We start from the raw sequence: 115,343 nt of genomic DNA, 5'->3' as shown, positions 1-115,343 counted from the left end.
AGGTACAAAAGTTATCAATGGCGTACGTCCAGAAGATCAGGTACTCCGTGAAGTGAATGCGCATGGTGTTTCTGTTATTGAGATCAGCAAAGATGCAAATACACAAGACGTTAAAATCAACTTAAATTCTAATTTTAACCGTCGTATCACTGCAGCAACCGAGATGGAAATTAATGGACCAGCGCGTGGTTCTGACTTAGTCAAAACCATTTTCTCACCAGATGGGACGCTGACTCGCGGTACCTTTGCCAACTGTGGTAATGGTTATACGCCATGGGGAACTTACTTAACGGCTGAAGAAAACTGGGACGGTTATTTCGCTCGTCAAGCCAATGACACACGTGCCATTGCAAAAGAAGAAATTGCCTTATCACGTTATGGTCGTGGTGGTGCTAATGCCCTTTCTTCGCAATATTTATGGAATACTCCAATTGCCGAGTTAACTGGTGACAAAGATCTGTATGATCGTTGGGATATTTCAGTTAAAGGTGAAAACGCGCTAGCAGACTACCGTAATGTCATGAATACGTGTGGCTTCATTGTAGAGATTGATCCATTTAGCGCGACTACACGTCCAGTTAAACGTACTGCACTGGGTCGTTTTGCACACGAAGATTGCCGCTGTAGTAACCCTATTCCGGGTCAGCCATTAGCGTTCTATATGGGTGATGATGCGACCGGCGAATATATCTATAAATTTGTTTCTGAAGCAGTCTGGGATCCGAAAGACGTCAATGGTGGTTATACTGCTGGTGATAAATATATGGATAAAGGGACATTATATGTCGCTAAATTCAATGATGACGGTACAGGTGAATGGTTAGAACTGACTCATGGCAAAAATGGTTTAACTGCTGCCAATGAAATCTATCCATTTGCAGGCCAAGATGACATCGTCATCAATGCCCGTCTTGCGGCTGACCATGTTGGTGCGACCAAAATGGACCGTCCAGAATGGGTTGCAGTGAATCCCGAAAATGGTGAAGTCTATGTGACGCTTACCAACAACGGTAACCGTGGACGTGCTTACCCAACCGATGCAGCCAACCCACGTAGCTACATCGACTTTAAAGGCTCGGCAGCTAGCAACTCAGGAAACATGAATGGTCATATCATTCGTTTCAGTGAAGCTAAAAACACAGTTACAGCGACAAGTTTTGCTTGGGATATTTTCCTGTTCGGTGCAGAAGCACGTGCTGCCTCTAACATCAACCTGTCAGGTCTGGATGATTTAAATGACTTCTCCGCCCCGGACGGCATGTGGTTCGATCCGCGCGGGATTCTGTGGATTCAGACCGATGATGGTCAGTACACCGATGAAACCAACTGCATGATGTTAGCAGCACTTCCGGGTAAAGTCGGTGATGGTACTAAAGCAATTGCTTCCAGTACCAAAGCTGAAGGTCAGGAAACCTTTGTCGGTGCCAAGCTGAATAATGATCGGGTTCGCCGTTTCCTTACAGGCCCTTCAGGCTGTGAAATTACCGGTGTGACCATGACACCAGACTACAAAGCGATTTTCGTAAATGTCCAGCATCCAGGGGGCGCATGGCCCGCCAACCAAAGCGATCGTTATAGCCGCTTAGGTAAAGTACCTCGTTCTGCAACCGTAGTCATCACCCGTAAAGATGGTGGTGTAATCGCTGGCGAAGCATTAGAAACAGCAAAAGCATAATCTAGCGACAATAAAAAAATGCCGACACCATGTCGGCATTTTTTATGCTTCAATCTTCACTTGCTGTCGTACAATCTTTCCTTTTTGCTCACCATATTGAGTCTTTTCCAACCATATAAACTGCTGTGCTTGCATACATAAAAAGTTAGAACTGCGTGTGCCATACACTGGACTTTGAATAAAAGTCGATGACAATAACGCTTCCATCTCCAAGGCAATACCCGTTTGCGGTAACAACTCATTCGCAACTTTTCGCTCATCTTGCAAAATATCCCAAGCCGTTGTCTCTAACTCACTTTGTAAGATATGGGATTGTTGCAACATCGGTAAGAACTCTTGGGTAAAGCGCTTACGTAAATGTTTGGTTTTTTCCCAATGTTCCGTCATCAAACCATTCGACACCACATACACGCCTTTCGGAAGAACCTGTGGTGCTTCACCGCGATTGCTCATATAGACCGCCTGATGCCGATCCCCCATAAAAAGATTAAAGCCCGCATAGTCGCATTGTTTTTTCTCTAAGTCTTGTGCAAAACGAATCGGGGTTTGTTCAGACTCTAAAAAGGATTGAATTAAATGTCCACGAGACGTTGGATAGCTGGTTTGATCCTTTCCATCGCGAAAGTTGGTTAAAACGGCCCAACGTCCTGTTGGCGTTATACCCATCCATGTGCCGCCAGACTGCAAATCTTGCCCTGCAATAATCGGGCTATTTTCCCATTGCTTTAAATGGCTCGAAGGACGCTGATAGAACTCATCTCGATTTGAAATCAAACACAATGGCATCTCATCCAAGACCTGCCATGCTATTGCAACAATACACATAAACGATACTCATCATCTTTACACATTGAATGTACAACATTTTTCATCTCTTTCAGCTAAAATCTGTTCAAAACATAATGACTAGGAATATGCATGCTGACCTATCCAAATATTGACCCCGTCGCAATAGCACTTGGCCCTTTACAAGTCCATTGGTACGGACTGATGTATTTATTGGCCTTTTTGTTTGCTTGGGGACTAGCAAGCTACCGCGCGAAAGAACGAGGTTGGACACCTGACATGGTCTCCGATCTGATCTTTTATGGCGCTCTAGGCGTAGTTATTGGTGGTCGTGTCGGTTACGTCTTCTTTTATGGCTTTGAGCAATTCCTTGCCAACCCAATCTGGCTGTTCCAAGTCTGGACAGGCGGTATGAGTTTCCACGGCGGCTTCTTGGGTGTAATGCTTGCCATGCTGTTCTGGTGCAAGAAATACAAAATGACTTGGTTCCAAACCCTCGACTTTATTGCGCCATGTGTCCCTACAGGGCTCATGTTTGGCCGTATTGGTAACTTCATTGGCGGAGAGCTTTATGGTCGTCCTGTTGCAGACCCAAACTTTGCACTGGGTATGATTTTCCCAACGGATCCGCTACAGCTAATTCGCCATCCTTCTCAGCTCTATCAGGCCTTTTTTGAAGGGTTATTGTTGTTCATCGTACTGTGGTGGTTCAGTTCAAAGCCACGCCCGCGCATGGCGGTTTCAGCTTTATTCCTGATCGGTTATGGTATGGCCCGCTTCATCGTCGAGTTCTTCCGTGAACCTGACAACGGACAGCTGTTCATCGCATGGATGAGTAAAGGCCAATTCCTCAGTCTGCCAATGATTTTAGTCGGTGCGTGGATGATGTGGTATGCCTATCAAAAGAAAATCTATGATTGGGGCCCACAAAAGAATTATGGCTGATCCGATGATCGGATTAAATATTGGGGGCATCATTGCCCCCCTTTTTTAGGGCCAAATTATGCTAAAGTGACATATGTTTGGTTTTTTAAATACATTACTCCCATGCTCGAATTTTGGTTTAATCCCTCAATTTCTATTCTTAAAAAATTACTTATTTTTATCGCAATTGCTGTTGTAACAGGTGTGTTGTATTGGATGGATCCCCTGAGCCTCAATGCCATTTTAATGTTCTTGGGTACTGGGATTGTTTTTCTGATTTGTCGTTACTGCAAAATCCATTTTGCCGCCAAGAACCCTACAGGCTTCCTGTATCGTCTACTGACTTGGATTCCGATTGCCCTACTCTTAGCGCTGATTTTTATGAATATTAAAGATGGTGAGCTGCTGATTCCAGGTGCGCAAGGGATTGGTTTTATGGCACTAGGGATTTGCCTATTTTCCCCTCTATCTCTTTTGCATAACAATACTCAGTCTGAGTCCCAATAAACATGTTGAACTTTTGGTATTCTGAACGCTGTAGCCGTCAAATTAAACTCATCGTTTGTATCGCCACTTGCGTGATGATTTTTATGGCAGCACAAGTTCAACAGCTTGGCACAATCTTTATTGGTTTGAGTCTCGTGATTGGCATTGCAACGCATTTGCTACGTGGTGTGCAATTGAAGATTGCTCAGGACAATCCGTATCGGGAAGGCTTTTCGCGTTTGGTTATTTTTCTGCCCCTAATTGCCCTGATTTGTTTGCTAGGCTATCTACCCGCGCAAGATAAAATTCCGCTGGCGCTCCAGTGTATCGGCTTTAGTGGAATTGGTTTATTTTTAGTATCGATTCACGCACAGCGTGAAAAAAGAATTTAATCGGGATGCGGAGTTGCTCTACATCCCGTCAACATCTGCTTAATCCATTCGATAATAGCTGTAGTTCACATTTTGGTTACGGTAAACCGCATAACCACTTTGTTTAAAATCAGAAACCCAACCATTGCCTGAATAAGCGGCAATATGTCCATAACGGTTTTTTGCAGTACGGTCGATAATATAAATATCGCCTTTTTTAGGCTGATCAAAAGATAAGTTGATTTTACGATAACCAATGCTGGTTAAGGTCTTCCCCCAATCTGCCGCAGCCACAGGATGGCTCTTGAAGCGTGCACCCGCAGACTCTAAGCCAATGCGAATACTTTTAGCACATTTTTGGGTGCTGGTTTGACGGGTGATATTTCTTAAGAAACCTGTAAATTTTTCAAGATCCACACGCTGATGGTTGCTAATGGCCCTTTCTCTTGCCTGCTTCGAGCTTAAAATATCCGAAGCGGTGACATTTCGCTCTGACTGAGAACGTATTATGATATTGGTTTGCGCAGGCGCATAGACGTCATTCATATTTACGTTTTGATCATAAGGCATACTAAAACCAACTCTCCTCCCAATCATTAGGGGTGTGCAACTTTTCGAGTTCGAAATACTAACCGCTCAGCATTGAACTTTCATGTCGTAAATGTAATATTTTTTTTCAAAATGCAACACAACATTTCTAAAGTTTTCTTTTCTCTGTACTTTTTGAAACCTAAATTAACTAAAAAAATTTAATCCTTCACCAAGTGCCTATTCGCCTCAAGCCCAAATGTTTCAACATCGGCAACGAAGTCCTTAGATATGGAATGGATTGCCCATCTAAACGACTGCCTATTTAGATCCAATACAACTCAATCATTCCAGTTTAAATCCTGCACAAAACCACTTTAATCTGGTTTTCTGTAATAGCTTTCACATAACTTTTATATGATTAATCATCTCGCCTGACTTACTAATCTCGGGTGCGCAATAAGGCACAATTCAGTATAATCATCCGCAGATTTTATAATTTAGAGTGGAAAGAACAGGCCCTTCTTTTAAGAGATCTGTTCTCCCGAAGTGTTTATTTGAGAGTTTTATGAAAACGTATTTAGACCTGCTACAACACATCCTCGATCACGGTGGTGATAAAGGCGACCGTACTGGTACAGGTACGCGCTCGGTATTTGGTCATCAAATGCGCTTTGATCTTTCTCAAGGCTTCCCTTTATTAACCACTAAAAAAGTTCACTTTCGTTCAATCGTGATTGAACTGTTGTGGTTTTTAAAAGGCGATACCAATGTGCAATATTTACAGGACAACAAAGTCAGTATTTGGGATGAATGGTCAACCGCAGAACAAACTGCGCGTTTTGGTCGCCCAGAAGGTGAACTGGGGCCTGTGTATGGTCATCAATGGCGTAATTTCGGTGCAACTAAAAAAGCCGACGGTTTGTATGAAAAAGATGGTTTTGACCAAATTGCTTGGTTAGTCAATGAAATTAAAACCAATCCAAACTCACGCCGTCTGATTGTATCGGGTTGGAATCCACAAGAAGCTGGGCAAGTCGCCCTTCCTCCGTGCCACACCCTCTTCCAGTTTTTTGTTCATAACGGCAAACTGTCTTGTCAGCTCTATCAGCGCAGTGCCGATGTTTTTCTAGGTGTGCCTTTCAATATTGCCAGTTATGCGCTACTCACCCATATGATCGCGCAAGTCTGCGGTTTAGGTGTTGGGGACTTTGTTTGGACGGGTGGTGATACGCATTTATATGCCAACCATTTTGAGCAAGCGAAGCTTCAGTTAAGCCGTGAACCTTTAGGGCTGTGCCAACTGAAACTCAATCCTGCGGTTAAAGATATTTTCGACTTTAAATTTGAAGATATCGAAATCGTGGGTTATGAATCACATTCTGGGATTAAAGCACCTGTCGCTGTTTAAAATCTTTTACAGAATAAATATCTACTATTCTTAAGCGAACTTAAAAAATCGTAACTATTTAATTTCCTATTTTATAGTTACAATAACTAAATCCCATTTTATTAAGTTAAAGTGGGATTTATTTTGCTTTGCGTTGTTTAAATTTGGCTTGGATTTTAGAGTTATGACTTTCAGTAATTATGAAGTAGTACATGTGGTTGCTATGGACAACCAACAATGTATTGGTAAAGATAACGATCTTCCTTGGCATATTTCAGCAGACTTAAAACACTTCAAAGAAATTACGCAAGGTGGCGTAATTATCATGGGACGTAAAAATTTCGACTCAATTGGGCGTGCTTTACCTAAACGCGTGAACTGGGTAATTACTCGTAATCCAAACTGGAGTTTTGATGGAGTCAAAGTTGCTCATTCAATTGAGGAAGCTTTAAAAAATTCTATTAAAGATGTTCAATCTTCCGAGAAACCTACAACTATTTTTATCATAGGTGGCGGTGAAATATTTCAACAAACCATTGATATTGCAGACCGTTTAGAGTTAACACATATTAATATAGATGCTATGGGGGATGTCTTTTACCCTGCCATTCCAGCAGCATTTAAAAAAGTGGTGTCAGAACAACATATTGATGACAAAACTGGAATTGCTTTTGAGTTCGCAACTTATCAAAAATAAAGCATATTCTTTTTGCTAAAAGCACGATGCACAACATGATCAAAATAGAATTTTGGCGGACACTGGGCTTTGGGTTACTCCACACCCTGTTTAGTATTTTTGTCTTGTTCAGTTCAATTTGGCTGTGTTTTGCATTGTGGATTCAAGCGCCTTGGGGTTGGTTGGTCAGCCGTATTTTTATTGGGATCTGGATTGCTTTTGCGCTCAGCATTTTAGGCATCTATATCACCCAAAGCTTTTTTGGTCGTCGCCTCGATATCATCCTTTATCTCCTTGGTTTTTTATTGGCGTTGTCTTGGTATTTTAGCTTAGACGCACGCCAAGACCGCGACTGGCAACCTGAAGTAGCAAAAATCTTGCATTATGAAAAACAAGGCGACCATGTGACACTTCATAATATCCGCAATTTCAGATGGCACCCCGATGGCTCCTATACTGAACATTGGGATACCCGCTCTTTCGATCTAAATCAAATCACTGGGGTCAATATCATTACCTCATACTGGATGGGGCCACAAATCGCGCACACTTTGGTCAGTTTTGATTTTGCCAATACCGCACCGCTGACCTTTTCCATTGAAATTCGCAAAGAGAAAAATGAAGAATTTTCAGCGATTGGTGGTTTTTTTAGAAAATATGAGCTGAGTTTAGTGGCCTCAGATGAGCATGATATTGTGTATACCCGCAGCAATATTCGTCATGAACAAGTCTATTTCTTTCCTGTTCGCCTCGGACAGGCTGAAAGTAAAGCACTGTTTGTAGAGTATCTACATAAGGCAGACGAGCTCGCCAAACATCCTAAGTGGTATAACACCCTCACCAGTAATTGTACCACCTTGGTATTTGATATGGTTCAAGCCGTTTCACATGACGCTTTACCGACTGACTACCGTATTTTAGCTTCAGGTTATTTGCCGAATTATTTGTATGATTTAGGCGCGATTAGCCAACAGTGGGATATGAAAACATGGTATCAAAAAGCCTATATCAACCCACGTGTAAGCAAAGAAACAGCTTTAACCAGTCCTGAGTATTCACAGCTCATTCGTCAGGGTTTACCCGTTGACCAAACACGCTAAGGTCTGCAACGAAAAGCTGCAAGTTAAAACTGGCAATCAACGACAAAATTTGCTTTGATAGTTCAGACGATACATCAAAATAAGAGTCTGATCCCATGTTAAAAAAACTGATTGCAAGCAGTCTTTTAGCGAGTAGCTTAATCATGACTGGTTGCCAAACGACACCACCGCCATCCGACACCATTGAAATGGCCAACATTCAACAGCTTCAGCAACGGACTTGGATTTTGACGCAAATCGGCAATACCGAAATTAAAACAGCACCCAATGAACGTAATATTCCAAGCCTTCAGTTTTCAGCTGATAACCGCATCAGTGGTGCAGATGGCTGTAACCGCATTATGGGCAGCTATACCGTCGGACGCGATACGCTCACCTTGAGCCAGCTCGCAACCACCCGAATGGCCTGTATCAATAACAGTGCTGTTCCGCAACAGTTCCAAGAAGCGCTGGCAAAAGTGACGCATTACCAAGTGTTTGGTAAAACGCTGAAACTACTCGATCGACATGGCAACTTGCTGCTACAGTTTGGCTCTGCCATTCAACCACGTTAAGTTGTTTCTATAAAAAGCCTGTAATCACAGGCTTTTTTAATCTGTAGCAGACAACATTGTGCTTCACCAATCAGCCCTTATATAAACAATAAACACAATTAGGATTTTAAAATGCAACAAGCACTCTTTGGTGGTGGATGTTTTTGGTGTGTAGAAGCGGTTTATTTAGAGCTTCAGGGCATACATAAAGTGACCAGTGGTTATGCAGGTGGAGATACCGACAACCCAACGTATGAAGACATTTGTCGTGGCGATACCAACCACGCCGAAGTTATTTTAATTGATTTTGATGAAACTCAAATCAGCTATGCTCAGCTGCTCGATGTGTTTTTTGCCACTCATGATCCGACAACACTCAACCGTCAAGGCAATGATGTCGGCACCCAGTATCGTTCAGTCATTTACTATTTTAATGATGCACAGCGTGCTGACGCAGAGCAAGCGATTAACGACTTAAAGGCAGAAGGTCTCGAGATTGTGACCGAACTCAGTCCTGTACCAACGTTCTATTCGGCTGAAGACTATCACCAGAACTTTTACGCTCGTAACCCGTCTCAAGGCTATTGCAACTTTGCCATTCCACCAAAACTGATGAAGCTGCGCTCTAAGTTTCAGGCTTTATTGAAAGACAGCAAATAACTCAATAATTCACAATAAAAAAAGCGACTTCAAGAGTCGCTTTTTTTTACATCAACTTAGTTATCGCTGACGAAAGCAATATCCGCCAGTCCAGCTTCACTCGCACGAGACATGACTTGTGCCACCATATCGTAACGAGATTCTTTATCTGCACGAAGTTGAACCGTTGGCTTGGTTTCCAACTCACCCGCTTCATTAAAACGCGTTTGTAGTTCTTCCAAGCTAATCACTTGATTATCCCAAGCCACTTCGCCATTTGCATTAATGCTCACCGTAATGGCTTTAGGTGGAGGATCTACAATATCAGCCGTCGTTTTTGGTAAAGTTAATGGAATTGATGGGTTGGCAACGGTCGCTGTCACCAAGAAGATGATCATCAAAACCAGCATAATATCGATCAGCGGAATGAGATTCATCTCATTCATGCCAGCATCGTTATCGTCACCCAATTGAAAAGCCATTAAGCTTGACCTCCAACTAAACCTTGTTGAGTCGCTTTACTTTCTACTGCCGCAGGTGCTGAGTCTTGTTGCAACATAGTATCAATTAACAAGCCGTGCGCTTGGTCTTGAAGCTCATGTGCCAAAGTACGGTTTACACGTGCACAGATGTTATATGCTAACACCGCAGGAATCGCGACAGCCAAACCTAAACCCGTCATGATCAGGGCTTCACCTACAGGAGTTGCAACTTGCGCTAAGCCCGATTGACCACTTTTACCAACAGCAACAAGGGCATGGAAAATCCCCCATACTGTACCGAACAAACCAACGAACGGTGCAAGCGATGCAATCGTACCTAGAACTGAAACACCTTTCTCAGCATTCGCTTTTTCAGCAGAAATTTGACGAAGGAGTGCTTGTTCTGCAACGGCTTTACGTTGTTCAAAGTTCAATACAGCAAACTTTGATTTTAACTTAGCTAAAGCTTGTGAAAGTTGAGCATAAGCTTGTTGTTTCAATTGACGTGTACCCATGATACGTAAAACAAAGATGGTCCACGTTGCAATCGACATTGCCAACAAGATGAAATACAGTGTTTTACTGACTGCATCAGCATGTTGCCAATAAACTGAAAAGTTCATACTCGAACTCCTGATAAAGTTAGCGTTTTGTATTCAATTCTAAATCAAATGGTTGCTCAGCCCGAATTGGATAAGCCACACCATTTTCTTTATAAGGTTTAAATTTAGCGCCTTTGACAGCTCTTAAAATCTTTTCATCTAAAGCAGGCACACCACTTGAGCGCGTAATACGGGCATTCACAATCGACCCTTTTTCATTCGCCTCAATCAACACCACTACTCGACGGTTTTCACCTTGTAAATCTTGATTACTATAAACTGGTTTTGGAGAGCGGCTCCATTGCACACCTGAACCACCAATCGACACCGACCGCGGTGAAGTATCGGCAGGCTCAGCTTGAGTAACAGGTTTAGCTTGCTCTGGTTGCACGACAGGTTTTTCGACTTTTTTCTCTGTAATCGTCGTAGTGACTGTCGGTTTTACTGGGGTTTCGGTTGGTTTAACAGCCGGTTTAACCACTTCTGCTTTTTTAACTTGTTGAACCTTTTCTACCTTTTTCGGTGGGGTCGGTTGTGGTTTTTCCACAATCTTCACTTCCTTCGGCTTAGTCGGTTCCTTTTTCGGTTCTTCCTTCGGCTTAGGCGGTAGCGGTTTTGGTGGTTCTTGAATTTTAACGAAGCGAACCTTCAATGGTTCTTTTTCAATCGGTTTGAGTTCAGGAGCTTTCATGTGGTTCACTGCCCACAATACGCCCATATGGCCCACGACAACCGCGATCAAAGCAGCAAGAACTTTCTTTTTCATCGGGTTGGGAGTCTGCATAGGAGAAATAACTGTTGAACTCATTAAAATCGGTGACCTAATTTAAGCGGAGTGGCCACTGGGTTGGTTTCCACTATAACGCTTATCGGTTAGTACAATAAAGTAGCGCAATGATAAATGAGAAGTGTTTTCATTTGCAACTATTAATTTGTTACTTTTTATAGTTTTTTCTAATCATACCCAAACAAAAAAGGCATACTTAATGTATGCCTTTTTAAATCTTGCTTGCAACCAATTTTTTATTGGAAAACGACTGTTTTGTTACCATCAACAATAATACGGTCTTCTAAGTGCCACTTCACTGCACGTGCCAAGACGTTACGTTCAACATCCTGACCCAATTCACGTAATTGATCAACCGTAAAGTCATGGTTCACGCGCTCTACATCTTGCTCAATGATCGGACCTTGATCCAGATCCGCAGTGACATAGTGCGCGGTTGCGCCAATAAGTTTTACACCTTTTTCATGCGCTTGCTTGTATGGGTTTGCACCAACAAAAGCCGGTAGGAATGAATGGTGAATGTTGATCACTTTCATTTCCCACTTTTCGACAAATGCTTCATCTAGAATTTGCATATAACGCGCAAGTACCAATAAATCATTGCCCTGCATTAATTCATCAATTTCAGCATAAGCTTCGCGTTTGTTGTCCTTCGTTACAGGGACAACTTCAAACGGAATGCCAAAGTTCTCAACCGCTTCACGTAAAGTTTCATGATTAGAAATCACTTTGGTAATTTCGCACGGCAAACCACCACGCGCATGACGCCATAACAGCTCAAGTAAGGCGTGGTCTACTTTAGACACCAAAATCCCGACTTTTTTCACGTCGCTGACCAGCGCCAAACGCCATTGCATTTCATAACGCTCTGCTACATTTGCAGCAAAAGTTTGAGTGATGCTTTCTTTACGAGACTGTAAATTGTCTAGTTCAAACTCAACACGCATAAAGTAACGTCCGCCCTGAGCTTCAGTCGCGTATTGATCAAGCGCAGTAATATTCGCGCCTTGATGATACAAAAAGCTCGATACAGCTTGCACGATCCCTGGCTTATCTTCACAAGTAATCAGTAAACGTGCCGTGTTAGCAGTTGTCATATTCATGTCAGTTTAAATCAGTAAAATGAAAATCAAGCCGAGTATTCTAGCGCTTTTTACTCAGCTGTCAAAACACCTTATGGCTTATCATCCGATTTAAATGACGCCAAGCTCGAAAACAGTTCAGATGGCCCCATCGTATCCAACAAGCGCTCATACGTCTCACGACTTTCACCACGCAAATAGGCCCCTTCTAAGAACACCATTTGACGGAGTGCCTGCCAGACCCACTTTTCTTCTAATGTATTGGAATCAGTGATATGACCCGACATATAAAGGAAGTTGGTCCAGTTGGTCAGTACAATCCATAAATTGATAATCAGGGCTTCAATTTCTGACGATGTCATTTGCATCAGACCGGCATCAACAAAGGCCTGATAGATCTTTTGCCCTTGTTGCATCACTTGCCCTGCAAAACGCGGATACATCTTGCGGAAGTCTTCATTGTTTTCAACCAAATGATAGACATCACGGTGTAAAAAGCGATAAGCCCACAACTGGCTGCTTAGCACCTGAAAATAACGAATTTTATCATTAGCATCTAACAGACGGTCATCGGGCAAAGCCAGCATCTGTAGCGTTTCGCCTTGATACTGTTCCATGAGCTCTTTGATAATTTCACTTTTATTGCGAAAGTGATAATACAAATTGCCCGGACTCATATTCAATTCAGCTGCAATATGATTGGTCGTAACAGAACGTTCTCCACGCTCGTTAAAAAGCTGCAAACTGAGTTGCAAAATACGTTCTTTGGTTTTCAACGTTTTAGTTTGAGACATCCTAAAATAACCATTCATTCAGTGCATTAGAAGACTAACACATAAAGTAACTTGACTAATTAGAGTAATTACTCTAAAAATTAAACATAAATTGAAATTTGAAATGGTAGTGCGGCATGAACAGTCAAACAAAAACAACTTCATTGACACCACATTCTTATGATATTCAGCACCTACATGATGTGCTTGAACAGCAAAAGCACGCTTATTTACGCTATCCATTGCCAACCGCAAAAGAGCGTATTGACCGTTTGGCACGACTTAAGCGTATCTTAGTTAAGTATCAAGATCAATTTGCAGAGGCAATTAATCAAGACTATGGCAACCGTTCCACCAGTGAAACCAAAATTGGGGAATTACTCACCTGCCTTGAACACATCAAATATTATAGCAAGCATTTAACCACGTGGATGAAACCCTCGAAACGTCACGTTTCAATCATTCATCAGCCAGCTAAAGCATGGGTGCAATATCAGCCTTTAGGTGTGATCGGCATTATTACCCCATGGAACTATCCTTTATTACTCTCGATTGGCCCCCTGATTTGTGCTTTGGCGGCGGGCAACCATGCCATGATCAAAATTTCAAGTTCGTCAGGCAACTTTGGTCGCATTCTTGAAAAAGCGCTCTCTGAAGCCTTTCCTCAAGAGTTAGTTTCCGTGACCAATGGCGGTGGTGCAATTTCGGATGCCTTTTGTCGTCTGGCTTTTGACAAACTGATTTTCACAGGTTCAACCAATGTCGGTAAAACCGTCATGTCTGCTGCCGCAGAGAACCTCGTTCCACTGATCCTCGAACTTGGCGGAAAATCACCAGTATTAGTACATCCTTCTATTCATTTAAGGGATGTTGCGCAGCGTATAGCTGCAGGGAAACTGTGGAATGCAGGTCAAACCTGCGTTGCACCTGACTATATGTTCTTACCTAAAGGTAAAACTGCCGAGTTCATTGAGCACTTCCGCGAGTGTGTGGAAGAGATGTATCCCGACATTCTGCATAATCCAGATTACACCTCGATTATTAATGACCGCCAATACAACCGCTTACAAGGTTATCTCGAAAATGCGCGTGAGCACGGTGCACAGGTGGTTGAGGTCAACCCAGCCCATGAAACCTTCTCCGATACACGCAAAGTGCCCCCTACACTATTAACAGGGGTCACGCCTGACATGCGTATTATGCAAGAGGAAATCTTTGGGCCACTGCTGCCGATCATGGAATATGATCAAATAGACGATGTTATCGAGTTTATTAATAGCCGTCCGCGTCCACTTGCTTTATACTACTTCGACTTTGATCAGGCGCGTGCAGATTATGTCGCACAGCGTACTCATTCAGGGCATTTCGGACAAAACACGGTTTTGACTCATGTCGCACAAGACGATTTACCATTTGGTGGCGTTGGTGCATCAGGTATGGGGAAATATCATGGTCCAGAAGGTTTCTTCAGTTTGTCGCATGAACGGTCAGTGATGTCGAATCCCAAGTTATATAGCTTGAAATTCATTCTCCCACCGTTTAACAAACCAATTCACAAGTTGATTTCAAAGACCCTTCTTCGCTAAATGATCAAGGCATGACCTATCGCACGGGTTCATGCCTAGTTTTAATGAAAATCGCTTGTCTTTTAAGCGCATTTTTGGTATAAAACGCCCCTTGAATGATTTCATCCGTTTACTTAATAACTAGCGCACAATCGGTGCTGTCTAGCAATGGAGTTCACCATGTCTAAGGTTTGCCAAGTTACCGGCAAGCGTCCAGTCGTTGGCAACAACGTCTCGCACGCCAATAACAAAACCAAACGCCGGTTCGAGCCGAACCTGCATCACCACCGTTTCTGGTTAGAAAGCGAAAAACGTTTCGTACGTCTTCGTCTAACTACAAAAGGTATGCGTATTATCGACAAATTGGGTATCGAGAAGGTTGTTGCTGACCTACGTGCTCAAGGTCAAAAGATCTAAGGAGTCTGAACCATGCGTGATAAAATTCGCCTAGTTTCTACTGCTGGTACAGGTTATTTCTATACCACAACTAAGAACAAACGTACTATGCCGGAAAAAATGGAAATCAAAAAATTTGATCCAAAAATCCGTCAACACGTAATCTTCAAAGAAGCTAAAATTAAATAATTTTAGTTTTTTGGAAAAAACGACCTGCTTTAGGTCGTTTTTTTTTGCTTTTTTTTCGTTCGACTTGTTAAACTTTTAATCTCTTTTGGCACCTTTTGTGCTTTGCTTCTTTTTCACCCTTAACTTTTGCTTAAGGAGTTTTTAGTGCCTCATGACGTAGATCTCATTATATTACTTGCTGTCGGTTTTGGGCTTGCGCTCATTTTCGGCTATCTTGCCGTACGCTTACGCCTTCCCCCGCTGATTGGTTATCTGATTGCGGGTATCATTATTAGTCCCAATACCCCTGGTATTGTCGCGGACATTCATCTGGCGAACCAATTGGCTGAACTTGGGGTCATGTTCCTCATGTTTGGTGTGGGCATGCATTTTTCCCTCAATGACTTATTACAAGTTCGACGCATTGCACTGCCTGGTGCCATTTTACAGATTGCTGTCGCGACCCTGCTCGGAATAGGCGTCAGTATGATCTGGGGGTGGAGTTTTGGCTCTGCCTTAGTCTTCGGCTTAAGCCTGTCTTGTGCCAGTACAGTGGTATTACTCAAAGCACTGGGAGACCGTGGTCTAGTCAATTCGGTCAACGGTAAAATTGCTGTAGGTTGGCTCTTGGTTGAAGATCTGGTCATGGTCTTGGTACTGGTACTCTTACCTGCAACAGCAGCGCTACTCGGTGGAGAAGCCCTTGCAGGCGGTGCTGATGACAACATTTGGCTTACCTTAGGCATCACCTTACTTAAAGTTGTAGGCTTCATCGCTTTTATGCTGATCATCGGGAAACGTCTTGTTCCAATGATCATGCAATTTGTCGCTCGCCTTGGTTCGCGTGAACTGTTTACCTTAACCGTGGTGGCTGCTGCGGTCTCCATCGCCTTTGGGGCGTACAAAATTTTCGGTGTTTCCATGGCACTGGGCGCTTTCTTTGCCGGGATGGTCGTTAAAGAGTCTGACTTTAGCCATCGTGCCGAAGAAGAAACTCTCCCACTACGTGAAATTTTTGCCATTTTGTTCTTTGTTGCAGTGGGCATGTTATTTGACCCACGCATCTTAGTGGAACAACCTGTGCATGTGCTTGCTGTCGTTGCGATTATTATGGTCGGCAAAACCATTGCGGCCATGGCACTAGTGCTCTTTTTCCGCTACCCCATCAATACTGCCCTCACTGTCGGTGCGTCACTGGCACAGATTGGTGAGTTTTCCTTCATCTTAGCAACACTCGGGGTTTCACTTAAACTCTTGTCCCTAGAAGGGCAAAACCTAATTTTGGCAGGAGCACTCATCTCCATCACCTTAAACAGTTTTGTGTTCTCCGCAATTGAGCCTGTACAACGTTGGATTCGTGAGCGCTCGCATCTAGCACGCTTACTGGAACGTAGTGGTGACCCATTGGCAATGCTACCTGATGAAGTTTCACAAGACTACTTACGTGATCAAGTGGTAATTGTTGGACATGGTGAAGTGGGGCGTCGAATTACCAAACAATTGATGGCCGAAGACATTAAAGTGGTGATTGCGGAAGAAAACCGTGAAATTGTAGAAAACCTGCGTGAAAAAGGCATTGCGGCTGTTTCTGGGATGGCGACAGACCCTGGCGTACTGATTCAAGCCCATATTCAACATGCGCGCCTGCTGGTACTTTCCCCGATGGATATTTTAGATATTCATAAAATCGTGGATATTGCCAAAACCCTCAATCCTGAGATTCAGGTTTTGGTATGTGCAGAAAGTAAAGAAGAAGCTGAAGTGATTCGCCGCGATCAAATTGGTGAAGTTTATTTTGCAAAAGAGGAAATGGCGAAAAATATGAGCAATCATATTTTAAATCAAATTCAGATTGCACATCATCAAGCACCCACCCACTAGGGAACAAATACTGGATACAAAAAAACGCACTGTTCAGTGCGTTTTTTTCTTATTCAGCTTAACTAAAGAACTGTGGCTTTTCATCCACAACTTCCGCTTGCCATTCGCCCACTTGTTTTTCAAGTAAGCCATATAAAGCCGCTTGCACCATCTGCTGAGCAACGACTGTTGTCTGGTCGCCCAATAATGCTTTGAGCTCTTCATTAAACTGGATCGTGACTAAAGGTGCACTCTCCGAACCTGCGTTACGTAGTGCGAGCTCACCACCTTCAAGTTGAACCAATTCTAAAATGGCTTCTTGATTTCCAAATAATTCTTTCAATTGTTCTATAGACATATTTCCTCCATGTTCAACATGGTGGCAAAGGCAGTTGCACTTTGCTTCGCTTAGACTTATTGATATAAGGACAAATTTTCAAACTTCAAGCGTTGGTCATCGCTTTTAGAATTCAACCATCTCATTCCGAAAGCCATCGATCAACGCCGTTAAGTCTCGATGCCACTCACGTAAAATTTTGGTATCGGGTAACCATGCCTGAGGGGTTTGAGTGACTTTGATGATCAGATTCGATGAAGTTTCTGACTCAGGTTCAGGTGTACTCGGCTCTGGCGCATACTGACACAAGCGATAAGCACGTTTTAACTCGGCAATGAAACCTTCTTTCGACAGTTGTTGCATTACAGTCACTTCAGGCGAGACTTGCCCTTTAGCTGCCATATGCTCTTCTATAGACTTCAACGTTGGGTTTAAGTCATTTAAGCGGTAATAACGGACCAACTCTTGTAGAAATGCAAGCACAGCACCATGCAAGTGAAACACAGCAGCCTCACGGTAAGCCTGAGCTTGTTGCACATGATCAATTTGTTCTGCTTGTTGACATGAAAGTCGAGCAAAGTAGAGTTTTTGGTTAGTGCGATCAGCATGGTAACGGGCAACACGGGTCATGAAGGGTGTTCCTAAGTTTTGGCGTTTATAACAATTCTAAGAGTAATCTTTCTATACAGCAGTGCATAATAAAAATTATGCATGATCTATTTCAATAAAATAAATCTTTCTTTTTGCTATGACAGGCATTGAAATATGCATGGGACGTACATTTGTCAGTACCCAAGCCCAATACCCCTCTTCCCAATACGATGCCATCGCCGAATCAAGCTCATCTTCTCTCCATGAGTGAATCGACTCAACATCAACCATAGCAACAGCATACCCCAACTCTTCATCGTCCTCGTGGGTTAAATAATGCTTATTTTCCACAATAATCCAATCTTTGAGTGGCCATTGCTCTGGTCGCCAAGAACGGATCTCTAAGGTTTTATTTCCTTGAGAAATTTGTCGCCCCATCGGCGCAACAATCGATAAAGCTGGATAGATTTTTTTCATTTTATCCCATAAAAAAGGAGCATCAATTGCTCCTTTTTATTTATGCTTCTGGCTTCTCAGGCTTATCTTCCGCCTGTTTGACGCGAATACCAGTGCCATGTAAACGTAGTGTATTAAGCCCTTTAATGGCTTTAATCGCTTCACGTGCATGCGGCATTTCAACAAAAGCAAAACCTTTCGATTTACCTGTTGCTGCATCAAGGATTAAATTACATGATGCAACTGTGCCATATTGCTTAAATAATTCAAGCAGTTCAGCTTCAGCCACTGTACGCTCTAAATTACGAACTAAAATTTTCATCTTACAACCTTCAAAAATAGGCAAAATCATCAAAAAGCAATCGCCTACGCTACTTTCTGAACATTGCACAACAAATACCACAATGTAATCTGTTTAGTTTAATCGAGATTAATCCCAAAATCTAAATTAATCGATTGGCGCTCAATTAAAGCACTCTTTACCGTTTGCTGACGAGGCTTATGATGGGTTTCCATGCTACACAAATTTCGCGTCAGATCATTCAAAAAATAACTTTCGACTTTGCGCCCTTGCTCATCAATCACGTCTCGCGCCCACAGACTTAAATTTTGCTTGGTTAAAATCAGCTCATTCTGAGCACGGGTCAGTGCCACATACAAGACCCGACGCTCTTCTTCGACATCATTAAAATCACCTTGGGCACGTGCATGCGGATATTGCCCCGGGGTGACATTGACGACATAACAGACTTTTTGCTCTGTACCTTTGGCCGAGTGAATGGTAATCAGGGTGACGACATCGCTATCGGACTGGCGTTCAATTTCAGAAATCGACACAGGATCAAGCACATATTCCTCTAGGAACTCACTCAACTGGGCATGTTTAGAAGCCAATTGCTTCACCAGCTCAAAGTCACCTTGGCGGCGGTTCCAGTCTTTTTTATAATTTTCTGCCAATTGTGCTTCAATCGCTTGAATACCCAAACTGACACAAGCCTGTACTTCCTGTTTCAGTACCTTCATTTGCTTCATGATCAACAAGGTTTCAGCTGGAATCCGCCCAAATTTCTCTAATTTATCAAAGATCAAATCAAACTCAGGCTCCAGTAAAAGTTGCTGAGCAAGACGACTTGCACCGACATCTCCCACCCCATTCCACAGAGTGAGAAAACGCATCCATGCAATATCATCTAGAGGATTGGCAATCACGCGTAGCAAGCTCAGTAAATCTTTCACATGCGCGGTTTCAAGCAGTTTCATGCCCCCAATAAAGCGATAGGGGACATTGGCTGCAATACATGCTGCCTCAATATGCCGGGCTGCAAAGCTGGAACGCACCAAGACCATATGATCCGACCAGCGCTGTCCCTGTAAGTAATGGCGCTCTTTAATGTCGATCGCGATCCATTTCGCTTCATCAAACTCATTTGGGAAAATATGCATGCGGGGCTTCACACCCTCACCCCGATGAGCATCTAGGCGTTTGTTATATTGAATTTCAGATTGATCGAGCAGCCAATTGGAAAGGTCTAAAATTTCTTGGGTTGAACGATAGTTTTGCTCCAATTTAAACACCTGAGCATTCGGCACACGGTCTTTAAAATGGTGAATATTTTCAAAATCTGCCCCACGGAAACCATAAATCGACTGTGCATCATCACCGACACAAAACAGGCTCACTTTGTCTTTAAGGGGCTCAAGCAACGCCCACTGCAAAGGATTGGTGTCCTGCATTTCATCAACCAACATGTGTTTGCAGAGCGATGCCACATAGTCGGCTAAACCTTCTGAGTGGTCGAGTGCTGAGGCCACGATCGCCAGAATATCGTCATAATCTAAAAAACTACGCGCACGTTTTCGTGTCTCGTACTCTTTCATGATTTCCGCAATTTGATCTTTAAAAGCCAAATGCTCAGGATGCTGTTTTTCTAAGGCATCACTCAACTTTTGACGCGTATTGCGTGCAAAAGAATACAAATCGCATAATTCTTGCGGTTTAGGTAGCTGATTGGGATTTTTTTTATCATCTTTCCCACGAATCAGGCGGAACATCATCAGTTGATCATCACGATCAATAATTGAAAACTGCTCTAAACCAAAGGCTTTTGGTATGCGGCGCAGGAGATACATACAAAAAGTATGAAAAGTGGAAGCTCGCAAACCTTTTGCCTGCTCACCTAAAGCCAACTCCACTCGCGCCACAATCTCACTGGCTGAACGACGAGTAAAGGTTAGAATCTGGATTTGGTTGGCTGGAATCCCTTGATCAATCAGGTATGCCGCACGTGCCACAATGGTTTTAGTCTTGCCACAGCCAGCCCCTGCAAGTACCAGACTGTGTTGTGACTCAGTCGTGGCAGCTTGTTTTTGCTGCGGGTTTAATTCATCAATTAGGCTGGCTAAACTCATAATCACTCATCAATACATGGACAGGCATAGTTTAACAAAACTATGCCTTTAATATGAGACCACAACAACGATTATCCACCTCAGTCTAGGCTGAGCTTGTATCAGCATGACCAGATATGTTCGTATCTTGTAGAACCTCATCCACATCTCATCCTAAAACACACCATTTTTCTTATATTTAAAGTGGTCTATCCCCCATTTAAGAGCTGCTGAACCACCTTCTCACAACTCTTTTCCAAATTGTGCTCAGCGTGTTTCAATGCTGTGGTTAAATCACAGTTGGGCTCATTAAGCGAAATAATTTGACTAAACCCTTCATCAAATAATGACTCAATATCCTCTCCAACACGCCCAGCAAAGGCAATCACGGGTTTATTCAACTGTTTGGCGAATTGAGCCACCGCCCACGGCGTTTTACCAAACTTGGTTTGGAAGTCGATACTGCCCTCACCAGTAAACACATAATCTGCCTGTTTTATTTTCTCAGCCAGTTGAGTTTGTTCAATCACCCACGTCGCGCCAGACCGAAGCTTAGCACCTGTGAATGCCATCAAACCAAATCCTAGCCCACCTGCAGCCCCTGCCCCTACAACATTACGTATCTGCATATTCAGCTGTGTTTCCACCACATCTGCAAAGTGACTCAAGTTTTGATCTAACTGCTCAACCATCACTGCACTCGCCCCTTTTTGCGGGCCAAACACATATGACGCACCCTGTGTTCCACACAGCGGATTAGTGACATCGGAGGCAATTAAAACTTGAACCTTTTGCAAGCGTGGGTCTAAAGCCTGCATATCCATCCACTCAATCTCTTGTAAATGACCACCACCAAGGAGTACTTCCCGCCCTTGTACATCTAAAAAGCGCACTCCAAGCGCCTGTGCCATGCCACTGCCTGCATCATTGGTGACACTGCCTCCAAGAGCCAAAATGATTTTGGACACGCCTAGATCCAATGCATGGCAAATCATTTGCCCCGTTCCCAAAGTCGTGGTCAGCAGTGGATTCCGCTGAGCAGGTTCAAGCAGATGAATACCATTGGCTTTAGCCATTTCAATAACCGCTGTTTGACCTTCATCAAATAGGCCCCAATACGTTTTAATTCGTTGTGATGGCAATGGCCCTGTCACATCACATTCAACTTTTTGGCCCGCTAATGATGTGAGTAAGGCATCAACTGTACCTTCACCACCATCTGCCATGGGTACATGCACACATACAGCATCAGGAATTATTTTTTGAATACCACGCTGCATCGCTGTACAGGCCTGCTCCGCAGTCATGCTTTCTTTAAATGAATCGGGCGCAAGTACAAAAGTTTTCATCGTGTGAAATATTCCATAAATTTATATTTGCCAGCTCTCAAACTTAAATAACAAGGGTGTTGAAATATTAAAGGAGTGCTAAAGCACTTCTTTTTATTCAGATTGATCATTTAGACATCTGCTGAACTTTTCGGGACTTCTCTTTTGATATAAGAAGCTAAAGAAAGATAGTTAATCCCTTGGAATAAAATATCGAATGCTAAAAATAATCCCAACACCCAAAATGGGGCATCTGGGGTAGTTAAAATCATAATCCCGGCGATTAGAGTTAAAATACCTGAAAAAAGTGTCCACCCCCAACCTTGGAATGTACGAAATAATATCGCATTAAAAATACGAATCATGCCTGCAATGATCAGGAATACTGCCAAAATACTGGTCAATACAACGGCTGTTTTGACTGGTGTTGTAAAAGCATAATAACCTGCAACCCAATACAACACACCAAAGAGTGCCCATAACCAACGAAAGCCACCATCAAAAATCTTAAAAGCCGCAATCAAATGCAGTACACCTCCGAGCATCATCAATACACCAAAGATAAAGACTGCAGATAAAGTCGCTAGAGGTAGTGATGCAAAAAGGATTAAACCAAACAACACCAATAAAATCCCTAAACCTAGGTACCACTTACGGTTTTCATGCAGTTGATGGCGAACTAAATCATTACCTACTGTTTTCATATTCTTCTCAAGTCTGATTTCGTTCATTTAGTTTTAACATGTTTTTCAACAGACTTGTAGGTATGAATTTATCCACATAAGCACACAGGATTGTGGATAAATTCGACATTATCCACAGTTACTTTTTCCAGCCAATTTCAATCGCGGTGATTTCATTCACCAAGGTATCATCAATCGTTTCTGGCATTTTACTTTGTGTTTGCGAGGTTGGAATGTGCCCACCCATGAGCTCAGCCTTGGCTTGTGGGAACAAAGGTTGCTGATTTGGATATGCATAACCCACTGGATACATCGGCTGCCCAGTAGCTAAATCATACTTATCACTGGCACCAAAGGCATGTAAAAGCTCATGTGCAAGCACCACTTTGTTTTGTTCGGTTTGCTTGGTCGATGCAAATAAATTCACCGAACCAATACGTCCTTTTTGTAGAGCAGTCGAGTGTTTCAGTTCTTTGGTCAATGCAGGGTCATAATAGTTCAAATACAAAGTAACAGCTGGTGCACCATCTGAACCTTGATGGTTTTTCCATGCATAATAACGGAACTTTAGGCTCCACAAGACCGTATCCAATAAACTTGTCTGCTCAGGCACTTTCGGTGGTAGCTGTTTGAGTTCACGCCCAAGTTGGAAGTAAATCGCAATCGGTTGACCGCGATATGTCGCCGACATCTGCTCTAAATAGCCTTGTACGGCTTGTAAGTTTCCAAGGTTCAATTGCTGAATATATTGCTGAGTTGTACCTTGTCCATCTGCATTCACTGGATGCAGTAATACAATAATTGGCTTGCTCCAATCTTGATTTTGATCTCGATATGCATTTAGCGCCACTACCAACAAAATCAACAGCAAGATTAAAATACGAATTTTTTTCCACATATTATGAAGTACTCTGTTTTTTCATTTTTCTTAAATACATCTGACTCATATCAATTTTAGTTTCAAATAAGTTAAGTGTTTTGATTAAGCCTGATAGTTTTGCTCGACCATAATTTCGGGAGTCAAAGTCAGGCTTTACAGCGCTAATATATTGTCCAACCATACTCAAATAGCCCAACCATTTTCATCTGCATTATCCTTAACTGCTTTATAAATTAAATTTAAGGTTGCCCGATCAACTGTTTCAGGTGGAGAATATTCCTTGGACTGAGTTAATGCTTTTTGTTCAACGGTTTTTAATGTTTCTGTTTGCTTCTTGTCGGTAGGCTCAGAAAGATACTCTTCTTCAATATTCTTAAGATCGCTATCCACAATCAAATTTTCAACATAAATAAATTTATCGCATGCTTTCTTAAATGCTTCTGGTGTTTTCTTTTTTCCAAAGCCATAAACACTCAAACCATTTTCACGAATCCGAGATGCTAAAGGCGTAAAGTCACTATCACTGGAGACGATACAAAAACCATCCAAGGCCCCAGCATAAAGTAAATCCATTGCATCAGTGATTAAGATCATATCTGTAGCATCTTTACCTTTTGTGTAGGCAAACTGCTGAACTGGTGTAATCGCATGTGGTAAAAGCACTTCACGCCAATTTTTCAGAGTTTCACTACTCCAATCCCCATACACACGCTTTACACTAGCAATACCATATTTTGCGACCTCTTCAAGCACAGAAGGAATAGCACCAATTGATGAATTATCAGCATCAATTAATACGGCAAACTTTTTTGTTTGTATGTCCACGTATACCCCAATATGCTATTTTTTAGAAATTATGATTAAGGGATTGTGACATAAAAAATGCCCACCAAAGTGAGCATTTCTTGATTATTTCTAAGCAATTAAAACTTAAGCTTCAACCCATTTTCCATCATTGAACACCAATGACCATTTGGTTTGTTTGCCCTCAGGTGTTTCAGAACCAATATATTGCGCTTGATTCTTACGGCTAAACTTCACAAGTGTTGGATTACCTTCAGGGTCAACATCAGGTGCTTGCAAAATAAACTGATACTTTGGATCAAGTTGATCGGCAACAGAGCGTAATTCAGCAACCTTAGGAGCACGGGTTTCACGTACTTTCGGGAACTTACTTGCAGCCAAGAATAAACCTGCTGCCCCATCACGTAATACAAAAAAGTCATCATGCTTGGTTGAACGTAAATGTTCCATCTTAATCGGGTCTACACGCGGAGGTGCAGGTTGACCACTTTTTAAGACTTTACGTGTGTTATCACAGCTTGAGCAAGCAAAATAAGGACCAAAACGCCCAGTCTTCAGCTGCATTTCCCCACCGCACTTATCACATGGAATGGTTGGGCCATCATAACCTTTGATTTTGAACTCACCTTCTTCAAGTTCAAAACCAGCACAGTCTGGGTTATTACCACAGACATGTAGCTTACGACCACCGTCGATCACATAACTATCCATCGCAGTTTCACAGATTGGACAGCGTTTTTTCGACATCAAATCTGCTGTTTCTGCTGCGTCATCATCAGAAAGTGCGGCAAGTGATTCAACTGGCGTTAAGTTCAACGTGCCTTTACAACGCTCTTTCGGCGGTAAGTTATAACCTGAACACCCTAAGAAGACACCTGTGGTTCCCGTACGAATCTGCATTGGGCGGTCACATTCTTTACAGTGAACCGCTTCAACCTCTACAGGTTGGTTGCGGCGCATACCGCCTTCACCTTGCGCATTGGTCAGGCGTTTTTTAAAGTCGCCATAGAAACTGTCAAGCAACTCTTTCCAATTGCGTTCGCCATCAGCCACTTTATCGAGCTGACCTTCTAAGTCCGCGGTAAAGTCATAGTTCATGAGGTTATTGAAACTTTCATCTAAACGATCAGTAACAATTTCACCCATTTTTTCTGCATACAGACGGCGGTTCTCGAGTTTGACATAACCACGGTCTTGAATGGTCGAGATAATCGCCGCATAGGTCGATGGACGACCAATGCCCTTTTTCTCAAGCTCTTTCACCAATGATGCTTCAGTAAAACGTGCAGGTGGCTTGGTAAAGTGTTGCGATGGATCTAATTTTTCAAGCGTCAGGATTTCACCGACTTTCACCGCAGGCAATAACACATCATCGTCCGACTTGTTTTGACCACGGACTTTAGTGAAACCATCAAAGACTAAGGTGCGACCTTTGGCTTTAAGTTCAACACCGTTGGCATCCACTAAAATAGTCGATGACAAGTATTCGGCCGGTGTCATTTGACACGCGACGAATTGACGCCAAATCAAATCATACAAACGTTGTGCATCACGTTCCACACCCACTAAGCTATCGCCTTTTAAAGCCACATTCGATGGACGAATCGCTTCGTGGGCTTCTTGTGCACCCGCTTTGTTACCATAGCGGTTCGGCTTAGCAGGCAGATACTTCGTACCAAACTCGGTCTCAATATGATGACGCACCATATTCACCGCATCGTCACTCAAAAAGGTCGAGTCGGTACGCATATAGGTAATAAAACCCGCTTCATACAAACGCTGCGCCAACATCATGGTTTTCTTCACAGAGAAACCCAAACGTGTACTGGCTGCTTGTTGTAAAGTCGAGGTGATATACGGCGCGCTCGGATTCACCTTGGTTGGTTTATCTTCGCGTGCTGAAACTTTGTAATCTGCGTCTTTAATGAGCTTCAATAAAGCATCGGTATCGGCTTTATTGCGTAGCTTTAAGGCTTTACCTGCTTGTTTGACGGCTTCTAAACGAATCTCATCGGTCTGTGACTTAGTGTCTGCAAAAACTTGCCAGTATTCTTCGGGAATAAACGCACGAATTTCACGCTCACGCTCAACCACCAGTTTAACTGCGACAGACTGAACACGACCTGCCGATAAACCACGAGCAATTTTTTCCCAAAGTAAGGGCGAAATCATAAAGCCGACGACGCGGTCTAAAAAACGGCGTGCTTGTTGCGCATTAACTTTATCGATATCAAGGCGAGCTGGATGCTTGAATGCATCTTGGATGGCATTTTTGGTAATTTCATTGAACACCACACGTTGATAACGTGAGTCATCCCCACCAATCACTTCTTTTAAATGCCAAGCAATCGCTTCCCCTTCACGGTCCAAGTCCGTTGCGAGATAGACCTCGTCAACTTGCGAAGCAAGCTTTTTCAGTTCAGCAACCACATGCTCTTTGCCAGGAAGCACTTCATAATGTGCTTTCCAGTCATGCTCAGGATCAACCCCCATACGATTGACCAGTGCATTTTGTGCTTTTTCAGCTTTCTGAGCATCGGTCAGTTTGGTTCGTGTTGCTGGCTTCTTTTCTGCGGTCTTACTAGAACCACCTGTAGGTAAATCACGCACGTGACCCACAGATGACTTCACAATGTAATTCGAGCCTAAATATTTATTGATTGTTTTCGCTTTTGCAGGCGACTCCACAATCACTAAAGCACGCTTTTTCCCAGCCTCAGGAGAATCTGCTGTAGTACTTTTGGATGTGGACCGAGGAGCTTTCGCCATATTAACCGTTAATCCTGTTTCAATGGGTCTGTAAAATTAAAGTTCAGCCAAAGACTGTAAATATGCTTTCATGGCATCTAACTGGGTTGCTCTTAAGTCAGAATGCTCATCCCAATAGAGTCCCACGCAGTTTGCTTGCATATCAATAGCATAAATACCCTTTAATTCAATGGGTAAATGTTTAAACTTGTCATCACCTATAATGAGCTCAAGCTGCTGATCAACAACGCGAGCGCGCATTAAAGGTAGGCGTGCTTCTGGAATCAGTACACTGTAGTACGCCACCATGCTGGCCCGGTTTTCCGAAGCCATTGGTATTTTTGTCCAGTCAGGTGCTGCGACTAAACGCGGGTGTAAACCCATCTTGCGCGCTTTATCACGCATTTCACCTAAAGCTTTCTCTCTTGGACTTACACGAAGTCCAAAAATCGAGCCGAGGATGAATAAGATGATAAATCCGACAACCCAAATTCCAGTATTTTCCATAGCACAACCTTTTTATTCCTTTATTAGAGTTGCATAAGCACAATATAAAACGCAAGTTTGAACGATAAAATTAATTTAAGAACATTTCATGACTATATAGAACTTCATGTCCATTCCAGTAAATATAGCCTTTATCGAGTAACTCTTTCAGTAACATACGCACATCTGACTTCGGAAACATTTGCTCAAGCAAATCACGGAGCGCATAGATATCTTTGGGTTTATTGGTTTTTAACTCGCGCAGTTTTCGTGCGACCTCAAGCTGTACAGGGTCAATCTGTGCAAAGTTTTTAAACAACTCTTGTTGCGCGGACTGCGTATCTACAGTTGGTTCAAGCTTATCCACGACACTGTCTTTTTGCAGTTGCTGTAGCGCTTGTTGCATGCTTTGCGGCTGTGTAATTGGGTCTTGTTCATCTAAATTCAGTGCTAACCACTGCTTCAACACTTTTTTACGAAAGCGAATCTGCTCATCATAGCGTTTGATGATTTTGAGATTAATCAACATCCCCACCACCCGCTGCGTCTTTTCAGGTACGAGTTGCAAAATATTACTTATTGAATTTTTTAGACCGTCCAATGTGTTCGGCTTACCTGACATTTTCCCCAAAGCATCACAATATTTTTTGACCATTGTTAAATAAGGCTGATTTTTGATGCTGTCTAAACTGGGAAGATGACGTTGACTTGGTACAGCTTCAGACTGTATTAGAATCAAATTGCTCTGAATATCCGAAGATTGCATTAAGTCCAAAAGTATCTCTGTTGTATTGACCGCAGAGATAATTTCAACCTGCGTCTCTGGCTCAAGCAAAGCCATTAACTGCCCCACTACAACGGCGTATTCGAACTCTTTTTGCTCGGCTTTGGGCGTGTCTAAAATCACCACTTGACCACTGCTGATCCAAGCAGCCAGTTCCGTCAAATCTTGCAACGCATACTCAAATTGACCTTGGCAATGAAACAAATACAAAGTCGGATAATGCTCCACAATTTCACGTAACGTTTTTGCGCTAGGAGTATTATTTTCAAGGTCAAGAAGAACAACTTTTTGAGTCATAGGACAGTTTTTATGGGATGCACCAGAAAGCGGCTATTAGAGTAGGAACTGCATCAAAGGTCAAATGATTTCGTCAGTCAAATCTGGCTTATAAGTTGGGCAAAACAAAAAAATGGAGAAGACTCAGCAATATTCTTAATCTACATCACCTCATTTTTTGTGCCCCAGACAGCAAATGAACTTAATAATGTGGTGGGCGATCGGCCATCGGATCAAATGTCGCAATTCCATCGGACAAATCTGAAGATTCAACACGTTGATACAAAATTTGCATTTGTTTTTTTAAATCAGCAATTTCCAGTCCTTGAATCACCAATTGTTCATTGAGCTGTTCAACTAAATCATCTAAAAATGCAATTCGGACTTGCAAATCTTCAATGGGTGCGGACAATGGCGCTTGATTATCAATATTTTGTTGTTTAGACACTTCAAGTCCTCATTTGAGATTTTTCAGGAAACATTATGGCCTATATTACTTTAAGGGATGTCCAACTTGCGTTTGGTGGACCTGCCTTGCTCGACGGCGCGAACTTTTCATTAGAGCGCGGTGAACGAGTGTGTTTAATTGGTCGTAATGGTGAAGGTAAGTCTACTTTACTTAAACTGATCGAGGGAAGCTTATTACCCGATTCTGGTGAAGTTTCTCTACAAAATGGCATTACCATTTCGATGTTGGCGCAAGACGTCCCAATGGACTCGGGCAAAGTGGCGGATATCGTGGCAGACGGCGCAGGTGAAGCCGCTGATGTGCTCAGAGCCTATCATGAAGCCAGTGATGCTTGTGTACTTGGAGACATGGAAGCATGTGACCGCATGGGTAATTTGCAACACAAACTAGATCAGTTGGATGGCTGGGCTTTAGAAACCAAAGTCAATTCTATTTTAAGTAAAATGGGCCTAGACCCAGATGCCGATTTGGCCGATTTATCGGGTGGTCGTAAGCGCCGTGTGCTGCTTGCTCGTGCGCTCCTTACTCAACCCGATGTGCTATTACTGGACGAACCAACCAACCATTTGGACGTTGAAAGTATTGAATGGCTCGAGAAGTTTTTACTTGATCAAAATAATTTAACTTTACTGTTCATCTCGCATGACCGTTCATTTGTGGACAGCATTGCGACTCGAATTGTTGAACTCGACCGCGGCACCCTACGCAGCTATGAAGGTAACTACTCACGTTACCTCGAGCTGAAAGCACAGCAAATGGAAGCCGAGGAAAAGCAGAATGCACTGTTTGACAAACGTTTAGCTGAAGAAGAAGTGTGGATTCGCCAAGGCATTAAAGCGCGTCGTACGCGTAACGAAGGTCGTGTACGTGCCTTAAAAGAACTACGTGAACAATCAAAAGCGCGTCGCTCACAGCAAGGCAAAGTCAGTATGGCAACACAAGACGCTAGCCGTTCAGGTAAAGTGGTCTTTGAAATTGAGAACTTAAGCGTTCGCTTTGGTCATGATGCGCCGATCATCAAAGACTTCTCCGCATTGGTGTTACGTGGTGACCGTATTGGTCTTGTCGGTGACAACGGTGTCGGTAAAACTACCCTCATTAAAGCCATTTTAGGCGAACAAGAACATACGGGTACGGTGAAAACAGGTACGCAATTGGAAGTGGCTTACTTCGACCAATTACGTAATGCTCTCGACCTTGAAAAATCTGTCAAAGATAACGTGTCAGAAGGTTCGGACCATGTCGATGTGAATGGTAACCGTCGTCACATTTACAGCTATTTGCAAGATTTCTTGTTCTCACCAGAACGTGCGCGTACACCAGTCAAAGCTCTTTCAGGCGGTGAGCGCAACCGTATTCTTTTAGCCAAGTTACTACTTAAGCCATCTAACTTAATCGTGATGGACGAACCCACCAATGACTTGGATATGGTAACACTAGAGCTGCTAGAAGAAATGTTGTCTGACTACAAAGGCACTTTACTGCTTATTTCGCATGACCGTGCCTTTATGGATAACGTAGTCACCTCAACTTGGGTGTTCGATGGTAAAGGCAATATCGATGAATACATCGGTGGTTACCAAGATTACTTACAACAGCGACCAGACCAAACTGCGGTTGACCAAAAAAGTGCTGTGAAAAAAGCAGCGGCGAAAGCTGAAGCGAACGCAGTACCTGCTAAAAAAGTCAAACTCAGCTATAAAGATCAACGAGCGCTTGAACAGCTGCCGGCCGAAATGGAAGCACTGGAAAAAGAGCAAGCGGAAATCAATGCCTCACTTGCAGATGGTTCATTATTTATTTCAGATGCAGACAAGGCGATGACGTTGTCGAATCGTTTGACTGAAATTGATGAGCTATTGCTGGAAAAACTGGAACGTTGGGAAGAACTGGAAAATTTAACCAAATAATTTTTCGTAAGCTCCATAAAAAAACTCCGCGTGACGCGGAGTTTTTTATTAAACGTGGCTGACGATGCTCGCCACCTATTAGCTCCTTCGTCATACGGTACAGGAACACAAACACTCAAAAGCATCAACAAAGCACTTAAACTTATAATGTTTTGAACATTGATGCCCTCTCTTCCTCCTTTCTTTGTTATTCATCTTACGAATTTCATCAAAATGAAAACAGGGCAAATGTTGCGAGAGATTGAGGCAACTTTTAACTTCCATTGAGGTGTGTTCGGCTACATCATTAAAGTCCACATAACATCACATTTGAAGAGTACGGACATCTGGTTAATGCTGAACATTGACCCTTCATTCTTGCTTCATGCTAAACTCGAAACATTCTTTTTTCAGCCTTTATCGCAATTTATGAGTTCAAAGCCAGACTATCAACCCGGTGAATTTCAGTGGTCTTTTCTGCATCCCAAATATTGGGGCGTTTGGATTGGTATCGTCTTTCTCATGATATTGGCGATTCTTCCATGGGCAATTCAACACCGACTGGCAACCATCTTAGGTAACCTCAGCTTTAAATATTTGAAGTCGCGACGTAAAACCACCGTTCGTAATCTGGAGGTGTGTTTCCCTGAATGGTCGGCCCAAGAAGTCCTTGAAAATGCCCGTTTAGTTTTTATCGATCAAATGCTGGGCGTATTTGAAACGCTGAATGCGTGGTACAGCCCAAAGTGGTTTACTGGCCGTGTCAGTATTGAAGGTTTAGAACATATTCAAAAAGCACAAGCAGAAGGCAAAGGTGCACTGCTTTTAGGAACCCACTCTACTTTGCTCGATGCGGGTGGTTATCTATGCGCGCAGTATTTTGAACCAGATGTGGTGTATCGCCCGCAAAATAATCCACTGCTGGATATGCTCATTTACCGTTGTCGTGCCACCATTTATGCACATCAAATTGATCATGATGACATGCGTGGTTTGGTCCGTTACTTAAAAAATGGCCATGCCATTTGGTATAGTCCAGATCAAGACTTTGGTTTAAAACAAGGTGTTATGGCGCCATTTTTTGGCGTTCCCGCAGCGACAGTTACAGCACACCGTCGTTTATTGAAAATGACCAAAGCCGCAGCCATTCCTCTGTATTTTTATCGTAATGGGGATATTAAAAACCCACAATACAAAGTGTTGATTGAACCTGCGGTGGAAAACTTACCCAGTGAAGATGAAGTCGATGATGCGACACGCGTGAATCAAATTATTGAAAATCAACTCCGTATTGCTCCGACTCAATATATGTGGTTCCACCGTCGCTTTAAAACTCGCCCTGCAGGCTATGACAAGATTTATTCTTAACAAAAAAAGAGCTGCTTAAAAAGTAGAACCCGAGTTCTGCGTCCTGCAAAACTCGGGTACATGAGGTTGTGCTTTCAACGTTATTCTTGTTTTATTCGGTGGCATTCCATACCCACATCATATCCATGATGATTTCCATCAGCTTCAACTTCCATACTGGGATGATCCATTCCCGCTCCATCTGCTGATGAGACTAGAATACGGGGATACCAAATGACTAACCATTCGTCAGATTCCCAAATCCCTGTAAGCCATATCCTACACTGATGAAATCCGAGCACCCCGTATGTTTACTGGTAATCTTTGGCAATTTTATCTGTCACCTGCTTACCTTCCCGTTCCGCTTTCTCAATTCCATCTTCAATCGCCTCCTGCGCTTCTTGCTCATCGGCTTCGGTTTGCTCTAGCTCTTCTTGTAATTGCTCAAACACCCGACCGGTTTGAAGCACCACATATACAGGGAAATGATCTGAACCAATATGTGCTAAACGCTGCATCTGCACTAAGGCAAAATCCGTACTGTGAAAAACATGATCCAGTGACCAGCGCAGTAAGGGATAATCTGCATGAAAAGTATTGACAAAATGTCGTCCAACTCGCGGGTCTAGCAGCCCACTGATCCGTTGAAAAAGTCGTGTCGTGCGCGACCATGCCACATCATTCAAATCCCCCATCACAATGCAGCTCTCATCCAAATCTTTAATCTGATCCCCGACTATCAATAATTCAGCATCACGTAAAGTAGAGTCTTTGGCTTCGGTCGGACTTGGCGGTTTCGGGTGTAAGCAGTACAGTTGCACTGGCTGTCCTGACCTTAAGATGACTGTGGCATGAATCGAAGGAATTTCATCGCTCAAAATAAACTTAACGTCAATATCTTTAAGCGCTAAACGACTGTACAAATGCATGCCATACAGATTATCCAAAGGCACTGCAACCCGATAGGGATAGTCATCTTCTAATACACTCAAGGCTTGTTCCCAATGTGCATCCGACTCTAAAGTCAAAATCAAATCCGGTTGATGCTGATGAATCTGTTGCAGCAATAAGTGATATTGAGTATTGGGCGTTAGTACATTCGACACAATTAAAGAAATCTGGCATTCTGGCTGTAACTCTGTTTTGGCAACCGTTTTGACCTGCTTTTTCCACATAAAGGTATAAGGCAACACCATTTTGAGTTGGTACGCCACTGCCGCAATCAACCCCAGCAAAATGACTTCACGCACCCAATTCCAAGGAGCATCCCAAACTAACATCAAGATAAATGCAATCAACCCCAATGCCAAAATCTGTAAGCGTGGAAAATCTGCGCCTCGAAACCACCATTCATCTCGTGGAATCAGTGACCAGAAGCTTAACCAAATCACAACACATGCCAGCAACTCAACCCAGATCATAGATACCCACTCTTATATTCTTAATTTTTTGTAGATTCATAAATTAATATCAATTTTGCATGTAACATAAACAAGATATATTGCACAATATAATTGCTGTTTTCATTGTGTAGTGCTTGCAGTTAAGCGCTCTTTTGATACACTCGAATCCCCTTTTAATTTTTAACGCACCGAGGCAAAGTGACATGAAAGTAGGTCTGGTCGGTTGGCGCGGGATGGTTGGTTCCGTCCTTATGCAACGTATGGTTGAAGAGAATGATTTTGCTCATTTTGAGCCATTTTATTTCTCTACCAGTAATGCAGGCGGTGAAGCGCCTGCGTTTGGCGGTAAAACTGCCCCAGCACTTATGGATGCATCAGACATTAACAGTCTGAAGCAAATGGATGTCATTATTACCTGCCAAGGTGGCGACTATACCTCAGAAGTTTTCCCGAAGCTCAAAGCAGAAAACTGGACAGGCTATTGGATTGATGCGGCATCTACACTTCGTATGGAAGATGAAGCCATCATCGTACTTGACCCTGTCAACATGAACGTGATTAAAGATGGTTTAGTGAACGGTACCAAAACATTCGTGGGCGGTAACTGTACAGTTTCACTGATGCTGATGGGCTTAGGTGGTTTATTCCAAAACAATTTAGTGGAATGGGCAACCTCGATGACTTATCAAGCAGCATCGGGTGCTGGTGCGCAAAATATGCGTGAACTGATCTCTGGTATGGGCTATTTGTACAACAACACCAAAGATTTGTTAGATGACCCACGCTCTCCAATTCTAGATATCGACTCTAAAATTGCGGAATTACAACGTGGCGAAGGTTTCCCTTCAGCAAACTTTGGCGTGCCATTAGCAGGCTCACTCATTCCTTATATCGACAAACAATTAGACAGCGGTCAGTCGAAAGAAGAATGGAAAGGTCAAGTTGAAACCAACAAGATCTTGGGCAACCAGCAAATCGTTCCGATTGACGGTCATTGTGTACGTATTGGTGCGATGCGTTGTCACTCTCAAGCTTTAACATTAAAGCTGAAGAAAGACGTGCCTCTCGATGAAATCGAAGATATGTTACGTAGCGCAAACCAATGGGCAAAAGTGGTTCCAAATACCCGTGAAGCGTCTATGACTGACTTAACACCTGTGGCTGTAACAGGCACATTAACTGTTCCTGTTGGTCGTCTACGCAAATTGAATATGGGCAAAGAGTACTTAGGTGCTTTCACTGTCGGTGATCAATTGCTTTGGGGTGCTGCAGAACCCTTACGTCGTATGCTCCGTATCCTGATTGACTACAAAAATACTTAAGCATTTACCCGCTAAAGTATTAAGCCGATCACACTTGATCGGCTTTTTTTTGTAACCCTGATGTTAACGTTTTACAAATAACACACAACTCGCTAATCTATAATTTTCGCTTTGCGATCTGTGACCGAGCTAAAGATTAAGATGACCGTAAATAACAAATTAAAGATAGCCATTTTAGCCATTATTGCTTCGCAAAATGTGAATGCGATCACTGTTGATCCTATTCAAATTCAATCTGCACCTGGGGAGCTATTGTATGCAGAATTGAACTTTCACGATGCCGATCCGAATGCTCCGATTCAAGCCAGTCTAGCCAGCGCAGAAGATTTAATGTCTCTTGGTGTCATGCATCAGCCGCCCAGTAATCTGAACTTTTTTACCCGTCGTACCAGCGCCAGTACAGGTGTGATTACGATTACTTCTTCACGCCCTTTAACTGAAGCGGAACTGAACATTGTCGTCAAAATCAAAGAAGGCAATGCGGCACGGCTACAACATATTAAAACAGCCAATAAACGCTCGGCAGCACTTCAAGCCCGTACGAATAATAATGAAAAAGCCTTAAAACCGGTGGTGATTGTCAACGAAAAAGATATTGCGCTGAACTTACCTGTTAGCACACAATTCAATAGCTTAAAAACAACAGCTGCGCCGACGACAAACACGACACCACTCAAACTCAATAACCATACCCCACCAAGCATGAGTGCGACCGCTATTACAGCGCCAACGCAAGTTATTTCAGTAGCGTCTACACAAATTGCAGCAGCTGCTCAAACATCAACTCCACGTGCTGAACCGATTACTCAAGCGAAAAAATCGGCAGATCCGTTAGTGCAAAAGTATGCCGATTCAGTTCAAAAATCAGATGCGCCAATTTCAGCACAGGCTAGCCCTCAAGCTAGTCCATCGACAGCAAAAACAATACCTGCTGCCCCTGCAACTACTGCACGCCAAGCCGCACCTCAAAGTGCCCATGTAGTTCGGTCAAATGAATCTCTCTGGGGCATTGCATCGCGCATTGCTGCTGATGAAAACCGTCCTGTCGGTGAAGTCATGCAACAAATTAAAGCCAAGAATGAACATGCCTTTATTCAAGGTGACGTAAACCGCTTACGTCGTGGTGCTAACCTCAATTTAACGGGTCTACAAACAGCAAAATCAGAACAAAAAGCCTCCGTTTCATCACTTCCAAAACAAAGTTCACAGCAATCCGGCAAGGCGAAATACCGCCTCAATCAAGCAGAGATGAGTTTGGTTGCAGAGAAAGAGCAAGATTCAAGCCACGGTTCTGCCAAGAAGTCGACAGAAAAGAATCAAACATCAAACGAGTTGTCATTTAAAGTTATGACATCTCGTGAAAAAACCGTTAAATTACAGAGAAACGTAACACAATTAGAAGTGGCACTTAATCAGAAAGATCAGAGAATTCAATTACTAAACGCTCGTCTTGCACAATTGCAACAACAATTGAAAGCACAACAAACTGAGAAAAAGCCAACACACTAAAGTGTTATTTTGATTATTTGATTTTGGATGAACTTGCACAAAGACAAGTTCAAAAGGGGTAAAACATGCTTATTTATGTGATTCCATTTATCTTACTATTGGTTGTTGCCATAGTCTTAAAAAAGCGTGAGGCGAGTAAAGAAGCAGAACCAAAAACTCAAAAAACGGTTGCTGCAAAAAATAAAGCCAAAAAAACCAGTTCGTCTAAAAAATCCCCGCAACAAACTCAAGTCGTTGAAGATGTTGTTGCTAAAAAAGCCACGACACCACTCGCCACAGATCTACGTAATAAAATTGAAGGTCAAATTCGCGACCGCAATTTCTTCTCAGCTGAAGCACAAATCAACCAAGCCCTAAATAAAGACAATTCACAACACGAATTATATTTACTGTTGCTCGATATTCACTTGCTTCAAAAAGATGAGTTTGCCATCAGCCAATTACTGAATCATTTACGTTCTTTAGAACTGGATGATATTTTGGCACAAGCAGAAGCCAAAAAATCGGATTACGATCAATTACATCAAAATAGCCGTGACACGATTGAGTTTAAACCAACTGAAATTGCACCATCTGCACCAAAACCTGTAGAAGCGACCAATACTGCCGACTTCGATGCCCTGATGTCATCAAACAATCCGGCTCCTGCTCCTGTGCAAGCTCCTGTTGTTGAACCGGTTCAAGACATTAAACCGCTTGATTTTGATACCTTAGCATTTACCACCACAACAACGGCTCAACCTGAACCGAGTATCGAAGTTCAAAGCTTAGATTTTGATATCTCTAGTTTAAATACACCAACAGCAGAACCAGCCAAACCTGCTGAAGAACTTAAACCGCTCGATTTCGGTTCACTCTCTTTAGAAAGCACGCCTGCTCAACCAGCAGAAACTGCTGCAGCTGACATCCAACCTTTAGATTTTTCGTTCAATCTCGACACAGCAGCTACAACAGCGCCAGAAGCAGAAACTTCGCCGGCTGCTGTAGATGAGCGTCCTGAATTTACATTTGATTTTTCAAGCGAATCCACAGCTGAAGCAGTAAAAGACATCCCTGCTTTTTCTTTTGATACGGTTAGCTCAAGTGAAGCGATAGTAGAAGAAACACCAGCAGTTGTTACGCCAAGCCTCAGTTTTAGTCTAGAGTCTACTGCACCTGCCAATACGGTGGATCAAAGCGATCCTCTGGTACAGTCTTTCCCTCAACTGAACGAAGTCAATGAAATACACTTAAACATTGAATTGGCTGAACAATACATTCAACTCGGCGCTTTCGAAGCTGCACGTGAAATTTTGGTTGAACAAGAACCAAGTTACTCTACGGAACAACGTCAGCAAGTAGAACAGTTACTGAGTCGCATAGCATACTAAGCCATTTCGTTTTAAACTAAAGCAGTCATCACCGACTGCTTTTTTTATAATGAAAAAAATTGTGCTTATCTATATGGGTGGAACCTTTGGCTGTATTGGCGAACCCTTACAACCAATGCCTGCCGAAGACTTTATTCCCAAGCTCACACATGTCTTGCCGATTCATCTCGACATTGAATGTTTTATTGCACCCGTCATTAAAGACAGTAGCGCCTGTACGGCTGCAGACTGGTTATTGCTGATTCAGCAGATTCAACAATTACAACTGCAACAATTCCAGCATTTTGTCGTGATTCATGGCACAGATACCTTAAGCTATGCCAGTGCTGTCGCCGCACACTTTATCGCAGACTCCGCACGTGTGGTTTTCACGGGTAGCCAATATCCATTGCTGAATGTACAAGGTACAGATACGCGTGAATTTAGCGATGCGATTAGTAATTTGAATTTTGCCTTAGATGCGGTGATGAAACATCCTGTCGGAGTGTATCTGGCTTTTCATCAACAGGTATTGCATGCGCAAACCGCGTTAAAACGACATACCACAGAACTGGATGCTTTTACAGGCGTCATGGCTGAACAGCCGATTCCACATAGCTTAAAAACACACATAGTACAAACAGGTGATGTAGAACAATCCCACCAGTTCAATTGCCTCAATCTGATGATGCAACCTGTTGCCTTAGCGCAACAATTGCAGAATTTGAAAAACCTGCTTACAGCCCCACCACATTTCCTTATTTTACAGGGTTTTGGAACGGGTAATTTAGCCGTAAATGCCGAGTTGATAGCACTTTTCGATGAATTTTACGCACAAGGCTGTGTTGTTATCTTAAGCACCCAAGTCCCTTTCGGCCGTACTGATCAGCGCTATGCAGTTGCCGCGTGGACAACTCAGGCCAAAATAATTGTTAGTGATTGCCTCGGGCATGCAGATCTGTATGCCAAAGCCCTTAAAATGTATTTACAATACCCCAGCGCTGAAGCACGCTTCAGCCATTGGCATGATTTGGGTTAATTTGAGGTACATATGCAACGTTTTGCGATCGGCATTGAGTTTTGTGGGACACACTATCGTGGTTGGCAAACCCAGCAAACAGGTGTGATCAGCGTACAAGAGACGATTGAAAAAGTACTCTCTAAAATTGCCAATGAGCCAATTAGCTTACATGGTGCTGGTCGTACCGATGCGGGCGTCCATGCCACCAATATGGTGGCGCATTTTGATAGTTCGGCACTTCGTTCAGAGCGCGGTTGGTTAATGGGCAGCAACAGCCAACTGCCAAAAGATATCTCGATCCAGTGGATCAAAGCGATGGACCAAGACTTTCATGCGCGCTTCAAAGCGCAGGCACGTCGTTATCGCTATGTGGTTTATAATCACCAGCAACGTCCTGCTCTTATGCATAAACAAGTCACACACGCTTATTACGCACTAGATGTGGCGAAGATGATGCAAGCTGCTCAAAAGTTCGAAGGCACGCATAACTTTGAAAGCTTCCGTGCAGCCGCATGCCAATCCAATCAACCTGTGCGCCATGTTAGCCATTGTCGCTTAATTCAACATGGTCCATATTTGGTCCTCGACATTCAGGCCGATGGTTTCTTGCACCATATGGTCCGTAATATCATGGGCTGCTTACTGGAAATTGGTCAAGGTATGTATGAAGTCGAGCATATTGAGGCTATTTTCGCAGCAGAAGACCGTAAAGCCGCAGGTATTACTGCCCCTCCTGATGGGCTATATTTCATTCATGCCGACTATCCAGCGCAGTTTGAGCTACCTAAGCAGCCGCTTGGGCCGCACTGGCTCAATATGCCTGAATAATTTATTTTTAGATCCTCCACCTAACCGGCTTTTTCAAAGGAGGGGAGAAATTCCTCCCTTTTATAAAGGGAGGTTAGGAGGGATTTCTTAACGCTGCTTACGCTTGCGATATTCCACTGGGGTTTCATTGGTCCAGCGTTTAAATGCACGATAGAAGGTACTTGGCTCAGAAAAGCCCGTCAAATACACGATACGCTCTACACTTTCAGCCGTATTGGCCAAAAGTTTTTTTGCCAAACGGCAGCGATAATCAGACAAAATTTGCTGGAAGCTAGTATTCGCCTCACTAAGCTGTGTGCGTAAACGCCTTGGGGTAATACTGAGCTGTGAAGCCACTGTTTCAAGTGTGGTTTCGCCACTTTCTAGGGTTGAACCTATCGCGCGACGGACTTCACCCACCAAATCATAACGGGCTAATTCTTGAAGTTTTTCAATCGCTAACTGCTCATGCAGTTGCAATAATTCAGGTTCCGCTTGCCACAACGGATAAGCCAAAATACTTGGGTCAAAATATAAGCGGGTTTCTTTTTGCCCTAGACTAACCGGGCACTCATATACGCGGAAATACTCATCATCAAACGCGCCTTTACTGAAGTTAAAATCAATATAGATCGGTTCAAAGCGCCCTTCAGTAATAAATTTAAAGAACCGTAAAATACCTGACATCGCACATTCAGAAAAATGTCGATTGACCAAATTTTCAGCCCAAGGTTGTTCCCCATTGGTCAAATAACACCGGTCATCTTCAACCACCAACTTGGCATGAAAGGCATCACTGATCAATCGCTGATAAGCCAAAGCGCGTTTCAAACCCTCACCAAAGTTTTCGGATGAAATAAATAAATGCTCAATCACTTGGCCACGGTATAAAGGTAGATTTTCACCCAAATGTAGACCGATGTCTGGATCTCGGCTCACCTCTTCTGCCGCCACCCAAAAAGCGTATTGTGCGCTCAAAGGCGTACGCTCATTGGTTTCCATCTGATTTAATGCAACACCAGCCTTTGTTAAAATTTCTTCTGTTGGCAACCCTGAACGACGAATCGCTTGGTAGCCTAATCGCAATACAACCGATGCATCCGTTAGCTGACCCACGCTAGAACCTTCCTTGTATGTTCTTCATTTATACATAAAACATTAAAATTAGATTAACTGCGATTGACCGAACTGACAACAACTTATACAGTTTTTTTGTTGAAAATATTTATTCCGCTTGTTCGCTTATTTTACTGACAGATGATCAGGCAACCGCCCATTCCGCCTTGTTTTATGCAAAAAAATTGACTATAATTTGCGCCTTTCCAATTTATTCATTCAGGTAGGCTATGGCCAATAAAGAGGAACTCATCGAGTTCGAAGGCGTTGTCACCGAGACGCTTCCTAATACTATGTTTCGTGTACGTTTAGAAAACGGTCATGAAGTGATTGCTCACATCTCTGGTAAAATGCGTAAACACTATATTCGTATTTTGACTGGCGACAGTGTTAAAGTAGAAATGACACCTTATGATTTGTCTAAGGGTCGTATCACTTATCGTGCGCGCTAAGTTTTAGCGAAGCGAAAAAGCCACTTTTTAAGTGGCTTTTTTAATGTCTGCGCTCAGACTAAAACGTTATGAATCAACTATATTCCAAGCAAAAATCAAACTATAATTAAATGAGATAACAACCTAATACGCCAAAACAATAATGAAGACGACTTCAACGAAGCTCGCTATTTTACTGTTCCCAATGCTATGTGTTGCTTGTGCCACAACAAGCGAAACTCGGCTCAAGCAAACTTTACAACACTATATCGGACAATCGTCACATCAAGTTCAAAATCAACTCAACCTCAATATCATGGGTTATAAAGTGCTCGGTGCTCCTGTATATACCCCAGAGAAACTGACCTAAACTCTGTTACGTAATATGCCTATTCCGATGGTAACCCCCAATCTTGGAACCAGTGTCAGTATGGGTGCGCCCATTCCGACACCTTTCAGCGGTAGCCTGAATATTGAAATGAAATGCAACATTGAGTTCAGACTGCATGATGATCTTGTGGAATCTATTCACTACATCGGCAAAGCGTGTTAGCGGCTGCGTTATGTTGAGTCGCCTACATACCGTTTATCTCAAATTACTCGAAACATACTCAAACGAACGTTCAGATATACAATACTAAAAGGGTCTTTCTCTGCTTAGGGGATGATCATGAAGCCCTTTATTGTCAGTTTTTTTAGTTCCATCTGCTTTCTACTGCTTCAAGCTTGCAGCAGCTCTCCAACGCAACACCAGACCGTCGTTTCACCCGCTAAAATTGCGCTCCCCGACTATTTAGAACAATATATCGGCCAAGATGTATCGAGCATTCGGCGCGAACTCAACTTACGTCAACTCGGTTATGAAACTTTAGGTACGCCGATTCAAACACCAAACCAACTGAGTTACACCATTGTCAGGCGGATTCAAATTCCAACCCCTATGCCCACTATGCGTAGCGACAGCAGTGTCGGTGCGATTCCTATTCCCACACATACTCCATTCTATGATGTTCAGTTAGAGTGCCAAGTCCACTTTTTATTAAAAGATAATATTGCGCAATCAATTCAATATCGAGGTAAAGCTTGTAAAGGTTATTAAAGCTTGGGCATAAAAAAACGCAGCGGATGGCTGCGTTTTCAAATTATTTTTGGCTTAGTTCAGTGCAGCCACAACCGCCTGCCCCATTTCGGCAGTACCCACTTTGCTCATACCTTCAGACATGATATCAGCGGTACGCAAGCCTTGATCTAGGACATTGCCTACTGCATCTTCAATCGCTTGAGCAGCAGCTTCTTCACGGAAGGTATATCGCAACATCATAGCTACTGAAAGAATAGTGGCTAATGGGTTGGCAATATTTTGTCCTGCGATATCGGGCGCCGAACCATGACATGGCTCATACATCCCTTTCGCATTTTCATCTAAGGATGCTGATGGCAACATCCCAATTGAACCTGTCAACATCGCGGCTTCATCAGACAAGATATCACCAAATAAGTTACCTGTCACAATCACGTCAAACTGTTTAGGCGCTCGCACCAATTGCATTGCAGCATTATCGACATACATATGCGACAAGTTAATGTTTGGATAGTCAGCTTCTTTCATCGCCGTTACGGTTTGTTTCCAAAGCTCCGTCACTTCAAGGACGTTGGCTTTATCAACCGAACAGACTTTGCCACCACGTAAACCAGCCATTTCAAAAGCCACTTTCGCAATACGCTTAATTTCAGACTCAGCATAAACGTCGGTGTTAAAACCTTGTTTTTCACCATTCTCAAGTTCACGAATCCCCCGTGGCTGACCGAAATAAATCCCGCCAGTTAATTCACGAACGATAAGAATATCAAGACCTGCTACAATTTCAGGCTTTAAGCTTGATGCATCTGCCAATTGCGGATACAAAATAGCTGGACGTAAGTTCGCGAATAAGTTTAATTCACTACGAATTTTTAACAAACCACGCTCTGGACGGATCGAACGCTCAATGTTGTCCCACTTCGGACCACCTACCGCACCAAGTAAAATTGCATCTGCATTTTTAGCTTGTGCTGCGGTCACATCTGGATAAGGTGAACCGTGTGCATCTATGGCAGCCCCACCGAGTAGGCCCTGTTCCCACGTTAAACCTAAATTGAATTGATCATTGACTCGTGTAAGTACCTGTTCTGCGGCTTTTACAATTTCAGGACCAATGCCGTCACCAGCCAAAATCAAAATATGTTTAGACATGAAATATTCCATTGTTGGTGAGTTCTGACTCACACGATTAAAGTTTTTGTTCTACAAACTCGCCCAAGCCATTTAAGACATTGTAAGGTTTGCAAAAACGACGAATTGTTCTTTGGTTTTGCTTTAAATCGACACATAAAGGGTCAGGTGCAGACATATTCAACAAACTTCCCTGATGTCGACTGCGCGCACGGAACATTCTAAAGGTGTAGCGTTCCGCAGGCTTAAAACGATGAATGACATGCAGCGTTTCAGCGCGATCGACCGAAACGGGATAGAAGCGAATCACCAGTTCATGTTGCCCCGCTGGCACTGACAGAAACAAGGCATTCGCTTCATTCAAATCATCTCGTTTTAACCGCACAACCTTCTCTCGAATAGCCTCACGGCTGACACGATGATTGTCTGCATCCACAATTTTGATCTGATTCCATCGCTCAAATTCGCAGTTCACCGTACCAGTACAGTAAAGCTGTGCATTATTTTTACTCGCTGGGGTATCCTGAATACGCTTTATGCTTGCCGTATTCATGCTTTGGCAGGCAGTTAATGTTCCCACCAACGCCAGTAGAGCGATACGACTGTAACTCGTCACCATTGTTCAAGCCCAACCTTTACCAGTAGCAAAACGTTTAAAATTCTTTTGCTCGATATTAACAAGAGATGGACTCAAGCACTAGATGCATCGAATTTTCAATTAAGCATGAATTTCAGCAAACACCCACGGACGTGATGCTTTGGTCTTTTCTTCATAGGCTTTGATGTCATCTGCAACCTGTAAAGTTAAACCAATATCATCCAAACCATTTAACAAACAGTGCTTACGAAATGGATCGACTTCAAATGTGAAGGCTTCGCCCGATGGTGTACGCACTTCTTGCGCGCCCAAATCAATCGTCAGCTGATAACCTTCTGTTGCTGCACATTCTTTGAAAAGTTGATCAACAATTTCTTCAGACAAAATCACAGGTAACATGCCATTTTTGAAACTATTATTAAAGAAAATGTCGGCATAGCTGGGTGCAATCACAGTACGGAAACCATATTCTTCCAATGCCCACGGCGCATGTTCGCGGCTTGAGCCACAACCAAAGTTCGCCCGAGAAATTAAGATACTGGCCCCTTGGTAACGTGGCTGATTCAATGCAAAATCAGGGTTTTTAGGACGTTTAGAATTGTCTTGTCCTAAAAAACCTTCATCTAAATAACGCAACTCATCAAATAAGTTTTCACCAAAACCCGTGCGCTTAATGGATTTCAAAAACTGTTTTGGAATGATCAAGTCTGTATCGACATTGGCACGGTCTAAAGGTGCAACGATACCCTGTTCAACGGTATATTTTTTCATGTCTATGCTCCCAAGCCCGAATTAAAATGAACGCACATCGACAAAGTGACCTGCAATCGCTGCTGCGGCTGCCATTGCTGGACTCACCAAGTGCGTACGACCGCCATTGCCCTGACGACCTTCGAAGTTACGGTTAGAGGTCGATGCACAGTGCTCACCGGGTTGTAATTTGTCTGCATTCATGGCTAAGCACATTGAACAACCTGGCTCACGCCATTCAAAGCCCGCTTCAATCAAAACTTTGTCTAAGCCTTCAGCTTCTGCTTGAGCTTTCACTAAACCAGACCCTGGAACCACCATGGCTTGTTTAATCGTACTTGCCACTTTTTTGCCTTTAGCCACTTCAGCCGCGGCACGAATATCTTCAATGCGTGAATTGGTACATGAACCAATAAAGACACGGTCTAATTGAATATCAGCCAATGCCTGACCTGCGGTTAAACCCATATAATTATAAGCTCGCGTCCAATCATTGCGTTGCACTTCATCTTTGGCTTGTTCTAAAGTTGGTACAGCTTGAGTCACTGGAATCACCATTTCAGGCGATGTACCCCAAGACACTTGTGGCTCAATCTCTTCACCTTGCAATACAATTACTGTGTCAAAATGCGCGTCTGCATCCGAATGTAAGGTATTCCAATATGCAACAGCAGCATCCCACTGTGCGCCTTGTGGTGCATATGGACGGTCTTTGACATAGGCAATGGTTTTGTCATCGACAGCAACCATACCTACACGTGCACCGCCTTCAATCGCCATATTACACACCGTCATACGACCTTCAATCGACATATCACGGAACACTTGACCACCAAACTCGATGGCATGACCTGTACCGCCTGCAGTACCAATTTTACCGATGATGGCTAAAACCACGTCTTTCGGTGTTACGCCCTGACCCAATTGACCATCAACACGCACCAACATGTTTTTCATCTTCTTTTGAACCAAGCATTGGGTTGCCAATACATGCTCCACTTCAGATGTACCAATCCCGTGCGCCAAACAGCCAAATGCACCATGTGTTGCCGTATGAGAGTCTCCACACACCACCGTCATACCCGGTAAAGTCAAACCTTGCTCAGGCCCGACCACGTGTGCAATGCCTTGACGGACATCATTAATGTCAAACTGCACCACATTAAAGGTTTTACAGTTGTCGTCTAAGGTTTGAACTTGGATACGTGAAGTATCATCTTCAATACCTGCGATTCCCTCTGAGCGCTCTTTGGTCGATGTTGGAACGTTATGATCAGGGGTTGCCACATTCGCACTTAAACGCCATGGTTTACGACCCGCAAGTTGTAAACCTTCAAAGGCTTGCGGAGAAGTCACTTCATGTAATAAATGACGGTCGATATAGAGTAAAGCCGAGCCATCGTCGCGTTGTTTTACTAAGTGGTCATCCCACAATTTGTCATACAATGTTTTTGCTTGTTGGTTTTCGCCTGCCATGTCGATTGACTCCACTGGACTGGGTAATTCTTTCATTAAAATCGATTATAGCGACGATTTCACATAAATCTAATTTATCATTTTTATTAATTTAGAAACTTTTTGGAATTATTTTAAATTAATACCTTGTATCTTGGAGCTTGTAGTGATTAGCTTCCACTATATGCAAATTGTAGAGTTTGTAATAGACCTAAGACTTTTAGTCTGTGAAAGAGATAAAACCTACAATTTGCCCTAACCACTTGCACAACTCTGGACGGTAACTAAGCACTTTGATGCTGTATTCACAAGAAAAGACGGTGGTTATGCTAAAACAATAATTGGATAAATAAAGCAGGTAAAGATTATGTTTTATCTTGGTATTGATGTTGCTAAAGCTAAAATTGATTGCTGTTTAATTTTAGAAAATTCTGCAAGTAAAAAGAAAACCAAAACTTTTTCAAATACACCAAAAGGTTTTGAGCAACTTCAAACCTGGCTAAAGCAGCATGCTGCAACTTCTACGCAGACCATTATCTTAATGGAAGCCACATCTATTTATCATGAACTCTTGGCTAAATATTTATTTGATGCGGACTATCAAGTCTGTGTAACCAATCCTGCCAGAGCTCGATATTTTGCTCAGAGTATGTCTAAGCTAAATAAAACAGACAAGGTGGATAGTGAAGTTCTAGCTCGATTTGCGATGACTGCCGATCTACATTTTTGGCAACCTTTACCCCAACCTATTCAATTTCTGAATGCTTTGCTAGATAGAAGAGCTGTGCTTTGTGAAGATTTACAACGTGAAAAGAATCGTTTGGAAAAAGCAGAGTCTACCTTCACGATGGAACCTGTACTTCAGTCTATCCATAAGAGTATTAGGCAGTTAAACAAGCACATTCAGGGTATCGACCAGCAAATTGATGCTCATATCGATCAGAATCCTGATTTAAGAAATGATAAAGAACTGCTCAGCAGTATTCCAGCTATTGCAGATCGAACCAGTTTATTAATGCTCAGTTTCTTGCGCAGCCATACTTTTGAAAGCGCTAGTCAAGCGGCCGCCTTTGTTGGCTTGGTCCCCATTCAAAAGCAATCAGGTAGCTCCATTCATGGCAGAAGCCGTTTATCCAAAGCGGGCTCTTCCAAAATACGTGCCGGTTTATATATGGCAGCCATTGTCGCAACTCGGCATAATCCCCACATTAGAGGGATGAATGAAAGATTATTGGCCAATGGTAAAACCAAAATGATGGCGATTGGAGCTGCGATGAGGAAGTTGGTTCATCTTTGTTATGGTGTACTCAAACACCAACAACCTTATCAAGCGGATTATTGAGCATGAATTCTCAATAATTTGCTTGACGTTTCAGACGGTATCTCTTTGTTTCAATCCCTTTGATTGCAAGCCCTCATCGTTGGTTTTAATTCAAGCGCTATAGCCTATTTATCAACCTATTGTAGGCCTCGCAGTATATGTCTCTGCTCAGCCATGCAAGGTTTATCTTCCCTATTTAGACCCATACTTTTGAAGCTCGCTTCGTTGATGTGAATAGTAAGACAGCGACCTATGCATAGACTAAAGAGTGAAATCTACAGAAGCTTGTTTTATCAAGTAAAACATTCCAAACAATCGACTACGTCACCTTACATTCAAAAACCCAATCATGAGCAATCAAAATTTCATTTTGACTTTATTAATGATAATAATTACTATTTGCAAATGAAAGGCATTATTGAGAGGGTATTTATCATGGCGAACATTCAGAAATTTGTAGCGAACAATCAACGCATATTCAAAAAAACCCTAAGCTATTACATCATGCACATTACCGTGGCCATGATTGTGGCTTACTTTGTCACAGGTAACTTATGGATGGCGGTCACCCTCAGCTTATTAGAACCAACCGTTCAAGCCTTCGCATTCTTTTTCCATGAACGTATTTGGGAGAAAAAGAACCGTACCACAGAAGAAAATATTCCCGCTTAAGCCTTTATATCAAGCGCCCTCTCAACTCTCCAAAAGATCACATCAAGTGATCTTTTTTTATTTTAGTCCAGATCCAATAAGCTCCCGTTCATTTTAAAGATCGCAATTCATATAAAATTATTTTATAATTTAATTATACTTTCATAACTAGATTATCCTTATGAATCTTGCAGCCTTCGAAGCTTTTGTAAAAGTCATGGAAACCGGCTCTATTTCTTTAGCCGCAGATCAACTCTTCATTACGCAACCTGCTGTAACCAAACGTATTCATAGTTTAGAAGAATATTTTGGTGTGAAACTGTTTGAGTCTGCGGGTCGTGGTGTACAAGCCACACATGCCGCACATTCACTGCTGCCTAAAGTTAAAAACTGGCTCAATGAACTGGGTGACATTCACCATACCTTGAGTCATGAACAAGGCATGGTCCAAGGCAAACTCAAAATTGGCACCAGTCACCATATTGGTTTGCATCACTTGCCGAGCCATTTACGTAGCTATGTGCAAAGCTTTCCAAATGTCACCTTAGATGTGCACTTTGTCGACTCCGAGCAAGCGCATGAAAAAGTACTGGCGGGTGATTTGGAATTGGCATTTTTAACCCTACCGCCTAAACTCGATGAACGTTTGCAGTACGTCACCATTTGGGAAGATCCTTTAGTTTTTGTAGCAGCACCGTTTCATCCGCTGGCACAAATGCAAAACCTACAACTCGAAGACCTGATTCAATACCCAAGTTTATTGCCTGCATCACAAACCTATACCAGCCAAATCACCTTGGCAGAGTTTGAAAAACAAGGGCTGAAACCTAAAATCACCATGAGCAATAATCCACTCGAATCGATTCGTATGTTGGCATCGATTGGACTGGGCTGGTCAGTGCTTCCAAAAACGATGATTAACCAAGACCTACAGCAGTTGAATGTGAAGTTCGAAATGAACCGTCAACTCGGTATGGTTTGGCATCCGGGCAGAACCCAATCTCGTGCGGTGCAAGAACTGATTGCAATGATGAACTAAGCTTTACAGGCATTAAAAAACCATCCACAAGGATGGTTTTTTATTTTGCGCGAGCGAATTAAGAAGCACTAATAGCCAGTGCAACCAGCCCAAGCCAAATCACCAGCAAGATCGAACCTGCTACGATATTTGTACCCCCACGATTTTCTAATTCCGTATTGACGTTGCTATTTCCAAATTGGCGAATTTTGGCAATCTGCTGATCGACATGATGCTTATACAAGGTCTTCCCAAACATTCCAAATGCTACGGCCAAGCCAATATTTGCACCAGAACTTTCAATCCCCAAAAGTATTTCAACCATCCCTATGACCACAATCAAACCAATGGCCATAAAGCCATAAAGCCATAAAGCCATAAAGCCATAAAGCCATAAAGCCATAAAGCCATAAAGCCATAAAGCCATAAAGCCATAAAGCCATAAAGCCATAAAGCCATAAAGCCATAAAGCCATAAAGCCATAAAGCCATAAAGCCATAAAGCCATAAAGCCATAAAGCCATAAAGCCATAAAGCCATAAAGCCATAAAGCCATAAAGCCATAAAGCCATAAAGCCATAACTGTACATTTTTCGATAAAATAACCAGACCACACCTAAGAAAAAGGCGGCAATATTAAAACCTGCATATTGTTTCCTTGGCGTGATTTTTTGAAATTGAGCTTGATAGTAAGACTCATATTTCACACCTATAAACAGGGCACGATCTTGTTCTAATTGATTAACTGAAGCGACAGAGTCTAAAGATGTAGTGTCAGTAAAAGCTTGATGATCAAAAGACATAAATTTCTACTTTTATCTTATTTTTATAAACAGAGGCAAAGCTTCGACGCTCAGCCTCTTTAAGTTCTACTTATTTTTGGATGAGTGAATCTTCATGCAGGGATTCATTCAGCTGATCCACAATGATGGCCCACTCACCGTCCGATTTAATTTTTTCTGCCAAAAACTGACGTTGTGCTTCAGTCCAATACTCTGCATCAACAATCGTGGTTTGTGCGTTGAGCTGATGCGTTACAATAAACAAGGCGATGGCCTCTTCACTCGCATCTAAACCGAGTTGCTCAAACAGGTGGGTCATTCTTGGTCGTACACTCATATTTTTTCTCCACGCTTATGTTCTAATTTTTCATAGTCAAAATAGCTTTAGCCAAGATTCAACATAGCATATTTGGTTAATTTTCCAAGATCAGCCCACCTATAGCCCCACTATTTTATCTCTTTCAAATAAAAAAGACTGCCCGAAAGCAGCCTTTTTAAACAACGAAAGACAGATACTTAAATCGACCAGTCTTGAATTTCCCATGCCTGCTCTTTAGCCAATGCTTCTAGGCGGTCATCTGGATTGACGGCAATAGCATGGTCAGCATATTCAAGTAAAAAGCGATCATTGATGGAATCTGAATAAGCCCAAGACTCGCTGACATCACGCCCTGCAAGCCATTGATCTAAACGCGTCAATTTGCCTTTTTGATAGCATGGTGTATTGATCACTTTGCCCGTGTATTTACCCTCCACCACTTCAGCATTGGTCGCAATAATTTCACTAATCCCAAATTCACGAAAAATCGGTGCCGTAATAAAATCAGAGGTTGCGGTAATGCCAACCAAAGCATGTCCAGCATCGCGGTGTTTTTCAATGGCTGCAAAACCTTCAGGACGCATTTGCGGGCGAATCACTTTGTGCATGAACAGTTCATGCAGTTCAGTGAGGTAGGCATTGTCATGTTGAGTTAAAAATTCAAATACAAATTCATTATAGGCAATCGGGTCTAGCTGCCCTGCTTTGTAGTCTTCATAAAATTTATCGTTCATGGCGCGATGGCGAACTGGGTCGACCAAGCCTTCATTCACCAAAAACTCTCCCCAAGAATGATCTGAATCGGTGTTTAACAAGGTGTGATCGAGATCAAATAGCGCCAATTTCATGAAAATACTCGTAAAAACTGAAATTTAAGAAAAAATTTGTAAATCTATCTCCGCTAGTCGATAGAAATTCGTTAAGATCATAGCAATTTTAACATTTTTAAACTTTGCTTTTTTCGAGTTGGATACAGAAATAAAAATCCCCGATCGCAAAGTCATAAATTACACAATATTTAGGTAGCCAAATGATCGATTCGGAAGGTTTCCGACCCAATGTCGGGATCATTTTGGCAAACGAGTTTGGACAAGTTTTATGGGCAAAACGCATTGGACACAATGCTTGGCAATTTCCACAAGGAGGTATCCAATATGGAGAAACCCCTGAACAGGCACTTTATCGTGAGCTGAGAGAAGAAGTTGGCTTACTGCCCGAACACGTCCAAATTGTAGCGCAAACTAAAGGTTGGCTGCGTTATCGTTTGCCGCACCGATACATTCGTACAGATTCCGATCCCGTATGTATTGGACAAAAACAAAAGTGGTTTTTACTCAAACTCACTGCTCCCGCTCAGAATATTCGTTTGAATTTGTCTGATCCGCCTGAGTTTGACCAATGGCAGTGGGTCAGTTATTGGTACCCGCTGGGGCAAGTTGTGAATTTTAAACGCGATGTATACCGCAAAGCGATGGTGGAGCTGTGCAATCAACTCCCTCAAAAAAAGCCTTAAAAAATCTAGACATCCTACAGATTTTTTAAGGATCTCTTGTTATAAATAAGTTGGACGCACATTATTTTTGGAGTAGACGCGATGTCGAATATGCAACTGGATACCCTTCGACGCATTGTACAAGAAATCAATGCGTCCACCAGTTTGCATGAATCACTCGACATTATGGTCAACCATGTGGCGGAAGCCATGCATGTTGACGTTTGCTCCATCTATTTACTCGATGAACGCAATCAACGTTATTTATTGATGGCATCGAAAGGTTTGAACCCCGATTCGGTCGGCCATGTTTCACTGCATACCAGTGAAGGCTTGGTCGGTCTGGTGGGTCAGCGTGAAGAAATCGTCAACCTTGACAATGCACCGAAACATGAACGTTTTATGTACTTACCTGAAACAGGTGAGGAAATTTACAACTCGTTCCTCGGTGTACCTGTCATGTATCGCCGTAAAGTGATGGGCGTACTTGTGGTGCAAAACAAAGAGTCGCAAGACTTTAGTGAAGCTGCGGAATCCTTCCTCGTCACGCTCTGTGCTCAGCTTTCAGGGGTTATTGCGCATGCGCATGCGGTAGGCAATATCGATGTATTTCGTAAACCGAGTAATTTACCTGCCTACAAAACCTTCCAAGGGGTACCGGGTTCAGGTGGAATTGCATTAGGGCGTGCCGTCATTCTCTATCCCCCTGCGGATTTGGCTGCAGTCCCTGACCGTGAAGCCGATGACATCAGTGAAGAATTAGAACTGCTGGATCGTGCCCTCACCTCAGTGCGTGATGAAATCAAATCGCTTGATGACAAAATGCAAGATGCCCTCATGGCGGAAGAGCGTGCACTGTTTAGCGTGTTCTTACGTATGTTGGATGAAAATGCGCTGCCAGCAGAAATTAAAGAACAAATTCGTGATGGGAACTGGGCACAAGGTGCAGTGCGTATCGTCATCGATAATCATATTGATCTGTTTGAACAGATGGAAGATGACTATCTCCGTGAACGTGCCGCTGACTTAAAAGATCTCGGACGACGGATTTTGGCCTATTTGCAAGAAGCCGACTCCAGCCACCGTGAACTTACTGATGAAAGTATTCTGATTGGAGAAGAAATCTCAACCGCAGCCTTGGTTGAACTGCCAGTCGATAAAATTGCAGCCATCGTCACTACCGAAGGCGCCATGAACTCGCATATGGTGATTGTGGCGCGCGCACTTGGTATTCCAACCGTGGTTGGTGTCACTGAACTGCCAATTAATACCCTCGATGATGTGGAAATGATCGTCGATGCGCACCAAGGGCGTGTGTTTATTAATCCACCTCGCCGTTTACGTAGTCGCTATAAAGAAATTCAAAAAGAAGAAGAGCTGATTGCCAAAGATTTAAAACAGTATGAAACCAAAGATGCCATCACCCCTGATGGTGTCGCAGTCAAACTGTTCGTCAATACTGGCTTGATGATTGATGTAGTCCGTGGTGTACAACGCGGTGCCAAAGGCGTTGGTCTATATCGCTCTGAAATTCCGTTCATGCTACGTGATCGCTTTCCAGGTGAAGAAGAACAGCGTGCGATTTATCGTCAACAGTTGAGTCACTTCGCCAACAAACCTGTGGTGATGCGTACCCTCGATATCGGTGCCGATAAAGACTTGCCTTATTTTTCAATTGAGGAAGAAAACTCAGCGCTGGGCTGGCGTGGCATTCGCTTTACGCTTGACCATCCTGAAATTTTTTCTTCACAAATTCGTGCCATGCTCAAAGCCAGTATTGGTCTCAACAACCTACATATTCTACTGCCGATGGTAACCAGTGTCAGCGAAGTAGAAGAAGCGTTGTATTTACTGGAGCGTGACTGGGTCGCGGTACAAGAAGAAGAACAGGTCAAAATCACCAAACCGAAAATCGGGATCATGGTCGAAGTACCAAGTGTCTTATTACAAATTGAAGAGTTTGCAGAGTTGGTTGACTTTTTCTCGGTGGGTTCAAACGACCTAACACAATACTTACTGGCCGTTGACCGTAATAATCCACGTGTCGCCAATGTCTATTCACATTTCCACCCTGCGGTTTTACGTGCGCTCACCCGCTTAGTCAAAGAGTGTCATAAGTACAACAAGCCAGTCAGTATTTGTGGGGAAATGGCGGGCGATCCTTTATCAGCGATCTTACTGATGGCAATGGGCTTCAATACCCTATCAATGAGCTCAAGCAACATTCTGCGTGTACGCAAAGCCATTTGTCATGTCCCAATGCCAGATGCGGTCGAATTGTTAGAGCGTGCCTTGAAAATGAGTAATCCACTCATTGTGAAAAGTCAGATGGAATATTATTTTAAAACCCATGGTTTGGCCGATATGGTCAAATCCGCAACACGTATTGTGACGGCTTAAAGGTCTTTAAACCCAAAGAACGGACATTAAAAAAGGGAGATAATCATCTGAATATCTCCCTTTTTTGTGCTTGTCATAGCCTCGTTTTGCATTTTTCTTTCGGTCTACAAAGACTTGGCTTTGGTTGACTTCATGCATATGTTTAGCCACGAAGTTGTGAATCACAACTTTTGGCTCAGCTTTCTTCTTTGCCATTTTTTTCACCTTATTGATGTGATCATCTCGCTGATGATGCAGTAGAAATTTTACGCCTTTTTGAACGTATTACAAGCGATTTTGGCTAGGCCTATGTCCCCCAACTCATGCGCTATTTTTCAATTCAGTTTCAGGTCAAAGCAATGCTTTATTTTGCACTGCCTTTGATCCATATGCTTAAAATATCGCTTAGACATAAAACTGTTCTAACAATAAAATCATCGCAATCAACATCATCAATACCCCTGACACTCGACTGACCACCCTAGCAGCCTGTGGGCGTGTGCCCAAAACTTTTTGCGCACTAAATCCAACCAAGAAATAAACAGCCGCGCAACTCATGAGGTGAATCCCCGCCAATAAAACAATTTGAGAGGTGGGTGACAAAGCCGCTTGCGGGTCGATAAAGGGCGGCAATAAAGCCAAAAATAACAGCAGGACTTTCGGGTTTAATCCACTCAAGTAAACCCCTCGAATGTACCATGACTTTGACGATGCGATGGCAACCTGATCACTGCTAATACTCGCAGGACGCATCGACAGACTCAGCCCCATCCACAGCAAATAAACAGCCCCAGCACCCGTGAGCACTTGAAGCAATACGGGCTGACTGGTCACCAATGTCCCCATACCCGCCGCAACAATCAGTGCCGCCATCAAATGCCCTGTTAATAACCCGGTTACCGCAGGCAAGACTCTTTTGCCCTGTATCCCCGACGAAATGGCATAGGCCCAATCTATACCTGGTGTCATCACAAACAGGATCGAAACACCCCAAAATGCAATTAAAATATTCAATGACATCCCTTTCCTCTCTTATCCATCACCGTTTTGGAGGTTTGACCCAATCAAAAAATGATCTGTATCAAATAATTTTGAAAGGATATCCTTTAGGCTCTAAAATGTGCTTTCAAATATTTGTGCAATAACGCCTAAAAAGGGGAGATTCTTCCACATGGATAAAATTGATAAGAAGATTCTTGCTGAACTGCAAGCCGATGGTCGTTTATCTGTCACGGAGCTGGCCCATAAAGTGGGGCTTAGCCTCTCCCCCTGTCACCGCAGAGTCAAAGCCTTAGAAGATGCAGGTATTATCAAAGGCTATCGCGCACAGTTAGATATCTCCCAACTCGGCTTGAATTTCTCCACCATTGTTTTTGTGACCCTAAAAAATGGCGATAAAGATTCGGTGCTGAGTCTTGAAGACGCGATTCTTAAGGTTCCTCAAATTGTGAAAGCGCAGCGACTTTTTGGTGACCCCGACTATTTGCTGCATGTCGTGACCTATGACTTAGAAAGTTATCAAAAACTCTATGATGAGCACTTGTCAGCACTGCCAAATGTGCAACGTCTCATCTCTACCATGGTGATGAAAAATATTATTTCCAATCGTAGCGTCTTGTTCTAACAAGAATATGCTCTAGGGTCAGCTAAACATCTGTAATTGATCTGTCTTTTTCTGAATGGCCTCGCGATTTCAAGAAAATCTGTCCTGCTCGGTGCTAAAAAGTCCTTGTTAATGAATGATGTTCAACAAAATCGAGAAGCCTCGCTTCAATAAAAAGAAAGTGATTAGCACATATTCTAAATTGAAGCGTGAATCATATTATTTCTCACCATTTTTTTGTTTGCTTCCCTTGATAAAAGCGCTAGATTAAATCTTAATCACAGACAAAATAAGAGCATCGCCATGCCACTCGGAAAAGACAAAGATGCAACCATTGTGGTCAAAGATACGCCAGACCAAGAAAAGTATGAGTTTCTAAAAGAAAAAATTCGTTATAAGCAGGCCTTGCGCGAAAACTCCAAAAAAATTGACCACCAAAAAGTCCGATTAAACATCCAAGCGGATGCACTGCCAAGCAAAACCTTTTTTATTATGAATGCCTTGGCTGCCGTTATTGCAGGCTATGGACTGCTGTCCAACTCTGCTGCGGTGGTGATTGGCGCGATGTTGGTTGCCATGATGCTGGGGCCGATTTCAGGCATTGCCTTGGCTTTAATTGATAACCGATGGCTGCTGTTTAAAACCGCGTTGTCGACCTTGTTACTTGGCGTTGCCATGATTTATAGCATTGGGATCATTTTAGGGCTGGTGAACTATGACCTACCTATGACCAATGAAATTTTATCGCGCACGCAGCCAACCATTTTGGATTTGATGATTGCTTTAGCAGGGGGTGCCGCAGGTGCTTTTGCCTCAGTATCCCCTCGCCTGTCTGTGGCCGTAGTGGGCGTCGCCGTTGCGACAGCCTTAGTTCCGCCCTTGGTGGCCAGCGGGATTTTATTTGCACATATGGAATGGAAAAACTCAGCCAATGCATTTTTACTGGCAGTGACCAACATCTTCGCCATTCAGATTAGCTCATCTTTAGTCCTTTGGATTGCAGGCTTTAGACGGGGTTCCACCGAAGAAGTGCAGAGTAGTGTCAAAGAGTTTCTCAAACGTAATGCTGTTAGCCTAATGTTCTTGGCACTTTTAGGGATTTATCTCTCACTCAACTTTTATGCGCTGCTCAATACACGGCTGTACGAAAGCAGTACCGAGGCGACCATTAGCACTGAGCTGAACCATGCCAATAATATTATTGATACCATCCAATACGATAAAAGAGATGATTTCACTTTAGTCCGTGTCTCTATCCGTGGAGATATTCCGCCTAGCCCAGCGCAAATTGCAGCACTCAATCAAAAGCTATTGCCAGACTTGAACGATAACCCAAGCATTGTTCAAGTCCGCTTTATTCCGATTGATATTATTCAGGCTGAAGACAGCCCCAACATCAAACTCGAACAAGATGAAGCGCAAAAGCTTTCCGTACAATAAAGAGCTTTAAGCTACAAATGCTCTATGCAGTAGTCGTTCTACGTCGGGTTGTTTCATCTCAAGCATCCCGACAACCCGACCATGAAATGGACTATAACGGCTTTGAATAAAGCCATCAGCCACATAGTCTGGTGCATGCCGTTTCAGCAGGACTGCTTGTGCCAAAATCACTAAACGGCTGACCAAACTGCGCCCCATAAATTGTAGTTCTTCAGGTGTCTGTTGGAACAACTGAAATAGATTTTGCAGCTCTTGTTTCAACTGTTCATCTTGCATAGCCGTGGTAGCCAAATCTTGAAACAGGATTTCAATCGACTCTACATCACGGCTGATAGCACGCAGCACATCCAAACACATGACATTGCCTGAGCCTTCCCAAATGGTATTGACTGGCGCTTCTTTAAAAATACGCGCCATGATGCCGTTGTCGACATAGCCATTGCCACCAAAGACTTCCATCATCTCCCCTGTGAGTTCCACAGTACGTTTACATATCCAGAACTTCGAAGCTGGGGTCATAATGCGTTTCCACGCCACAGACAGCGTATCATCCGTTTCATAGCAGTGTGCCAAATGAAAACTGAGTTGCGTTGCTGCTTCCGTTTCTAAGGCTAAATCTGCCAATACAGCGCGCATCAGTGGTTGTTCAGCCAAATGCTTACCAAAGGCTTTACGCTGATGGGTATAGGCAATGCATTGCACCAAGGCCTGTCTAAGCATGGCAGTACTGCCCACCGAACAGGTCAAACGGGTATAGTTCGCCATTTCAATGATGGTTGGAATACCGCGTCCCGCCTCCCCAATCATAATGCCCCACGCCTCTTTAAATTCGACTTCGGAGCTAGAGTTACTTCGGTTGCCGACTTTTTCTTTTAAGCGTTGCACATGAATTGGATTCTTGGTGCCATCCTCTAGCCAGCGCGGCACAAAGAAACACGCCAAACCATCTTGTTCCGTCTTTGCCACCACCAAATGTGCATCACACATCGGTGCAGAAAAAAACCATTTGTGTCCTGTGAGTAAATAAGCTTGTCCGCGCCCCGACTCTGCGATTGGTACAGCCATGGTTTCATTGGCACGCACATCTGAACCACCTTGCTTTTCGGTCATGCCCATGCCCAGCCAAATCGATTTTTTTTGACTGATCGGCACATCACGTTCATCATATTCGGTTGAAAGTAACTTATCGCCGATTTTGGCCCACAGTTCAGGTTCGCGTTGAATCAGTGGAATACTGCCTAAGGTCATCGAATTTGGACATAAGTTTCCGCATTCCACTTGCCCTGCCAAATAAAAACGCGCTGCCCACTCGACCCATTTTGAGGATGAATTGGGATGATTAAACGGATGTGCATGAGTATCGAACTGACGATTTAACCCCATCCATTTATGCCATGCAGGATGAAACTCGATAAAGTCTTTACGGCGTCCGCGCGCATCGAAGGCGTGTAAAATAGGCGTATGCCTATTGGCGAGCTCAGCATAGTCATAATATTCCGCTGAACCAACAACTTCCCCCATCGCTGTGAGTCTTGCCTGATCCAGACTGCCATAACGAGTGAGAATTTCTTGTAAAACAGTATCAGTTTCAAACAGGTTGTAATTTTCTAGTTCATCAAACTGATTACTAATTTGATGGGTCATCCATGCCGTATTCATATCATTTTGCTCTTGTTATGCTGTGCTTTTCATTTCAGTATAGAGAAAAATGGAGTCTGCCATGTTCAGCTTTGTGCTATGAAGAATCCCGAGATCCAAGTCCGCCGCAGGCCGCGCCAATCGCGAGCCAAACTCACCCAAGAAGCTTTGCAAGAAAGTTTTGTTCGGCTTTTGCATGAGCGCCATGCACACGAAATTACCATTCGGGAAATTACCGATGTGGCGGGAGTCGGTTTAGGTACCTTTTATGAGTACTTTTCAAAGAAGGAAGATTTGGTTGCATTGACCATTCATCAGCATGTGAAAACTAATGCGGAGCAGCTAAAAAGTTATGCACAAAGGCTGATGGAGTTATCCACAAAATTAACTTTTGAGGACTATTTACAGCAAATTATTCACTTTCAGCTTGAGCAGATTCAGGCTCGACAGTTTCTTTGGGCACAGACTTTTTTGCTGGAACGGCAGATTTCAAATATTGAAAGTTACCGTAAAAGCTATGCCATGATGGTACAAATGTGGCGCAGCATTTTAGAGCCGTCTATACAAGATGATGAACAGCTCAAGCATATGGCTTTAAATATGCAACGAGTGTGTTATGGCTTTGTGTCGCAGACTTTGCTGGTTGAGCCTGAGTTTGAGGAGTGGAAGGAACTTGAAAAGGATATTGTTCAAAGTTTAGGAAAACTTAAGTTTGAATAAAAATAGGCATTCTATTCATTTTTGCGCTTACATTTAAGTTTTAAATAATTGATATATATAACAATATTAAAATTAGGATCGTGTAAGCCCTATAATCTAAAATGGAATCAATATTTCAGGGTATTCCTTGGAATTTTGTATCGTTTAATTCTTATGGTTTAATAACAATATCGTTAAAAAATTATAAAAAATAAATGAAAGCATTAATCACAGTAGGTGTTTAGTCCCAGATTTTAATGGTGCAATATTCTCAGATAAATGGAAGGAAGCACTATGGGACAAGTTCTACACAGCAGCGCCACAACGACACAGGCAGTGCGTCGAGCAATACAAAATAGTCAAGAGAGCTTAAGAACGCTAGCCAAGCGTTACGGCATCAATCAAAAGACCGTCGCAAAATGGAAGAAACGTACTTCAGTAGATGATCTTACAACCGGCCCAAAGAATCCTCGCTCAAGCGTGTTATCGCCTGAAGATGAGGCGGCAATTGTTGCTTTTCGAAAACGCACTTTGTTGCCGCTAGACGATTGCCTTTATGCATTGCAGCCGAGTATTCCTTATCTGACACGCTCGTCGTTACACCGCTGCTTACAGCGGCATGGTATTTCACGACTGCCTGAGGTACAAGGTGATCGCCCTGTCAGGAAGCGCTTCAAGAGCTACCCCATTGGTTACTTTCATATCGACATCGCTGAGATGCAAACAGCACAGGGTAAGCTTTATCTCTTCGTTGCCATTGATCGCACTTCCAAGTTTGCGTTCACTGAATTGCATACTAAAGCCAGTAAGATGGCAGCCGCGGAGTTCATGCGCAATCTGGTTAAGGCTGTGCCCTATAGAATCCATACGGTGCTAACAGATAACGGCATCCAGTTCACGAACCGCACCTGTGATCGCTACGCCTCTGAGCACATCTTTGATCGGGTTTGTACTGAATGTGGCATTGAACATCGTCTTACCAAGGTTAAGCATCCATGGACCAATGGACAGGTCGAGAGGATGAACCGAACGATTAAAGAAGCTACTGTCAAACGGTTCCATTACGACGATCACACTCAGCTATGCATTCACCTTGCTGATTTTATTGCTGCATACAACTTCGGCCGCAGACTCAAAACACTCAGGGGCCTGACTCCCTACGAATTCATCTGCAAACAGTGGACAGATGAACCTGAACTTTTTAAAATTGATCCGATCCATCAAATGCCGGGACTAAACAAGTAGGTTGTAAAACAGATCATGGTGGAATCATTGTTTTAGGTGACTCATCTTTTTTAGTCGAAGGTAAGGCAGTACATCTTGATGGTATGACTCATTTTTGCCCTAAATGTAAGGTTCAATCACGTGCAATAGCTTCTAATCAAGGTTTTATGGTCGTGGGTGGAAAAAGCATTGTTGCTGTTGGTGATACCTCTAGTTGTGGATCAAAATATTTAAAAATTTCTGATTTAGCTGTGATGAGTAGTGGGGCTAGTAGTCCAAAAATTGTATCTAATAATACTAATAGTTTTGTAGCTGAACCTAATTTTAAATACGGACAAAAATTTGTACTACAGGATGAGTTAACAGGAGAACCTTTAGCTAATGTATGTTATGAAATATACATGAATGGTGAAACTTTCCACGGTAAAACGGATAAAGAAGGGTTTACTCATTTTATTACTAGTGAAACAGAAGAAGAACTAGAAATAAGAATAATTTTAGAGGATCATGAACATGGCGAATAGAGTAACAGGCAGAGGAAATCCTAAAAATACTGTTTTAAAGAGTATAACTTCTAAATTACAAAAAATAGATGCAGAGATGAAAAATCAAGCTGCTACTATTATTAAAGTCGGAAGTAAAAGACAGTTAACTTCTGGTGAAATAGCTATGTCTCGCCTGATTTTTAAAGATGCAATTGATTACTCTAAGGTCTGGATACATTTAGGTGGCTTAATACATACAAAAACAGGTAATGCCATGACGCCTGCTGGGGAAATCTATTTACCGAAAGATGATTACTTAAAAACACCTGACTATAGCAAAGCTACAGGTGAAAACCGTCATTGGTTTATTCATGAAATGGTACATGTTTGGCAATATCAAATGGGGACATCAACTGGTTGGCTTGGGATAAAACAATTATGTAAAGGAGGATATACTTCGGAGGTCAATTCTGTTGACTCGGACAATGAGTTAGAAGCCTATGACACGGACTTAGGAGGTCGAGATTTAAATAAAAAATTTCAAGATTTTAACTTTGAACAACAAGGTAGAATTATTGAGTTTTGGTTTGATGCTTGTTATTTACAAAAAGTTAATCCCAAACGGGATCATCATCAAAAAAGTTTACAATTATTAGGCTATGTTGAGAAAATATTGGGAGATTTTTTACTTAACCCCTCAAATAAAAATTTATTACCGAAATCGTGATTATGAAAAAAATAATATATAGTTTTGTAGCAATGGTGCTTATAGGTTGTAATCAGCAGAGTCGAGATCTTAATACAAAAATTATTAATGATAATTTATGTCTTTTCACGAATGAATCTAAAGATTATGGAAAAGATAATTTTCTAGTTCATTTTGCAAAAATTGACTTTTCTAAAGAATATCAAAGTGAATATGAAAAATCTTACTCAAAAACAGACTTACCTATTAGTGAAAAAAATTGTATAGCTATCCCATTAGATAAGTTAGAAAAAAATTTAGCTTATACAATTACTTTAAGCACTATTAATAAGTCATTTAACTCTCAAATTTGTATTTTAGAAAATAACAGCGGTATTAGTATTAAACAGGTAGAGGCTGGAAAAAGCACATGTGAATAACTCCTATCGCATTAATCCACTTTAAAATTAACATAATTCACGCCATACAAAAATAATACAAAATTTAATAATATCAATATATTGAAATAAAAAACCGTCCTTAAGGACGGTTTTTTATTTCAATTAAACTACTTCACGTCAAAACGGTCTGCATTCATTACTTTTACCCAAGCAGCAACAAAGTCTTTTACAAATTTCTCTTTGTTGTCATCTTGCGCATAAACTTCTGCATATGAACGTAAAATCGAGTTTGAACCAAAAACTAAGTCGGCACGTGTCGCCGTCCATTGGGTTGCCCCTGTCGCACGGTCTACAATTTCATAACGGTTTTTACCCACGGGTTTCCAGTTATATTTCATATCCGTTAAGTTCACAAAGAAGTCATTGCTCAATACCCCTACGCGAGCCGTCAACACGCCTTCTGCTGTACCTGCATAGTTAGTACCAAGCACACGCATACCACCGACGAGAACCGTCATTTCAGGCGCAGTCAAACCGAGTAATTGTGCGCGGTCTAACAACATTTCTTCAGGTTGTACACTGTAATCTTCTTTGACCCAGTTACGGAAACCATCATGCTTAGGGAGTAAATCTTCAAAAGAATACACCTCGGTTTGCTCTTGAGTCGCATCACCTCGTCCTGCAAGGAACGGAACTTTGATATTCACACCCGCAGCATGCGCCGCTTTTTCAACCGCTGCCGTACCGCCCAGTACAATCAAATCCGCAATACTGACTTTTTTCGCAAGGCCCGCCTGAATTTCTTCAAGCTTCGCCAAAACTTTGGCTAAACGCTCAGGCTCATTGCCCACCCAGTCTTTTTGTGGCGCAAGACGGATACGCGCCCCATTGGCGCCACCACGGTAGTCTGAACCACGGAAAGTCCGCGCACTGTCCCAAGCGGTATTAATCAATTCAACCGAAGTTAAACCACTATTCAGCAACTTCGCTTTTAACTCTTCAATTTCAGCTTCAGACAAAACGTAATCGACCGATGGAATTGGATCTTGCCAAATTAGATCATCATTCGGCACATCTGCACCTAAGTAGCGGGATTTTGGTCCCATGTCACGGTGAGTCAGCTTGTACCAAGCACGTGCAAACACTTCAGATAAATAAGCTGGATCTGCATAAAAACGCTCTGAAATTTTGCGGTATTCAGGGTCCATTTTGAGTGCCATATCGGCATCAGTCATCATTGGATTACGACGGACATTGGGGTTATGTGCATCAACAGGTTTGTCTTCCTCTTTGATGTTAATCGGTTCCCATTGTTTCGCACCCGTAGGACTAGTAGTTTTTTCCCATTCATAAGTGAACAGCAGATAGAAAAATTCGTTATCCCATTTGGTCGGGTGTGTGGTCCAAGCCCCTTCTAAACCACTGACCATGGTGTTCGCGCCATTGCCTGTACCTTCAGAGTTATGCCAACCGAGACCTTGAAACTCCACATCAGCGCTTTCGACATCTGCCCCTAAGTTTTGAGCTTTACCATTTCCGTGCGCTTTACCTACGGTGTGACCACCCGCAGTGAGTGCTACAGTTTCTTCATCATCCATTCCCATACGGTCAAAAGTGACACGCATGTCTTGTGCAGTACGAAGTGGATCTTGGACGCCATCAACCCCTTCTGGATTGACGTAGATTAATCCCATTTGTACCGCAGCTAATGGATTTTCAAGCGATTTACGGTCTTGGTCATTGGCATAACGGTTTGCCGTTGGTGCCAGCCATTGACGCTCTTCACCCCAGTAAATGTCTTTTTCGGGTGCCCAAATATCTAGACGACCACCACCAAAGCCAAAGGTTTTCAGACCTGCTTCTTCATAAGCCACGGTCCCTGCAAGAACGATTAAATCGCCCCATGAAATTTTGTTACCATATTTACGTTTGATTGGTCAAAGTAGGCGACGGCCTTTATCGGTGTTGACGTTATCAGGCCAGCTGTTGAGAGGTGCAAAACGTTGGTTCCCTGTGTTGGCACCGCCACGGCCATCTTGTTTACGGTAGGAACCCGCCAAGTGCCATGCGGTACGTACAAACATCCCAATGTAACTGCCATAGTCAGATGGCCACCATTCTTGGCTGCTGTTGATGAGTTCACGGAGATCTTGTTTCACCGCTTCTAAATCCAATGATTTGAATGCGGCTGCATAGTCAAAATCAGGGTCCATCGGGTTGGTTTTTTTATCGTGTTGCGACAGGATGTCGAGATTGAGCGCATTCGGCCACCAATCAGAATTATTGGTGCTGGCTAAACTCGTTTGTCCACCATCTTTCTGGTGAAATGGACAGCCTGATGCTTGCATATTCTGTGTCATGTCGAGCTCCAAATTTGATCATCAAATTATGATTATCATGAACCGTTTAAAGTAATTATTACTGTTCTAACATAGCCTCTTTTGATGACAATCGAAAGCGAGTTTTACGAATAAAAATAATCGGATTCTTCCATGTAAATATTTAAGAAAAAAAAGAATTTTAATTTTTCAACAAGATAAGACCCGAGGAAAACACAGCAAAAAGAAAGCATTTTTATACGAGTTTGATGGACATTTTCAATTGAGTTTATCGATCAAAACTCAGACAAACCTTACCAGCAATGTGCGCGGCTCAGATTGAGCAAAAATTAAATAGAAAAAGAGGCATACTTTCGCTTTTTAGATTTTATTTGAAAGATATTTTGTGATGTTGTTATGGTCTCGGTGATGACTGTTTTTGTCCCAGCCATCACCTAATCTTTATATAAAGCATTCATTACACAGTTAAACGTCGACCTTCTCTTAAACAGACAAACGGATTCATCAGCTTTGAGCTATTTTTCATCGCCACTTTTAAGTCAATTTCGGGTTGTTCACGACTTTCATTGGTCAGCTGAAAGGTACGATAGTGAATGGCCATCGAGCATTTGGCATGCAGGTCTTTGTGTGCTTGAAAAGCATCTTGCGGATTCATATGCATATAGCGCATCAGCTCACGCGGTTCATACGCCCCGATGGGTAGTAATGCAATTCGCGGTGCGCCAAAACGCTGATGCAGCTCTTTAAAGTGCGTTGAATAACCCGTATCCCCCGCAAAATAAGCATAGTCAGCGCTACAGTGAATACTAAATCCGCCCCATAACGCACGGTTTTGATCACGCAGCCCACGGCCAGAACCATGCTGTGCTGGGGTATAGACCAGTTTTAAATCATGCAGACGCGCCGACTGCCACCAATCCATTTCCAATACTTGTAAGTGCTTGGGTAAATACCATCCATTGCCCAAACCTGTGTAAATGGGCATGGCGAAACGCTCATACAACCAGTTCAGACTGGCAATATCCATATGGTCATAGTGGTTGTGGCTCAAAAGCACTGCATGGATGGTCGGTAAATCTTCCAAGGCAATGCCAGCAGGCATAACACGGCGAGGTCCCCGCCCTTGCTTCGGACTGACATGTTCCGCCCACACAGGATCGGTCAATAAGTTATAGGGCCCAATTTGAAGTAATACCGTGGCATGACCCACAAACCACACCTGCCAATCCTTTAAATCGGCATGGGGCCGATCTTGCGGCAAGCTTTTTTTATCGGCATGAAAGTGCGCATACTCTTGCGCCAAATCTACATTCCATGTCGAAGATTTACGCTTAATCAACCATTTCAGCAAGTCGCCTCGGCTACGGCCCTCAGGTCGACGAACCGAATTGACAAAGCGAGTCCCGTTATAATGGTCGGAGTGTAGAAACTGAAATTCGGGCTGTCGCCATGTATGGGACATGGTATTTTCAGTCGGAATTTGATAATGGAGTTCAGTTGATTTTGGCTTCATTTAACGTCGTTATCTTTATTGCAATACACCAGTAACAGGACCAGTTTTGAAAACTGACCTCTACCTTAACCTATTCCAAGCGTCCTTGCATTCGCTCTAACCACACTTTTTTTGATTGCGGCTTCACAAAGAGTGCCACAATTTCAGGATGTTTTTGTTTAATTTTTGCTTCAATTCGATTGACACATGCTTCTATCTCATCGGTAGTCAGGTGATCTTCAAACTCCACACTCAACGAGGCCAAAACCTGTTTGGCGCCCATTTGCTCGGTCAGTAAGCCGTTGGCCGACAGCACGCCTTCATCCTCTTGGGCAATTTTTAAGATATTTTGCCGTACATGCAGGTCTGCGGTTTCACCAAGCAATAAACCTTTGGTTTCTCGTGCCAGTAGAAAAGCAGATACCGCCAGAACCAGCCCAATCAGAATGGACGCCACGCCATCCAGTGCAGGCATATTTAAACGATGCGCCAAATAAATACCCAGAAAGGCAATCAACAAACCAATTAACGCAGCGGAATCTTCAAACAGAACGGTAAACGTGGTTGGGTCTTTACTGCGTCGAAAAGCTTCGAAATAACCCTGCTGACCTTTCGCTTTACGAAACACTTTCAGAGCAACACACCATGAAATACCTTCACTTACAAATGCAAAGCCAAGCACAACATAATTGATGGTCGGATTTAAAATGGGTTCAGGGTGCAAAATGTGCATGATCCCATTGTACATAGACACCAATGCCCCTAAAGCAAAGACCATAAGGGACACAATGAAGGCCCAGAAATACAGCTCTCGTCCGTAGCCAAAAGGATGATTAAAATTGGCAGGTTTATTCGACTTCTTCAGTCCATATAACAATAAAATTTCGTTTAAGGTATCCACAACAGAGTGAATGGCTTCACTCAACATGGCCGAGCTATTGGTCAGATAAGCCGCAATAAACTTTACCAGCGCAATGGCTAAATTACCCAACAGCGCGGCATAGACCACCAGTTTATTTGAATCTGCCATATCGATTTTTAGCCCATATGTTCAATTAAATTATATTTATGTTTTTATCATATCCAATTTCAGCAAAACGCAATTGTATTTTTATGTAGTTCACCTCACCCGATTTTCAAGTGATTGGTATGAACTATTTTTAGTACTTAATTAATACCTTTTAGCAATTATTAAAAAAGTGATTTCGTATAGAAAAGTCTTAAGACTCAATCCAAGATCATTTATTTTCTAAATAATGGAATCATCTTCACGGCATCATTGTTTATCGATTATACTTTACCGCAGTCATGGTAAGACATTTTTTGGATTAGTCAGTGGGTTATTTATATGGAACTTAGACACCTTCGCTATTTCATTACTGTTGCTGAAGAACTGAACTTTAGTAAAGCAGCACTGAAACTTTATACCGCTCAACCCTCTTTAAGTCAGCAAATCAAAGACCTTGAAGAAGATGTCGGTGTGCAGTTATTGTATCGAACCAAGCGAAAAGTTGAACTCACGGAAGAAGGCGCTGTTTTCCTTGAACAAGCACGTCTTACCTTGGCTCAGGCAGACAAAGCGGTCGCTATGGCACGCCAAGTGTCACAGGCCAAACAGCAGATGCTCCGCATTGGTTTTGTCCCTGTTGCGGAAATGAAAATCTTTCCTTATGTGCTGCCCAATTTAAGAGTACAAAACCCAGAATTAAAAATTGAGTTGTTCAGTATGAACAATACTGAGCAACTGCGTTTGCTGAAAAAAGGTGAATTGGACATTAGCTTTACACGAAATAATGTTCATAGTGATGAAATCGAAAGCCAGTTTGTACTGCGTGAACCACTCATTTTCCTGTTGCCGAAAGACCATCCTTTGGCCCAATACGAGCGAATTCCTGTTAAAGCGTTAAATGGCATTGATTTTATTATTCCCGTAGCCGAGCAGTCCCAGACTTTGCACCAGACCATTTTGGAATTTGCCAAAGTGCACAATATCGAATTCAATATTGTGCAAAAAGCCGACAACATTCTATTCAATATCAACGCGATTGGCTTAGGGCTCGGCTGTACAATTTTACCCGGTTATGTTGCGCCACTTAGCATGAACAACACGGTAATTCGTCCACTTGAGGTTGAACTGCCGTATTTGGATCTGTATGTGAACTATCGTAAAAATAACAGCTCATTGGTAGTGACTAAATTTTTAGAATTACTGACTCGGGTATTTTATTTGGATATTAACCGCGAATAACTCCGCAGTGAGTCCTAATTATTCATCTCATTCGGCGCGCCACTATTTTCTGAATAAAATAAATAGTTACGCACCTTTCTCATGGAACTGTACGCTGTAAGACAAGCGTATTTTTACCCTTTTATTTTTAAGCGATGTCGATGACATCTCGCTTTTTCATTTTGCATTCTTTTTAAGCTAGGATAGGCTAAGAAAAACAGGCTTTTGTCAGGTTCCCTACAACTGAAGTCCAAATACAAACTGATGCTGAGGTAGAAAATACAACTTTAGCTGCACGAAAAAAAATAAAATGAAGAAGGAGAAAATTATGCCGATGCCCACTTTGCAGCGTTTAAAAACAGCAATGAAATTTCGCCCCTTCTTTTTCATTAGTTTTTTGCTAACTGCTGTTTTTTATACGCTGCTGAATACATTTACCGACTGGTCTTGGTCGACCAATTTATTGATCAGTTGGAATATTGCCGTCTCAAGTTATTTAGTGAAAACTATGACCACCCTGTGGTCTGTTGACCATCGGCACATTCTGCAACATGCACAACAGCAAGATGCCAGTAAATGGATCATTCTACTGTTGGTGATCATGACTTTGCTCATGTGCTTAATTGCGATTGTATTGGAATTGACTCATCTTCCGAATGACCCAACCATCAAATATGGGCATTTGGCTCTGTCCTTACTCACCATTATTAGTGCATGGTTCTTTATGCATACCGTGTTTGCCATTCATTATGCACATGACTATTATCTGGCTCTCGCAGACCAACAAGATGCAGGCTTAGACTTTCCCAAAACGGCTCAACCGACCTATCCCGACTTTTTATATTTTAGTTATGTGATTGGCACTTCTGCGCAAACCGCGGATGTTTCTATTACTTCGCGTTCGATGCGTATTCTCAATATTCTGCACATTATTTTAGCTTATGGTTTTAACACCTCTATTCTCGCCATTAGCATCAATGTCGCGGCGGGTTTTATCACGCTTTAAACGTTTTATTTTTTCATTTTTTGGTCATCCTCGCAAATGACAAATATCCAATATAAAGACGATGATTGAAGTCCTTTCGACAAAAACGGCACAAAAAAAGCCCCATCAAAGAGCTTTTTCAAATTACAAATCTAAAAATTCAATGAACCGTTCATTCGCCTTAAAACATACTAAAGACAAAAGCTTTAAAGATGATCGACCCAAAACAGGCAGGTTCACTCTGACCATCTTCCACAGACTATATGTTAGATCACTCAAGTTAAATCACTTGTTTAAGGTCAACATATTGTAATAAATGCTGCTGCAAGCTCGGCACATCATCCGCGATAGCCAAAGGTTGATATTGTCTGAGCGTTTCAGGTGTATGCACCCCATAACTTACCCCGATTCGCGGCATGGCAATATTACGCGCCATTTCTAGGTCATAACTGGTATCACCGACCATAATCGCGCGTTCAGCAGACACGCCCGTTTCAGTTAAAATTTCTTCCAACATTAAAGGATGCGGTTTAGATTTGGTCTCACTTGCAGCACGCGTTGTCACAAATAGTGCTTGGCTCTGCGTTTGTGCCAATACTCGATCTAAGCCTTTACGACTTTTACCTGTCGCCACCGCCAACTGTAAACCCGCTTCACGTAAGCCATTCAACATATCGGCTACGCCGTCGAACCAAACATCACCTTTCGAGTTCGCCACATAATGTTCTGCATAGCATTGCAGAATCTCTGTATGTAGCTCAGGCACTTGAGGAAATAATCGCTGCGCGACCTCTGGCAAACCTAAACCAATAATACTTTTTGCTTCATCAGCAGTTAAAGGCTGTGCAAATTGCTGCGCGGCAAACAATAAACTCGCCACAATCTGCCCCACTGAATCAAATAAAGTTCCATCCCAATCGAAGATAATCAGTTCTACAGGTTTGTTCATGCTGGGGTTCCAATATTTACTTTTATAAAGTCAATTTACACGATGCATTTGCTACACAATGGCGACAAGGATGACGCCGTTGAGCTGACTTGCACTTCGCTTTAGAGCAGTGCTTAAAGCACGTTCGGGATGTTCCATCAGCTCAACAAAAGATTTTTGTTACTTTGCATCTTTAAAAATAAAGATGACCAATACAGCATCATTTTAAATTAATCACAACCAACAAAAGTCATGGCTTTATCACTTCTCCTAAAATGAAAGGGAAAAGACTTAGTCCTTCTTCTGTGCTCTTAGCTGCGCCACAATACTCTGCATATCTTCAGGCAAAGGCTCTTCAATCGGTGCATAACCTGGGATGTCTAAACGCATTGCATGTAGACATAAACGACGTGGCTTCGGCCCTTTATATTCTGTTTCATGACCATACTTATCATCACCTACCAATGGATGACCGATGCTTAAACCATGTACACGAATTTGATGGGTACGCCCTGAAAGTGGCGATGCATAAACTAAGGTTGCATGCATAAAGCGCTCAGCCACATTCCACTGTGTTTTAGACTCTTTACCTTCACTCGACACACGCACACGACGTTCACCATTGGCCAGTTCATAACGGTGCAAAGGTGCATCAATTAACTGCTTGTCTAAACTCACCACACCTTTGACAACAGCGGCGTAAGTTTTCTTAATTTTGTGTTCACGCAACATGTCTTGCAAACTTTTTAACACACTACGTTTTTTAGAAATCATCACCAAACCTGAGGTATCACGGTCAATACGATGAATCAGTTCTAAGTATTTTTTACCTGTTGCCGCACGTAAGCCTTCAATCAGACCATAAGCCACGCCACTTCCGCCATGTACGGCAATGCCCGATGGCTTATTGACAACCATCAAGCCTTCATCTTCATACACCACACGGCTGAGTAAACTCTGTGCTACTTTGTCAGAAACAGGCGCCGCATTTTCATCTTTTTGTTCATAGCGAATCGGGGCCACACGAATTTGGTCACCAATAGACAGCTTAGTTTCTGCTTTTATACGCTTTTTATTCACGCGAACCTGACCTTCACGAATCAGGCGATAAATACGACTTTTAGGCACACCTTTTAAACGGCTAAATAAAAAGTTATCAATCCGTTGCCCTGCTTGATGCTCGTCCACTTCAAACCACGTCACGTTTTGCCATTGTTGGGTAGAATTCATACAGTTACTGCGACCTAAAAAATACGGAATTTGAATAAAAAATGACCACTTAGGCTATGCTTTACACAAGAAAGACTAGCTTAGCCCATAGGCAGATGGTACAAGGTTTGATATAGTCAGCGCACGGATACCACCATAAGTGAGTCAAAAGCTTAATCATTTCAATTTTAAATTGAATAGTTAAGAAAATAACTCAACTCAGCTTGGAACGGTCCCAAAAGAATTATGCCGACGCCGAAGGCTTATTATATCGGCAAAACAGCAAACTGTTAGGTTTAATTGTGCATCTGCACATAAATCAGTTTGCCCAAAAAAATATGTGACCAACGAAGGTTGGTTTTTAAACGTAAACTGATATACATCAGATTAGTCGCTCCCTGATGTCGTATTCAGGCCACAACGTTGATGCATATGGATCTGTTCAGTTGTAAAGGTACGATGATAATTCCGTATCAAGACACCCTATCCAAAAAGAAGGGTTGCTCTTCGAGCAAATGTGACAGTGAAAGTTACTTACATCCAATGCACCGCTTGTCCGCCAGTGAAACGCGCAGGAGACTTTAATCGTTTAAAGATTGAAGCCGTATTGCCATCATCAATATGTGAATCAAAACCGAAGCCGATCAAAAAGGCAGGTAATAAAACTCAGACCACAATTGGTTTATTTGAGATCTGAGTAAAATTGGTCCGTGATGTTTGATGTTCGCTACGTGTTTAGCGATAGTTTGCTGTGTATCACTATTAGGTGTTACACCCATGAAACGTATGTTGATTAATGCAACACATGCAGAAGAGATTCGCGTTGCACTTGTCACTGGGCAGCGTCTTTACGATTTTGACTTAGAGAATCGTACCCGTGAACAAAAAAAATCCAATATCTATAAAGGTCACGTGACTCGCGTTGAGCCTTCTTTAGAAGCCGTCTTTGTTGAATATGGTGCGGGACGTCAAGGCTTCTTGTCTATGCGCGAAATCGCAAATTCATATTACCAAGCAGACCCACGCCAAACTTCAAACATTCGCGAATTGATTACTGAAGGCACAGAGCTTTTGGTTCAAGTTGAAAAAGAAGAACGTGGCAACAAAGGCGCTGCCCTTTCTACCTTCATTTCTTTAGCTGGTCGCTATTTGGTACTCATGCCAAATAACCCGAAAGGTGGTGGTATTAGCCGTCAAATTTCAGGTTCAGTACGTGAAGAATTGAAAGAAATGTTGGCGTCGTTAAATGTACCTCGCGGCATGAGCGTGATTGTACGTACTGCGGGTATTGGCCGTTCTCAAGAAGAATTACAACTCGACCTACAGCACTTACTGGATCTTTGGGCGCAAATCCAAAACACAGCAAGTTCTGGTCCGTCACCAATGTTGGTTCACCAAGAAGCAGGCGTGGTGACGCGTGCGATTCGTGATTATTTACGTGATGATGTTGCTGAAATCTTAATTGATTCAGAGCAAGCCTATAACGAAGCCTATAACTTCGTAAAAGCAGTCATGCCTCGTCAAATCGACAAGCTAAAAACTTATACACTAAATGAACCGTTATTTGCTCATTTTGGTATCGAAAGCCAAATTCAAACGGCTTATGAACGTGAAGTTAAACTTCCTTCAGGCGGTTCAATCGTTATTGACCAAACCGAAGCATTAGTGTCTATCGACATTAACTCTGCAAAATCAACCCGTGGTAGTGACGTTGAAGATACAGCGCTCAATACTAACCTTGAAGCAGCAGAAGAAATTGCACGTCAACTACGTTTACGTGACATTGGTGGTTTGGTCGTGATCGACTTTATCGACATGACCAAAGACCGCAACCAACGTATGGTTGAGGCGAAACTTCGCGAAGCAACACAAAGCGACCGTGCCCGCATCCAATTCGGTCAATTGTCTCGTTTTGGCTTAATGGAAATGAGCCGTCAACGTCTACGCCCTTCACTTGAAGAAGCAACAGGTTATGTCTGCCCGCGCTGTCATGGCACAGGTATGGTTCGTGACTTGCGTTCATTATCGCTTTCAATCATGCGTAAAGTAGAAGAAATTGCGCTGCGTGAACGTCATGGTGAAGTTCAAGTACAGGTTCCTGTTGAAATTGCAGCATTCTTATTGAATGAAAAACGTCACACGTTGGTTTACCTCGAACAAACCTCAGGTGTTCGTGTGACTGTGCTTCCGCACCCACACTTAGAAACCCCACATTACGAAATTTCGTATAACCCTGAAGGCTTCGCACCAACCAGCTATGAACGTACAGAAGCAACACGTTCAAGCGAAAAAGAGTTGGGTTACGAGTCATCAGAATGGCATTTAGATGGTGCAGATCATGTGCATCAACATGCCGCTCCTGCGCCTGTACAACAAGAAAAAGGCAACAAAAAACCTCGTAACAACGCGCCACAACAACAAGTTGCGCAACAAGCCCCTGCTCAGACTGCACCTTCAAGCAGCCCATGTGCATGGTTAGAAAACTTGTTTGTACAAAAACAAGCCGCGACTGTCGATCAATCACGCTCTGCAAATAATGCTGCTGCTGCCATTGAGCAAATGGTAAATGGTGGTGCAGTGAGCCGTGGTCAGTTTGGTCAAGTTGGCACGCCTGCTGTGGCACCTGTCGCGCCAAGCAACAATGTCTACATGAGCGCTGCACCTGTTCATGCAAAATCTGAACACCGTGAAGATAAGCATGTAGAGAAAGAAGAACGCGGCACACGCCACAACAAAAAGCGCCCTAATAAGCACAAAGAGTCACGTGAGCAAAATGCGCAACATAACAACCAAGTTCATGAAGAAATTGTGCAGGTCTCTCGTCAAGATCAACAGCGCCAAGATCGTTATGAACAACGTCCTGAACGCAATGAACCACAACGCCAAGACCGTCCAGAGCGCAGTGAACAGCAACGTCAGGAACCACGTGATAACAAGCGTTCATCACGTCGCCAACACGGTGAGCAACAGCAAAACACTGATGTTCAAAACGAACAGCAAAATGCAATGCCACGTCGTGACCGCCGTAACCAACCTCGTCCAGAGCGCCCAAATCGCCACCGCGACCCAAGTGTACTGAATGAGCAGGCGACTGAAACAGCGCCAGCTGTGGTTCAAGAACCTCAAGTTAAAGTTGAGTTGATTGAAGCACCGCGTCAAGAAATGATCACAACAGCCCATGTGGTCAATGTCGATCAAGCACAAAGTGAAATCGTGGCATTAACTCCGCCTGCACACACTGCAACCGAAACCAAGCCTCAGCAAGCGGCTGTTGCGAAAGCAGAAGTTGAAGTAAAAGCTGAGAAAGTGGTACAGGAGAAAGCAACTGAAGTTGTAGCAGCACCTGCTGAACAAGAAGCAGAGCAAAAACCACGTGAAAGCGTAAAACGTGCCAGCAATGACCCACGCCAACGCCGTCGCCAACAACGCGCTGCACACACACAGCAAACTGAAACACCTAAACTCACACCTTCACAGGTGCCAACTTTAGGTCAGTACACCATCAGCAGCTTGATTCGCCATGTCTATGGTGAAGACTGTTCAGTGCTGATTGAGCAGTTTGGTTTAATTCCAACCTTCAACCGTGCCCTTCAGAAATTTACTGAAGAGTATGCAGCAACGTTAAGCAAAAATGTGACAACGCCTGCTGTTGAAGCAGAGAAAAAACCGGTCACCCGTGATGTTGAAATCACAAAAGCGCAGCCTGAAGCAGAGCCAGTTCCAGTATTGGACCTGACACCGCCTGCACCTGTGTCTGAGCAACGTGTTGCAAATGACCCGCGTGAACGTCGTCGCCTAGCTAAACTTGCTGCTGAACAAGCTAAACAAGCACGCGAAACAGCACCTGTTGCTGAATCGTCAGCGCCTGAAACAGCGGTTGTTGCAGAAACTCCTGCTGCTGAAGAAGCTGCACCCGTTGTAACTCCACAGGAAAGCGAACCTGCTCTTGCAACAGAAAGTGAAACGCCCGTTGCCGTTGAAAGCAGCGAAGTGAAAAGCTCGGCTGATGTAGCTGCGGTTGAAGAAGTGGAAGTTGTTGTTGCTCCAGTTCAAGCCAAAGCGCCTAGAGCATCAAAGCAAGCTGAAAAAGTAGAAGTGACTGAAACTGTAGCGGAAACAGCTGTGGACGAGTCGGATAAATCAGACTCGGACAAGCCAGTTCGCCCACGTCGTCCACGTGGTCGTCCACCGAAAAAAGCGAGCCCGACTGAGTCGTAATTCGCCCTAGAGTTGTAAATTTTAAAAACCTAGTCATGTCAGTGGCTAGGTTTTTTTGTTATTTTCGTCAGATTAGGTTGATTGCACTAGACCGAAACGATTAAAAGAACAAGTGTAGAAACTGAGCACTATTCAAACGCATTGGATTGCATAAAATAATTAGGATTCATATGAGCCAACACCCATCACATGACCTCATTGGTATTACTGACGTTGCAGCAAAACTTCCTCAATTCATCAGTAAAGTTCCCAACTTACTCAGTGGATTAAAGCAAGCATATTTACGTACCCCAAACACCCCAGCAGGCCTCGGGATTACTTTTGAAAAAGCAGTGAAGCGCAACCCTCACGGTATGGCCTTGCTTTTTGAAGATCAAAAATTTAGCTACCAAGCCCTCAACGAATGGGCAAACCAAATCGGGCATTATTTTTTATCCATCGGGGCAAAAAAGGGTGATGTCATCACAGTGATGATTGAAAACCGTCCTGAATTGGTTGCAACCGTGATTGCACTTGCCAAAATTGGCGTTACTGCGGCTTTAGTCAACACCTCTCAAGTCGGTAAAGTGCTGGCGCATAGTATTAATCTGGTCAAACCCATTGCAGTCATCGTGGGTGAAGAATGCCGTGCCGCAGTTGATGAAATCCGTCATGATTTAAATCTCTCTGCGGATCGTTTCTATTGGTTTGCTGACCAAGAAACCCAAAAAGATGCAGGCCTTGCACCACAAGGTTTTAGTAATCTTGCTGAAAAAATTGATGCCTTTGCCAAATTCAATACACCAACCACACACAGTGTGCTGGGTAAAGATGGCTTGTTTTATATTTATACCTCAGGCACAACCGGTCTACCTAAAGCCGTTATTTTCACGCATAGCCGCTGGACATTGGCTTATGGAACCTACGGGCACGTACTCAACCTCGGCAAAGACGATGTGATGTATGTCACCTTGCCGCTGTACCATGCAACAGGTATTGTGGTGTGTTGGTGTGGCGTGATTGCGGGTGCGGGCACCTTGGCTTTGCGCCGTAAATACTCCACTTCTGCATTTTGGAAAGATGTGCAAAAGTTCGATGCCTCGGCCATTGGCTATGTCGGTGAGTTATGTCGCTACCTCATTGATGCAGCACCTTCAGCGTTAGAAAAAGGGCACCGTGTCACCAAAATGATCGGCAATGGCATGCGTCCGAATATTTGGGACAAATTCAAACAGCGGTTTGGTATTGAAGAAATTTTAGAGCTTTATGCATCGAGTGAAGGCAATGTCGGTTTTAGCAATGTATTTAACTTTGACAACACTGTCGGCTTTTCACCTACGCCTTATGCCATTATCCAGTTTGATAAAGAAAAAAATGCGCCTGTTTATGATGCCAAAGGTGGCTGTATCAAGGTCAAAAAAGGCGAAGTTGGTTTATTGATTGGTAAAATTACCCGCCGCTCCCCTTTTGATGGCTATACCGACCCTGAAAAAAATAAATCAGTGATTCTTAAAGATGTCTTCAAGTCCGGCGATGCTTATTTCAACACAGGGGACCTAGTCCGCGACATTGGCTTTCGTCATGCCCAATTCGTCGACCGCTTAGGCGATACCTTCCGCTGGAAAGGCGAAAATGTGTCCACGACTGAAGTTGAAAACATGGTTAGTGAATATGACAAAATCACCGAAGCTGTAGTGTATGGTGTTGAAATTCCAAACACCAATGGTCGTGCGGGAATGGCTGCGATTACACTGGCAGATGGCGCTGAACTGAATGAGCAGGATTTAGCTCAAATGCTCGTGAGCTTTAAAAAATGTCTGCCTGCCTATGCTGTACCCGTTTTCTTACGCGTACAAAAGCAAGTTGAAACGACGGGAACGTTTAAATACCAAAAGAACAAGCTCAAAGAACAAGCCTTTGACCCGAAAAAAACGGATGAACGCTTGCTGGTCCTGTTACCCAACAGCAGTGCCTATGCAGATTTAACGCAACAAGTCTTTGATAACATTCAAGCCTATCAATATCGCTTCTAAACTTGAATTGCTTGTTTTTTAGCTACCTAATCGCAAATTTGTTGTATTTATAATCAAACATCAACAAGTTTGCGATTTTTTACTTGCGCTCGATGCATATCTTGCTACAATACGCTCCATCAAATGATATGGGTCGTTAGCTCAGCTGGTAGAGCAGCGGACTTTTAATCCGTTGGTCCCGCGTTCGAATCGCGGACGACCCACCATTCCTTTGATACCCTTGATGGGTCGTTAGCTCAGCTGGTAGAGCAGCGGACTTTTAATCCGTTGGTCCCGCGTTCGAATCGCGGACGACCCACCATCTTTCTTGTAAAATCTAATTTTACAAACCTGCTCAGGTTCGAATGCTTTAAAAATTTCTTTTTTAAACTTTCAGCGAATACTCTTTCGCACACCTTGCTCAGGGTCGTTAGCTCAGCTGGTAGAGCAGCGGACTTTTAATCCGTTGGTCCCGCGTTCGAATCGCGGACGACCCACCATTTATTTAAATCCTCTTTAATTGTATTGATATGACATTTATTTAGCGAAATGCTATTTAATTCATAAAATTCGCACGCTGTTCATTTCTTCACTATTTTTATTCTTCAGTCGTATTTTATTGCTTTACCCAATTCCATTTTAACTATGAATTAGGCTCACGCTTTAATGTATACGCACGCTCTAACTTCGGAAAACCTCGCGCATACAATTTTTGGTTAGTGGTATCTAGATTATTACTTTTATCTAAATCCATTTGCAGCGTTTGCGAATCTACCACGCGATAATAAAAATTAATCCCCTCTTTACGATGCACAATCAGCTCTGTTCGCTCTTTATTCATGGTCCACGTATCACGGCGATAACTTAAGTTTGACAAGCCAGGGCGTTGTTTTTCCGAAAAGACCTTACCTAAGCGAACAATGCTGCGATGCACCGTACCATCAGGTAAAAAATTGAGAATAAAATCAGCCTTCCCCGTTTCACAAGGGAAAAAAAAACCATCACATTGAATTTGTGTGCGATAACGCCCAATAAACTGCTGTTCACCAATATCAAGCGTGCGAGGTGCATACTCAGAATCATCTTGCATGGTTGCCCGCCCTGCCACCTCAGTCAGCTTCTTCCCCGACTCAGACGAAACATCCGCATCCTCTACCGTGCTATTTTCATGTTGTTGTGACGCCTCCGACAGCCCACCATCACAGCCAGCTAACGATACACCAATTAGCGCCACCGCTCCTTGCAGTAATGCGCCAATCAAACCCTGATGCTTTCGTTTCAACTTCATTCCACACTCACTTTCTGCACGTGATTAATCTCCATAACCATCACGAATATTCCATCCTGACCCCTGGTGTTTTCTCGGATTCAAATGACTTGCTGACTTTAAGCCACTGGCTCAACGCCAAATAGAGCACATTTTAGTCCTGATCAAAACCCCAGCTTTTATCTCTTTACATAACTTTACTTTTTAATTAGCTCCGTCACCTTTAAAAACGTAATTCCATCTCCATTTTTAAATTATGAGTGCATAAAGCCACTCAGATTTTAATTTTTAAGGAGACCTAGATGGCCAATGTTGGTTTATATCGCTCAAACCGCTCAAACATGATTGCTGGTGTGATGGGTGGTATTGCTGAACGTTTTGGTTGGAACGCAAATTTACTTCGTATTGTTTTCATCACCATTTCACTGTTAAGTGCAGCATTCCCTGGAATTTTGGTTTACCTGATTCTTTGGTTGGTGATGCCGAAACAAAAAGACCAAATCGAGCATTCTCCACAGGCTCGATCGGGTTATAGCAATACGATGCGTACTGTTAATCCAGATCATCACAACCCATAAGCGCACATCATTCGTCTCAAAAAAGTTTCTTTTTATGCTACGACAACTTCCCCCAAAGTGTCGTAGCTTTTTTTTACCTACGACACTCACATAAATTAGTGATGTTGTAACAGACGATACAACGCTGCAATCATATCAGCACGGCTAATGATGCCGACCAAAGCCTTATTTTCAACCACAGGAATATAGTTAAAAGAACGTTCAACAAAGTACGGGATCAAATCTTGTAGTTCTTGATCCGGCTGTACCGTGACCACCTGACGTTTCATAATGTGCTTGACTTGATCTTGCCAAGAGGTACGCAAATCCGTCGCCTTTTGGAACCACTCCACCACTTCATATAAAGCCAAGGTGCCGCATACTTGTTCAGCTCGATTTAACACAGGTAAACTCATCAGATTGACCTGTTTAAATTTTTCCACAGCGACTTGAATGTCTTCATCTTCATATAAACAGAGGACATCTTTACTCATAATGTCCCGACAACGTAGGTCTATATGAAAGCGAGTATCGGCCTGCGCTTGAGCTTTTAAAATCAGTTTTTGTAAATCATATTCACTGATGTCGAGTAACTGTGTTTCTTGGGCTAAAACTTGATGAATATCTTCAGGTTGAATGGTGACCTTCTGGGTTGGGGTCGGGTCGGCGCTACGCGTATTGACTTGCGCCACAGTTGGGTATTGCTTCCCGAGCAATCGGTTGAACACAATCGCAATCACGAGAAGCAGGATCGAGTTAAGTAGAACAGGATAAAACACAAACTGATACCCTAGCTCGTGTACCGTATCTCCTCCCAGTACCGCTGTAATTGCCACAGCACCACTCGGTGGATGCAAAGAGTCTGTCGTCATCATCAAAATAATCGACAAAGCCACAGCAACACTAAATGCTTCTGTTAAGTTGGAAATATAGAGTGCACAGGTCACCCCAATCACAGCTGCAATCGTATTCCCAATCACAATATTCCATGGCTGAGCCAAAGGACTGGCTGGTACGGCAAAAAGCAACACCGAGGACGCACCCATCGGGGCGATATACCATGCATTGATCCCACCCAAAAGCCACCAACTTATGAGTGAAGACAGTGCTAATCCCAGCAATGCACCTAAACCACAGAGCATTCTTTCCTTTAGCGGTAACACTTTAAAATTCGGTTTTAAGGTATTTAACCATTCAAGTTGCATATGAAACACAGCCGCCCTTCTACTTTTGCGCACTTAACCAGTGCAAAATTATACGCGGTCTCACCAATAAGATGCATATATTTTACATCTTAGAGATATCAATTTTGTTATTTCAATTGTTATCAGCAAAGTCTATATTTAGCGCAAGAGTTTCATTTTTATAAGAAGAAAGGTACACGTCTTGGGAAAATTCAAATATGAAGATCACCTTGAAACTTTAGGTTTATGTGAATGCTTAATTGCCCTGATTCAATTTGAAGTGAAACAAGGCAACAAAATCTCTGGTTACGATACTCATGCAAAATGGCCTAAAGAAGAGAGCCATTTGATTTATCTAAAACAATCTCTGCATTTAAAAAATCTTAATTTTCCCCAACACCCGAATGTTCAAGCTCAGGTTAATCGAGATATGCATTCTAATTGGCATACAGATGCTTACTGCACCATGCATCATCACCTTATTATTGGATAATTTATGAAAAGAATAAAAAATGACTGAAAAACTTGAAATCTGCGACTGCTTAAATGAATTATTAACACTTGAATTGTCACTTGGAAATTCAGTTTCTCACTTTGACAATCATGCCAAATGGCCTTATCCCGAGACCCATTTTGTTATGTTAGCCCATGATCTTCATACTCATTTAGAAACATTGGCATACTCAAAAAATATTTCCCACCAAATATGCAAAGATATTCATTATGGTTGGCATGATGAATATTTATGCGAAATTCATCACGACTTACTGTGTGCAGGTCGTACTAAGCCATTTTAGCAAATATAAAATTAAGTGCTGAAAAATAAATAGAGCCTTTGCCACTCCTCTGCAAAATCCTTATACTTAGAACCAATTTTTTCTTATATTTATAATGGATGCTGCATGAGTCGCGCCATATCGCATATTGATACATTCCAAGGCTTAATTCTTGCCTTACAAAACTACTGGGCTGAACAAGGTTGCGTCATTTTACAACCTTACGATATGGAAATGGGTGCAGGAACATTCCACACTGCAACATTCTTACGCGCACTTGGGCCTGAAACTTGGAACGCAGCATACGTTCAACCCTCACGTCGTCCTAAAGACGGTCGTTATGGCGAAAACCCAAACCGTTTGCAACACTATTACCAATTCCAAGTAGTACTGAAACCAAACCCAGATAATATCCAACAACTTTACCTAGACTCATTAGAAGCCATTGGTATTGATACCCTCACTCACGATATTCGTTTCGTAGAAGACAACTGGGAATCTCCAACACTCGGTGCATGGGGCTTAGGTTGGGAAGTTTGGCTCAACGGTATGGAAGTGACTCAGTTTACATACTTCCAACAAGTCGGTGGTGTCGAATGCTACCCTGTGACAGGTGAAATCACTTACGGTCTTGAGCGTTTAGCCATGTACCTACAAGGTGTAGACTCGGTTTACGATCTTGTTTGGACCAAAGGTCAGTTTGGTACTGTGACTTATGGCGATGTATTCCATCAAAACGAAGTGGAACAATCGACCTATAACTTTGAATATGCCAACGTTGAAAAATTGTTTGAATTATTCGATTTCTATGAAGCAGAAGCTACGCGCTTAATGGAAGCTGAACTTCCGCTTCCTGCCTACGAACAAGTGATTAAAGCATCACACAGCTTTAACTTGCTTGATGCACGTGGTGCGATTTCTGTGACTGAGCGTCAACGCTATATTTTACGTGTGCGTACTTTGGCACGTTCAATTGCGCAAAGCTATGTGGCTGCGCGTGCCAAGCTTGGTTTCCCAATGGCAGAACCACATTTACGTGATGAAGTTTTAGCGCAACTGAAAGCTCAGGTTGAAGCAGAAGCGGCTCAAGCAGAAAAATCAGCGGAGAACAAATAATGTCTAAACATACCGTTTTATTTGAACTTGGCTGTGAAGAACTTCCCCCAAAAAGCTTAAAAACTTTACGTGATGCATTGCAAGCTGAAACCGTAAAAGGCTTAAAAGATGCAGGTTTGGCTTTTGATTCGATTGAAGCGTATGCAGCGCCACGTCGTTTGGCATTGAAAATTATCAATGTCGATGCTGCGCAAGCTGATACTCAAAAACGTTTCGACGGCCCTGCTGTACAAGCTGCTTATGATGCAGAAGGTAAGCCAACCAAAGCACTTGAAGGCTTTATGCGTGGTCAAGGCATTACTGCGGATCAAGTTTCAACGTTCCAAGCGGGTAAAGTTGAAAAAGTTTGCTACCTAAAAGATGTGAAAGGTCAAAGCCTTGATGTTTTACTACCACAAATTTTACAAACTGCTTTAGATAACCTTCCAATTGCAAAACGTATGCGTTCTGCGGCAAGCCGTACTGAATTCGTTCGTCCTGTAAAATGGGTTGTATTGTTAAAAGACAATGATGTTGTTGATGCAACCATTCAGGATCATAAAGCAGGTAATGTGACTTATGGTCATCGTTTCCATGCACCTGAAGCGATTACTTTAGCCAATGCAGATGCATATTTAGATTCGCTTCATGCTGCAAAAGTTGTAGCGAATTTTGAAGAACGTCAAGCCATCATTGATCAACAAGTCAAAGCTCTTGCTGATGAAGTGAATGCAATTGCGATCGTTCCTACTGATTTACGTGATGAAGTCACCGCATTGGTTGAATGGCCAGTTGCACTTCGTGCGAGCTTTGAAGAACGCTTCCTTGCTGTGCCTCAAGAAGCTTTGATCACCACCATGCAAGACAACCAAAAGTATTTCTGTTTAGTAAATGCTGACAATAAACTTCAACCTTACTTCATTACTGTTTCAAATATTGAGTCTAAAGATCCAACTCAAATCATTGAAGGGAATGAGAAAGTTGTACGCCCTCGTTTGTCTGATGCTGAATTCTTCTTCTTACAAGATCAAAAGCAACCGCTTGCATCTCGTAAAGAAAAATTAGCCAATATGGTTTTCCAAGCACAGTTAGGTACGCTTTGGAATAAATCTGAACGTATTGCTAAATTGGCTGTGGCTTTATCTGCAATCACAGGTGCGAATCCTGCCGATGCTGAAAAAGCAGCACTTCTTGCAAAGTGTGATTTAACTTCTGAATTGGTTGGCGAATTCCCTGAACTTCAAGGGATTGCGGGCACTTACTATGCACGTATTGAAGGCGAGAATGATGAAGTTGCGGAAGCTTTAGGTGAGCAATATTTACCTAAGTTTGCTGGCGATGTTCTACCGAAAACCAAAACGGGTACGACGATTGCCCTTGCTGATCGTTTAGATACGTTGACTGGTATTTTCGGTATTGGTCAAGCGCCTACAGGTTCTAAAGACCCGTTTGCTTTACGTCGTTCTGCGATTGGTATTTTGCGTTTAGTGACTGAAAACAATCTTGATGTTTCAATTGAAGAGTTGATCAAGCTTGCTTTGGCTGCTTATGGCGATGTATTGAAAGACCACAACAAGACTTTGGCGGATGCTGTTGCATTCCTTGAAGGTCGTTATCGTGCGAAGTATGAAGACCAAGGCGTTGCAGTTGATGTGATTCAAGCAGTTCAAGCACTTTCTCCAAAATCACCTCTTGATTTTGATAAGCGTGTAACTGCGGTGAATCATTTCCGTAGCCTGCCTGAAGCTGCTGCTTTGGCTGCTGCGAATAAACGTGTTGCGAATATCTTGGCGAAAGAAGCTGCACCTACGGGTGAGATTGTTGAGTCTAAATTGGTTGAAGATGCTGAAAAAGCACTTTATGCAGAGATTCAAAATATCCTGCCTGTGGTTCAACCGCTTTTGGCTGCAAAAGACTATACCGCTGCCCTTTCTAAGTTAGCTGCGCTGCGTGCGCCAATTGATGCCTTCTTTGATGGTGTGATGGTTATGGCAGATGATGCGGAATTGAAAGCAAACCGTTTACGTTTACTGGCTCAGTTGCGTGATTTGTTTACCAGTGTTGCGGATATCTCGGTGTTGCAGCATTAAGCTTTCATTGATGCTAAAAACCCGCTTTAGAGCGGGTTTTTTTATTCTTAGAATTTAATATTTATGATATAAAATCAAAATGATAACAAAAAATATCCATATGATAGACAATAATTTTACAGAAAACATAGAGAAAGACCCCCAACGATTATCTGAAGGGAAGATAATTTATCCATGTTTACTAGATCCAGGTATTCACAAGATATCTTTGGAAAATTTGGAAAAAACAGTTCTCAATCCATTTCAAGATAAAAGAACGCGGGCTAATTTATGCAATCGCCTAAGAGCCTTAATTCAGGAATTAGAGGCTTATCAAGTTGAGATGATAATCTGGTTAGACGGATCATTTTGTTCAAAGAAACCGCATCCTAGTGATATTGATATAGTTTTATTTCTCAATGAAGAAGACCTGAATAAACTTTTATCCGAAAAATATAATGAGTTACTTTCATTTCTAGAAAATCGTAATACAATTCGCGCCCGATATGGGTGTGACTTGTTTTTTAACACTATGAGCGAAGTAGATCGCTTTCACTATTGGCGTAGTCTTTTCAGTTACAATCAACTATCTGAAGCTAAAGGTTTCATTCAACTTCGAGTAAACTCTCATGAACATCTCTACTCTTGAAGAACAAATACATTTAGCTGAAGAGATTTTGAGTAAGAATAATCAGACCTTAGATAAAAATGATCGCTTCAAAATAGCTTCGTTTAATTCCTTTAAGGAACATCTAAACAACCTCAGAAAGCAGCTCCACGATCTACAACTCCGTAGAGAAAAAGAGATTTTAGAAGTCCGCTTCATAGGTGACAAAGCTTGCAATGGCTCACTTCCATTGATGCTACATGCAACTTTATCAAAGGGTTTAGCTGAGAGCCTAATTACACTTTCTACAAAAGTAAGAACTCCTAAGAAACATGCTGACTTTGTTAACCAATCTGACTTAGATCTTCGTTTAGCAAATATTGTTTCAGGTTCAACAAAATTCATCATCAGTTTAGAAATTCAGCCAGACTTGTTTGGATGGAGTTTGTCTCAAAATACCCTTTCCTATTGGTTTTCATTTTTTCAATCCTTAGATAATCCTGAGACAAATCAAGAAATCTTCTCCATTATGGGAAACAAAGGTATTGCTAGCATTAAATCTATGCTCTCTGCTTTGAAAAGCAATAATTTAGACTTTGAAATTAACTGGGATTCACATCACAATCAAAAACATTATTGGATGGGCAACACTAAAAAAATTGATAAAGCTTTAAACTTTTTAAATGAGTTGGTAATTCAAGAACCACTTGAATGCGAGATTTCTGGGATAATACAAAATCTTGATAGATCAGGAAAAATTACTCTTGTGAATGAGAATAAAAAAATCTATCGCATAAGATTAGAAAAAACAGTTTTATCTGAAATAGAAAAGTTACGTATCAACCAGTTTGTAACATTAAAAGTAATTAAAAATATTAGTACTCACCCAACATTTGATAAAGTTATAGAAAGCTATGATTTCATTAATATTATCTAAAATCAAACTTCCAATCTGCTTTTAGAAATAGCTTTAACATCAATATTAGAGCATAGAAAGCTAAGCCCAAAACTCGAAAAATGTGAATACTATGGTCTTCCTTTTCACAATTCCCTATACTCAACCAAACAACTCGCAACAAGAACGAACCTTATGAAATTAAAAACTGTACTTTTCGCTACTTTTGCTGCCCTTTCTATTACAGCATGTACATCTCAACCAACGATTCCACAGTTAACAGCGGGTGTATTACAAGAAGTCCAAGACATTGAAGTCTATCCGGACACAACCAATAACAAAGCAAAACTGACCAAATTTGAAGACAAATGCGTCATCGAATTTACCGGCAACCTCAAAGCAGGCAAAGTCGTAGAACAGTGGGCGTTCCGTGACTACACCCTCATCACAGGTGGCTCAGCAACCTTTGCACTCGATGGCACCAGCACAGCAACCAAATTTGAATTACACGATGCAGAAGTACAGAAAAACTTCCTCGCACTACGTAATCACTTTGCAAAAGAAGCCTTAGCGCAATGTAACTAAGCAAATCGTCATCACTGGTGCAACATCAGTGATGACTTCCTCTCAAATGCCTTCCGCTTCATATCTTTTATTTCAACGCTAGTCTCCATACTCTTTACATTTAAAACAACGACCACGCATAAACTTACATAATTTTAATGAATTAACTGAACGACACAATTTTCAGCCCATTGTTCATGCGCTGTTGCCGCATTGTGCGACTTTCATATCAAACGCTATTTTTGAGCTCATTTCTGTCTATGATGACTGCTGTTCTGAACTCCTCATCGGGTTCTGTCATAACATAAGAGGTAGAAAATCAAAGATGAAAGTTTTAACAAAAACACTTACCGCTTCGGCTTTAACCACTGCACTTTTAGCCTCCACTTCCCTATTTGCAAATACCACAGCCAATACATCGGCCAATGTTCAAGTTCAAACCTCGCAGCCAAGCGTATTGCAAAACTTAAAACATGATGTCAAACATGCCGCGCATGCGACAGGTGAAACGGTTGAGCATGGTGTCAACAAAACCAAAGCATTCAGCAAAGAAAAATGGCAAGACACGAAAGAATTTTCAGCTGAAAAATCTGCTGTCGTAAAAGATAAGGCTGGTGACGTTAAACACTCTGTTGAGCATAACACCAAAAAAAGTGGTCACTATATAGCGGATAAAGCGAAACAAGGCCAACAAGCGACCAAACAAAAATGGCAGGAAACTAAGCAGGCTGTCAGTGGTCAACCCAAACGTGCAGACATAAATGGGCAGGCTCAAGTGGAACTAGATACACCTGTTGCTAAAGCCAAAGTCGGTTCATCTGCGGATGCCGCTGTTGGCGCGAAGTAGAAGTTAAACTCCTCCAGAGTTGAAAGAGTCCACATGCTGGGCTCTTTTTTAGCTATATACGTTTGCACACTACGCTTGTTTACAACCAAGCACATGAAATTCACACAAAGAGGCTTTATGCTAAAACGCTGATTTATGCACGATAGCCCAAGAGGTACACTGCTCTATGAACATGATGAAAACAACACTCTTCTGCACTCTTTTAATGACAACAGCAGGTGTATGGGCACAAACAGAAACCACTACTCAGCAAGCGCAAAAGCCAATTACGCCTTATGGTAAAAACCCCAACATTTTTCATGTCTGGGCTTATAAAACTCAAGAAGGTGTGATTAACACGGCGGAAAAAGTCGGTACTGCAACAGAAAAAGGCATCCAAAAAATTCGCCCTTCTGCACACCAAGCCTTGGACAGCGCAAAAACCATCACCAACAACACCGCAGAACAAGCCAAAGAAACAGGACAGCAAGTTACCCAAAATGTGAATAAAAAGCTGCATGAAACCAAGCAAGTGATTACTGGTCAAACAGATCAACCCGCTCCAATTTACCAAGGCAGATTGAGTCAACCGTCATCTGCACCCGTAGATGCTCCTGCGGTTCAAGCGCCTTCAGTCTCATCTCTACAGCCTGTCGCACCACAAACAGTAAATGAGCCCACGATTACACAAGCACCGTCTTCCTTTACACCTGCTCAAGCAGAAGAAGAAATTAAAGTGACTAAACTTTAATATCAAAAAAGCCCATCATTCGACGGGCTTTTTACTTGTCATCATTTGCTTTAATTCACCCGACGGATTGGCTGCCCTGCTTGAAAAGCTTGAGCATTTTCCACCAACTGCTGCACCATGCGCTGGCGTGCATCGACACTGCCCCACGCGCTGTGTGGTGTGATGATTAAATTCGGCAGACGAGCCTCCAATAAAACATTACCCTCTTTAGGTGGTTCAACGGTTAGTACATCAGTTGCTGCGCCCGCAATTTCACCCTGTTTTAACGCATCTGCCAAAGCGGCTTCATTGACAATTCCACCCCGTGCACAATTAATTAAAAAGGCACTTTTTTTCATTTTTTTGAAAGCTTCGGCATCAATCAAGTCGCGAGTATCATCGGTTAATGGACAATGCAGGCTGATAAAATCTGATTGCGCCAGCAAGTCATTAAAGCCTACTCGTTTTGAGTCAGCATGCGGACGGTTTGGCAAATTACCCACTAAAACCCGCATACCAAATGCTTCAGCGAGTTTAGCCACCGCCTGCCCCAATTCTCCATAGCCTAAAATGCCCAAGGTCTTGCCAGAAAGTTCGATAATTGGGTAGTCCAATAGACAAAACTGAGAAGCTCTATTCCATTCGCCCTGCTGCACCGCGCGGTCGTATTGCAAGCATGAGGTTGCAAGGTTAAGCATCAACATCAAAGTGTGCTGTGCCACCGCTGCCGTGCCATACCCCTGACAATTACACACCACAACACCTTGCGCTTTGGCTTGCTGCAAATCGATGTTATTGGTGCCAGTGGCAGAGATTAAAATCAACTTTAACTGAGAGCATTGTTTTAGGGTATCGGCATCCACCATTACTTTGTTGCTAATAATCACATCTGCATCTTGTACACGGGCGACAAGTGTCTCAGCATCGGTACTTGGGTAAAGGATCAGTTCATCAAAAACAGCATGCAGTGCTTGAAAGTCCAAATCATTTTGATCTAAGGATGCATAATCTAAAAATACGGCTTTCATTGCTCACGTCCAGTTGTTCTGCATAATGATAGAGCGCTTATTTAAACTAACTCAGCCCCTTTTTTCAATGTAAACACTGTCTTCACCACTTAAAAATAGCCGCAACACACAGAAAAAAGCCCGCTATTTAACGGGCTTATTACGATGAATACGAATAGAAATACTGATCTGTTTAATCACATAAAACGTCAGGATCAGTAAGAGAATCAGGCCACCACCGAATGTCAGATAGGCTGGGTCTAAACTTTGTGCCAGTACGCTTTGTGAGGTTGAAATAAACAGTAATGTTATAAATACAGCCGACCAATGTCTTTGCATTGCTTCCACCCTATTTGATCTTTATCCGTATTGTTTAAAATGCAAACAATACTTTCATATTAAACCAAATAGGGCGCAAAACAAGTGCTTAACTTTAGACCAAAGCTCTATATGAATAAATCACATGAACACATCTGACTCAGCATCGCTTGACACCAAAAACTGCGCTGTTTCTGGAATATCTTCGACCAAATCAAAGCCACCATATTCATCACAGCTAAAGTTAAACTGCTTATAGCTAATCAGATAATAATCACTGTATTTTTTCATTAACAATGGATGCATTCCAGCGCTTAATTCGGCTTGTTCATGCACCAATTTCATGATCTGTCTGTCATTCATGACGATGGTATAGCGCATGTCATTATAGTAAATGTGTACTAGTCCATTGCCCTTAGCAAAAATCGGCAGCAGAAACTTATGATTCAGCGCAATGGCATCTGGTGCATAGCTTTCAATCTTTTGACTGATCATATTGAACACTAAACCATGTCCAAAACTATCCATTAACTGACAGCTATTTTCTTGCGGCAAGTTGACCTGAATGCCCAGTTTCAACAGATCAGTCTGGCTCACTTGTCGATTGCTGAGTAACTCGCGAATAATGCTTTGTTTTAGCTTGGCATCAAAAAATTGACCATCTAACTCAAGCTCATTATTTTTCAGAATTCGCCCCAAAGAAAAGCGATGACGCGGCAACAAGTTTTCGATCACTTTACGGTAGTAAAACTTGCTGTTCTTTTTCACTTCACGAATTTTTTTATAAAAATATGGCGCATCAAACTCATGACGTAAAAAATCGTGTAACAAATCTGAACTGGCTAAAACCGCAATCGCATCATGCCCTGTAAAAGGTAAGTTCAGGGTATTCAGATTCGGCACGACCGTTTGTAATTTTTCATAATGCGCACGGTCTTCAGGGCAGTAAGGGTCATAAATAACAATGTATTCACACTCTGCCGAGACATCCTTCGCCTGTACCTGCATATCATGGTTCAGCTCAGGCTGATAGAACATGTTATAGCGGTTATCCGTCACCTGTTCAGGGTCAATCGAATACTGCGGCACCAAGGCCACCACGCGCTTAAACTGAAGCAGCTTAGAGTATTTAATCGCAGCATAACCACCCATTGACCCTGCATAGGCAATACGGGTTTGAAAGGGTGCAATCCAAGCGCGAATCGCATCCAACATCGCTAACATCGAAGACTCTGGAAACCATGACTTTTGTTTTGGCATAATGCCAACCACATTAAAGCCAAACTTGGCTAGCGACTTTTCTGCATTGATCGACGTTCCCTTTGCACGGGTAATCAGGTCGCCAAAAGAGAAAATAAGTTCGTCCGATGAACCCTGTAAAAAAATGACACGAATCTGTTCGTCTTCAAAAATAATTTGTTTCGCCATGTCCATGCTGAGAGATTTCATTCCTATAAAGTGAGGTCATGTTCGTTCCATACAGCATAAGCGATTTCATCGAACCAAATGTGTTATTTTATAGATGCAGAGCAGATAAAAAAGCGCAAAATATGACACAATTACTCCATCCTGCGGCACAACACGGGTTTAGTGCAGCTGCTGAACTTTATCAACAAGTGCGTCCGAGTTATCCACAAGAGATCCATGCATGGCTCACCGAGCAGTTGCATTTAAACGCAAATTCACGTGTGATTGATCTTGCCTCGGGCACAGGTAAGTTTCTGCCTTATCTGATTCCACATAGTGGACAACTCACTGCCATCGAACCGGTGACCGAAATGTTGGCTCAACTCAAACTAGCCTATCCACAGGTGGAAACTTTACAAGCCTTTAGTGACCATCTTCCCCTGCCTTCGCAAAGTATCGATGCAGTTTTATCTGCGCAGGCCTTCCACTGGTTTGCCAACATGGACAGTTTAAAGGAAATTCACCGTGTCCTAAAACCGCAAGGACATTTGGGCTTAGTCTGGAACCAACGCGACACTCAAGTCGACTGGGTCAATGCACTCGCAGAACAACTCGCTCCTTTAGAAGGAGAGACTCCACGTTATCATAGTGGGCTATGGCAAAAAGTCTTTGAACATCAACACTTATTTCAGCTCAAAAGCCTGCATCAGTTTGCACAGCAGCAAACAGGTACAGTAGAACAAGTGGTCTCAAAACGTCTCCTTTCGACCAGCTTTATTGCCGCAATGCCTAAGGCGCAACAGCAGGATTTAAAACATCACTTTGAGCAAATTGTGCAGCAGTACACGGGCAAACAGCCACAGGACGAAATCAGTTTTCCTTACATCACCTATGCCTATCACTTTCAAAAAATAGCAGAATAATAGGACACCGATATGAACCCACATACTCTTTCATTGAAACAGGTTCTACTGCCGCTTCTTTTAGGTGGCAGCTTAATCCTCACAGGCTGTAATAAAGCCAATCAATCTGCTGAGCAAGACACGCTTTCAAGCGATGATAAAATTCTGCAAGAACTCAGCTCTGAACCTGTCAAAAGTTTTGCAAAAACAGCCAATGATCCACACGATATTGCGCTCTTGGTCGACTATGACCAGCGCTTTAGCAGCATGAGTGATGAAATGGAAGATGAACTCATGAAAATGCGTGAGGCAGGCACGCTCACGGATGAATTTGCAAAAACACGTCAACAAGACAACATTCAGTCTGCACTGAATATGCTTAAAGAGCTGGATTTAAAAACAGAACAAGGGCGCTACATTCAAACTTTGATGTACCAATATTGGGATAACCAAGCCAAAATCATCCAAGATAAAGCCGCAGCACCACATGATAACGTGAAAGGCCTCGGTGAGCTTATTCATGCTCAAGAGCAGCTTGAACACTGGCAGTCGCAGTATCCTAAAGCTCAAGATATGATGTCGACAGGCTACTAACTCAATCGCGGAAAAAGAAAAGGGATCAGATGATCCCTTTTCTTTGTATGTGTTCTAACTATGGGCGTTCAGCATATTGTGGTAATGCATCACAAATGTTGTCCCACTCGGCTTGAGATGCCACAAAAATATGCTGCGTCGGCTTTTGCGCTAAAGGGGTATCTAAAGTGCCGATCCGCAAACGGTAAAACTCAGGGGTGTCGGCCTTAATGCTGATAATCGGTGAACCACAGTTGCCACAGAAACAGCGCTCTGTGCCTGCACTCGATGCATATTTTTTTACGACGTCCTGACCAGAGGTCAGTTTGAAATCCGCCTTAGCAATCGGTGCATTGGTTGCATATGCCGTTCCATTGGCCTTGCGACATTTTTGACAATGGCATTGAATAATATCGCCAATCGGCCCATCAATTTGATAAGTCACTGCACCGCATAGGCAGCTGCCCACATACTGCTGAAGATCCGACATCATGATGCTCCTTGAATTTTTTATTCAAATTAGCACAGCTGATTTTCAGTTGCATCGCTTATGGCGATTTTTTTGCCACATTCAAATACTGCATAACACCCTCACCTGCGGCACGTCCTGTTGCAAAACATGCAGTGAGTAAGTAGCCCCCTGTGGGTGCATCCCAGTCCAACATTTCCCCACATAAAAAAACAGCGGGATTGGATTTTAATTGTAGCTGCGGGTTCAGGCCTTTACGGCGCACACCGCCAGCACAACTTATGGCTTCTTCAATCGGACGAAAACCAGTTAAAGGAATCTGTAATTGCTTCACCTGCTGCGCCAATTGTTCAGGGTGATTCCAGTGATCTTTTGCAACCAACTCTCGCACTAAACTCGCCTTAGCTGCATCTAAACCAGCTTTACGCCAAACATTACTTAACGACTGTTTTTTTGTGGGTTTCAGACGCACAGCCAATTCTTGAACAGTGACATCTGGCAGTAAATCAAGCGTTAACACTAAAGGTTGGAGCTGTTTTTGCTGCGCACGCAGCGCTCGACCTTGCTTATAGACCAAACCACTTTCTAGACCATAATGGGTGATGACGATATCGCCCATACTTTTTTCCGCATCGCCCACCCATGCCGCGATACGTTTCAGTGGCTGCCCAAAGACGGGTTGCATATAGGTAGACCATTCATGTTCTACCCCAGCATTGCTGGCTTGAAAAGGCTCAATTTCATCGGCCTCCAACCAGTTTTGCCAAGCGCCATCACTACCGAGCTTAGACCATGACACCGCTCCGCAAGCCAAAACGATCGCATCATAGCTCTGGCTGTGCACTTGATCACTAAGCAAAGATTTAATTTCAAGCGTATGCTCTTTGAGGCTGAGGCATTGATGACGATAGTAAAACTTGACGCCTGACTCAACCAAGCGTTTCAACCATGCACGTAATAAAGGCGCGGCTTTCATTTCAATCGGGAAAATACGCCCAGACGTTCCGACATAGGACTCAATGCCTAAACCTTTCATCCATGCTTGAATCCATGTGGCATCCCACTTACGAATCCAAGGTGCTAGCCATTCAGCTTGATCATAACGACCGATAAACTGCTCCACAGGTTCTGCATGAGAGATATTCAGTCCTGTTTTACCCGCCATCAGGAACTTACGTGCAGCAGATGGTTTTTGTTCAAACACATCGACCTGAACATCATATTGGCTCAACACTTCTGCCGCCATCAAACCTGCTGGGCCCGCCCCAATAATTGCAATACGCTTTGCCATGATTTATTCAGCTTGATCCGAAGATTGCACCTGTGGGGTCTGACCTTGCAAAGCCTGAAACGCGTCAAAACGCGTGCGATAACCTTCAGGTTTGGTGATGATCAACTGTTGGCAGAGCTCGCCTCGTTCTAAGTATTTAATTTCAAAATGCGTCCTCGCAGAACTATCCGCGATGCGCTCTTTTACAAACGGTAACTTCCACACCTCAATCAACTGTTGCTGTGCTTCTTCAATATATTCAGGAATATTACTGGCTAAAGTAATTTGTCCGCCCACTTGTAAACGTGATATCAGAAACTCAAAAAACGGCATATTCAACCAGCGCTGTGCAGGATTATGCGGTTCAGGGTTGGGATAAAGAATAAAGAACTGTTCAACCTGCTGCGGTTGCAAGGCATGTACCACCCACGGTAAAGCATCGGCATGTACCAGCTGTAAATTCTGCTGACCTTCTAAGCCATGTTGTTTCTGCATCGCCACAAACTTTTCACGGGTTCGCTCAACCGCAATCAGCTTTTTCTCAGGATGATTGGCCGTAAACAATAAAGCATGTTTACCCTTGCCCGCCCCAATTTCCACACACAGTGGATCAGGACTGATCATTTGAAAATCACGAGGCGCATGCATACGCTGGGCTTGAAATTGACGAATCGGCATAATCAGATCAAACTAAGAAAAAACCGCATCAGTCTAACAACTGCCAACGTTTTTGCCTATTTCAATCCGAAAATTTTATCTGGAGTCGACCATGCCACACACTTTCCCTTGTCTCCGTTGTGGAGAAATGAGTCAATGGGAAGACAACGCCTTTCGTCCTTTTTGTTCTGAACGCTGCAAACTGATCGACTTAGGTGCATGGGCCAATGATGAATATCGCCTCCCAACGCAAGATGCACCACAAGCAGAAAACTCAGAAGAATAATATGTTTAATTTCATGATATTTTTCATATTTTAAGAGAAATTGTTCATTATTTAATATCTTAATATTCGCTTAAAAGGATAATTCGTCGACTATACTCCCCCAAAAATTGGTACATGCTCACAGCATGATCAAGTCACAAAAATAACATCCTAAAGGGGGATAAGATGAACATCCTGAGTAAGACTATTGTTTTAATTGGCGTTCTACTCTCGATCTGCCTATTCAGTTTTGGCATCTATATGCAAGATCTGTTGATCCTCTCGGTTGGATTATTAGTGGTCTTATTCTCTATCTTGTTTGCTCTAGAAACCCAACACATTTTGAATAATCCATTTCGCAAATAAAAAAGTCAGCAGCTGCTGACTTTTTTATTTTTCAATGAGAACACAAAGCGCTTAGCCTGCTTTTCCTGCCACAAAGGGGTTATGTTGTTTTTCAAAACCAATGGTACTGATTGGCCCATGTCCTGAAATGAACTGCGTCTCATCGGGTAAGCTAAAGCATTCACGCTGAATAGAGTCAATCAACTGCTGATGATTGCCACGCGGAAAGTCAGTACGACCAATTGAGCCTTTAAACAACACGTCGCCAGTCCAAAGCAAACCATAGTTTTTGTTATAAAACATCACATGACCCGGAGTATGTCCAGGGGCAAAACGTACTTCAAACTCTTCATTGCCCAGTTTAAGGACTTCACCACCTTCTAGCCATGTCGTGACATCCACCTTGTCAGGAACAGGAAAACCATAACGCTGCGAGACTTCTTGAATCATATCCAACCAAAAGGCATCTTCTTTATGCGGGCCAATCACAGGGACATCCCACAGTTTTTTTAATGCCCCGACTGCTCCAGCATGATCTAAATGCCCGTGCGTCAACCACAGCGCTTTTACTGTCAAACCCAATGCTTCGATTTCTGCTTTAAGCTTCTCAGGCTCTCCACCTGCATCAATTAAAATTGCTTCTTTACTGTCACTGTCCCAAACAATCGAACAGTTCTGCTGAAATGCCGTTACAGGCACAATTTTAACTTGCAACATAGCGTGTCAACCTCAATTCGTTTTGCTGGCTAATGTCTGTTTTAAGGCGTCAAGATTAGCCTGAACCAGCGTATTGAGCAATTGCAAATGATCTCCGCGACTATTCAAGGCTGGAATATATTGATACCGCTCTCCACCTTGAGACAAAAACAATTCAGCATTTTGAATCGCCAGTTCCTCTAAAGTTTCTAAGCAATCCGCTGAAAACGCCGGACTCATAATTTGCACCGATTTCACACCCTGCGCCGCCCATTCGGCCAGTAAGACATCGGTATAAGGTTTCACCCACTCTTGTTTCCCAAAGCGGGATTGGAAACTGATCGCCCATTCGTCCTCCGCTAGGCCTAATTCGGCCGCCACCAACTGCCCAGTGATACGGCAGCGGTCGGCATAGGGATCGCCTTTATCGGCATAAGGTTGTGGAATACCATGGAAAGACATTAACAGCTTTTCAGTCACCCCATGTTCAGCACGGAAATCGCGCACACTTTGCGCCAAAGCCTGAATGTATAAAGGGTGCTGATAATAATCACGAATAATGCTCAGCCCCGGCAAATTACGCTGCTTTGGAATCCACTTCGCGAAAGCATCATATAAAGGCGCGCTGGATGTTGCCGAGTATTGCGGAAACAAAGGAAAAAGTACAATATGATCTTGCGGGTTTTGACTCAACTCAGCAAGCAAAGGCTGAATGCCGGGATTACCATAGGTCATCGCAGGAACAATATTCAGCTCAAACTCAGGATATTGCAAAATCAACTGCTGTTGTAACGCGGCCACTTGAGTCAGCAAAATTTCTCGCATTGGAGAATCGCTGCCCCACACCATCTCATAAGCATGGGCAACGCGTTTCGGGCGAAACGGCAAAATAAATAAACGGAGAATAATTTGCCAAAGCGGTTTGGGAATTTCAATCACCCGCTGGTCTGACAAAAACTGATCCAAAAAGCGACGCACTGCTGAAGCTGTCGGTGCATCAGGCGTTCCCAAATTTGCCAAAATAACAGTAACTTTTGCTTTTGTTGCAGTAGACATTCAACCCTCGCGGCTCGTTTTCGAATGTCTCTACTGTAACAGTTTTCAGTTCATTATCTAAATGGATAACTACGAAGATTGAAATTGAAAAGGCCGATCCTTTTCCAATAAATTACTCTCCAAAAGTTTCATCGCCTTCGGGGTCAACTGCCAGAGCATGCGCTGACGATCATCTCGACCCGACTGAACAATCCAATCATTTTGACGCATTTGCATTTTGATACTGTGCAAAGCACGAATATTAATTTGCGAGCGCGCAACAGCATGGGCACGAGGCATTTCTAGACGTGCATCATTCAAACCAGTTTCGTTTAAATACTCATTTATGCGTTTGGAGAAATACTCTTCAGGAGTGGGGTGAATAAAGGTTGTCCCCAAAACCGAGAGTAATTGCGCCCAAGTCATCTGCTTTTGAATTTTCAGCTCTTTAAAATTGCCATCTTGATAGGCATGCATCCGATAATCAAAAGCAAAAAAATCATGCATAGCCACTTTGGGTAAAGACAAAAATGGATCGACTTCACGTTTACCCGCTTCAGTTTCCAATTGCACCAATTTGGCTTTGAGTTTATCAATTTCGTCATGCAACACTTGGGTGTTCTGCGGACGTACCCAACCCGATACAGGATAGCGCTCTAGCATTTGCGTCATATTCAAGCGAACGGCCATTTCCAAGTCACGCATGGTGCGATAAGTGAAAACCTGATCGACTTCGTTTTGGAGTAGTTTTCTAAACTCTTTGAATTTTTCACGCAGCTCAGCTTTGTCGTCATGTAAACATAACTCACGGGCATCAGGATCATCATGCATAAATACAATAATCGGCTTTTGTTTGGTGACCGCATAAATGTATTCAAGGTGCATATATCCCACCCCTGACACGGACTGTTCGCCATATTTGCTGCCCAGCAACAATATGACATAGTCACAGTCATCGATCTGACGACGTGCAAAAGCTGTTGAAAGTGGTGTCCGTTGTTCTAATCCCCAAGAAAAAAATCCCATGCCCACTAAAGTTTGGGCCAAAATGATCCGCTCTGGTTGCATCTCGCTTCCAGAAGTAGTTATAAACACTTGATAACGCTTATCGAGCATCGGTTATCCTCATTATTCTTCGCAGCATCCCATCCCCCAAATTCCATTAGATAGACACTGCGACTAACTCAAGCATATTAGGTTGCAATTTTTGACTATATATCAAAATACTCGACTTATTTGTTTAAAAATTAATCAGATATGTTTGAAATAGTCCAATTTAGTTCTGGTTCAAGCAAAAGTTGTAAGATGGGTCTCAAACTTTCTGCATTATTCCCACTGACATAACATTCAATTCGAACATCACTATCATAATTTCGTTCAAATAATAACTCATTTTTGATTAAAATACGGGCTGTTTGTCGTGCAACTGCCAGTCCAGAGTCAATTAATGTCAGTTTCTGACCAAAAATAGATTGTATCGCTATTTTCAAAAAAGGGTAATGGGTACAGCCTAAAACTAAGTAATCTGCACCCTGATCAACAACGGGTTGTAAAATATCTTTTAACGTGGCTAAACATGCCGCACTCATCTGTGCGCCGCTTTCAACAAAAGGCACTAAATCTAAGCAGGTCACTGGAATCACCGTGACTCCCGAAGGCTGTGCAAACTTATCAACCACATCTTTAATGAGCTGCCCGCGAAAGGTCGCAGGGGTTGCTAGAACAGCCACAGTCTTGGATTTGCTTTGCAATACCGCAGGTTTTAGGGCCGGAACAAGGCCGATAATCGGGAAGTTATCGCCATAGTGCTCACGTAAATAATCCAAACTAAAGGCTGAAGCGGTATTACACGCCACAACTGCAACCTTACAGCCTTTGCGGTAAAGCCACTCAATCGCTTGTGCAGTCAATTCTCGGATATTTTGATCATTGCGTGGCCCATAAGGCACATGTGCGGTATCGGCAAAATAAATAAATCGTTCATGCGGTAAATGCTTGGCAATTTCTTGAGCGATGGATAAGCCGCCTATCCCCGAATCAAATATCCCGATTGGCGCATTGGCTGTCGCTTTTGGCATAGGGTTGATCAGAGGAAATAAGGGCTGAATGGCACTCATGGGGACTCGTTGCAGTATAAAGTTAAAAGATCAATCAAGCTTAAACCTCAGGTGCCTAATTGCAATAGCAAATCACCACTTTGTAAGCACAGTTTGACCTGACCCGCCGCATCGTCGCTTAGCTCACCCATTTCCACCAAATGAAAAAAAGCAGCACGCTGAATCAGTGCATTGATGCCAAAACGAACATGCACATAAGGACGTAGCTCCCCTTGGAAGGCACGCATAAAAATGGGATGGTCTTCATCAACAATCACCACATCATGCGTGGTCGTGGTCAGTTGTAGGTAGATTTTTCCTGCAATTTCGACTTGCTCGACTTGATTGACAAATAAAGGTTCATCTTCAACCTCGATTTCAATCTGCTCGACAGGAGTTTTGAGATAAAACTTATCTTCTTCTTTCCAAAGTACCGTTGCAAACAGCTCAATCATGGCTTGGCGTTTGATCAATTGACCTTCGTGCCACCATTCTCCATTGGCTAAAACCTTCAAATCCATTGCGCCACAATGCTTTGGGTGCCATTGATCTAAAGGGGGGATTGACCTTTTGTGACCGGACTGTCCACCTTTTATGTATTGTGCAATACCGGTTAAGTTTTTATTATCAGCAATAGCTACTTTTTTCGTCGGATTTGCTGAGTTGTGCTGCTTATCCATAAAATTCATGCCTGTCTGACGGAAAAATAATATGATTCAGCCAATTGGCTAGAACTCGGTTTAAACCTATACTAGCTCACAATATAAAAGACACGATGATAAATTTTGTGTCTGGGAACTAAGAACACTCATGGCAGCACCGTTCTTTGAGTCAAAACGGTTGCCACCTTTAACCATATGAGGAGTCCTACATGGAACACATCGAACGTGAATCGATGGAGTTTGACGTAGTCATCGTTGGCGCAGGCCCTGCTGGCCTTTCTGCTGCGATTAAAATTCGTCAACTTGCAATTGAAAACAACCTTAATGATCTGTCCGTTTGTGTCGTAGAAAAAGGCTCTGAAGTTGGTGCGCATATCCTTTCAGGTGCTGTGCTCGAACCGCGTGCGATCAATGAGTTATTCCCAAACTGGAAAGAAGAAGGTGCGCCTTTAAATGTTCCAGTAACTGAAGATAAAACGTATTTCTTAATGTCTGCTGAAAAGTCACAAGAAGCGCCGCATTGGATGGTTCCTAAAACCATGCATAATGATGGCAACTATGTGATTTCACTTGGTAACGTGGTGCGTTGGTTAGGCCAAAAAGCTGAAGAATTAGAAGTTTCTATTTTCCCAGGTTTTGCTGCGTCTGAAATTCTTTATCATGCTGATGGTACGGTTAAAGGTATCCAAACTGGTGATATGGGGATTGGTAAAGATGGTGAACCAACGCATAACTTTACCCCAGGCTATGAACTGCATGCCAAATACACCATTTTTGCGGAAGGCTGTCGTGGTCATTTAGGTAAGCGCCTAATTGCCAAGTTCGATCTCGATAAAGATGCAGACCCGCAACACTATGGTATCGGCATCAAAGAACTATGGGAAATTGACCCTGCAAAACACAAACCAGGTTTGGTGATGCACGGTGCAGGTTGGCCTCTAGCTGAAACCAGTTCTTCTGGTGGTTGGTGGTTATATCACGCTGAAAACAACCAAGTTACTTTGGGTATGATCGTAGATTTATCTTACGAAAACCCACACATGTATCCATTTGCAGAAATGCAACGCTGGAAAACGCATCCACTGATTAAGCAATATCTTGAAGGCGGTAAGCGTATTTCTTATGGCGCACGTGCTGTTGTCAAAGGCGGTTTCAACTCTCTGCCGAAGTTCACCTTCCCAGGTGGTTCTTTAATTGGTGATGATGCAGGCTTCCTAAACTTCGCTAAAATTAAAGGCTCTCACACTGCCATGAAATCGGGCATGTTGTGTGGCGAAGCGGTATTCGAAGCGATTCAAGCTGGCGTTGAAAAAGGTGGTGACCTTGCCATTGCTCGTGTGCTTGAAGGTGAAGACTTCTTTGCAAAAGAGTTAACCGCTTACACAGACAAGTTCAACAACAGCTGGTTAAAAGAAGAGTTATATCGTTCTCGTAACTTTGGCCCAGCAATGCACAAATTTGGCACGTTCGGTGGTGGTGCATTTAACTTCATCGATCAAAATGTATTTAAAGTCCCGTTTACACTGCATGACTTAGTGCCTGACTTCAGTACACTGAAAACTGTAGATGCAGCAACAGTGAAACCGAACTATCCAAAACCAGATGGTAAGTTGACCTTTGACCGTTTATCTTCAGTATTTGTATCGAATACGGTGCATGAAGAAAATCAGCCAGCACACTTGAAACTGACCGATGCTTCTATTCCTGTAAATGTAAACTTACCAAAATGGGACGAGCCAGCTCAGCGCTACTGCCCTGCTGGTGTTTATGAAATTATGGAAGAGAACGATGGTTCGAAGCGTTTCCAAATTAACGCGGCTAACTGTGTCCACTGTAAAACGTGTGATATTAAAGATCCATCTCAGAACATTACTTGGGTAACTCCTGAGGGTGGTGGTGGTCCTAACTACCCGAATATGTAAATTGAAAACCCGCTTCGGCGGGTTTTTTTACATCATTTATATTTAATTTATTCAAAACTAATGTCCACCAATTTGCCTAGAATTAATTTATAAAAGTTATTTGGTTAACTAAAACACATAGTGTTCCTACATGTATTTACTCTAAAGTATTAACTTTTTTATATTAACGAATATCTTTCTCAGCATTTAATATTTGATGCTTGCTTATTTCAAATCGGTTAGAGATAGTCATCTTTGGTTTAGTCATACCAGGCTTTGTTGCACAAACCTATCTGTAAAGGCTTTTTCAGCGATATAATTTTCAAATGAAGAAGCCTACACACAAAATCTACCGCACAACCAATTGGCACGCATATAACCGAGCACTCATGAGTCGCGGAAATATTGCCATTTGGTTTGATCCTGCTACGCAATGGTATGCGCCATCAAAAGGCAAACAAGGGCGAAATCAAACCTACTCCGACGCAGCCATCCAATGCTGCTTAATGATTAAATCCTTATTCCGTCTGTCTTTACGTATGGTCACTGGCTTTGTGCAAAGTCTGATTAAACTTTGCGGATTAAATTGGATAGCTCCAGATTACACCACGCTTTGTAGAAGACAAAAGCATATTGATATTGTAATCAGCTACCAAAAAAGTAGCGATGGGCTGCATCTACTCATGGACTCTACAGGCATGAAGTTTCTAGGTGAGGGCGAATGGAAACGCAAGAAACATGGACCTGAATATCGTCGCCAATGGCGTAAACTTCATATTGGTATAGATGCTAAAACCCTACAAATACGAGCAGTTCAGCTTACAACCAATAATGTCAGTGATTCACAGGTGCTTGGTGATTTACTTAATCAGATTCCACAAGATGAGCGGATTGACTCTGTTTATACCGATGGAGCTTATGACACCAAGCAATGCCGTCAGGTCATTGCAGATCGGCAAGGGCATGCGGTGATTCCACCTAGAAAAAATGCGAAACCATGGAAAGATACAAAGAGTAGCTCGCTAGAGCGAAATGAATTACTTCGAACAATTAAACGTTTAGGCAGGACACTATGGAAAAAATGGTCAGGCTATCATCGTCGAAGTTTGGTTGAAACTAAGATGCATTGCATCAAATTATTAGGCGATAAACTCAGTGCAAGGAGTTTTGATAGCCAAGTGAATGAAATCCATGCACGTGTAGCAGTCCTTAACAGATTTACGGAATTAGGTCGACCACTTACCCAAGTTACGCCTTAAATTTGGCTCAATTAGGGGCGCTTTGCATTTCAAATCTTTGTGCAACAAAGCCACAGCATACTAAAAAATATTAATAAATACACATGACGGCTTTATCTTAACTAATTGAATAACTTAGCTTTATAAAAATCAATTGCATAATTAAACATGTTTCCCTTTATCCAATAATTAATAGTGACTTGATTTAAACAACCATATTAAGATTATTTAAAAAAAATACATTACTTAAAAAACCCACTTAATTTTATTTACTGCAAAACAATCAAATCATATTTTTTTCTAAAATTAATATTACCACCATATGCATTTCTAGTCTGCCCCGGCTTTGTTGCATAAATATGTAAGCATCTGATTTAAATAAATTTAATTTTGGATCAAAAAATAATCAAAACTTTTAAAATCATATAGTTATGAAATCTTTGTGCAACAAAGCCGTCTGCCCCTCTAATATAATTTAATATTTTCCATTTTTAATGGGGGTCCCTTTAACTTCAATTGTATTATCACTATAAGGAGGCTCTCCAACACCAGTATTTAAAACCAAACCAGAATCATTAGTGATATTACTATCAACAAATAAGTCATCAACCAATATAACTTTCTCTATTTCAATTTTTTCATTGTATATTTGGTCAACATGCCCCACAGGCAACTCATTTGGTGAAATAGAAGGGGCATTGCTACATCCAACAAAAGCGAAGCTACTCAACAATATTATATTTTTTATACAGAATATTCTTAACATTATCAGGAACAGTTTTATCCTCATCAATAATACTTTTAATATCATTCTTATTTAAATTTATCTTTTTTAAAATTTCTGGCAGCATCATACTATCGATTGCCTCTACCTCTGATGGCTGTTTACTTATTTCCGGATTTTGTTCTTTAAAATCCAAACCCAAATCTCCGACCACATTAAAATATACTAAAACTCTTGTATTTAGAGAATCACTATCATTATATAATACTGTACCTTTAGGCAGTACATAATATCCTCCCTGACCTGATTCTTCACTAAGTGAATTAACCAAAATAGGTTTTTCTAATACATGTATCTCTTTCTTATCCATAAATAAATCTCCATTAAACAATAAAAAGGATAAAATCGTTCCTAATAAAAAGGTCAAACTATAACTAAATATTTTTTTGAAAAATAGCATTTCATCTTCTCATTCTCTCTGATGGTAATTTTGGCTGATTTTTTGCATGATAAAATTTTTTAACATTTACCTTAATAGCTACATCTTGGCTTTCAAGATAATCTTTAAGATTATCCGGTAAATACAAATAATTTGGTTCTTGATATTTTGCTTTCATTGCGGTTGACAACATTCGTCCAAGCACTTTTGTTGAATCAATATATTTACTAGAATTTTTGGTAAAATTTCTCAACCCTACATTCATTGCATTTAAACTTAATGTAGTGCAATTAGGTCCTAAAGCAAAATATGGATCAACCAATTTATATGTTGTCCTAATATCTGAAGTGTTTAACCTAATGCCCTGATCAGTTAATTTTTTAAAAAAATTCATAATATTAAGAACACTTTGCGGCTGAACATAATAAATATACTCATAAGTTGTTCTTGTTTTGCTTGTTCCATAGCCACAAGCATTTTCACCTTGAATATATCTAGAAAAGCTCCACCATAATCTTAAAATCCCCTCGCCTCTGGGGCTACTAGCGCCATTCAAAGTGATTCCTAACCCCAACTCTTCTGAGTAAGTCTTACCATATCTGCCAAAGTCATAGACAATGACTGGTACATCTTTATTTTCCGTAAATATTGCTACAGCCGTATGTCCATAAGGGGATTCATGCTCACCATCACCATATGAACTACCGATTAATAACGATATCTGATAAAGCCCGATAGGAACTTGATATTGTGGATCACTTTCAAAAGGAACTGTACGAATGGTCTTACTCACCCCCTACTCTCCCTTTATTTTTTCCAAAATTTCATCAACTTCATCATTTCCGATTAGCACTTCTAAATCGGTATCTTCCGTAGTTGTTATAATTTCTGTTAAACCATCAATATTAGTGATGCCTTGAAGGATTTCATTTGTTGTTTTATTTTTAACCCTATATTTGTAATAGCTTAATGGCTGACTAGAAATTTCATCGTGAAATAAAAAACGCCTATGAAATTTTTTACTTCTAAGATCTGGTAAAATCATAAAACTATCTTCTATTCTACCCCCACCCAAAAACTGATGCTGCCCAGCCTTACTCTCAAACATTCCAGCCGTTGTCGGTAATACCCCTGCACCACTAATCTCAATTTGACTACCACCAGCAGTTAGCACGATTTTCTTATTGGCCTTAATTTCAATTTGCTCTTCCGTAGAAATAATCTGAATGCCTTTCCGCGCAATGACATCGAGTTCATCACCTTGCGCTTGGATTTCAACCTTGCCCTTGCCTGCATAGGCTCTTAGCCCGTCTTGTGCTGCAAAGAGGCTGATCTTGTCACTGGCATGTGCAATCAACGATTTCTGCGTAGAAAGGTTAATACTCTCCCCTGCACTTTGGCTGATTTGACCATCGGCTGATAGATAAATATCTTCATTGCTGCTGACAGCAACTGAGTTTGGTGCAGAGAGAATCATGATGGCTTGTTTAAATGCATCTGCCTTGTTTTGATCTTGTTGTTCAATCTGTTCTAAGAAGCCTTTTAAGTTTTCTAAAACTTCAAGCGGATCCGTCTGTTGATTCTTCGCCACTTCACTTAATGCTTGGCTATTGTTTAAAGTCCCTTCAAGTTGTTGTTTGGCAGGTTGAGCATCCAGATGTGTACCAGCAGCTTGATCTTGTTTATGGCTACTGAGCAGTAAACCGTCACCTGCTCGAATCGCTCCCCATTGATCAGTTCGAAGCTCGAAGCCTTCTCCTCGTCCCTCACTCGTCTCTGTTTCTTTCGGATGACTGAGGTTACCGAGGTTCAACTGAGTTGCCCCATGACTACTTTGTAGTTGAGTCGAGATTTGACCCGTAGTGTCATCGAAGCGGAGTTGGTTATAGCCTTCACCCTCTATTTCTTTAGAGCGAATCCCTGCCAGTTTCTTGGTCTCTGGCAATTGCCCCTTCTGATCAAATTTCGTTGGGCTGCGCTGCGCTTCATGAATCCGTCCAACCACAAAGGGGCGGTCAAGATTGCCATCAAAGAAATCAATCACCACGATTTCACCAATGCGCGGTAAAAAGCGTGCGCCATAGCCCTCACCCGCCCATGGGGTCAAGACATCAACCCATGCCGAGTCTGTATCATTGTCATTGGCGCCTGCACCGCCGTCATGGCTGTGGTCATCGTTGCGGGTAAAGAGGAAGCGAACTTTGATCCGCCCCCATTCATCCACATGAATTTCTTCGCCACTTGGTCCCACAACTTTGGCACGTTGTGGGTGTGTGGCTGGTCGGTGCGCTATCGGGTTATAAGCTGGAACGGTCGTGATGTGACGACGCTGTAAACTCAAGTGGTTGGCTTGGCGTTCGCTTGGCACTGTGCTGGTTTTGAGTGACCATTGGCTTTGTTTCAGTAAATGCTGAATTTGCTCACTCAGATCTTTGGGCAAGTTGTTTTGATTATAGAAAGTCTTGGTCGTGATCAGAAATTCTTTGTCTGCATCACTATGTTGATCAAGTTCAGGATGTTCATGTAACTCAAACCAATACCCCACTTGGGCATCACGTACGGTGCTCTGTGCAGTGAATTGTTTCGCCTGTTGGTTGTAGACATTACTCAGGGTTTGATTGAGTTTTTCAATTTGGCTGTTTGATGCTGTGGTCGCCTGATCTTCTCCATTTAAATCTTGCATCCATGCAGGGCTAATATGCCACGCTTGTTCTAAGCTGAGGCTGGCATTGTCTTGCTGTGTGCTATGTTGATGTTGGCTTTGGACTGAACCTGCGCCTTCTTCTTGACTCAGGTGATCGGCTTGCCAACGTTGGATATGGACTGCAGTCGGTTGTAGGCTGCGCTGCGCACTCAGACTGATGATGCTGTCCTGTTGTTCGGTAGCACTCGAACGATGAAAACGAATCTGTCGACGCTTTAAGGCTTGGAACTGACTGTTGTCATCCAAGAGTCTCAGTTTTTGGGCTTGAATCGGATGACTAGCATGAGGTACATACAGTTCAGCTTCATCAATCAGCCAGTTGATGCCTTCACTGCGCCAGAGCCGTGTTAGAAAGTCATAATCGGTTTCATTTGACTGCATGATGAAGGGACGAACATCGGTCTCTGTATTTAAACCAGAAAGATCAAGACTGAGGCTAGCAGCAAATAGCGGACTTTTGCTCTGCCATTCCTTAAAGAGTATTTCACTGACATCTCGCACACTTTTATTCATAAACACTCGGCTGTTGCGACGTTTATGCCAAAGTGCCGTTGCGTCTTCTAAGCGAAGTTTATACAGGGTCAGTGCACCATCACTTTGTCCTTGTTCGGCGTGGGTGATGATCCCTGTGCTGCGAAATAATGTGCCTTGGTCTGTGACCTGATCGACCGCGACTTGCACTCCGATAAATTGTTTCAATGGAATCAGGGCATTGGTTGAGAGGCAGATCAATTCAACATTTAAACCTTGGTTTAATGCATGGGTGCCTTCAATATGCTGTAAAAAGATGTCATGATTTAATGCAGCATGTGAAAATTGTGAATGAATGGCACGTTTTTGTGCACTTAACCCCAATTGCTCAAACACTTGAGTGATTGTATTTATCATCGTCTATATTTTTAAAAAGTAAGTTTCAGTCATCATTGATCGCAAACAACGATCATAAATTAGGCGCCATTATAGCCAGATCAATCCGACAAATGAGCAGAGTTTTATTCTTATTATGTAAACAACAAAATGCTCCGAGCAACTGCGGAGCATTTTATGGAAAATAGGATTTAACCCTTTTTAACTAAATAATGAAATTCTTTATTGCCGTTTTCGTCTAAGCGCTCTTCTTGCAGCAAAAGTTCATGCCCAAGATGCATACAAAATTTAGGAATATCCCATGAAGTGGAGTTGTCCGTTGCAAACACCTCCACTACATCTCCCGATTTAGACTTGCGAATGGCTTGATGCAACATCATCACAGGCTCTGGACAGCGTAAACCACGGGTGTTTAATTGGATGCTTGGGCTCACTTCCAAATCAGACATATATAAACTCAAAAATTTAAAAACTTGCCAATTTTAACACAACTGCCCATTTCGCATATCTGTTTGCATAGTTTGATGAACCTCATGTATAAAAGTATTGATCCAATCATTCATGCAATCCTTGCTTAATTACAATAGACAACTGTGTTTTCTACGGTATGATAAAATTAAGTTTTTTAGATATTAAGAGTCTTTAGGAAAGATCATGCACGAGGAATCAGGCCCGTCGTGGGGAATGCGTGGCTTACGCAAATGGTTAGGTACCGCGCCAGAAACTCGCGATGAACTGTTAAAGTTAGTTCAAGATTCACGTCGTTTTTTAGAACCCGACACTGTTGCGATGTTAGAAGGCGTATTAGACCTTCCAGCAACCAAAGTCCGCGAGGTCATGACACCGCGTACATCAATGATCAGCCTACAAGAAGATGATGAGTTACTCGACATTTTGCATACTCTGGTTGAGTCGGCACATTCACGTTTCCCTGTCTTTTCATCAGACCAACCAGACAATGTCGTTGGCATTTTATTAGCCAAAGACTTATTGCCTTTCTTAACTGAACCAAACAATAAAGTGGATATACGTGCGCTGATGCGCCAACCTTTATATGTGCCTGAAAGCGCACGCTCAGACCAAGTGCTTCGCATGTTGAAAAACACCCAAACGCACATAGCGGTGGTGATTGATGAATATGGCACGACCTCAGGTTTAGTGACGCTAGAAGATATTTTGGAAGAAATTGTCGGTGAAATTGAAGATGAACACGACAAGATCGATGAAGAAGCGGAATATATTATTCCCGACAATGACCCTACGACCGCAAATACGTGGCTGGTTCAAGCACTTACACCAATCGAACACTTTAACAATCTTTTAGATGCAGACTTTTCTGATGATGAGGTTGAAACTGTGGGCGGTTTATTGCTTCAAGAAATTGGTTTAGTGAGTGATTTACAAGGTCAGGTCATTGATCTTGAAAATTGGGAATTTACCATTGTAGAAGCAGATGCACGTTCTATTCATCTGATTCGAGCCGTTCGTAAATGAGAGCTTACTTTGACAAACTGTTAACCCCCAATCTACAACAAAAACAGTTACCTTTAATTTATCCGCTTTTAATCGCCTTATTTTCAGGGGCTGTCTTTAGTTTTGCACTCGCCCCTTATCATTATTGGTGGTTGGCAATATTATCCCCTGCACTGCTCTATGCGACTTTACGCAAGCGCAGTGCAAAGCAGGCCTTTAGTATTGGGTGGGCCTATGGTTTTGGCCTATGGTTCGTGGGGGCTTTTTGGCTCTACACTTCCATCCATGTCTATGGCGATACCAATAGTGCCTTAAGTGTCGGTATGATCGGCATTATGGCCTTGGTCATGGGCTTATTCACGGCTGTCCAAAGCTTTATTTACCGCCGCTTTTTCCCTGAAACGCCACTAACCTTCGCTCCGCTTTGGGTGCTTTTTGAATGGGCGAAAACGTGGATCTTCACAGGCTTCCCATGGCTGTTTGCAGGCTATGCCTTTACCGAACGCTTACTGGATGGGTATGCACCATTATTTGGTATCTTCGGGGTATCGTTTGTAGTCTTGGTGTTGGCCTGCGCACTGGTCGAAGTTTTAAACCGCCGCGTTTTTTGGGTCATCCCCTCTGTTTTATTGGTGCTTGGCGCATGGGGCGCATCAAAAATTGAATTCGTCTCCTCAAAAAATACGCCGCCATTATCGGTTTCTTTAATTCAGGGCAATATCCCACAAGACTTAAAATGGCTCACTGAGTATCAACTAAAAACACTTGGAATCTACGCTGATTTGACCAAAACAGAATGGGGACGAGACCTCATTGTTTGGCCTGAATCCTCTATTCCGATGTTCCAGAGTGATATCGAACCCTTTTTAGCTGCAATGACGGCACAAGCCAAGAAAACCAACACAGCGTGGGTCACCGGTATTCCATACTGGGATATTTCAGGCTCTGAAGCGGCAGGTCGACCACTGTACTACAACAGTATTATGGCCAATGGTGCTGAAGCCGAAGGAATCTATAAAAAGCAACGTTTAGTGCCTTTTGGTGAATATATTCCACTATCTGGTTTACTGAAATGGGTGTTGCCAGCCATGCAGAATGATCCGTCGATGAGTGGTTTTTCACGTGGCGAACAACAGCAACAACCGCTTTCTATTCATCAGCAGCATTTAGGCGCGGCCATTTGCTATGAAGTGGCTTATCCGAACTTGACGCGTCGTAATGCCAGCCAAAGTGATTTCTTGGTGACAGTTTCCAACGATGCATGGTTTACAGGAACCGCAGGCCCTTTACAGCATTTACAGATGGTTCAAATGCGTGCCAAAGAAAATGGACGCTGGTTTATCCGTGCCACTAATACAGGCGTGACGGCGTTTATTGACCATCAAGGGCATATCGTAAAACGTGCCCCACAAGATGTGGCAACCGTGCTTCGTGGCGAACTGCCTGCTATGCAAGGTCAAACGCTATATACCCGTTTAAGTGACTGGCCAATTTTAGGTTTTTCAGTCTTTTTACTGATCTTGGGCTGGATCTATCGTCCACGTAAAGTCGATGTATCGTTTAAGTCTCGTCGATAATTCCTATTGTTAAATCATACTTTTCCAAAGAAAAACCCAAGCTGAGCTTGGGTTTTTCTTTTTCATTTATAGTAGTTTGGTACCTACTGGAACATCTGTATCAGGCACACACAGCACCACACCTGCGTCTGAATCATGAAAGCCAGTCACTAAGCACTCAGACTGGATGGGACCAATTTGCTTGTTTGGAAAGTTAACCACTGCCACCACCAATTTACCTAACAACAGTTCAGGTTGATAACGCTCAGTAATCTGCGCACTCGATTTCTTAATGCCAATTTCATGACCAAAGTCGACATGTAAAATATAAGCAGGCTTACGTGCCTGCTCAAAAACTTCGGCCTGAATAATTCGCCCGACTCGGAGCTCGACTTTTAAAAAATCCGCCCAATCAATCTGTTCCATATTTCACTCTATATTTATATTTTCTACAGTATAGGGAGTGAACACTAGCATCATATACAACGAAACAGACAAGCGATCCTATCTTTCCGCCATTCTTCATGACGCAATAAAAAACCGAGCGTATGTGCTCGGTTTTTATCACAACTATAAATGTCAGTATTAAATTTGACTGACCAAATAGGACACCATACCGGCTAAAAAAAGCATCGGGGTATAACGGTAGAACATGACCACTTTTTGTTCTAATGCTGTAATCTGTACTTGATCGAGTGTGAGTACGGTTGCTTTTAACGCAGACCAAAAGCTCAAAACCGCCCATGTGCTGAACAGACTGATTGCAAAGAAACCCACCATGATTTGGCTGCTGCCTTCAGTCGACTGCCAGACACTTAAAACACCTTGAGCAACAGGAAGCATACTCAAAATCAAAAGAACAGATTTGAGCATCGACCAATGGAATTGGCTCATTTCATCCAACAAGGTTAATGCTTTCATTCTATTCTCCTCAGGCAAATCAGTTGCCATTGAGAACATTATGCAAGGATTTAAATAAATAAAAAGCCTATTCTTATCCATAATTTACATTATTTGTAATCAACAAATATGGGAATAATTCTTATTATAAATCTCAGCTGATGCTTATTATATTTAATAATTTAAAATCATAATCTTAGATATTAATTTTAAATTAAGATGTATTATCATTACAGTCCACATTGACATAACCTATGCACTGTAATGATATATTCAATTAAACCCAATATATAATAATTCTCAATTAAGGTTGATACTGAATATCAGCATCGGTTTCTTCACCACCTTGCTGTCCATCTGCGCCAAAAGAATATAAATCAAATGGTCGTCCATCGGTCCCAGGTGCAACATATTGAATGTCATTATCCCAACTGTCTTTCGGATATCCACCTTTCACATAACCGCCGGGCAACCAATTTTTTGCAGACTCAGGCTTATTCACCAAAGCGTCGAGTCCACCCTCTTGCATCGAAGGATATTTACCATTATCCAATTTATATTGATCCAATGCCGCAGCAACACCTTTAAGGGTAATGACAGTGGTATCCACTTTGGCTTTTTCACCGCGTCCCATCACATTGGGTACAATTAAGGCTGCCAATACACCTAAAATAACAATCACCACCATGACTTCAATTAAAGTAAAGCCTGAAGCTTGGCGTCTATAGATTTTTGATTGCATGTGAATTTTCTCTTCCATCTTATATTTTTAAAATTAAATCATGTTGTTCATATTGACGATCGGTAGCATCACGGCGATCACAATCACCAAGACAATGCTTGCCATCAGAACCAACATCAGTGGCTCCAGTAAAGCCAGCAAGGTCGATATGAGCGTTGTCACCTCTCGGTCTTGCATGGTCGATGCGCGCTCCAACATCCGATCCAATTCACCCGACGTTTCACCACTTTTAATCATTTGTACCATCATCGGTGGGAAATAACCACTGCGCTCCAGCTGGGTCGCAAGGTTTCCACCTTCAGTCACTTTTTCTGCGGCATGATTGACCGCATCGCGAATCACCCAGTTATTACTCACCGCCGCGCCAATTTTTAACGCATCCACCAAGGGCACACCTGACTGGGTCAAAATCGATAAGGTACTGGCAAAGCGTGCGGCATTTATACCACGTGAAAGTTTACCGAATAATGGCAGTTTGAGCGTTAAACGATCAAAGGCATAATGCCCTGCTGTGGTTCTTAAAAATCGCAGTAATAAGCCGATGCCTAGTACACTGCCCACCAATAAAAATGGCCATGCCACTCGAATAAAATCGCTGGCTTTCATCAAGGCAACGGTAATCCATGGCAAGGCATCTTTGCTTTGGTCAAAGGTTTTGACAATGTCAGGCACTACATAAGTCATGAGCCCCATCACGATGGCAAAAGACATCAGCATTAAAATAATCGGATAAATCATCGCGCCTTGGATTTTCTTTTGCATCGCAAAGCGATTTTCAGTGTAGTCTGCCAGCTGATCTAAAATTAAGTCTAAATGTCCTGAACGTTCGCCAGCGGCAATCGTGGCAATGTACAACTCTGGAAAGCGTCCAGATTGCTGTAAACCCTGTGCCAATGAATGACCTTCCAGTACTTTAGAACGCACTGACATCAATAGATTTTGTACATGTGTTTTTTCTGACTGCTTTCCAACCGCACGAATGGCTTCTTCCAACGGAATGGCCGCCGCCACAAGTACCGAAAGTTGACGTGTCAATAAGGCCAAATCATAGGCGGTAATTTGTTTTTGAAACCATGTTTTACTGCTGTGCTTATCTTTTTGTTCAACAGGATCAACCGAGACTGGGATCAGCGCTTTATCACGAAGTTGTTGCCGAATTTGACGTGCTGAATCCCCTTCGAGCACGCCTTTTTGCTGCTTTCCTGCGGCATCGAGTGCGGTAAATTGATATGCTGGCATGTTTACGCTTTCTAATTGTCCATTTAGTCATTTGGCGCTGTTGCATGTCGGCACCAAAATCATTCATATTCTAAGTTATAAATTATGTCATCACTCTAACACAACTCATTCATCGCACAACGACAATTTCATCAGGACATTTTGAGCTTTTTATGCCAGAAACTACACTTTCCACAACACCAAGCTACCGTATTCGTGTGGCTGTTCCCGTTTATCTATATGACTGTTTTGACTATAGTTTAACGGCTGAACAATACCACCAAGCTGAAGTGGGTGCACGTGTGGCTGTCTCATTTGGTCGCCAAAATGTGGTCGGTGTCATTGTTGAGAAACTCACTGATGAGAAACCACTCGATTTAGGCTTTAAACTCAAAGCCATAACTGAGTTGCTCGATGACAGCGCTATTCTAGATGCTAAAGTTTTAAGTTTATTGACATGGTCAGCGCAATATTACCAATTTCCCATTGGGGAAGTGATGCATACTGCTTTACCCAGCTTTTTACGCCAAGGTAAACCCTATAATTTACTGGCGCGAATGTGGAAGCTGATTGATGATCATGCCGAAGACAAATTGAAGCGTTCTGAAAAACAACAAGATGCCTATAAAATTTTAAAGCTGCATCCCACAGGAACGTCTGAAAACATTCTAAATTTGGCTGGCATTGAAACTGCGACCTTAAAAGCCTTAGAAAAAAAGAAAATCACCCAGTGCATACTTGAAGCTCAAGACTTTAAACCGCAAGCGATGACGCTAGCGCAAATGCCTCTCGCGCCCAATGATGAACAAAAGCGTGCCATTCAAAACATACTCAAAGTTCGTCATAGCTACCACGCTTTCTTACTGGATGGTTTAACCGGTAGTGGCAAAACTGAAGTCTATTTGCAAGTCATGCAAGAGGTTTTAAAACAAGGCAAACAAGTCTTGGTATTAGTGCCTGAAATTGGCCTCACCCCACAAACAGTGAGCCGTTTTCAGTCACGTTTTCACTGTCATATTGCGCTACTACATTCAGGTTTAAATGATTCTAAGCGCCTGCAAGCCTGGCAAAGCGCACAAACGGGCAAAGCTTCGATTGTGATTGGCACACGTTCTGCCATCTATACCCCTCTTCCGCATCTGGGTTTGATTGTCTTAGATGAAGAGCATGATCTATCTTTCAAGCAACAAGAGGGCTTCCGTTACCATGCTCGTGATGTGGCTTTATACCGTGCGCACTTAGAAAACTGTCCGATTATCCTCGGCTCTGCAACGCCAAGTATCGACAGTTATGCATTGGTTGAACAAGGTAAAATGACCCGTTTGGAGTTGGACCAACGTGCAGGTGTGGCCGTGATGCCGAAAATGCATGTGATTGATCTGAAAGTGGCACAAAAACAAAATGGCATCAGCCAACAACTGATTCATGAAGTACAAAAGCGCTTAGATAAAAAAGAACAGGTACTGATTTTCTTAAATCGTCGCGGCTATGCGCCTGTGTTGATTTGTGAAAGTTGTGGCTG

Annotated in this window: 114 protein-coding genes, 3 tRNA genes and 2 pseudogenes (2 of these 119 cut by a window edge); 60 read left to right on the top strand and 59 right to left on the bottom strand. The window is 42.5% G+C overall.

Features of this window, described 5'->3' with window-relative positions; translation table 11 throughout:
- A protein-coding gene (locus tag AC4CVD_RS02280; RefSeq protein WP_490751949.1) for a PhoX family protein crosses the window boundary here: on the top strand, positions 1-1,675 show its 3' portion. 578 nt of this gene lie to the left of the window's left edge; 1,675 of the gene's 2,253 nt are visible here — the last part of the coding sequence; the start codon falls outside the window, past its left edge; the stop codon is at positions 1,673-1,675.
- 42 nt (positions 1,676-1,717) lie between these two features.
- Here the strand turns inward: AC4CVD_RS02280 and AC4CVD_RS02275 are convergent, their stop codons facing one another.
- Complete coding sequence (locus AC4CVD_RS02275) at positions 1,718-2,500, bottom strand: NRDE family protein (protein ID WP_426977695.1); 783 nt, start codon at positions 2,498-2,500, stop codon at positions 1,718-1,720.
- Between the two features lie 93 nt (positions 2,501-2,593).
- Here AC4CVD_RS02275 and lgt point away from each other — a divergent pair, with 93 nt between their 5' ends.
- The 3 genes from lgt to AC4CVD_RS02260 all read left to right on the top strand — a co-directional run bounded on the left by lgt (position 2,594) and on the right by AC4CVD_RS02260 (position 4,263).
- Complete coding sequence (gene lgt / locus AC4CVD_RS02270; protein ID WP_184117757.1) at positions 2,594-3,406, top strand: prolipoprotein diacylglyceryl transferase; 813 nt, start codon at positions 2,594-2,596, stop codon at positions 3,404-3,406.
- Between the two features lie 102 nt (positions 3,407-3,508).
- On the top strand, positions 3,509-3,892 hold the full coding sequence (locus AC4CVD_RS02265) for a hypothetical protein (RefSeq protein WP_490751947.1): 384 nt from the start codon (positions 3,509-3,511) through the stop codon (positions 3,890-3,892).
- A gap of 2 nt (positions 3,893-3,894) precedes the next feature.
- Entirely contained in the window at positions 3,895-4,263 is a 369-nt protein-coding gene (locus tag AC4CVD_RS02260) for a hypothetical protein (protein ID WP_490751945.1), read from the top strand.
- A 39-nt stretch (positions 4,264-4,302) separates the two neighbouring features.
- Here the strand turns inward: AC4CVD_RS02260 and AC4CVD_RS02255 are convergent, their stop codons facing one another.
- Positions 4,303-4,812: a CHAP domain-containing protein gene (locus tag AC4CVD_RS02255; RefSeq protein WP_087011366.1), complete on the bottom strand. Its 510-nt coding sequence runs from the start codon at positions 4,810-4,812 to the stop codon at positions 4,303-4,305.
- 526 nt (positions 4,813-5,338) lie between these two features.
- Here AC4CVD_RS02255 and thyA point away from each other — a divergent pair.
- The 5 genes from thyA to msrA all read left to right on the top strand — a co-directional run bounded on the left by thyA (position 5,339) and on the right by msrA (position 9,129).
- Complete coding sequence (thyA, locus tag AC4CVD_RS02250; RefSeq protein WP_490751943.1) at positions 5,339-6,181, top strand: thymidylate synthase; 843 nt, start codon at positions 5,339-5,341, stop codon at positions 6,179-6,181.
- Positions 6,182-6,344: 163 nt separating this feature from the next.
- Entirely contained in the window at positions 6,345-6,857 is a 513-nt protein-coding gene (locus AC4CVD_RS02245; RefSeq protein WP_490751941.1) for a dihydrofolate reductase, read from the top strand.
- 26 nt (positions 6,858-6,883) lie between these two features.
- Positions 6,884-7,936, top strand: coding sequence for an Lnb N-terminal periplasmic domain-containing protein (locus tag AC4CVD_RS02240; RefSeq protein ID WP_490751939.1), 1,053 nt, complete (start codon positions 6,884-6,886; stop codon positions 7,934-7,936).
- A 95-nt stretch (positions 7,937-8,031) separates the two neighbouring features.
- Complete coding sequence (locus AC4CVD_RS02235; RefSeq protein WP_114836428.1) at positions 8,032-8,490, top strand: META domain-containing protein; 459 nt, start codon at positions 8,032-8,034, stop codon at positions 8,488-8,490.
- Positions 8,491-8,601: 111 nt separating this feature from the next.
- The gene (gene msrA, locus AC4CVD_RS02230) at positions 8,602-9,129 is read left to right on the top strand and encodes a peptide-methionine (S)-S-oxide reductase MsrA (protein ID WP_234965256.1); all 528 of its coding nucleotides are present in this window, start codon (positions 8,602-8,604) and stop codon (positions 9,127-9,129) included.
- Positions 9,130-9,185: 56 nt separating this feature from the next.
- Here msrA and AC4CVD_RS02225 read toward each other — a convergent pair whose 3' ends face one another.
- From AC4CVD_RS02225 to AC4CVD_RS02205, 5 genes are all read right to left on the bottom strand, one after another.
- Entirely contained in the window at positions 9,186-9,590 is a 405-nt protein-coding gene (locus AC4CVD_RS02225) for an ExbD/TolR family protein (RefSeq protein WP_058868889.1), read from the bottom strand.
- On the bottom strand, positions 9,590-10,213 hold the full coding sequence (locus AC4CVD_RS02220) for a MotA/TolQ/ExbB proton channel family protein (protein WP_490751936.1): 624 nt from the start codon (positions 10,211-10,213) through the stop codon (positions 9,590-9,592). The genes AC4CVD_RS02225 and AC4CVD_RS02220 overlap by 1 nt, the downstream gene beginning before the upstream one ends.
- 19 nt (positions 10,214-10,232) lie before the next feature.
- Positions 10,233-11,000, bottom strand: a complete 768-nt coding sequence (locus tag AC4CVD_RS02215; protein WP_078425225.1) for an energy transducer TonB — start codon at positions 10,998-11,000, stop codon at positions 10,233-10,235.
- Positions 11,001-11,215: 215 nt separating this feature from the next.
- Positions 11,216-12,082 (bottom strand): formyltetrahydrofolate deformylase, encoded by an 867-nt coding sequence (purU, locus tag AC4CVD_RS02210; RefSeq protein ID WP_004692478.1) that lies wholly within the window; start codon positions 12,080-12,082, stop codon positions 11,216-11,218.
- Positions 12,083-12,153: 71 nt separating this feature from the next.
- Positions 12,154-12,855 (bottom strand): TetR/AcrR family transcriptional regulator, encoded by a 702-nt coding sequence (locus tag AC4CVD_RS02205; protein ID WP_005400842.1) that lies wholly within the window; start codon positions 12,853-12,855, stop codon positions 12,154-12,156.
- 116 nt (positions 12,856-12,971) lie between these two features.
- Here AC4CVD_RS02205 and AC4CVD_RS02200 point away from each other — a divergent pair, with 116 nt between their 5' ends.
- The 4 genes from AC4CVD_RS02200 to AC4CVD_RS02185 all read left to right on the top strand — a co-directional run bounded on the left by AC4CVD_RS02200 (position 12,972) and on the right by AC4CVD_RS02185 (position 16,844).
- Positions 12,972-14,420, top strand: coding sequence for a coniferyl aldehyde dehydrogenase (locus tag AC4CVD_RS02200; protein ID WP_005400843.1), 1,449 nt, complete (start codon positions 12,972-12,974; stop codon positions 14,418-14,420).
- 159 nt (positions 14,421-14,579) lie between these two features.
- A complete protein-coding gene (rpmB, locus tag AC4CVD_RS02195) occupies positions 14,580-14,816 on the top strand; it encodes a 50S ribosomal protein L28 (protein WP_000048256.1) in 237 nt (78 codons plus the stop codon).
- A gap of 12 nt (positions 14,817-14,828) precedes the next feature.
- Complete coding sequence (gene rpmG, locus AC4CVD_RS02190) at positions 14,829-14,984, top strand: 50S ribosomal protein L33 (protein ID WP_003654787.1); 156 nt, start codon at positions 14,829-14,831, stop codon at positions 14,982-14,984.
- Positions 14,985-15,128: 144 nt separating this feature from the next.
- The gene (locus AC4CVD_RS02185; protein ID WP_490751933.1) at positions 15,129-16,844 is read left to right on the top strand and encodes a cation:proton antiporter; all 1,716 of its coding nucleotides are present in this window, start codon (positions 15,129-15,131) and stop codon (positions 16,842-16,844) included.
- A 58-nt stretch (positions 16,845-16,902) separates the two neighbouring features.
- On the opposite strand, the gene AC4CVD_RS02180 is transcribed toward AC4CVD_RS02185, so the two are convergent.
- The 13 genes and pseudogenes from AC4CVD_RS02180 to AC4CVD_RS02120 form a co-directional block, all read right to left on the bottom strand.
- Entirely contained in the window at positions 16,903-17,181 is a 279-nt protein-coding gene (locus AC4CVD_RS02180; protein WP_004692486.1) for a hypothetical protein, read from the bottom strand.
- 105 nt (positions 17,182-17,286) lie between these two features.
- Entirely contained in the window at positions 17,287-17,790 is a 504-nt protein-coding gene (locus AC4CVD_RS02175) for a DUF6586 family protein (RefSeq protein ID WP_004692488.1), read from the bottom strand.
- 75 nt (positions 17,791-17,865) lie between these two features.
- On the bottom strand, positions 17,866-18,228 hold the full coding sequence (locus tag AC4CVD_RS02170) for an ASCH domain-containing protein (RefSeq protein WP_490751932.1): 363 nt from the start codon (positions 18,226-18,228) through the stop codon (positions 17,866-17,868).
- 40 nt (positions 18,229-18,268) lie between these two features.
- The gene (locus AC4CVD_RS02165) at positions 18,269-18,529 is read right to left on the bottom strand and encodes an RNA recognition motif domain-containing protein (RefSeq protein ID WP_004692489.1); all 261 of its coding nucleotides are present in this window, start codon (positions 18,527-18,529) and stop codon (positions 18,269-18,271) included.
- A 98-nt stretch (positions 18,530-18,627) separates the two neighbouring features.
- Complete coding sequence (locus tag AC4CVD_RS02160; RefSeq protein ID WP_490751930.1) at positions 18,628-20,616, bottom strand: ATP-dependent helicase; 1,989 nt, start codon at positions 20,614-20,616, stop codon at positions 18,628-18,630.
- A gap of 188 nt (positions 20,617-20,804) precedes the next feature.
- Complete coding sequence (locus tag AC4CVD_RS02155; RefSeq protein WP_426977720.1) at positions 20,805-21,944, bottom strand: glycerate kinase; 1,140 nt, start codon at positions 21,942-21,944, stop codon at positions 20,805-20,807.
- A gap of 110 nt (positions 21,945-22,054) precedes the next feature.
- Entirely contained in the window at positions 22,055-22,627 is a 573-nt protein-coding gene (locus AC4CVD_RS02150; RefSeq protein WP_426977722.1) for an HdeD family acid-resistance protein, read from the bottom strand.
- Positions 22,628-22,745: 118 nt separating this feature from the next.
- A complete protein-coding gene (locus AC4CVD_RS02145) occupies positions 22,746-23,504 on the bottom strand; it encodes a hypothetical protein (protein ID WP_490751928.1) in 759 nt (252 codons plus the stop codon).
- Between the two features lies 1 nt (position 23,505).
- Positions 23,506-24,311, bottom strand: a pseudogene (locus AC4CVD_RS02140) (NYN domain-containing protein).
- Positions 24,312-24,416: 105 nt separating this feature from the next.
- Complete coding sequence (gene topA, locus AC4CVD_RS02135; protein WP_490751926.1) at positions 24,417-27,059, bottom strand: type I DNA topoisomerase; 2,643 nt, start codon at positions 27,057-27,059, stop codon at positions 24,417-24,419.
- 36 nt (positions 27,060-27,095) lie between these two features.
- Positions 27,096-27,545 carry an ammonium transporter gene (locus AC4CVD_RS02130; protein WP_114836437.1) on the bottom strand — a complete coding sequence of 150 codons (450 nt, stop codon included), beginning with the start codon at positions 27,543-27,545 and terminating at the stop codon, positions 27,096-27,098.
- Between the two features lie 70 nt (positions 27,546-27,615).
- Positions 27,616-28,605 carry a hypothetical protein gene (locus tag AC4CVD_RS02125; protein ID WP_490751924.1) on the bottom strand — a complete coding sequence of 330 codons (990 nt, stop codon included), beginning with the start codon at positions 28,603-28,605 and terminating at the stop codon, positions 27,616-27,618.
- A gap of 181 nt (positions 28,606-28,786) precedes the next feature.
- Positions 28,787-29,032 carry a SlyX family protein gene (locus AC4CVD_RS02120; RefSeq protein ID WP_004692513.1) on the bottom strand — a complete coding sequence of 82 codons (246 nt, stop codon included), beginning with the start codon at positions 29,030-29,032 and terminating at the stop codon, positions 28,787-28,789.
- Positions 29,033-29,067: 35 nt separating this feature from the next.
- Between AC4CVD_RS02120 and AC4CVD_RS02115 the strand changes: the two genes are divergently transcribed.
- Positions 29,068-30,963, top strand: a complete 1,896-nt coding sequence (locus AC4CVD_RS02115) for an ATP-binding cassette domain-containing protein (RefSeq protein ID WP_419283082.1) — start codon at positions 29,068-29,070, stop codon at positions 30,961-30,963.
- Positions 30,964-31,371: 408 nt separating this feature from the next.
- Positions 31,372-32,310 carry an LpxL/LpxP family acyltransferase gene (locus AC4CVD_RS02110; protein ID WP_426979004.1) on the top strand — a complete coding sequence of 313 codons (939 nt, stop codon included), beginning with the start codon at positions 31,372-31,374 and terminating at the stop codon, positions 32,308-32,310.
- A gap of 290 nt (positions 32,311-32,600) precedes the next feature.
- On the opposite strand, the gene AC4CVD_RS02105 is transcribed toward AC4CVD_RS02110, so the two are convergent.
- Complete coding sequence (locus AC4CVD_RS02105; protein WP_490751922.1) at positions 32,601-33,710, bottom strand: endonuclease/exonuclease/phosphatase family protein; 1,110 nt, start codon at positions 33,708-33,710, stop codon at positions 32,601-32,603.
- A 185-nt stretch (positions 33,711-33,895) separates the two neighbouring features.
- Here AC4CVD_RS02105 and asd point away from each other — a divergent pair, with 185 nt between their 5' ends.
- The 5 genes from asd (at position 33,896) to truA (ending at position 39,721) form a co-directional block, all read left to right on the top strand.
- On the top strand, positions 33,896-35,014 hold the full coding sequence (gene asd / locus AC4CVD_RS02100; protein WP_004692521.1) for an aspartate-semialdehyde dehydrogenase: 1,119 nt from the start codon (positions 33,896-33,898) through the stop codon (positions 35,012-35,014).
- 141 nt (positions 35,015-35,155) lie between these two features.
- Complete coding sequence (locus AC4CVD_RS02095) at positions 35,156-36,523, top strand: type IV pilus assembly protein FimV (protein ID WP_490751920.1); 1,368 nt, start codon at positions 35,156-35,158, stop codon at positions 36,521-36,523.
- A gap of 65 nt (positions 36,524-36,588) precedes the next feature.
- A complete protein-coding gene (locus AC4CVD_RS02090) occupies positions 36,589-37,893 on the top strand; it encodes a hypothetical protein (protein WP_490751919.1) in 1,305 nt (434 codons plus the stop codon).
- Between the two features lie 49 nt (positions 37,894-37,942).
- Positions 37,943-38,911, top strand: coding sequence for an asparaginase (locus AC4CVD_RS02085; protein WP_490751917.1), 969 nt, complete (start codon positions 37,943-37,945; stop codon positions 38,909-38,911).
- A 12-nt stretch (positions 38,912-38,923) separates the two neighbouring features.
- A complete protein-coding gene (gene truA / locus AC4CVD_RS02080; RefSeq protein ID WP_490751915.1) occupies positions 38,924-39,721 on the top strand; it encodes a tRNA pseudouridine(38-40) synthase TruA in 798 nt (265 codons plus the stop codon).
- 87 nt (positions 39,722-39,808) lie between these two features.
- Here truA and AC4CVD_RS02075 read toward each other — a convergent pair whose 3' ends face one another.
- Positions 39,809-40,816, bottom strand: a complete 1,008-nt coding sequence (locus AC4CVD_RS02075; protein WP_004692528.1) for an AraC family transcriptional regulator — start codon at positions 40,814-40,816, stop codon at positions 39,809-39,811.
- 230 nt (positions 40,817-41,046) lie between these two features.
- Between AC4CVD_RS02075 and infA the strand changes: the two genes are divergently transcribed.
- The 3 genes from infA (at position 41,047) to AC4CVD_RS02060 (ending at position 42,346) form a co-directional block, all read left to right on the top strand.
- A complete protein-coding gene (infA, locus tag AC4CVD_RS02070) occupies positions 41,047-41,268 on the top strand; it encodes a translation initiation factor IF-1 (protein ID WP_004692529.1) in 222 nt (73 codons plus the stop codon).
- A gap of 142 nt (positions 41,269-41,410) precedes the next feature.
- Positions 41,411-41,617, top strand: a complete 207-nt coding sequence (locus tag AC4CVD_RS02065) for a hypothetical protein (protein ID WP_348927412.1) — start codon at positions 41,411-41,413, stop codon at positions 41,615-41,617.
- 300 nt (positions 41,618-41,917) lie between these two features.
- Positions 41,918-42,346: a hypothetical protein gene (locus AC4CVD_RS02060; RefSeq protein ID WP_490751913.1), complete on the top strand. Its 429-nt coding sequence runs from the start codon at positions 41,918-41,920 to the stop codon at positions 42,344-42,346.
- A gap of 54 nt (positions 42,347-42,400) precedes the next feature.
- On the opposite strand, the gene leuB is transcribed toward AC4CVD_RS02060, so the two are convergent.
- From leuB to leuC, 4 genes are all read right to left on the bottom strand, one after another.
- Positions 42,401-43,480 carry a 3-isopropylmalate dehydrogenase gene (gene leuB / locus AC4CVD_RS02055; protein ID WP_010325845.1) on the bottom strand — a complete coding sequence of 360 codons (1,080 nt, stop codon included), beginning with the start codon at positions 43,478-43,480 and terminating at the stop codon, positions 42,401-42,403.
- Between the two features lie 37 nt (positions 43,481-43,517).
- Positions 43,518-44,078, bottom strand: a complete 561-nt coding sequence (locus AC4CVD_RS02050; RefSeq protein WP_010325844.1) for a hypothetical protein — start codon at positions 44,076-44,078, stop codon at positions 43,518-43,520.
- A 99-nt stretch (positions 44,079-44,177) separates the two neighbouring features.
- Positions 44,178-44,828: a 3-isopropylmalate dehydratase small subunit gene (gene leuD / locus AC4CVD_RS02045; RefSeq protein WP_005400865.1), complete on the bottom strand. Its 651-nt coding sequence runs from the start codon at positions 44,826-44,828 to the stop codon at positions 44,178-44,180.
- A gap of 21 nt (positions 44,829-44,849) precedes the next feature.
- Positions 44,850-46,283, bottom strand: coding sequence for a 3-isopropylmalate dehydratase large subunit (leuC, locus tag AC4CVD_RS02040; protein ID WP_490751911.1), 1,434 nt, complete (start codon positions 46,281-46,283; stop codon positions 44,850-44,852).
- Between the two features lie 346 nt (positions 46,284-46,629).
- Between leuC and AC4CVD_RS02035 the strand changes: the two genes are divergently transcribed.
- The 3 genes from AC4CVD_RS02035 (at position 46,630) to AC4CVD_RS02025 (ending at position 49,273) form a co-directional block, all read left to right on the top strand.
- A complete protein-coding gene (locus AC4CVD_RS02035) occupies positions 46,630-47,604 on the top strand; it encodes an IS110 family RNA-guided transposase (RefSeq protein ID WP_150378074.1) in 975 nt (324 codons plus the stop codon).
- Between the two features lie 414 nt (positions 47,605-48,018).
- Entirely contained in the window at positions 48,019-48,255 is a 237-nt protein-coding gene (locus AC4CVD_RS02030) for a DUF2061 domain-containing protein (RefSeq protein ID WP_004692541.1), read from the top strand.
- 160 nt (positions 48,256-48,415) lie between these two features.
- The gene (locus AC4CVD_RS02025; protein WP_004692542.1) at positions 48,416-49,273 is read left to right on the top strand and encodes a LysR family transcriptional regulator; all 858 of its coding nucleotides are present in this window, start codon (positions 48,416-48,418) and stop codon (positions 49,271-49,273) included.
- A gap of 58 nt (positions 49,274-49,331) precedes the next feature.
- Here the strand turns inward: AC4CVD_RS02025 and AC4CVD_RS02020 are convergent, their stop codons facing one another.
- The 3 genes from AC4CVD_RS02020 to AC4CVD_RS02010 form a co-directional block, all read right to left on the bottom strand.
- Positions 49,332-50,054, bottom strand: coding sequence for a DUF2628 domain-containing protein (locus AC4CVD_RS02020; RefSeq protein ID WP_490751908.1), 723 nt, complete (start codon positions 50,052-50,054; stop codon positions 49,332-49,334).
- Between the two features lie 70 nt (positions 50,055-50,124).
- Complete coding sequence (locus AC4CVD_RS02015) at positions 50,125-50,370, bottom strand: DUF2789 family protein (RefSeq protein WP_004978928.1); 246 nt, start codon at positions 50,368-50,370, stop codon at positions 50,125-50,127.
- Between the two features lie 179 nt (positions 50,371-50,549).
- Positions 50,550-51,200: an HAD family hydrolase gene (locus AC4CVD_RS02010; RefSeq protein WP_004692545.1), complete on the bottom strand. Its 651-nt coding sequence runs from the start codon at positions 51,198-51,200 to the stop codon at positions 50,550-50,552.
- Between the two features lie 182 nt (positions 51,201-51,382).
- Here AC4CVD_RS02010 and AC4CVD_RS02005 point away from each other — a divergent pair, with 182 nt between their 5' ends.
- Together AC4CVD_RS02005 and ptsP are read left to right on the top strand one after the other, a co-directional pair.
- Positions 51,383-51,865, top strand: a complete 483-nt coding sequence (locus AC4CVD_RS02005; RefSeq protein WP_004692547.1) for an RNA pyrophosphohydrolase — start codon at positions 51,383-51,385, stop codon at positions 51,863-51,865.
- An 81-nt stretch (positions 51,866-51,946) separates the two neighbouring features.
- Positions 51,947-54,244, top strand: coding sequence for a phosphoenolpyruvate--protein phosphotransferase (gene ptsP, locus AC4CVD_RS02000; protein WP_004978924.1), 2,298 nt, complete (start codon positions 51,947-51,949; stop codon positions 54,242-54,244).
- Positions 54,245-54,250: 6 nt separating this feature from the next.
- Here the strand turns inward: ptsP and AC4CVD_RS01995 are convergent, their stop codons facing one another.
- Together AC4CVD_RS01995 and AC4CVD_RS01990 are read right to left on the bottom strand one after the other, a co-directional pair.
- Positions 54,251-54,439: a DUF7230 family protein gene (locus tag AC4CVD_RS01995; RefSeq protein ID WP_004978921.1), complete on the bottom strand. Its 189-nt coding sequence runs from the start codon at positions 54,437-54,439 to the stop codon at positions 54,251-54,253.
- A gap of 189 nt (positions 54,440-54,628) precedes the next feature.
- Entirely contained in the window at positions 54,629-55,243 is a 615-nt protein-coding gene (locus tag AC4CVD_RS01990) for a LysE family translocator (protein ID WP_490751906.1), read from the bottom strand.
- A 151-nt stretch (positions 55,244-55,394) separates the two neighbouring features.
- Between AC4CVD_RS01990 and AC4CVD_RS01985 the strand changes: the two genes are divergently transcribed.
- Both AC4CVD_RS01985 and AC4CVD_RS01980 read left to right on the top strand, forming a co-directional pair.
- Entirely contained in the window at positions 55,395-55,847 is a 453-nt protein-coding gene (locus tag AC4CVD_RS01985; protein ID WP_490751904.1) for an Lrp/AsnC family transcriptional regulator, read from the top strand.
- A 282-nt stretch (positions 55,848-56,129) separates the two neighbouring features.
- Entirely contained in the window at positions 56,130-57,266 is a 1,137-nt protein-coding gene (locus AC4CVD_RS01980; protein WP_490751902.1) for a DUF389 domain-containing protein, read from the top strand.
- 6 nt (positions 57,267-57,272) lie between these two features.
- Here the strand turns inward: AC4CVD_RS01980 and AC4CVD_RS01975 are convergent, their stop codons facing one another.
- Positions 57,273-58,925: an acyl-CoA dehydrogenase family protein gene (locus AC4CVD_RS01975; protein WP_490751900.1), complete on the bottom strand. Its 1,653-nt coding sequence runs from the start codon at positions 58,923-58,925 to the stop codon at positions 57,273-57,275.
- A 78-nt stretch (positions 58,926-59,003) separates the two neighbouring features.
- Here AC4CVD_RS01975 and AC4CVD_RS01970 point away from each other — a divergent pair, with 78 nt between their 5' ends.
- The 5 genes from AC4CVD_RS01970 to AC4CVD_RS01950 all read left to right on the top strand — a co-directional run bounded on the left by AC4CVD_RS01970 (position 59,004) and on the right by AC4CVD_RS01950 (position 62,437).
- A complete protein-coding gene (locus AC4CVD_RS01970) occupies positions 59,004-59,624 on the top strand; it encodes a TetR/AcrR family transcriptional regulator (protein ID WP_004978908.1) in 621 nt (206 codons plus the stop codon).
- A 273-nt stretch (positions 59,625-59,897) separates the two neighbouring features.
- The gene (locus AC4CVD_RS01965) at positions 59,898-60,848 is read left to right on the top strand and encodes an IS481 family transposase (protein WP_490751898.1); all 951 of its coding nucleotides are present in this window, start codon (positions 59,898-59,900) and stop codon (positions 60,846-60,848) included.
- Positions 60,849-60,871: 23 nt separating this feature from the next.
- Positions 60,872-61,351: a PAAR domain-containing protein gene (locus AC4CVD_RS01960; protein WP_490753488.1), complete on the top strand. Its 480-nt coding sequence runs from the start codon at positions 60,872-60,874 to the stop codon at positions 61,349-61,351.
- Entirely contained in the window at positions 61,341-62,039 is a 699-nt protein-coding gene (locus AC4CVD_RS01955; RefSeq protein ID WP_005400878.1) for a hypothetical protein, read from the top strand. The genes AC4CVD_RS01960 and AC4CVD_RS01955 overlap by 11 nt, the downstream gene beginning before the upstream one ends.
- Positions 62,036-62,437, top strand: coding sequence for an NF045616 family extracytoplasmic (lipo)protein (locus AC4CVD_RS01950; RefSeq protein ID WP_335343051.1), 402 nt, complete (start codon positions 62,036-62,038; stop codon positions 62,435-62,437). The genes AC4CVD_RS01955 and AC4CVD_RS01950 overlap by 4 nt, the downstream gene beginning before the upstream one ends.
- 128 nt (positions 62,438-62,565) lie before the next feature.
- Here the strand turns inward: AC4CVD_RS01950 and katG are convergent.
- The 3 genes and pseudogenes from katG to AC4CVD_RS01935 all read right to left on the bottom strand — a co-directional run bounded on the left by katG (position 62,566) and on the right by AC4CVD_RS01935 (position 67,259).
- Positions 62,566-64,758, bottom strand: a pseudogene (gene katG / locus AC4CVD_RS01945) (catalase/peroxidase HPI).
- Positions 64,759-65,194: 436 nt separating this feature from the next.
- A complete protein-coding gene (locus AC4CVD_RS01940) occupies positions 65,195-66,250 on the bottom strand; it encodes an MBL fold metallo-hydrolase (protein ID WP_490751895.1) in 1,056 nt (351 codons plus the stop codon).
- 70 nt (positions 66,251-66,320) lie between these two features.
- Entirely contained in the window at positions 66,321-67,259 is a 939-nt protein-coding gene (locus AC4CVD_RS01935) for a cation diffusion facilitator family transporter (protein ID WP_078425251.1), read from the bottom strand.
- Positions 67,260-67,577: 318 nt separating this feature from the next.
- Here AC4CVD_RS01935 and hcaR point away from each other — a divergent pair, with 318 nt between their 5' ends.
- Together hcaR and AC4CVD_RS01925 are read left to right on the top strand one after the other, a co-directional pair.
- Complete coding sequence (gene hcaR / locus AC4CVD_RS01930) at positions 67,578-68,477, top strand: DNA-binding transcriptional regulator HcaR (protein ID WP_490751893.1); 900 nt, start codon at positions 67,578-67,580, stop codon at positions 68,475-68,477.
- A 307-nt stretch (positions 68,478-68,784) separates the two neighbouring features.
- Complete coding sequence (locus AC4CVD_RS01925; protein WP_114392485.1) at positions 68,785-69,462, top strand: DUF1345 domain-containing protein; 678 nt, start codon at positions 68,785-68,787, stop codon at positions 69,460-69,462.
- A 259-nt stretch (positions 69,463-69,721) separates the two neighbouring features.
- Here AC4CVD_RS01925 and AC4CVD_RS01920 read toward each other — a convergent pair whose 3' ends face one another.
- On the bottom strand, positions 69,722-70,390 hold the full coding sequence (locus AC4CVD_RS01920; RefSeq protein WP_336956475.1) for an HAD-IA family hydrolase: 669 nt from the start codon (positions 70,388-70,390) through the stop codon (positions 69,722-69,724).
- Between the two features lie 270 nt (positions 70,391-70,660).
- Positions 70,661-71,599, bottom strand: coding sequence for an RluA family pseudouridine synthase (locus AC4CVD_RS01915; RefSeq protein WP_490751890.1), 939 nt, complete (start codon positions 71,597-71,599; stop codon positions 70,661-70,663).
- 756 nt (positions 71,600-72,355) lie between these two features.
- On the opposite strand from AC4CVD_RS01915, the gene AC4CVD_RS01910 reads away from it, so the two are divergent.
- The 5 genes from AC4CVD_RS01910 to AC4CVD_RS01890 all read left to right on the top strand — a co-directional run bounded on the left by AC4CVD_RS01910 (position 72,356) and on the right by AC4CVD_RS01890 (position 78,287).
- A complete protein-coding gene (locus AC4CVD_RS01910) occupies positions 72,356-75,796 on the top strand; it encodes an Rne/Rng family ribonuclease (RefSeq protein WP_490751888.1) in 3,441 nt (1,146 codons plus the stop codon).
- A 170-nt stretch (positions 75,797-75,966) separates the two neighbouring features.
- Positions 75,967-77,808, top strand: a complete 1,842-nt coding sequence (locus AC4CVD_RS01905; protein ID WP_490751886.1) for a long-chain-acyl-CoA synthetase — start codon at positions 75,967-75,969, stop codon at positions 77,806-77,808.
- 130 nt (positions 77,809-77,938) lie between these two features.
- Positions 77,939-78,014, top strand: a tRNA-Lys gene (locus AC4CVD_RS01900).
- Positions 78,015-78,033: 19 nt separating this feature from the next.
- Positions 78,034-78,109: transfer RNA gene (locus AC4CVD_RS01895), tRNA-Lys, on the top strand.
- A gap of 102 nt (positions 78,110-78,211) precedes the next feature.
- Positions 78,212-78,287 (top strand) — tRNA-Lys (locus AC4CVD_RS01890).
- A 143-nt stretch (positions 78,288-78,430) separates the two neighbouring features.
- Here the strand turns inward: AC4CVD_RS01890 and AC4CVD_RS01885 are convergent.
- Positions 78,431-79,075 (bottom strand): hypothetical protein, encoded by a 645-nt coding sequence (locus AC4CVD_RS01885; RefSeq protein WP_490751884.1) that lies wholly within the window; start codon positions 79,073-79,075, stop codon positions 78,431-78,433.
- A 281-nt stretch (positions 79,076-79,356) separates the two neighbouring features.
- Between AC4CVD_RS01885 and AC4CVD_RS01880 the strand changes: the two genes are divergently transcribed.
- Positions 79,357-79,632, top strand: coding sequence for a PspC domain-containing protein (locus AC4CVD_RS01880; protein ID WP_005400889.1), 276 nt, complete (start codon positions 79,357-79,359; stop codon positions 79,630-79,632).
- A 95-nt stretch (positions 79,633-79,727) separates the two neighbouring features.
- On the opposite strand, the gene AC4CVD_RS01875 is transcribed toward AC4CVD_RS01880, so the two are convergent.
- Positions 79,728-80,825: an HPP family protein gene (locus AC4CVD_RS01875; RefSeq protein ID WP_490751882.1), complete on the bottom strand. Its 1,098-nt coding sequence runs from the start codon at positions 80,823-80,825 to the stop codon at positions 79,728-79,730.
- A 172-nt stretch (positions 80,826-80,997) separates the two neighbouring features.
- On the opposite strand from AC4CVD_RS01875, the gene AC4CVD_RS01870 reads away from it, so the two are divergent.
- From AC4CVD_RS01870 to AC4CVD_RS01830, 9 genes are all read left to right on the top strand, one after another.
- Positions 80,998-81,288 carry a hypothetical protein gene (locus tag AC4CVD_RS01870; RefSeq protein ID WP_058868849.1) on the top strand — a complete coding sequence of 97 codons (291 nt, stop codon included), beginning with the start codon at positions 80,998-81,000 and terminating at the stop codon, positions 81,286-81,288.
- Positions 81,289-81,307: 19 nt separating this feature from the next.
- On the top strand, positions 81,308-81,592 hold the full coding sequence (locus AC4CVD_RS01865) for a hypothetical protein (protein ID WP_159127100.1): 285 nt from the start codon (positions 81,308-81,310) through the stop codon (positions 81,590-81,592).
- A gap of 105 nt (positions 81,593-81,697) precedes the next feature.
- The gene (glyQ, locus tag AC4CVD_RS01860; protein ID WP_159127099.1) at positions 81,698-82,687 is read left to right on the top strand and encodes a glycine--tRNA ligase subunit alpha; all 990 of its coding nucleotides are present in this window, start codon (positions 81,698-81,700) and stop codon (positions 82,685-82,687) included.
- Entirely contained in the window at positions 82,687-84,756 is a 2,070-nt protein-coding gene (gene glyS / locus AC4CVD_RS01855; protein ID WP_490751879.1) for a glycine--tRNA ligase subunit beta, read from the top strand. Before glyQ ends, glyS begins: the two co-directional genes overlap by 1 nt.
- A 79-nt stretch (positions 84,757-84,835) precedes the next feature.
- Positions 84,836-85,384 (top strand): DUF6932 family protein, encoded by a 549-nt coding sequence (locus AC4CVD_RS01850; RefSeq protein ID WP_228256444.1) that lies wholly within the window; start codon positions 84,836-84,838, stop codon positions 85,382-85,384.
- On the top strand, positions 85,365-86,279 hold the full coding sequence (locus AC4CVD_RS01845; RefSeq protein ID WP_078388573.1) for a hypothetical protein: 915 nt from the start codon (positions 85,365-85,367) through the stop codon (positions 86,277-86,279). The genes AC4CVD_RS01850 and AC4CVD_RS01845 overlap by 20 nt, the downstream gene beginning before the upstream one ends.
- A 153-nt stretch (positions 86,280-86,432) precedes the next feature.
- Positions 86,433-86,822 carry a hypothetical protein gene (locus AC4CVD_RS01840; protein WP_004978867.1) on the top strand — a complete coding sequence of 130 codons (390 nt, stop codon included), beginning with the start codon at positions 86,433-86,435 and terminating at the stop codon, positions 86,820-86,822.
- Positions 86,823-87,126: 304 nt separating this feature from the next.
- Positions 87,127-87,648: a hypothetical protein gene (locus tag AC4CVD_RS01835; protein ID WP_490751877.1), complete on the top strand. Its 522-nt coding sequence runs from the start codon at positions 87,127-87,129 to the stop codon at positions 87,646-87,648.
- A gap of 166 nt (positions 87,649-87,814) precedes the next feature.
- Positions 87,815-88,378, top strand: coding sequence for a hypothetical protein (locus tag AC4CVD_RS01830; RefSeq protein ID WP_201707111.1), 564 nt, complete (start codon positions 87,815-87,817; stop codon positions 88,376-88,378).
- A 50-nt stretch (positions 88,379-88,428) separates the two neighbouring features.
- On the opposite strand, the gene AC4CVD_RS01825 is transcribed toward AC4CVD_RS01830, so the two are convergent.
- The 3 genes from AC4CVD_RS01825 to AC4CVD_RS01815 form a co-directional block, all read right to left on the bottom strand.
- Positions 88,429-89,385, bottom strand: a complete 957-nt coding sequence (locus tag AC4CVD_RS01825; RefSeq protein ID WP_490751875.1) for a 2-hydroxyacid dehydrogenase — start codon at positions 89,383-89,385, stop codon at positions 88,429-88,431.
- Positions 89,386-89,508: 123 nt separating this feature from the next.
- On the bottom strand, positions 89,509-89,703 hold the full coding sequence (locus tag AC4CVD_RS01820) for a hypothetical protein (RefSeq protein ID WP_004692607.1): 195 nt from the start codon (positions 89,701-89,703) through the stop codon (positions 89,509-89,511).
- 120 nt (positions 89,704-89,823) lie between these two features.
- Complete coding sequence (locus tag AC4CVD_RS01815) at positions 89,824-91,110, bottom strand: hypothetical protein (protein WP_490751873.1); 1,287 nt, start codon at positions 91,108-91,110, stop codon at positions 89,824-89,826.
- 122 nt (positions 91,111-91,232) lie between these two features.
- Here AC4CVD_RS01815 and AC4CVD_RS01810 point away from each other — a divergent pair, with 122 nt between their 5' ends.
- Positions 91,233-92,012: a class I SAM-dependent methyltransferase gene (locus AC4CVD_RS01810; RefSeq protein WP_490751871.1), complete on the top strand. Its 780-nt coding sequence runs from the start codon at positions 91,233-91,235 to the stop codon at positions 92,010-92,012.
- Between the two features lie 12 nt (positions 92,013-92,024).
- Entirely contained in the window at positions 92,025-92,585 is a 561-nt protein-coding gene (locus AC4CVD_RS01805; protein ID WP_490751869.1) for a hypothetical protein, read from the top strand.
- Positions 92,586-92,643: 58 nt separating this feature from the next.
- Here the strand turns inward: AC4CVD_RS01805 and AC4CVD_RS01800 are convergent, their stop codons facing one another.
- From AC4CVD_RS01800 to AC4CVD_RS01790, 3 genes are read right to left on the bottom strand one after another with little or no spacing between them, the layout of a single operon-like run.
- A complete protein-coding gene (locus tag AC4CVD_RS01800) occupies positions 92,644-93,054 on the bottom strand; it encodes a GFA family protein (RefSeq protein WP_490753487.1) in 411 nt (136 codons plus the stop codon).
- A 58-nt stretch (positions 93,055-93,112) separates the two neighbouring features.
- Entirely contained in the window at positions 93,113-94,324 is a 1,212-nt protein-coding gene (locus tag AC4CVD_RS01795; protein ID WP_490751867.1) for a TIGR03862 family flavoprotein, read from the bottom strand.
- A 3-nt stretch (positions 94,325-94,327) separates the two neighbouring features.
- A complete protein-coding gene (locus AC4CVD_RS01790; RefSeq protein ID WP_171263841.1) occupies positions 94,328-94,987 on the bottom strand; it encodes a class I SAM-dependent methyltransferase in 660 nt (219 codons plus the stop codon).
- A gap of 85 nt (positions 94,988-95,072) precedes the next feature.
- Between AC4CVD_RS01790 and AC4CVD_RS01785 the strand changes: the two genes are divergently transcribed.
- Positions 95,073-95,246: a DNA gyrase inhibitor YacG gene (locus AC4CVD_RS01785; RefSeq protein WP_490751865.1), complete on the top strand. Its 174-nt coding sequence runs from the start codon at positions 95,073-95,075 to the stop codon at positions 95,244-95,246.
- A gap of 396 nt (positions 95,247-95,642) precedes the next feature.
- Here the strand turns inward: AC4CVD_RS01785 and AC4CVD_RS01780 are convergent, their stop codons facing one another.
- From AC4CVD_RS01780 to AC4CVD_RS01760, 5 genes are all read right to left on the bottom strand, one after another.
- On the bottom strand, positions 95,643-96,287 hold the full coding sequence (locus tag AC4CVD_RS01780; RefSeq protein WP_490751863.1) for an MBL fold metallo-hydrolase: 645 nt from the start codon (positions 96,285-96,287) through the stop codon (positions 95,643-95,645).
- Positions 96,288-96,299: 12 nt separating this feature from the next.
- Positions 96,300-97,322, bottom strand: a complete 1,023-nt coding sequence (hemH, locus tag AC4CVD_RS01775) for a ferrochelatase (protein ID WP_114837446.1) — start codon at positions 97,320-97,322, stop codon at positions 96,300-96,302.
- Between the two features lie 69 nt (positions 97,323-97,391).
- The gene (locus AC4CVD_RS01770) at positions 97,392-98,417 is read right to left on the bottom strand and encodes a DUF4062 domain-containing protein (protein WP_490751861.1); all 1,026 of its coding nucleotides are present in this window, start codon (positions 98,415-98,417) and stop codon (positions 97,392-97,394) included.
- Positions 98,418-98,548: 131 nt separating this feature from the next.
- Positions 98,549-99,418 (bottom strand): glutamate racemase, encoded by an 870-nt coding sequence (murI, locus tag AC4CVD_RS01765; RefSeq protein ID WP_490751859.1) that lies wholly within the window; start codon positions 99,416-99,418, stop codon positions 98,549-98,551.
- Positions 99,419-99,465: 47 nt separating this feature from the next.
- A complete protein-coding gene (locus tag AC4CVD_RS01760; protein ID WP_114837444.1) occupies positions 99,466-100,077 on the bottom strand; it encodes a DUF1285 domain-containing protein in 612 nt (203 codons plus the stop codon).
- A gap of 191 nt (positions 100,078-100,268) precedes the next feature.
- On the opposite strand from AC4CVD_RS01760, the gene AC4CVD_RS01755 reads away from it, so the two are divergent.
- Together AC4CVD_RS01755 and AC4CVD_RS01750 are read left to right on the top strand one after the other, a co-directional pair.
- A complete protein-coding gene (locus AC4CVD_RS01755; protein WP_490751857.1) occupies positions 100,269-101,981 on the top strand; it encodes an electron transfer flavoprotein-ubiquinone oxidoreductase in 1,713 nt (570 codons plus the stop codon).
- A gap of 305 nt (positions 101,982-102,286) precedes the next feature.
- Entirely contained in the window at positions 102,287-103,219 is a 933-nt protein-coding gene (locus AC4CVD_RS01750; RefSeq protein WP_490751855.1) for an IS5 family transposase, read from the top strand.
- A 454-nt stretch (positions 103,220-103,673) separates the two neighbouring features.
- On the opposite strand, the gene AC4CVD_RS01745 is transcribed toward AC4CVD_RS01750, so the two are convergent.
- The 5 genes from AC4CVD_RS01745 to tusA all read right to left on the bottom strand — a co-directional run bounded on the left by AC4CVD_RS01745 (position 103,674) and on the right by tusA (position 108,381).
- On the bottom strand, positions 103,674-103,865 hold the full coding sequence (locus AC4CVD_RS01745; RefSeq protein WP_490751853.1) for a hypothetical protein: 192 nt from the start codon (positions 103,863-103,865) through the stop codon (positions 103,674-103,676).
- A 55-nt stretch (positions 103,866-103,920) separates the two neighbouring features.
- On the bottom strand, positions 103,921-104,292 hold the full coding sequence (locus tag AC4CVD_RS01740; protein ID WP_490751851.1) for a hypothetical protein: 372 nt from the start codon (positions 104,290-104,292) through the stop codon (positions 103,921-103,923).
- 91 nt (positions 104,293-104,383) lie between these two features.
- On the bottom strand, positions 104,384-105,154 hold the full coding sequence (locus tag AC4CVD_RS01735; protein ID WP_301437043.1) for a hypothetical protein: 771 nt from the start codon (positions 105,152-105,154) through the stop codon (positions 104,384-104,386).
- A gap of 3 nt (positions 105,155-105,157) precedes the next feature.
- Positions 105,158-107,953 (bottom strand): type VI secretion system Vgr family protein, encoded by a 2,796-nt coding sequence (locus tag AC4CVD_RS01730; protein ID WP_490751849.1) that lies wholly within the window; start codon positions 107,951-107,953, stop codon positions 105,158-105,160.
- A gap of 170 nt (positions 107,954-108,123) precedes the next feature.
- On the bottom strand, positions 108,124-108,381 hold the full coding sequence (tusA, locus tag AC4CVD_RS01725) for a sulfurtransferase TusA (RefSeq protein ID WP_004692640.1): 258 nt from the start codon (positions 108,379-108,381) through the stop codon (positions 108,124-108,126).
- 205 nt (positions 108,382-108,586) lie between these two features.
- On the opposite strand from tusA, the gene AC4CVD_RS01720 reads away from it, so the two are divergent.
- Together AC4CVD_RS01720 and lnt are read left to right on the top strand one after the other, a co-directional pair.
- The gene (locus AC4CVD_RS01720; RefSeq protein ID WP_004978829.1) at positions 108,587-109,426 is read left to right on the top strand and encodes a CorC family transporter; all 840 of its coding nucleotides are present in this window, start codon (positions 108,587-108,589) and stop codon (positions 109,424-109,426) included.
- The gene (lnt, locus tag AC4CVD_RS01715) at positions 109,423-110,982 is read left to right on the top strand and encodes an apolipoprotein N-acyltransferase (RefSeq protein ID WP_490751848.1); all 1,560 of its coding nucleotides are present in this window, start codon (positions 109,423-109,425) and stop codon (positions 110,980-110,982) included. The genes AC4CVD_RS01720 and lnt overlap by 4 nt, the downstream gene beginning before the upstream one ends.
- Before the next feature lie 66 nt (positions 110,983-111,048).
- On the opposite strand, the gene AC4CVD_RS01710 is transcribed toward lnt, so the two are convergent.
- The 4 genes from AC4CVD_RS01710 to gspF all read right to left on the bottom strand — a co-directional run bounded on the left by AC4CVD_RS01710 (position 111,049) and on the right by gspF (position 113,842).
- Positions 111,049-111,387: a tRNA-binding protein gene (locus AC4CVD_RS01710; RefSeq protein WP_004978826.1), complete on the bottom strand. Its 339-nt coding sequence runs from the start codon at positions 111,385-111,387 to the stop codon at positions 111,049-111,051.
- A 159-nt stretch (positions 111,388-111,546) separates the two neighbouring features.
- Entirely contained in the window at positions 111,547-111,882 is a 336-nt protein-coding gene (locus AC4CVD_RS01705; protein WP_004978824.1) for a hypothetical protein, read from the bottom strand.
- A gap of 283 nt (positions 111,883-112,165) precedes the next feature.
- Positions 112,166-112,603, bottom strand: coding sequence for a type II secretion system major pseudopilin GspG (gspG, locus tag AC4CVD_RS01700; protein WP_010325797.1), 438 nt, complete (start codon positions 112,601-112,603; stop codon positions 112,166-112,168).
- 33 nt (positions 112,604-112,636) lie between these two features.
- Entirely contained in the window at positions 112,637-113,842 is a 1,206-nt protein-coding gene (gene gspF / locus AC4CVD_RS01695) for a type II secretion system inner membrane protein GspF (protein WP_058868820.1), read from the bottom strand.
- A gap of 152 nt (positions 113,843-113,994) precedes the next feature.
- On the opposite strand from gspF, the gene AC4CVD_RS01690 reads away from it, so the two are divergent.
- Positions 113,995-115,343, top strand: partial view of a primosomal protein N' gene (locus tag AC4CVD_RS01690; protein WP_490751847.1) — the 5' portion only. It continues 874 nt past the right edge of the window; 1,349 of the gene's 2,223 nt are visible here — the first part of the coding sequence; its start codon is at positions 113,995-113,997; the stop codon falls past the right edge of the window.

The organism is Acinetobacter sp. LipI_23 (assembly GCF_058243045.1).
This window is presented reverse-complemented; position numbering and strand designations above follow the sequence as displayed.

What these genes read in the sequence shown, in the direction of transcription:
- AC4CVD_RS02275 (WP_426977695.1), bottom strand. Translation starts at nt 2,500, where the DNA reads ATGTGTATTGTTGCAATAGCATGGCAGGTCTTGGATGAGATGCCATTG.
- lgt (WP_184117757.1), top strand. Translation starts at nt 2,594, where the DNA reads ATGCTGACCTATCCAAATATTGACCCCGTCGCAATAGCACTTGGCCCT.
- AC4CVD_RS02265 (WP_490751947.1), top strand. Translation starts at nt 3,509, where the DNA reads ATGCTCGAATTTTGGTTTAATCCCTCAATTTCTATTCTTAAAAAATTA.
- AC4CVD_RS02260 (WP_490751945.1), top strand. Translation starts at nt 3,895, where the DNA reads ATGTTGAACTTTTGGTATTCTGAACGCTGTAGCCGTCAAATTAAACTC.
- AC4CVD_RS02255 (WP_087011366.1), bottom strand. Translation starts at nt 4,812, where the DNA reads ATGCCTTATGATCAAAACGTAAATATGAATGACGTCTATGCGCCTGCG.
- thyA (WP_490751943.1), top strand. Translation starts at nt 5,339, where the DNA reads ATGAAAACGTATTTAGACCTGCTACAACACATCCTCGATCACGGTGGT.
- AC4CVD_RS02245 (WP_490751941.1), top strand. Translation starts at nt 6,345, where the DNA reads ATGACTTTCAGTAATTATGAAGTAGTACATGTGGTTGCTATGGACAAC.
- AC4CVD_RS02240 (WP_490751939.1), top strand. Translation starts at nt 6,884, where the DNA reads ATGCACAACATGATCAAAATAGAATTTTGGCGGACACTGGGCTTTGGG.
- AC4CVD_RS02235 (WP_114836428.1), top strand. Translation starts at nt 8,032, where the DNA reads ATGTTAAAAAAACTGATTGCAAGCAGTCTTTTAGCGAGTAGCTTAATC.
- msrA (WP_234965256.1), top strand. Translation starts at nt 8,602, where the DNA reads ATGCAACAAGCACTCTTTGGTGGTGGATGTTTTTGGTGTGTAGAAGCG.
- AC4CVD_RS02225 (WP_058868889.1), bottom strand. Translation starts at nt 9,590, where the DNA reads ATGGCTTTTCAATTGGGTGACGATAACGATGCTGGCATGAATGAGATG.
- AC4CVD_RS02220 (WP_490751936.1), bottom strand. Translation starts at nt 10,213, where the DNA reads ATGAACTTTTCAGTTTATTGGCAACATGCTGATGCAGTCAGTAAAACA.
- AC4CVD_RS02215 (WP_078425225.1), bottom strand. Translation starts at nt 11,000, where the DNA reads ATGAGTTCAACAGTTATTTCTCCTATGCAGACTCCCAACCCGATGAAA.
- purU (WP_004692478.1), bottom strand. Translation starts at nt 12,082, where the DNA reads ATGAATATGACAACTGCTAACACGGCACGTTTACTGATTACTTGTGAA.
- AC4CVD_RS02205 (WP_005400842.1), bottom strand. Translation starts at nt 12,855, where the DNA reads ATGTCTCAAACTAAAACGTTGAAAACCAAAGAACGTATTTTGCAACTC.
- AC4CVD_RS02200 (WP_005400843.1), top strand. Translation starts at nt 12,972, where the DNA reads ATGAACAGTCAAACAAAAACAACTTCATTGACACCACATTCTTATGAT.
- rpmB (WP_000048256.1), top strand. Translation starts at nt 14,580, where the DNA reads ATGTCTAAGGTTTGCCAAGTTACCGGCAAGCGTCCAGTCGTTGGCAAC.
- rpmG (WP_003654787.1), top strand. Translation starts at nt 14,829, where the DNA reads ATGCGTGATAAAATTCGCCTAGTTTCTACTGCTGGTACAGGTTATTTC.
- AC4CVD_RS02180 (WP_004692486.1), bottom strand. Translation starts at nt 17,181, where the DNA reads ATGTCTATAGAACAATTGAAAGAATTATTTGGAAATCAAGAAGCCATT.
- AC4CVD_RS02175 (WP_004692488.1), bottom strand. Translation starts at nt 17,790, where the DNA reads ATGACCCGTGTTGCCCGTTACCATGCTGATCGCACTAACCAAAAACTC.
- AC4CVD_RS02170 (WP_490751932.1), bottom strand. Translation starts at nt 18,228, where the DNA reads ATGAAAAAAATCTATCCAGCTTTATCGATTGTTGCGCCGATGGGGCGA.
- AC4CVD_RS02165 (WP_004692489.1), bottom strand. Translation starts at nt 18,529, where the DNA reads ATGAAAATTTTAGTTCGTAATTTAGAGCGTACAGTGGCTGAAGCTGAA.
- AC4CVD_RS02160 (WP_490751930.1), bottom strand. Translation starts at nt 20,616, where the DNA reads ATGAGTTTAGCCAGCCTAATTGATGAATTAAACCCGCAGCAAAAACAA.
- AC4CVD_RS02155 (WP_426977720.1), bottom strand. Translation starts at nt 21,944, where the DNA reads ATGAAAACTTTTGTACTTGCGCCCGATTCATTTAAAGAAAGCATGACT.
- AC4CVD_RS02150 (WP_426977722.1), bottom strand. Translation starts at nt 22,627, where the DNA reads ATGAAAACAGTAGGTAATGATTTAGTTCGCCATCAACTGCATGAAAAC.
- AC4CVD_RS02145 (WP_490751928.1), bottom strand. Translation starts at nt 23,504, where the DNA reads ATGTGGAAAAAAATTCGTATTTTAATCTTGCTGTTGATTTTGTTGGTA.
- topA (WP_490751926.1), bottom strand. Translation starts at nt 27,059, where the DNA reads ATGGCGAAAGCTCCTCGGTCCACATCCAAAAGTACTACAGCAGATTCT.
- AC4CVD_RS02130 (WP_114836437.1), bottom strand. Translation starts at nt 27,545, where the DNA reads ATGGAAAATACTGGAATTTGGGTTGTCGGATTTATCATCTTATTCATC.
- AC4CVD_RS02125 (WP_490751924.1), bottom strand. Translation starts at nt 28,605, where the DNA reads ATGACTCAAAAAGTTGTTCTTCTTGACCTTGAAAATAATACTCCTAGC.
- AC4CVD_RS02115 (WP_419283082.1), top strand. Translation starts at nt 29,068, where the DNA reads ATGGCCTATATTACTTTAAGGGATGTCCAACTTGCGTTTGGTGGACCT.
- AC4CVD_RS02110 (WP_426979004.1), top strand. Translation starts at nt 31,372, where the DNA reads ATGAGTTCAAAGCCAGACTATCAACCCGGTGAATTTCAGTGGTCTTTT.
- AC4CVD_RS02105 (WP_490751922.1), bottom strand. Translation starts at nt 33,710, where the DNA reads ATGATCTGGGTTGAGTTGCTGGCATGTGTTGTGATTTGGTTAAGCTTC.
- asd (WP_004692521.1), top strand. Translation starts at nt 33,896, where the DNA reads ATGAAAGTAGGTCTGGTCGGTTGGCGCGGGATGGTTGGTTCCGTCCTT.
- AC4CVD_RS02095 (WP_490751920.1), top strand. Translation starts at nt 35,156, where the DNA reads ATGACCGTAAATAACAAATTAAAGATAGCCATTTTAGCCATTATTGCT.
- AC4CVD_RS02090 (WP_490751919.1), top strand. Translation starts at nt 36,589, where the DNA reads ATGCTTATTTATGTGATTCCATTTATCTTACTATTGGTTGTTGCCATA.
- AC4CVD_RS02085 (WP_490751917.1), top strand. Translation starts at nt 37,943, where the DNA reads ATGAAAAAAATTGTGCTTATCTATATGGGTGGAACCTTTGGCTGTATT.
- truA (WP_490751915.1), top strand. Translation starts at nt 38,924, where the DNA reads ATGCAACGTTTTGCGATCGGCATTGAGTTTTGTGGGACACACTATCGT.
- infA (WP_004692529.1), top strand. Translation starts at nt 41,047, where the DNA reads ATGGCCAATAAAGAGGAACTCATCGAGTTCGAAGGCGTTGTCACCGAG.
- AC4CVD_RS02065 (WP_348927412.1), top strand. Translation starts at nt 41,411, where the DNA reads ATGAAGACGACTTCAACGAAGCTCGCTATTTTACTGTTCCCAATGCTA.
- AC4CVD_RS02060 (WP_490751913.1), top strand. Translation starts at nt 41,918, where the DNA reads ATGAAGCCCTTTATTGTCAGTTTTTTTAGTTCCATCTGCTTTCTACTG.
- leuB (WP_010325845.1), bottom strand. Translation starts at nt 43,480, where the DNA reads ATGTCTAAACATATTTTGATTTTGGCTGGTGACGGCATTGGTCCTGAA.
- AC4CVD_RS02050 (WP_010325844.1), bottom strand. Translation starts at nt 44,078, where the DNA reads ATGGTGACGAGTTACAGTCGTATCGCTCTACTGGCGTTGGTGGGAACA.
- leuD (WP_005400865.1), bottom strand. Translation starts at nt 44,828, where the DNA reads ATGAAAAAATATACCGTTGAACAGGGTATCGTTGCACCTTTAGACCGT.
- leuC (WP_490751911.1), bottom strand. Translation starts at nt 46,283, where the DNA reads ATGGCAGGCGAAAACCAACAAGCAAAAACATTGTATGACAAATTGTGG.
- AC4CVD_RS02035 (WP_150378074.1), top strand. Translation starts at nt 46,630, where the DNA reads ATGTTTTATCTTGGTATTGATGTTGCTAAAGCTAAAATTGATTGCTGT.
- AC4CVD_RS02030 (WP_004692541.1), top strand. Translation starts at nt 48,019, where the DNA reads ATGGCGAACATTCAGAAATTTGTAGCGAACAATCAACGCATATTCAAA.
- AC4CVD_RS02025 (WP_004692542.1), top strand. Translation starts at nt 48,416, where the DNA reads ATGAATCTTGCAGCCTTCGAAGCTTTTGTAAAAGTCATGGAAACCGGC.
- AC4CVD_RS02020 (WP_490751908.1), bottom strand. Translation starts at nt 50,054, where the DNA reads ATGTCTTTTGATCATCAAGCTTTTACTGACACTACATCTTTAGACTCT.
- AC4CVD_RS02015 (WP_004978928.1), bottom strand. Translation starts at nt 50,370, where the DNA reads ATGAGTGTACGACCAAGAATGACCCACCTGTTTGAGCAACTCGGTTTA.
- AC4CVD_RS02010 (WP_004692545.1), bottom strand. Translation starts at nt 51,200, where the DNA reads ATGAAATTGGCGCTATTTGATCTCGATCACACCTTGTTAAACACCGAT.
- AC4CVD_RS02005 (WP_004692547.1), top strand. Translation starts at nt 51,383, where the DNA reads ATGATCGATTCGGAAGGTTTCCGACCCAATGTCGGGATCATTTTGGCA.
- ptsP (WP_004978924.1), top strand. Translation starts at nt 51,947, where the DNA reads ATGTCGAATATGCAACTGGATACCCTTCGACGCATTGTACAAGAAATC.
- AC4CVD_RS01995 (WP_004978921.1), bottom strand. Translation starts at nt 54,439, where the DNA reads ATGGCAAAGAAGAAAGCTGAGCCAAAAGTTGTGATTCACAACTTCGTG.
- AC4CVD_RS01990 (WP_490751906.1), bottom strand. Translation starts at nt 55,243, where the DNA reads ATGTCATTGAATATTTTAATTGCATTTTGGGGTGTTTCGATCCTGTTT.
- AC4CVD_RS01985 (WP_490751904.1), top strand. Translation starts at nt 55,395, where the DNA reads ATGGATAAAATTGATAAGAAGATTCTTGCTGAACTGCAAGCCGATGGT.
- AC4CVD_RS01980 (WP_490751902.1), top strand. Translation starts at nt 56,130, where the DNA reads ATGCCACTCGGAAAAGACAAAGATGCAACCATTGTGGTCAAAGATACG.
- AC4CVD_RS01975 (WP_490751900.1), bottom strand. Translation starts at nt 58,925, where the DNA reads ATGAATACGGCATGGATGACCCATCAAATTAGTAATCAGTTTGATGAA.
- AC4CVD_RS01970 (WP_004978908.1), top strand. Translation starts at nt 59,004, where the DNA reads ATGAAGAATCCCGAGATCCAAGTCCGCCGCAGGCCGCGCCAATCGCGA.
- AC4CVD_RS01965 (WP_490751898.1), top strand. Translation starts at nt 59,898, where the DNA reads ATGGGACAAGTTCTACACAGCAGCGCCACAACGACACAGGCAGTGCGT.
- AC4CVD_RS01955 (WP_005400878.1), top strand. Translation starts at nt 61,341, where the DNA reads ATGGCGAATAGAGTAACAGGCAGAGGAAATCCTAAAAATACTGTTTTA.
- AC4CVD_RS01940 (WP_490751895.1), bottom strand. Translation starts at nt 66,250, where the DNA reads ATGAAGCCAAAATCAACTGAACTCCATTATCAAATTCCGACTGAAAAT.
- AC4CVD_RS01935 (WP_078425251.1), bottom strand. Translation starts at nt 67,259, where the DNA reads ATGGCAGATTCAAATAAACTGGTGGTCTATGCCGCGCTGTTGGGTAAT.
- hcaR (WP_490751893.1), top strand. Translation starts at nt 67,578, where the DNA reads ATGGAACTTAGACACCTTCGCTATTTCATTACTGTTGCTGAAGAACTG.
- AC4CVD_RS01925 (WP_114392485.1), top strand. Translation starts at nt 68,785, where the DNA reads ATGCCGATGCCCACTTTGCAGCGTTTAAAAACAGCAATGAAATTTCGC.
- AC4CVD_RS01920 (WP_336956475.1), bottom strand. Translation starts at nt 70,390, where the DNA reads ATGAACAAACCTGTAGAACTGATTATCTTCGATTGGGATGGAACTTTA.
- AC4CVD_RS01915 (WP_490751890.1), bottom strand. Translation starts at nt 71,599, where the DNA reads ATGAATTCTACCCAACAATGGCAAAACGTGACGTGGTTTGAAGTGGAC.
- AC4CVD_RS01910 (WP_490751888.1), top strand. Translation starts at nt 72,356, where the DNA reads ATGAAACGTATGTTGATTAATGCAACACATGCAGAAGAGATTCGCGTT.
- AC4CVD_RS01905 (WP_490751886.1), top strand. Translation starts at nt 75,967, where the DNA reads ATGAGCCAACACCCATCACATGACCTCATTGGTATTACTGACGTTGCA.
- AC4CVD_RS01885 (WP_490751884.1), bottom strand. Translation starts at nt 79,075, where the DNA reads ATGAAGTTGAAACGAAAGCATCAGGGTTTGATTGGCGCATTACTGCAA.
- AC4CVD_RS01880 (WP_005400889.1), top strand. Translation starts at nt 79,357, where the DNA reads ATGGCCAATGTTGGTTTATATCGCTCAAACCGCTCAAACATGATTGCT.
- AC4CVD_RS01865 (WP_159127100.1), top strand. Translation starts at nt 81,308, where the DNA reads ATGACTGAAAAACTTGAAATCTGCGACTGCTTAAATGAATTATTAACA.
- glyQ (WP_159127099.1), top strand. Translation starts at nt 81,698, where the DNA reads ATGAGTCGCGCCATATCGCATATTGATACATTCCAAGGCTTAATTCTT.
- glyS (WP_490751879.1), top strand. Translation starts at nt 82,687, where the DNA reads ATGTCTAAACATACCGTTTTATTTGAACTTGGCTGTGAAGAACTTCCC.
- AC4CVD_RS01850 (WP_228256444.1), top strand. Translation starts at nt 84,836, where the DNA reads ATGATAACAAAAAATATCCATATGATAGACAATAATTTTACAGAAAAC.
- AC4CVD_RS01845 (WP_078388573.1), top strand. Translation starts at nt 85,365, where the DNA reads ATGAACATCTCTACTCTTGAAGAACAAATACATTTAGCTGAAGAGATT.
- AC4CVD_RS01840 (WP_004978867.1), top strand. Translation starts at nt 86,433, where the DNA reads ATGAAATTAAAAACTGTACTTTTCGCTACTTTTGCTGCCCTTTCTATT.
- AC4CVD_RS01835 (WP_490751877.1), top strand. Translation starts at nt 87,127, where the DNA reads ATGAAAGTTTTAACAAAAACACTTACCGCTTCGGCTTTAACCACTGCA.
- AC4CVD_RS01830 (WP_201707111.1), top strand. Translation starts at nt 87,815, where the DNA reads ATGAACATGATGAAAACAACACTCTTCTGCACTCTTTTAATGACAACA.
- AC4CVD_RS01825 (WP_490751875.1), bottom strand. Translation starts at nt 89,385, where the DNA reads ATGAAAGCCGTATTTTTAGATTATGCATCCTTAGATCAAAATGATTTG.
- AC4CVD_RS01820 (WP_004692607.1), bottom strand. Translation starts at nt 89,703, where the DNA reads ATGCAAAGACATTGGTCGGCTGTATTTATAACATTACTGTTTATTTCA.
- AC4CVD_RS01815 (WP_490751873.1), bottom strand. Translation starts at nt 91,110, where the DNA reads ATGGCGAAACAAATTATTTTTGAAGACGAACAGATTCGTGTCATTTTT.
- AC4CVD_RS01810 (WP_490751871.1), top strand. Translation starts at nt 91,233, where the DNA reads ATGACACAATTACTCCATCCTGCGGCACAACACGGGTTTAGTGCAGCT.
- AC4CVD_RS01805 (WP_490751869.1), top strand. Translation starts at nt 92,025, where the DNA reads ATGAACCCACATACTCTTTCATTGAAACAGGTTCTACTGCCGCTTCTT.
- AC4CVD_RS01800 (WP_490753487.1), bottom strand. Translation starts at nt 93,054, where the DNA reads ATGTCGGATCTTCAGCAGTATGTGGGCAGCTGCCTATGCGGTGCAGTG.
- AC4CVD_RS01795 (WP_490751867.1), bottom strand. Translation starts at nt 94,324, where the DNA reads ATGGCAAAGCGTATTGCAATTATTGGGGCGGGCCCAGCAGGTTTGATG.
- AC4CVD_RS01785 (WP_490751865.1), top strand. Translation starts at nt 95,073, where the DNA reads ATGCCACACACTTTCCCTTGTCTCCGTTGTGGAGAAATGAGTCAATGG.
- AC4CVD_RS01780 (WP_490751863.1), bottom strand. Translation starts at nt 96,287, where the DNA reads ATGTTGCAAGTTAAAATTGTGCCTGTAACGGCATTTCAGCAGAACTGT.
- hemH (WP_114837446.1), bottom strand. Translation starts at nt 97,322, where the DNA reads ATGTCTACTGCAACAAAAGCAAAAGTTACTGTTATTTTGGCAAATTTG.
- AC4CVD_RS01770 (WP_490751861.1), bottom strand. Translation starts at nt 98,417, where the DNA reads ATGCTCGATAAGCGTTATCAAGTGTTTATAACTACTTCTGGAAGCGAG.
- murI (WP_490751859.1), bottom strand. Translation starts at nt 99,418, where the DNA reads ATGAGTGCCATTCAGCCCTTATTTCCTCTGATCAACCCTATGCCAAAA.
- AC4CVD_RS01760 (WP_114837444.1), bottom strand. Translation starts at nt 100,077, where the DNA reads ATGGATAAGCAGCACAACTCAGCAAATCCGACGAAAAAAGTAGCTATT.
- AC4CVD_RS01755 (WP_490751857.1), top strand. Translation starts at nt 100,269, where the DNA reads ATGGAACACATCGAACGTGAATCGATGGAGTTTGACGTAGTCATCGTT.
- AC4CVD_RS01750 (WP_490751855.1), top strand. Translation starts at nt 102,287, where the DNA reads ATGAAGAAGCCTACACACAAAATCTACCGCACAACCAATTGGCACGCA.
- AC4CVD_RS01740 (WP_490751851.1), bottom strand. Translation starts at nt 104,292, where the DNA reads ATGGATAAGAAAGAGATACATGTATTAGAAAAACCTATTTTGGTTAAT.
- AC4CVD_RS01730 (WP_490751849.1), bottom strand. Translation starts at nt 107,953, where the DNA reads ATGATAAATACAATCACTCAAGTGTTTGAGCAATTGGGGTTAAGTGCA.
- tusA (WP_004692640.1), bottom strand. Translation starts at nt 108,381, where the DNA reads ATGTCTGATTTGGAAGTGAGCCCAAGCATCCAATTAAACACCCGTGGT.
- AC4CVD_RS01720 (WP_004978829.1), top strand. Translation starts at nt 108,587, where the DNA reads ATGCACGAGGAATCAGGCCCGTCGTGGGGAATGCGTGGCTTACGCAAA.
- lnt (WP_490751848.1), top strand. Translation starts at nt 109,423, where the DNA reads ATGAGAGCTTACTTTGACAAACTGTTAACCCCCAATCTACAACAAAAA.
- AC4CVD_RS01710 (WP_004978826.1), bottom strand. Translation starts at nt 111,387, where the DNA reads ATGGAACAGATTGATTGGGCGGATTTTTTAAAAGTCGAGCTCCGAGTC.
- AC4CVD_RS01705 (WP_004978824.1), bottom strand. Translation starts at nt 111,882, where the DNA reads ATGAAAGCATTAACCTTGTTGGATGAAATGAGCCAATTCCATTGGTCG.
- gspG (WP_010325797.1), bottom strand. Translation starts at nt 112,603, where the DNA reads ATGCAATCAAAAATCTATAGACGCCAAGCTTCAGGCTTTACTTTAATT.
- gspF (WP_058868820.1), bottom strand. Translation starts at nt 113,842, where the DNA reads ATGCCAGCATATCAATTTACCGCACTCGATGCCGCAGGAAAGCAGCAA.